The organism is Flavobacteriales bacterium (genome assembly GCA_016713875.1).
GTDB lineage: Bacteria > Bacteroidota > Bacteroidia > Flavobacteriales_F > PHOS-HE28 > PHOS-HE28.
Genome location: JADJOI010000003.1, coordinates 287,899 through 403,241 on the forward strand (window position 1 = coordinate 287,899; position 115,343 = coordinate 403,241).

At 65.9% G+C, this 115,343-nt stretch carries 85 protein-coding genes, 5 tRNA genes, 1 other RNA gene and 4 pseudogenes (2 of these 95 only partly in view); 45 read left to right on the forward strand and 50 right to left on the reverse strand.

Annotated features, from left to right (window positions below):
• On the forward strand, window positions 1–513 hold the end of the coding sequence (locus tag IPJ87_02700; GenBank protein ID MBK7940784.1) for a T9SS type A sorting domain-containing protein. The gene continues 3,543 nt to the left of window position 1, outside the view; only the last 513 of its 4,056 coding nucleotides appear in the window; its start codon lies beyond the left edge, outside the window; its stop codon occupies window positions 511–513.
• 391 nt (window positions 514–904) lie between these two features.
• Here IPJ87_02700 and IPJ87_02705 read toward each other — a convergent pair whose 3' ends face one another.
• The 3 genes from IPJ87_02705 to IPJ87_02715 all read right to left on the reverse strand — a co-directional run bounded on the left by IPJ87_02705 (window position 905) and on the right by IPJ87_02715 (window position 4,962).
• On the reverse strand, window positions 905–2,362 hold the full coding sequence (locus tag IPJ87_02705; GenBank protein ID MBK7940785.1) for a glyceraldehyde-3-phosphate dehydrogenase: 1,458 nt from the start codon (window positions 2,360–2,362) through the stop codon (window positions 905–907).
• A 68-nt stretch (window positions 2,363–2,430) separates the two neighbouring features.
• Entirely contained in the window at window positions 2,431–3,294 is an 864-nt protein-coding gene (locus IPJ87_02710; protein ID MBK7940786.1) for an RNA polymerase sigma factor RpoD/SigA, read from the reverse strand.
• Window positions 3,295–3,474: 180 nt separating this feature from the next.
• Window positions 3,475–4,962: a Do family serine endopeptidase gene (locus tag IPJ87_02715; GenBank protein MBK7940787.1), complete on the reverse strand. Its 1,488-nt coding sequence runs from the start codon at window positions 4,960–4,962 to the stop codon at window positions 3,475–3,477.
• A 121-nt stretch (window positions 4,963–5,083) separates the two neighbouring features.
• Here IPJ87_02715 and dapF point away from each other — a divergent pair, with 121 nt between their 5' ends.
• From dapF to IPJ87_02730, 3 genes are all read left to right on the forward strand, one after another.
• Window positions 5,084–5,869, forward strand: coding sequence for a diaminopimelate epimerase (gene dapF / locus IPJ87_02720; GenBank protein ID MBK7940788.1), 786 nt, complete (start codon window positions 5,084–5,086; stop codon window positions 5,867–5,869).
• Window positions 5,866–6,900 (forward strand): endolytic transglycosylase MltG, encoded by a 1,035-nt coding sequence (gene mltG / locus IPJ87_02725; GenBank protein MBK7940789.1) that lies wholly within the window; start codon window positions 5,866–5,868, stop codon window positions 6,898–6,900. The genes dapF and mltG overlap by 4 nt, the downstream gene beginning before the upstream one ends.
• A 76-nt stretch (window positions 6,901–6,976) precedes the next feature.
• Entirely contained in the window at window positions 6,977–8,383 is a 1,407-nt protein-coding gene (locus tag IPJ87_02730) for a phosphoglucomutase/phosphomannomutase family protein (protein ID MBK7940790.1), read from the forward strand.
• 3 nt (window positions 8,384–8,386) lie between these two features.
• Here the strand turns inward: IPJ87_02730 and IPJ87_02735 are convergent, their stop codons facing one another.
• Window positions 8,387–12,337, reverse strand: a complete 3,951-nt coding sequence (locus IPJ87_02735) for an FG-GAP repeat protein (GenBank protein ID MBK7940791.1) — start codon at window positions 12,335–12,337, stop codon at window positions 8,387–8,389.
• A gap of 328 nt (window positions 12,338–12,665) precedes the next feature.
• Between IPJ87_02735 and IPJ87_02740 the strand changes: the two genes are divergently transcribed.
• Window positions 12,666–13,553: a DUF2279 domain-containing protein gene (locus tag IPJ87_02740; GenBank protein MBK7940792.1), complete on the forward strand. Its 888-nt coding sequence runs from the start codon at window positions 12,666–12,668 to the stop codon at window positions 13,551–13,553.
• Here the strand turns inward: IPJ87_02740 and IPJ87_02745 are convergent.
• Window positions 13,544–14,116 (reverse strand): NUDIX hydrolase, encoded by a 573-nt coding sequence (locus IPJ87_02745; GenBank protein ID MBK7940793.1) that lies wholly within the window; start codon window positions 14,114–14,116, stop codon window positions 13,544–13,546. The two genes, IPJ87_02740 and IPJ87_02745, sit on opposite strands and share 10 nt — an antisense overlap.
• Window positions 14,117–14,171: 55 nt before the next feature.
• On the opposite strand from IPJ87_02745, the gene IPJ87_02750 reads away from it, so the two are divergent.
• The 4 genes from IPJ87_02750 to IPJ87_02765 all read left to right on the forward strand — a co-directional run bounded on the left by IPJ87_02750 (window position 14,172) and on the right by IPJ87_02765 (window position 17,022).
• A complete protein-coding gene (locus tag IPJ87_02750) occupies window positions 14,172–14,756 on the forward strand; it encodes a Smr/MutS family protein (GenBank protein MBK7940794.1) in 585 nt (194 codons plus the stop codon).
• A gap of 16 nt (window positions 14,757–14,772) precedes the next feature.
• Window positions 14,773–15,232: RNase P RNA component class A (gene rnpB, locus IPJ87_02755), an RNA gene on the forward strand.
• A 107-nt stretch (window positions 15,233–15,339) separates the two neighbouring features.
• A complete protein-coding gene (locus IPJ87_02760; GenBank protein ID MBK7940795.1) occupies window positions 15,340–16,074 on the forward strand; it encodes a hypothetical protein in 735 nt (244 codons plus the stop codon).
• 33 nt (window positions 16,075–16,107) lie between these two features.
• On the forward strand, window positions 16,108–17,022 hold the full coding sequence (locus IPJ87_02765) for a hypothetical protein (GenBank protein MBK7940796.1): 915 nt from the start codon (window positions 16,108–16,110) through the stop codon (window positions 17,020–17,022).
• A gap of 15 nt (window positions 17,023–17,037) precedes the next feature.
• Here IPJ87_02765 and trxB read toward each other — a convergent pair whose 3' ends face one another.
• From trxB to IPJ87_02780, 3 genes are all read right to left on the reverse strand, one after another.
• Window positions 17,038–17,985 carry a thioredoxin-disulfide reductase gene (gene trxB / locus IPJ87_02770; protein MBK7940797.1) on the reverse strand — a complete coding sequence of 316 codons (948 nt, stop codon included), beginning with the start codon at window positions 17,983–17,985 and terminating at the stop codon, window positions 17,038–17,040.
• Between the two features lie 66 nt (window positions 17,986–18,051).
• On the reverse strand, window positions 18,052–19,020 hold the full coding sequence (locus IPJ87_02775) for a DUF4249 domain-containing protein (protein ID MBK7940798.1): 969 nt from the start codon (window positions 19,018–19,020) through the stop codon (window positions 18,052–18,054).
• Window positions 19,020–21,422: a TonB-dependent receptor gene (locus IPJ87_02780; protein MBK7940799.1), complete on the reverse strand. Its 2,403-nt coding sequence runs from the start codon at window positions 21,420–21,422 to the stop codon at window positions 19,020–19,022. The genes IPJ87_02775 and IPJ87_02780 overlap by 1 nt, the downstream gene beginning before the upstream one ends.
• Before the next feature lie 708 nt (window positions 21,423–22,130).
• Between IPJ87_02780 and IPJ87_02785 the strand changes: the two genes are divergently transcribed.
• From IPJ87_02785 to IPJ87_02820, 8 genes and pseudogenes are all read left to right on the forward strand, one after another.
• Window positions 22,131–22,204 (forward strand) — tRNA-Pro (locus IPJ87_02785).
• Window positions 22,205–22,253: 49 nt separating this feature from the next.
• Window positions 22,254–22,507: pseudogene (locus IPJ87_02790) on the forward strand (GIY-YIG nuclease family protein).
• Window positions 22,493–22,553 (forward strand) — tRNA-Ser (locus tag IPJ87_02795). The pseudogene IPJ87_02790 and the gene IPJ87_02795 overlap by 15 nt, the downstream one beginning before the upstream one ends.
• A gap of 56 nt (window positions 22,554–22,609) precedes the next feature.
• Window positions 22,610–22,863 (forward strand): annotated as a pseudogene (locus tag IPJ87_02800) (GIY-YIG nuclease family protein).
• Window positions 22,849–22,907: transfer RNA gene (locus IPJ87_02805), tRNA-Gln, on the forward strand. The pseudogene IPJ87_02800 and the gene IPJ87_02805 overlap by 15 nt, the downstream one beginning before the upstream one ends.
• 57 nt (window positions 22,908–22,964) lie before the next feature.
• The gene (locus IPJ87_02810) at window positions 22,965–23,219 is read left to right on the forward strand and encodes a GIY-YIG nuclease family protein (protein MBK7940800.1); all 255 of its coding nucleotides are present in this window, start codon (window positions 22,965–22,967) and stop codon (window positions 23,217–23,219) included.
• Window positions 23,220–23,321: 102 nt separating this feature from the next.
• A complete protein-coding gene (locus IPJ87_02815) occupies window positions 23,322–23,576 on the forward strand; it encodes a GIY-YIG nuclease family protein (protein ID MBK7940801.1) in 255 nt (84 codons plus the stop codon).
• Between the two features lie 316 nt (window positions 23,577–23,892).
• Window positions 23,893–25,803: a M1 family metallopeptidase gene (locus tag IPJ87_02820; protein MBK7940802.1), complete on the forward strand. Its 1,911-nt coding sequence runs from the start codon at window positions 23,893–23,895 to the stop codon at window positions 25,801–25,803.
• On the opposite strand, the gene IPJ87_02825 is transcribed toward IPJ87_02820, so the two are convergent.
• Together IPJ87_02825 and IPJ87_02830 are read right to left on the reverse strand one after the other, a co-directional pair.
• Window positions 25,804–26,436 (reverse strand): phospholipase, encoded by a 633-nt coding sequence (locus IPJ87_02825; GenBank protein MBK7940803.1) that lies wholly within the window; start codon window positions 26,434–26,436, stop codon window positions 25,804–25,806.
• Between the two features lie 2 nt (window positions 26,437–26,438).
• Window positions 26,439–28,545 (reverse strand): annotated as a pseudogene (locus IPJ87_02830) (tungsten formylmethanofuran dehydrogenase).
• 143 nt (window positions 28,546–28,688) lie between these two features.
• On the opposite strand from IPJ87_02830, the gene IPJ87_02835 reads away from it, so the two are divergent.
• Window positions 28,689–29,489 carry a TIGR00266 family protein gene (locus IPJ87_02835; protein ID MBK7940804.1) on the forward strand — a complete coding sequence of 267 codons (801 nt, stop codon included), beginning with the start codon at window positions 28,689–28,691 and terminating at the stop codon, window positions 29,487–29,489.
• A 70-nt stretch (window positions 29,490–29,559) separates the two neighbouring features.
• Here IPJ87_02835 and IPJ87_02840 read toward each other — a convergent pair whose 3' ends face one another.
• The 4 genes from IPJ87_02840 to IPJ87_02855 form a co-directional block, all read right to left on the reverse strand.
• A complete protein-coding gene (locus IPJ87_02840; protein MBK7940805.1) occupies window positions 29,560–29,937 on the reverse strand; it encodes a phage holin family protein in 378 nt (125 codons plus the stop codon).
• 54 nt (window positions 29,938–29,991) lie between these two features.
• The gene (locus IPJ87_02845; GenBank protein ID MBK7940806.1) at window positions 29,992–31,488 is read right to left on the reverse strand and encodes a PDZ domain-containing protein; all 1,497 of its coding nucleotides are present in this window, start codon (window positions 31,486–31,488) and stop codon (window positions 29,992–29,994) included.
• Window positions 31,489–31,560: 72 nt separating this feature from the next.
• Complete coding sequence (locus tag IPJ87_02850) at window positions 31,561–31,935, reverse strand: RNA-binding S4 domain-containing protein (GenBank protein MBK7940807.1); 375 nt, start codon at window positions 31,933–31,935, stop codon at window positions 31,561–31,563.
• A 56-nt stretch (window positions 31,936–31,991) separates the two neighbouring features.
• Window positions 31,992–32,068, reverse strand: a tRNA-Arg gene (locus IPJ87_02855).
• Between the two features lie 137 nt (window positions 32,069–32,205).
• Between IPJ87_02855 and typA the strand changes: the two genes are divergently transcribed.
• Window positions 32,206–34,023, forward strand: coding sequence for a translational GTPase TypA (gene typA, locus IPJ87_02860; GenBank protein MBK7940808.1), 1,818 nt, complete (start codon window positions 32,206–32,208; stop codon window positions 34,021–34,023).
• A gap of 50 nt (window positions 34,024–34,073) precedes the next feature.
• Here typA and IPJ87_02865 read toward each other — a convergent pair whose 3' ends face one another.
• Window positions 34,074–35,099 carry a ThuA domain-containing protein gene (locus IPJ87_02865; protein MBK7940809.1) on the reverse strand — a complete coding sequence of 342 codons (1,026 nt, stop codon included), beginning with the start codon at window positions 35,097–35,099 and terminating at the stop codon, window positions 34,074–34,076.
• A gap of 89 nt (window positions 35,100–35,188) precedes the next feature.
• Between IPJ87_02865 and IPJ87_02870 the strand changes: the two genes are divergently transcribed.
• On the forward strand, window positions 35,189–36,544 hold the full coding sequence (locus IPJ87_02870) for a hypothetical protein (protein MBK7940810.1): 1,356 nt from the start codon (window positions 35,189–35,191) through the stop codon (window positions 36,542–36,544).
• A gap of 53 nt (window positions 36,545–36,597) precedes the next feature.
• Here the strand turns inward: IPJ87_02870 and IPJ87_02875 are convergent, their stop codons facing one another.
• The 6 genes from IPJ87_02875 to IPJ87_02900 form a co-directional block, all read right to left on the reverse strand.
• Window positions 36,598–39,168 carry a metallophosphoesterase family protein gene (locus IPJ87_02875; GenBank protein ID MBK7940811.1) on the reverse strand — a complete coding sequence of 857 codons (2,571 nt, stop codon included), beginning with the start codon at window positions 39,166–39,168 and terminating at the stop codon, window positions 36,598–36,600.
• Window positions 39,169–39,271: 103 nt separating this feature from the next.
• Window positions 39,272–40,108, reverse strand: a complete 837-nt coding sequence (locus IPJ87_02880; protein MBK7940812.1) for a class I SAM-dependent methyltransferase — start codon at window positions 40,106–40,108, stop codon at window positions 39,272–39,274.
• Window positions 40,108–41,505 (reverse strand): B12-binding domain-containing radical SAM protein, encoded by a 1,398-nt coding sequence (locus IPJ87_02885; protein MBK7940813.1) that lies wholly within the window; start codon window positions 41,503–41,505, stop codon window positions 40,108–40,110. Before IPJ87_02885 ends, IPJ87_02880 begins: the two co-directional genes overlap by 1 nt.
• Window positions 41,502–42,296: a methyltransferase domain-containing protein gene (locus tag IPJ87_02890; protein ID MBK7940814.1), complete on the reverse strand. Its 795-nt coding sequence runs from the start codon at window positions 42,294–42,296 to the stop codon at window positions 41,502–41,504. The genes IPJ87_02885 and IPJ87_02890 overlap by 4 nt, the downstream gene beginning before the upstream one ends.
• A 2-nt stretch (window positions 42,297–42,298) precedes the next feature.
• Entirely contained in the window at window positions 42,299–43,738 is a 1,440-nt protein-coding gene (locus IPJ87_02895) for a B12-binding domain-containing radical SAM protein (protein MBK7940815.1), read from the reverse strand.
• Window position 43,739: 1 nt separating this feature from the next.
• Window positions 43,740–44,720 carry a hypothetical protein gene (locus IPJ87_02900; GenBank protein ID MBK7940816.1) on the reverse strand — a complete coding sequence of 327 codons (981 nt, stop codon included), beginning with the start codon at window positions 44,718–44,720 and terminating at the stop codon, window positions 43,740–43,742.
• Window positions 44,721–44,834: 114 nt separating this feature from the next.
• Between IPJ87_02900 and IPJ87_02905 the strand changes: the two genes are divergently transcribed.
• From IPJ87_02905 to dnaE, 3 genes are all read left to right on the forward strand, one after another.
• Window positions 44,835–46,256: a hypothetical protein gene (locus IPJ87_02905; GenBank protein MBK7940817.1), complete on the forward strand. Its 1,422-nt coding sequence runs from the start codon at window positions 44,835–44,837 to the stop codon at window positions 46,254–46,256.
• A 218-nt stretch (window positions 46,257–46,474) separates the two neighbouring features.
• Window positions 46,475–46,915 carry a PHP domain-containing protein gene (locus tag IPJ87_02910; GenBank protein ID MBK7940818.1) on the forward strand — a complete coding sequence of 147 codons (441 nt, stop codon included), beginning with the start codon at window positions 46,475–46,477 and terminating at the stop codon, window positions 46,913–46,915.
• Window positions 46,912–50,733 (forward strand): DNA polymerase III subunit alpha, encoded by a 3,822-nt coding sequence (gene dnaE, locus IPJ87_02915; protein ID MBK7940819.1) that lies wholly within the window; start codon window positions 46,912–46,914, stop codon window positions 50,731–50,733. The genes IPJ87_02910 and dnaE overlap by 4 nt, the downstream gene beginning before the upstream one ends.
• 3 nt (window positions 50,734–50,736) lie before the next feature.
• Here the strand turns inward: dnaE and IPJ87_02920 are convergent, their stop codons facing one another.
• From IPJ87_02920 to IPJ87_02930, 3 genes are all read right to left on the reverse strand, one after another.
• Window positions 50,737–54,270 carry a hypothetical protein gene (locus IPJ87_02920; GenBank protein ID MBK7940820.1) on the reverse strand — a complete coding sequence of 1,178 codons (3,534 nt, stop codon included), beginning with the start codon at window positions 54,268–54,270 and terminating at the stop codon, window positions 50,737–50,739.
• 112 nt (window positions 54,271–54,382) lie between these two features.
• On the reverse strand, window positions 54,383–57,973 hold the full coding sequence (locus IPJ87_02925) for an ABC transporter permease subunit (protein MBK7940821.1): 3,591 nt from the start codon (window positions 57,971–57,973) through the stop codon (window positions 54,383–54,385).
• Window positions 57,970–58,854, reverse strand: coding sequence for an ABC transporter ATP-binding protein (locus tag IPJ87_02930; protein MBK7940822.1), 885 nt, complete (start codon window positions 58,852–58,854; stop codon window positions 57,970–57,972). Before IPJ87_02930 ends, IPJ87_02925 begins: the two co-directional genes overlap by 4 nt.
• A 143-nt stretch (window positions 58,855–58,997) precedes the next feature.
• Here IPJ87_02930 and IPJ87_02935 point away from each other — a divergent pair.
• Window positions 58,998–60,347: pseudogene (locus IPJ87_02935) on the forward strand (tryptophanase).
• A 107-nt stretch (window positions 60,348–60,454) separates the two neighbouring features.
• On the opposite strand, the gene IPJ87_02940 reads toward IPJ87_02935, so the two are convergent.
• Complete coding sequence (locus tag IPJ87_02940) at window positions 60,455–61,327, reverse strand: T9SS type A sorting domain-containing protein (protein ID MBK7940823.1); 873 nt, start codon at window positions 61,325–61,327, stop codon at window positions 60,455–60,457.
• Window positions 61,328–61,952: 625 nt separating this feature from the next.
• A complete protein-coding gene (gene dinB, locus IPJ87_02945; GenBank protein ID MBK7940824.1) occupies window positions 61,953–63,170 on the reverse strand; it encodes a DNA polymerase IV in 1,218 nt (405 codons plus the stop codon).
• 385 nt (window positions 63,171–63,555) lie between these two features.
• Between dinB and IPJ87_02950 the strand changes: the two genes are divergently transcribed.
• From IPJ87_02950 to IPJ87_02980, 7 genes are all read left to right on the forward strand, one after another.
• Window positions 63,556–64,206: an ORF6N domain-containing protein gene (locus IPJ87_02950; protein MBK7940825.1), complete on the forward strand. Its 651-nt coding sequence runs from the start codon at window positions 63,556–63,558 to the stop codon at window positions 64,204–64,206.
• The gene (locus IPJ87_02955) at window positions 64,203–64,790 is read left to right on the forward strand and encodes an ORF6N domain-containing protein (GenBank protein MBK7940826.1); all 588 of its coding nucleotides are present in this window, start codon (window positions 64,203–64,205) and stop codon (window positions 64,788–64,790) included. The genes IPJ87_02950 and IPJ87_02955 overlap by 4 nt, the downstream gene beginning before the upstream one ends.
• A 63-nt stretch (window positions 64,791–64,853) precedes the next feature.
• Complete coding sequence (locus IPJ87_02960; GenBank protein ID MBK7940827.1) at window positions 64,854–65,672, forward strand: helix-turn-helix domain-containing protein; 819 nt, start codon at window positions 64,854–64,856, stop codon at window positions 65,670–65,672.
• Window positions 65,673–65,729: 57 nt separating this feature from the next.
• Window positions 65,730–66,404, forward strand: a complete 675-nt coding sequence (locus tag IPJ87_02965; protein MBK7940828.1) for a hypothetical protein — start codon at window positions 65,730–65,732, stop codon at window positions 66,402–66,404.
• The gene (locus IPJ87_02970) at window positions 66,401–66,721 is read left to right on the forward strand and encodes a hypothetical protein (GenBank protein MBK7940829.1); all 321 of its coding nucleotides are present in this window, start codon (window positions 66,401–66,403) and stop codon (window positions 66,719–66,721) included. The genes IPJ87_02965 and IPJ87_02970 overlap by 4 nt, the downstream gene beginning before the upstream one ends.
• Window positions 66,718–66,870, forward strand: coding sequence for a hypothetical protein (locus IPJ87_02975; GenBank protein MBK7940830.1), 153 nt, complete (start codon window positions 66,718–66,720; stop codon window positions 66,868–66,870). The genes IPJ87_02970 and IPJ87_02975 overlap by 4 nt, the downstream gene beginning before the upstream one ends.
• 45 nt (window positions 66,871–66,915) lie before the next feature.
• Window positions 66,916–68,964 (forward strand): dihydrofolate reductase, encoded by a 2,049-nt coding sequence (locus IPJ87_02980; protein MBK7940831.1) that lies wholly within the window; start codon window positions 66,916–66,918, stop codon window positions 68,962–68,964.
• Window positions 68,965–69,124: 160 nt separating this feature from the next.
• Here IPJ87_02980 and IPJ87_02985 read toward each other — a convergent pair whose 3' ends face one another.
• Window positions 69,125–69,622, reverse strand: coding sequence for a hypothetical protein (locus tag IPJ87_02985; GenBank protein ID MBK7940832.1), 498 nt, complete (start codon window positions 69,620–69,622; stop codon window positions 69,125–69,127).
• A 110-nt stretch (window positions 69,623–69,732) separates the two neighbouring features.
• Between IPJ87_02985 and IPJ87_02990 the strand changes: the two genes are divergently transcribed.
• A tRNA-Leu gene (locus tag IPJ87_02990) sits at window positions 69,733–69,816 on the forward strand.
• Between the two features lie 77 nt (window positions 69,817–69,893).
• Window positions 69,894–70,496 carry a hypothetical protein gene (locus tag IPJ87_02995; GenBank protein ID MBK7940833.1) on the forward strand — a complete coding sequence of 201 codons (603 nt, stop codon included), beginning with the start codon at window positions 69,894–69,896 and terminating at the stop codon, window positions 70,494–70,496.
• Between the two features lie 5 nt (window positions 70,497–70,501).
• On the opposite strand, the gene IPJ87_03000 is transcribed toward IPJ87_02995, so the two are convergent.
• Together IPJ87_03000 and IPJ87_03005 are read right to left on the reverse strand one after the other, a co-directional pair.
• Entirely contained in the window at window positions 70,502–71,392 is an 891-nt protein-coding gene (locus tag IPJ87_03000) for a peptidoglycan DD-metalloendopeptidase family protein (protein MBK7940834.1), read from the reverse strand.
• 131 nt (window positions 71,393–71,523) lie between these two features.
• On the reverse strand, window positions 71,524–74,496 hold the full coding sequence (locus tag IPJ87_03005) for a hypothetical protein (GenBank protein MBK7940835.1): 2,973 nt from the start codon (window positions 74,494–74,496) through the stop codon (window positions 71,524–71,526).
• An 88-nt stretch (window positions 74,497–74,584) separates the two neighbouring features.
• On the opposite strand from IPJ87_03005, the gene IPJ87_03010 reads away from it, so the two are divergent.
• Complete coding sequence (locus IPJ87_03010; GenBank protein MBK7940836.1) at window positions 74,585–76,348, forward strand: lysophospholipid acyltransferase family protein; 1,764 nt, start codon at window positions 74,585–74,587, stop codon at window positions 76,346–76,348.
• 3 nt (window positions 76,349–76,351) lie between these two features.
• Here the strand turns inward: IPJ87_03010 and IPJ87_03015 are convergent, their stop codons facing one another.
• Window positions 76,352–77,140: a UDP-2,3-diacylglucosamine diphosphatase gene (locus IPJ87_03015; protein MBK7940837.1), complete on the reverse strand. Its 789-nt coding sequence runs from the start codon at window positions 77,138–77,140 to the stop codon at window positions 76,352–76,354.
• A 105-nt stretch (window positions 77,141–77,245) separates the two neighbouring features.
• Here IPJ87_03015 and IPJ87_03020 point away from each other — a divergent pair, with 105 nt between their 5' ends.
• The 5 genes from IPJ87_03020 (at window position 77,246) to IPJ87_03040 (ending at window position 84,574) form a co-directional block, all read left to right on the forward strand.
• Window positions 77,246–77,611, forward strand: a complete 366-nt coding sequence (locus IPJ87_03020; protein MBK7940838.1) for a CoA-binding protein — start codon at window positions 77,246–77,248, stop codon at window positions 77,609–77,611.
• Between the two features lie 32 nt (window positions 77,612–77,643).
• Entirely contained in the window at window positions 77,644–80,535 is a 2,892-nt protein-coding gene (locus tag IPJ87_03025) for an ATP-binding protein (GenBank protein MBK7940839.1), read from the forward strand.
• Between the two features lie 44 nt (window positions 80,536–80,579).
• On the forward strand, window positions 80,580–81,224 hold the full coding sequence (locus IPJ87_03030) for a response regulator transcription factor (GenBank protein MBK7940840.1): 645 nt from the start codon (window positions 80,580–80,582) through the stop codon (window positions 81,222–81,224).
• Between the two features lie 85 nt (window positions 81,225–81,309).
• On the forward strand, window positions 81,310–83,883 hold the full coding sequence (locus tag IPJ87_03035; GenBank protein MBK7940841.1) for a T9SS type A sorting domain-containing protein: 2,574 nt from the start codon (window positions 81,310–81,312) through the stop codon (window positions 83,881–83,883).
• A 118-nt stretch (window positions 83,884–84,001) separates the two neighbouring features.
• Window positions 84,002–84,574, forward strand: coding sequence for a hypothetical protein (locus IPJ87_03040; GenBank protein MBK7940842.1), 573 nt, complete (start codon window positions 84,002–84,004; stop codon window positions 84,572–84,574).
• A 48-nt stretch (window positions 84,575–84,622) separates the two neighbouring features.
• Here the strand turns inward: IPJ87_03040 and IPJ87_03045 are convergent, their stop codons facing one another.
• The 10 genes from IPJ87_03045 to IPJ87_03090 form a co-directional block, all read right to left on the reverse strand.
• On the reverse strand, window positions 84,623–85,807 hold the full coding sequence (locus IPJ87_03045) for an aspartate aminotransferase family protein (protein MBK7940843.1): 1,185 nt from the start codon (window positions 85,805–85,807) through the stop codon (window positions 84,623–84,625).
• A gap of 40 nt (window positions 85,808–85,847) precedes the next feature.
• Window positions 85,848–86,342: a hypothetical protein gene (locus tag IPJ87_03050; GenBank protein MBK7940844.1), complete on the reverse strand. Its 495-nt coding sequence runs from the start codon at window positions 86,340–86,342 to the stop codon at window positions 85,848–85,850.
• Window positions 86,339–86,791: a hypothetical protein gene (locus IPJ87_03055; protein MBK7940845.1), complete on the reverse strand. Its 453-nt coding sequence runs from the start codon at window positions 86,789–86,791 to the stop codon at window positions 86,339–86,341. The genes IPJ87_03050 and IPJ87_03055 overlap by 4 nt, the downstream gene beginning before the upstream one ends.
• A gap of 28 nt (window positions 86,792–86,819) precedes the next feature.
• Window positions 86,820–87,377: a sigma-70 family RNA polymerase sigma factor gene (locus IPJ87_03060; GenBank protein MBK7940846.1), complete on the reverse strand. Its 558-nt coding sequence runs from the start codon at window positions 87,375–87,377 to the stop codon at window positions 86,820–86,822.
• A gap of 90 nt (window positions 87,378–87,467) precedes the next feature.
• Complete coding sequence (locus IPJ87_03065; GenBank protein ID MBK7940847.1) at window positions 87,468–88,421, reverse strand: transketolase family protein; 954 nt, start codon at window positions 88,419–88,421, stop codon at window positions 87,468–87,470.
• 11 nt (window positions 88,422–88,432) lie between these two features.
• Window positions 88,433–89,800: a VWA domain-containing protein gene (locus tag IPJ87_03070; GenBank protein ID MBK7940848.1), complete on the reverse strand. Its 1,368-nt coding sequence runs from the start codon at window positions 89,798–89,800 to the stop codon at window positions 88,433–88,435.
• Between the two features lie 65 nt (window positions 89,801–89,865).
• Window positions 89,866–90,747: a transketolase gene (locus IPJ87_03075; protein ID MBK7940849.1), complete on the reverse strand. Its 882-nt coding sequence runs from the start codon at window positions 90,745–90,747 to the stop codon at window positions 89,866–89,868.
• Between the two features lie 87 nt (window positions 90,748–90,834).
• The gene (locus IPJ87_03080; protein MBK7940850.1) at window positions 90,835–92,040 is read right to left on the reverse strand and encodes an O-antigen ligase family protein; all 1,206 of its coding nucleotides are present in this window, start codon (window positions 92,038–92,040) and stop codon (window positions 90,835–90,837) included.
• The gene (locus tag IPJ87_03085) at window positions 92,027–93,136 is read right to left on the reverse strand and encodes a glycosyltransferase (protein MBK7940851.1); all 1,110 of its coding nucleotides are present in this window, start codon (window positions 93,134–93,136) and stop codon (window positions 92,027–92,029) included. Before IPJ87_03085 ends, IPJ87_03080 begins: the two co-directional genes overlap by 14 nt.
• A gap of 3 nt (window positions 93,137–93,139) precedes the next feature.
• A complete protein-coding gene (locus tag IPJ87_03090; GenBank protein MBK7940852.1) occupies window positions 93,140–94,150 on the reverse strand; it encodes a glycosyltransferase family 4 protein in 1,011 nt (336 codons plus the stop codon).
• A gap of 51 nt (window positions 94,151–94,201) precedes the next feature.
• Between IPJ87_03090 and IPJ87_03095 the strand changes: the two genes are divergently transcribed.
• The 5 genes from IPJ87_03095 to IPJ87_03115 all read left to right on the forward strand — a co-directional run bounded on the left by IPJ87_03095 (window position 94,202) and on the right by IPJ87_03115 (window position 102,422).
• Window positions 94,202–94,987, forward strand: coding sequence for an ABC transporter permease (locus IPJ87_03095; GenBank protein MBK7940853.1), 786 nt, complete (start codon window positions 94,202–94,204; stop codon window positions 94,985–94,987).
• Window position 94,988: 1 nt separating this feature from the next.
• A complete protein-coding gene (locus IPJ87_03100) occupies window positions 94,989–95,744 on the forward strand; it encodes an ABC transporter ATP-binding protein (protein ID MBK7940854.1) in 756 nt (251 codons plus the stop codon).
• Window positions 95,744–98,776 (forward strand): glycosyltransferase, encoded by a 3,033-nt coding sequence (locus IPJ87_03105; protein MBK7940855.1) that lies wholly within the window; start codon window positions 95,744–95,746, stop codon window positions 98,774–98,776. Before IPJ87_03100 ends, IPJ87_03105 begins: the two co-directional genes overlap by 1 nt.
• A gap of 291 nt (window positions 98,777–99,067) precedes the next feature.
• Complete coding sequence (locus IPJ87_03110) at window positions 99,068–100,726, forward strand: T9SS type A sorting domain-containing protein (GenBank protein ID MBK7940856.1); 1,659 nt, start codon at window positions 99,068–99,070, stop codon at window positions 100,724–100,726.
• A gap of 139 nt (window positions 100,727–100,865) precedes the next feature.
• Window positions 100,866–102,422 carry a T9SS type A sorting domain-containing protein gene (locus tag IPJ87_03115; protein ID MBK7940857.1) on the forward strand — a complete coding sequence of 519 codons (1,557 nt, stop codon included), beginning with the start codon at window positions 100,866–100,868 and terminating at the stop codon, window positions 102,420–102,422.
• Between the two features lie 55 nt (window positions 102,423–102,477).
• On the opposite strand, the gene IPJ87_03120 is transcribed toward IPJ87_03115, so the two are convergent.
• Together IPJ87_03120 and IPJ87_03125 are read right to left on the reverse strand one after the other, a co-directional pair.
• On the reverse strand, window positions 102,478–104,877 hold the full coding sequence (locus tag IPJ87_03120) for a hypothetical protein (protein MBK7940858.1): 2,400 nt from the start codon (window positions 104,875–104,877) through the stop codon (window positions 102,478–102,480).
• 2 nt (window positions 104,878–104,879) lie between these two features.
• A complete protein-coding gene (locus IPJ87_03125; protein ID MBK7940859.1) occupies window positions 104,880–106,307 on the reverse strand; it encodes an MBOAT family protein in 1,428 nt (475 codons plus the stop codon).
• Window positions 106,308–106,433: 126 nt separating this feature from the next.
• Here IPJ87_03125 and IPJ87_03130 point away from each other — a divergent pair, with 126 nt between their 5' ends.
• Window positions 106,434–106,829 carry a hypothetical protein gene (locus IPJ87_03130; protein ID MBK7940860.1) on the forward strand — a complete coding sequence of 132 codons (396 nt, stop codon included), beginning with the start codon at window positions 106,434–106,436 and terminating at the stop codon, window positions 106,827–106,829.
• 18 nt (window positions 106,830–106,847) lie between these two features.
• On the opposite strand, the gene IPJ87_03135 is transcribed toward IPJ87_03130, so the two are convergent.
• The 8 genes from IPJ87_03135 to IPJ87_03170 form a co-directional block, all read right to left on the reverse strand.
• Window positions 106,848–107,279 carry a VOC family protein gene (locus tag IPJ87_03135; protein MBK7940861.1) on the reverse strand — a complete coding sequence of 144 codons (432 nt, stop codon included), beginning with the start codon at window positions 107,277–107,279 and terminating at the stop codon, window positions 106,848–106,850.
• Between the two features lie 111 nt (window positions 107,280–107,390).
• Window positions 107,391–107,789, reverse strand: a complete 399-nt coding sequence (locus IPJ87_03140; protein ID MBK7940862.1) for a hypothetical protein — start codon at window positions 107,787–107,789, stop codon at window positions 107,391–107,393.
• Window positions 107,790–107,796: 7 nt separating this feature from the next.
• Window positions 107,797–108,771 carry a deoxyhypusine synthase family protein gene (locus IPJ87_03145; GenBank protein MBK7940863.1) on the reverse strand — a complete coding sequence of 325 codons (975 nt, stop codon included), beginning with the start codon at window positions 108,769–108,771 and terminating at the stop codon, window positions 107,797–107,799.
• Between the two features lie 96 nt (window positions 108,772–108,867).
• Entirely contained in the window at window positions 108,868–110,283 is a 1,416-nt protein-coding gene (locus IPJ87_03150) for an arginine decarboxylase (protein ID MBK7940864.1), read from the reverse strand.
• Window positions 110,284–110,598: 315 nt separating this feature from the next.
• Complete coding sequence (gene corA / locus IPJ87_03155) at window positions 110,599–111,660, reverse strand: magnesium/cobalt transporter CorA (GenBank protein ID MBK7940865.1); 1,062 nt, start codon at window positions 111,658–111,660, stop codon at window positions 110,599–110,601.
• Complete coding sequence (locus IPJ87_03160; GenBank protein ID MBK7940866.1) at window positions 111,644–112,543, reverse strand: mechanosensitive ion channel family protein; 900 nt, start codon at window positions 112,541–112,543, stop codon at window positions 111,644–111,646. Before IPJ87_03160 ends, corA begins: the two co-directional genes overlap by 17 nt.
• Window positions 112,544–112,576: 33 nt before the next feature.
• Window positions 112,577–113,284, reverse strand: a complete 708-nt coding sequence (gene pepE / locus IPJ87_03165; protein MBK7940867.1) for a dipeptidase PepE — start codon at window positions 113,282–113,284, stop codon at window positions 112,577–112,579.
• Between the two features lie 3 nt (window positions 113,285–113,287).
• Window positions 113,288–115,343: the 3' portion of a DUF1573 domain-containing protein gene (locus IPJ87_03170; protein MBK7940868.1), read on the reverse strand. The gene runs 167 nt beyond the window's last position; 2,056 of the gene's 2,223 nt are visible here — the last part of the coding sequence; its start codon lies beyond the right edge, outside the window; the stop codon is at window positions 113,288–113,290.

Here is a 115,343-nt window from a genome sequence, read left to right on the forward strand (position 1 = left end):
TATCCGGGTGCCAGCGGCTACCAGTTCTGGATGTTCGATCCGCACGGCTCCTACTCCCGTCGCGTGTTCAAGACCACGCAGAACCTGGTGCCCGCCACGCTGGTGACCAACCCGGTGCCGGCCGACATCGACCTGAACGTGCGCGTGCGCGCTCTGGTGAACGGCAACTACACGGAGTTCGGTCCTGCCTGCCGCTTCCGCCTCAACACCCCGGGTGGTGGTGGTCGTGAGGCCATCCTGTTCGACGAGGCCAGCAATGTGACGATGAGCCTCTACCCGAACCCCAACCGGGGTGAGGTGGTGAACGTGGCCTTCGACGGGATCGCCGCCGCCGAGCGGATGGACATCGAGGTGATGGACATCTTCGGCAAGCGGGTGAGCGCTGCGCAGATCGCCGCTCCGGGTGGTGCCTTCGTGCACACGATGGACATGAGCCAGCTGGCCCCTGGCGTGTACATGGTGAACGTCCGTGTGGACGATCGCCTCTACACGCAACGCATGGTGCGCCAGTAACCTGAACGACCTTCAAGGCGAAGGGCCGCTCCTACTGGGGCGGCCCTTCGTGCGTTCGGACGCGGAGGAAGGGTCGATGGCCGGTCCCTGCCGCGTGATCGGGTGGAGAGCGTCCCAGGCAGATGGCCGTTCGGTGCCTACCTCAGATGGCCGTTCGGTGCCTGCCTGGGCCTCGTGGCCCTCGGAACGGTCCGGCCAACCAAGGCCCCGACCTTCGCGGTCGGGCATGGAACTACGGTGCTGGACCTTGCATACCAGCAGGTTATTCGACCAGCCATGCAGTGCAGGCAATGCCGTGGTTGCGGAGGGTGCCACCCGGAACTTCTTGGCGGGCTGGGGGCAACGGAAAAGCCCCGCGCTGGGCGGGGCTTATAACGGAGCCGGGAACTGCTCAATAGTAGATCAGGCGACGCACCTTGGCCACGTGCTTGGCCAGTCGGATCACCTGCTTGGTGTAGCCGAACTCATTGTCGTACCAGGCATAGAGCACCACGCTCTTGCCATCCGGTGCAACGATCGTGGCGTTGCTGTCGAACACGCTGCAGCAGGTGTCGCCGATGATGTCGCTGCTCACCAGCTCAGGGTCGATCTGGTAGTGGATCTGGTTCACCAGTTCACCCTCCAGGGCCGCCTTGCGGATCAACGCGTTCATCGCAGGCAGGTCGGCGATGGGCTTCTTCAGCGTGAGGTTCATGATGGCCAGCGAGCCGTTCGGCGTGGGCACGCGCACCGCATTGGCCGTGAGCTTGTCCTTCAGGCTCGGGATGGCCTTGGCCACCGCGGTACCGGCGCCGGTGCTCGTGATCACCATGTTAATGGCGGCCGAACGCCCGCGACGTGGGCCTTTGTGGTAGTTGTCCAGCAGGTTCTGATCGTTCGTGTAGGCGTGCACTGTTTCGATGTGGCCCTTTTCCACGCCAAGGTTGTCCTCCACCACCTTCAGGATGGGACAGATGGCGTTCGTGGTGCAGCTGGCGGCGCTGAAAATGCGTTCGTTCTCGATGTCGAGGTCTTTGTGGTTAATGCCGTACACCACGTTGGGGATCTCCTTGCCAGGGGCGGTGAGGAGCACTTTGGCCACCCCCTTGGCCTTCAGGTGGCGCTCCAGGTCGGCGCGCTTGGTGAAGGCGCCGGTGTTGTCGATGACCAAGGCATCCTTGATCCCAAAGGCCGTGTAATCCACATCCTCGGGGTTCGCCGCAGCGATGAGCTGAATGAGCTGGCCGTTCACCCAGATGGCCTTGTTGGCCACATCCTCGATCACGGTGCCTTTGAAGGTGCCGTGCACGCTGTCGTTGCGCAGAAGCGCGGCGCGCTTCACGATCTCGGCGTCGGTAAGCGTGCGGGTCACGATGGCCCGGAGGCGGAGCTGCTGGCCCTTGCCGGCCTGCTTCACCAGTTCGCGCGCCGCGATGCGGCCGATGCGACCAAAGCCATAGAGCACCACATCACGCGGTTCGAACTTGTGTTTGTCCTGGCCGATGAAGCCCGAGAGCGTGGTGGACAGGAAGCCTTTCAGGTCCTTCTTGCCACCCTGGATGTAATCCCAGGTGAGCTTCCCGATGTCGATCTTGCTGGGCGCCAGGTCGAGGTCGAGAAGCCCACGGGCCACATCGGAGGCCGTGAAGATGTCGATCGGCTTCTGCACCACCTGGTCGGCGTAGTTGAAGAGCTTGATCACCTCGGATATGCTGATGTCCAGCAGGTGGTTGCGGAAGAACACCAGCTCTACGCCGCGGCCGTACATCAGCTGGCCGACGGAATTCTCCAGATCAACGGCCGCCTTCTCGCGGTCCACGTATTCTTTCAGGCCGGCCTCGTAACCGGACTTGGCTTCCAGGGTCTGCATGGATGAGGGATGGGGATTGGTCCGAAGATGTGAAAGGACGCGCCCCGCCGTAGGCGGGGCGCTCAGGTTCAACCGAGGTAGGCTTTGAGCAGCTTGCTCCGGCTCGTATGCCGCAATCGCCGGATGGCTTTCTCCTTGATCTGGCGCACGCGCTCACGGGTGAGGTCGAACTTGGCACCGATCTCCTCCAGGGTAAGCCCATGGTTGATGCCGATCCCGAAGAACAACTTCACCACGTCGCGCTCGCGTTCCGTGAGCGTGCTCAACGCGCGCTCGATCTCCTTGCTCAGGGACTCGTTGAGGAGGAGCCTGTCGGCCGGCGCACTGTCATTGTTGGGCAGCACATCCAGCAGGCTGTTGCTCTCGCCTTCCACGAAAGGAGCGTCCATGCTGATGTGGCGGCCGCTCACCTTCATAGTGTCGGCCACCTTTTCCGGCGGGAGGTCCAAAAGGGCGGCCAGCTCATCGGCGCTGGGCGGGCGCTCGTACTCCTGCTCCAGCTTGGCGAAGGCCTTGTTGATCTTGTTCAGTGAGCCCACCTGGTTGAGAGGAAGGCGCACGATGCGGCTCTGTTCGGCCAGCGCTTGCAGGATGCTCTGGCGGATCCACCACACGGCGTAGCTGATGAACTTGAAGCCCCGTGTCTCATCGAATCGCTGCGCCGCCTTGATGAGGCCGAGGTTGCCCTCGTTGATCAGGTCCGGCAGGCTGAGGCCTTGGTTCTGGTACTGCTTGGCCACGGAGACGACGAAGCGCAGGTTGGCTTTCACCAACTTCTCCAGGGCGCGTGTGTCACCTTCCTTGATCCGACGGGCCAGCTCCACCTCCTGGTCGGCGGTGATCAACCCTTCCTTGCCGATCTCCTGAAGGTACTTGTCCAGCGATTGGCTTTCCCGGTTGGTGATCGACTTGGTGATCTTGAGCTGACGCATCCTGCTGGTCACGGTGCGGAGGGTGTTAGGGGTTGGTGGTCAGGGACTTCTGAAGTGGTCGGTCCACTGGACCCCACCACGGGTATGGCGCGAAGGTAAGGCCCCACCTCCCTTCGGGACAAGCTGGCTTGTTCACGCGTCCTCCCCAGCGGTCCCTGTAACGCCTGGACGAGGCTCGGTTCAGACCCCAAGGCCATAGTAGGCCCGGGTGCCGTTGGGATACACACCCTCGATCAACACGCCACCGCGTTTGTTGGTCAATGCGCGCTCGATGTCCTCCGGCTTGCTGATCGGCTGGTCATCCACGCGCGTGATGATGAAGCCCTCGCGGATGCCGCTGGTCCGCAGTCGACCGGTGTCCACGGAGATCACCTTCACCCCGTTCGTCAGCTTGAGGGCACGAAGCTCGTCCGCCGTGGCGGTGGCCAACTGGGCACCGAGGACCTCACTAAGCTCGCGCTTGGCAGGTGCGGTCGCGGCCGTTCCGGAACCATCACGGCCGCGAAGGGTGAGGTCCACCACACGCTCCCGATCGTCACGCAGAACGGTCACCGTCACTTGGTCGCCCGGGCGGAACTTGCCCACCTGCTCTTGGAGCTGCGGCACGTTATTCACCTCGATGTTCCCCACCTTGAGGATCACGTCGCCCTCCTTGAGGCCGGCCGACTGAGCGGCACCGCCCTCGGTGAGCCCGTTCACGTAGACGCCACGGATCCGCTCCATCCGGGCCTGTTCGGCGAGCGCCTGGTCCATGTTGCGGATGCTCACCCCCAGGTAGGCGCGTTGTACGCTCCCATACTCCAGCAGGTCACTGGTGACCTTGCGCACGATGTTCGCAGGCACGGCGAAGGAATATCCGGCGTACTGACCGGTGGTGCTGGCGATCGCCGTATTGATGCCGATCAGCTGGCCCTGGGTGTTCACCAGCGCGCCACCGCTGTTCCCGGGGTTCACGGCCGCGTCGGTCTGGATGAAGCTTTCGATCGGGAAAATGTCACGACCCGGATCGTACTGGAGCAGGTTGATGTTCCGCGCCTTGGCGCTCACGATGCCGGCCGTCACCGTGCTGGTCAGGTTCATCGGGTTCCCGACGGCCAGGACCCATTCGCCCACCTTGACCTCGTCCGAGTTCCCGAAGGCAAGCGTTGGCAGTTCAGTGGCGTCCACCTTGAGCAGGGCGATGTCCGTGCTCGGGTCACGGCCGATCACCCGCGCAGGAAGCGAGCGGTTATCGTTCAGATGTATGGAGATCTTGTCGGCGCCTTCCACGACGTGATTGTTGGTGACGATGTACCCGTCGTCGGCGATGATCACACCGCTGCCTACGCCTTCCCTCGGCTGCGGCTGGCTGGGACGGTAGCCCCAGAAGAAATCCTGGAACGGGTCGCGGTAGCGGACCATCGTTTCGGTGGTGACGTGCACCACGGCGTTCACAGAGACCTCAGCAGCGGGGACCAGGTCGACCGGAGCCGCGCCCGGGGTCAGGGTCGGCATGCTGACCGGGAGGGTCGGTGCGGTCGCCCCCACGGGTGGTGTACCATCGGACCGGATCTGTGATGGACGCAAGAAGAGGTCGTACCCGCCCATGGCCAGAATGCCTCCGGCAAGGGCGGCCAGGAAGTAGGAGAACGTGCGTTTCATGGTGTTCGGCGGCGCATCAAGCGGCATGCCGCGCTGCACGAAACAACGTTCCTGACAGGCCCTCGATACGCATCGCGGCGTTAAAAAGTGTTGATCAAGGTCGGGCATCCATGGCGCAAGGCGCTGACACGGCCCGCATCTTTGCGGCATGGCCGATGGGTGGAACTTCAGCAAGTGGGAGGGCACCGGGAACGACTTCATTGTGATCGATGACCGCGGGATGGACTTTCCGGACCGGGACACGGCCCTGGTCGTTCGCTGGTGCGACCGCCATTTCGGCATCGGCTCGGACGGGTTGATCCTGATCCGGCCGGCTGCCGACGTGGGCATGGCGTTCCACATGGAGTTCCTGAACCCGGACGGTAGCCGGAGCTTTTGCGGAAATGGCAGCCGCGCAGCGTTCGGCTTCTGGTCAGAGCTCACCGGCGACGGCACGCCTGTCCGATTCAGTGCGATCGACGGTGAGCATCAGGCCGGATGGGCCGATGGGCTGGTGCGCGTGACGATGCGCGATGTAGTGGCGGTGGAGCCGGTGGACGAGCGCATGGACCGCATCCATACGGGGTCACCCCATCTTGTGGTGTGGGTGGATGATCCCGAGGCCATCGATCTTGTTCCGGCCGCGCGAGCCATCCGGTACGCCCCCGAACATGCCCGCGCGGGGATCAATGTGAACTTCGTCCGATGGACGCAAGGGAGAATGGAGATGAGGACCTATGAGCGCGGTGTGGAAGCCGAAACCCTGAGCTGCGGCACCGGCGTCACGGCTGCGGCCCTTTCGGCCATGGCGCGTGGGTTGGTGAAGGGCCGTTGTGAGGTGGTCACGCGGGGGGGGCGGTTGGTGGTGGAGGCCACCCCGGCAGCGTCAGGGTTCGTTGATGTGCACCTCTGTGGCCCGGTCGGTCACGTCTTCTCCGGAACCGTTCCGCGATGAGGCATTGGCGGAGAGCGCTGATCGTGGCGGCTGTCCTTTCGCTGCTGGCCGCGGCGCTGGGTTATGGTACTTGGCGCAAGGTCTTCGGTCCAGGACCGGAGCTCGGGAGGGCCGAGCGGGTGCTGCTCATCCCCACAGGGGCCCTGTTCGATCAAGTGGTGGACAGCCTGAAGGGCGCTGGCCTGGTAGGCGACGAGGCGGCACTGCGTTGGCTGGCCGGCCGAAAGAACTATGTATCCCGGATCAGACCCGGGCGGTACGTGATCGCCAGCGGTACAAGTTTGAACGCCCTGTTGAACCGGTTGCGCAGCGGTGAGCAGGACCCGGTCCGGGTGACCTTTACGAACATCCGCACCCTGCCCCAGCTGGCCGGCCAGGTCGCGAGGTACGTGGAGGCGGACTCGATGGCGATGCTCGCAGCGATGACCGACCACGGTCTGATCGCGCGGCTGGGCTTGCGCCCGGAGACCATGATCGGGATGTTCTTGCCGAACACGTACGAAGTGTGGTGGACGGAACGGCCGGAAGCGTTCATCGAACGGATGGAACGTGAGCACGGGCGGTTCTGGAACGGCGACCGGAAGGCGAAAGCGGCGGCCTTGGGCCTGAGCCCGATGGAGGTGAGCACCTTGGCGAGCATCGTACAGGCAGAGACAGCGAAGCGGGACGAAGCACCGATGATCGCCGGTGTATACCTCAACCGATTGAGGATCGGCATGCCCCTGCAGGCGGATCCCACCTTGAAGTTCGCGCTCGGCCTGGACAGCGTGAACCGTGTGCTGGACGCCGACAAACGGGTCGATTCGCCTTACAATACTTACACCCATCCAGGCCTGCCACCCGGCCCCATCAACATGCCCGAGCCAGGCCATATCGACGCGGTACTGAACGCGACCAAGCACGACCACCTGTATTTCTGTGCGCGGGAGACGCTGGACGGGTACAGCAATTTCGCCCGCACCTACGAGCAGCATCTGGTGAACGCGCGTCGATACCAGCGGGCATTGAACGCGCGTGGTATTTACCGGTGAGCTGTTGATATGGCCCGGTTTGCCGGCACAGGCGACCCGAGGAGGCCGCTACTTTCGCGGCTGAACATCCATGACGATGACGAAGATCAAGTTCGGTACGGACGGCTGGCGAGCCATCATCGCCGAGGAGTTCACCGTGGACAACGTGGCCCGCGTGAGCGTGGCCACCGGCCACTGGGTGAAGCAGCACTTCCCCAACGCCCCGTCCATCGTGGTGGGACATGATTGCCGGTTCGCCGGGGAGCTCTTCGCCGAAACGGCCACCAAGGTGTTCGTGTCCATGGGCATCAAGGTGCACCTGGCGCGTGGTTTCGTGAGCACGCCGATGGTGTCGCTGGGCGCCTTCCAGCTCAAGGCCAGCATGGGCGTGATCCTCACCGCCAGTCACAATCCGCCGAGCTACAACGGCTACAAGCTGAAGGGTCACTACGGCGGGCCGCTGATCCCCGAGCACGTGCAGGAGATCGAGGACATCATCCCGGCCGCGCACGGCATCGACCTTGCGGGGATCGACCTGAAGAAGGCGGAGGCCGACGGCATGGTGAGCATCGTGGACCTGGAGACGATGTACGTGGACCATGTGGAGCGCAACTTCGACCTGGAGGCCATCCGGAAGAGCGGGCTTCGACTGGGTTACGATGCCATGTACGGCGCCGGTCAGAACGTGATACGTCGGATCCTGCCCGACACCACGCTGCTGCATTGCGAGCACAACCCCTCCTTCAAGGGTCAGGCCCCCGAGCCGATCCACAAGAACCTGATCGAGTTCAGCGAACTGATCAAGAAGGGCGGCATCGACTGCGGCCTGGCCACAGATGGCGACGCCGACCGCATCGGGCTCTACAACAGCAAGGGCGAGTTCGTGGACAGCCACCACATCATCCTGCTGCTGATCCACTACCTGGTGAAGTACAAGCAGTTCAAGGGCAAGGTGGTGGTGGCCGTGAGCACCACCCCCAAGGTGGAGAAGATGTGCCAGCACTATGGGCTGGAGTACCAAGTGGTGAAGATCGGCTTCAAGTGGATCTGCGGCATCATGATCGAGGAGGACGTGCTCCTGGGCGGTGAGGAGAGCGGTGGGATCGCGATCAAGGGGCACATCCCCGAACGCGATGGCATCTGGATGGGGCTCACCTTGTGGGAGTTCATGGCCAAGAGCGGCAAAAAGCTCGAGGAGCTGATCCAGGAGGTGTATGCGATCGTGGGGCCGTTCAGCTATGATCGGAACGACCTGCACATCAGCGAGGCGCTCAAGCAGGAGGTGCTGAAGAAGTGCTCCAGCGGGGCCCTTACCAGGTTCGGCGAGCTCGAAGTTCGCCGCCTGGAGACCATCGATGGTTGGAAGTACCACTTCGATCGTGACCAATGGCTCATGATCCGTGCGAGCGGCACGGAACCTGTGCTGCGCACGTATGCTGAGAGCGATTCGCTGGAGAACGCGCGGAGGATCCTGGCTGCCTGCAAGGCCGCGATCGGCGCGTGAGCCTTACTCCTTGACGACCGTGGTGCGGTCCAGCACCGCGCCCGACCGGTCCGTCAGGGTGAGCACGTAGATCCCCAGGGGCAAGGACCCGATATGGAGGTCGGTATAGCGGTCCTCGCTCGCGATGGTCCGCCGCAGATGGGGTCTGCCGGCGGCGTCCACCAGTTCGAGCATCGCGGCGGGTGCGGTCCAGACCACATGGAGGTGGTCGGAGGTCGGTCTGGGGGCCACCACCAGGCCTTGAATGACGCGGTCCCGGTCGATGGTGATGAGGGGGCTCACTTGCAGACCGCCATCCAGGTCCTCGATGACCAGACGGTAGTAGGCCAGCCCGGCCGGAGGGTCGATATCGGAGAACGTGTATTCCACCAGGTTCTGGCTTTCGCCCACGGCCGTCACGCTGCCGATCGGTGCGAGCACATCGGGGTCCGTGCCGCGTTCCACCAGGAAGCGCGCGGTACCCTGCTCGGAGGCCGTGCTCCATACCAGTTCATTGCTGCGCTCTTCGGCCCATCCAGTGAACTGCACGAGCTCCACGGGAAGGACACCGATATCGCCCATGCCCGAAGCATACCCATAGAACCAGCGGCTGAAACGTTGACCATCGAATAGCTTGGCCATCTTGTACTCCACGCGTACCCGCCACTTGTAACGCAGATGCCCTGCGGTCTTGTAGATCAGCTCCTTGATCTCCGTTCCGCCGACGCCCATGTCGGTCCAGGCCGCGCTCAGGCCCGTGCTGCCCAGGCTGTTGGTGATCGGGGCGCCGCTGAACGCCTGGCCTTCGAAGACGACCTCCCACCGCAGCCTTCCGTCCGATCGATGCATGGGGCTGCGGGCGCGGTGCCCGATCCCGAAGTGGTCGGGCACACCGAAATCCATGCAGTTGGTGGCGAGCGGCGACACCAGGTCGGCCATGTACTGTCGGGAATACCGGTCGAGCGAATATCCGCGGTTCCCGCGGTGCCAGTGCCAGCGTCCCTCGTTCGCGAAGGCGGGTGAGGCGAAGGGCGCACCGGCGAGGATCTCCGAGTAGCCATCCCCATCCGCATCGCCCCCGCCGCTGACCGCGCTGCCGAGCTGCTCTCCGGCCACGTTGGTCTCGATGACATCGATCAATGCGGCGTTGATCCCCGCTGGCGTGCCTTGGTACACGTACACGGCACCTTCATCGGCCTGGGCCACGGCGCTCTCGTAGCCGGGGCTTCCCACCACGATGTCGGCATAGCCATTGCCGTTGATGTCCCCGGCCTCGGCGACGCTGGCGCCCATGAAGCCATTGACGATGTTGCGCTGGAGGGTGGTGCTCGGGGCGGCGCCGATGCCCCCTGCCGAGCCGTGGAACACGAAGGCGGCACCCTCGTCGGTCTGGCCCGACTCCCAGCGGTCAGCTCCGACGACGACATCAAAGAAACCGTCCCCGTTGATGTCGCCGCCGCCGGCGACGCTGACGCCGAAGCGGGCCCCGACCTGGTCCACCTCCAAGCGGCGCACGAACGGCAATACCACCCCGGTGGCGGATCCGTGGTAGACGAAGGCGCCTCCTTCACCGGCCTGACCGTTGCTGAGGTCGCGTGCCCCGATGATGATGTCCGAGAAGCCGTCTCCGTTGACATCCCCGGCCGTGCAGACGGAATGGCCGAAGCGGTTCGCGGCAGGAGGTTCGCTGAGGACCACATGTGGTGCGGTGGGTATCCCGGTGGGAGCACCCAGATAGACGTAGGTCTGTGAGGTGCCCGGTGCACCCACCAGCACGTCGGCATATCCGTCCGTGTTGATGTCGCCCGCCGCACTGACGCTGAACCCGAACTCCGATCCCGCAGTGCCGATGAGCGTGGTGGCAGGGGCGGCGCCGAGCCCTCCGGGACCGCCATGATGGATGTAGGCCCGACCGGCGCCTCCGGATTGTGGCGCGCCCACGATCACGTCCGCATAGCCGTCGCCGTTGACATCCCCCGCGGTGCAAACACTGGCCCCGAAGCGTGCACCGCCGACGTTGGCCTCCAGGGTTGAGCTGGGGGCCACGGGTAGGCCGGCAGGCCCGCCGAGCCGGAACTCCACAAGTCCTTCGCCCGCCTGTCCGTTGCTTCCATCGGGGATGCCGACCAAGGCATCCGCATAACCGTCACCGTTGACATCGCCGGCGTTGCCCACCGCGGCGCCCAAGAAGGCGCCGGCGGCTCCGCCCGTGGTGGTGGTCGTGGAGGCGAGACGCATGGAATAGGTGCCGCCCATGTACACCGCCGCGCCGCCGCCGAAGCCGTACTTGAACGCGCCTACCACGAAGTCGGAGAACCCATCCCCATTGAGATCGCCGGCGGTGGACACGCATTCGCCCATGAACGCGCCCGGCGTGTTGAGCTCGTAGTTGAAGATCGCTGGCGTGGTGATCCCGGCCGAGGAGCCGAAGTACAAGCGGACCTGACCCTCCTGGCTTTCGGGATTGGCGAAGTAGGGCATCCCCACGAGCAGATCGCCATAGCCGTCGCCGTTCACATCCCCGGCCGTGCTCACCCACCGCCCCATCCAGGCGTTGTTCTGATTGCTTTCCAACGCGATGGCGGCGGTCGTGCTGAGGCCCGCTGCACCGCCGTGGAAGACGCGGACCACACCTTCTCCCGTCTGTACGCCGATCTGGTCCCGGTAAGCTCCGACGGCCACGTCACTATAGCCATCACCGTTCACGTCGCCGGCGCAGGTCACGCTCCACCCGAAGTTGTTGTCATTGACCGTTGGCGTGCCGAAGAGGGTCAGGGCCGGGGCGGGATTGAGTCCGGCGCCCAGTCCGGTCGGCCCACCGTGATAGACGAACACGGCGCCCTGGTCGAACCCGGGAGCGACGCTCCACTGCGAGGCGCCAATGACCACATCGCTGTAGCCATCGCCATTGATATCACCCGCACAGGCCAGGCTGCGGCCGAAGTGCGCGCCTCCTTGATTGCGCTCCAACCGGTGCGTGGGCGCGATATTCAGGCCGGCGGCGCTACCGAGGAAGACGACCACGGCTCCCTCTTGGAACGACGGGTAGGCGCTGAGGTAAGCTCCGACGCCGACATCGCTGTATCCGTCATTGTTGATGTCCCCCAGGCAGGCCACGTTCGAGCCGAAATTGTCGCTGGCCTGGTTCATCTGCAGGGTGACGTTCGGCACCGTGGCAACCCCGCCCGCGGACCCATAGAACACGAAGGCCGCTCCCTCGGAGAGCTGGTTCACCACATCGTCCTCCCAGGTCCGTGCGCCCACGATCAGGTCACTGAACCCATCGCCATTGACGTCGCCGGCCGTGCTGGCGGAGCAGCCGAACTGGGCGCCTTGCTGGTTCACCTCCAGCACCACGCTCGGTGCGGCCAGGATGCCGGTATTGGAGCCATAGTGCACATAGACGACACCTTCGTTCAGCTGGCCGTTGTTCGCGTACGGGGCGCCGATGACCAGGTCGCTGTAGCCATCCCCGTTAAGGTCACCGGCAGTGGCCACCGCCGTGCCATAGTCCGCCCCAGTGACCGGGGAGGACAGCACCAAAGCCGGGCTGGAACTCACCGGGTCGATGGTGACCGGATACACCGCACCAGCGTCGTCCACGGTGATGGAGATCCGTGTTCCATCCGTGTGATGCACGCCGAGCTTGGCTGGAAGCGGGGTTCCGTGGGCGTCCCAACAGCGCAGATCACGGTAGCTGAGCCGATGCGCTCCACCATGGTCCAGGAAGTGGACCTCGCCACGGTCCACGGACACAGGGATCAGGTCGCCTGTGGTCAACAGGTCCACCACCAAGGGGCCGACCCCAAGTGGGCGGGTCGCCAACAGGAAGTTCTGACGGAGCCCTTCCTGAGCGGCCACGTATTGGACGGTGACAGCGCCGTGCTGCCAGCGAAGATCACCATCCCGAACAGACACGGTGGACGGCTCCCATGGCCGGAGCCCTTCCGCTCGACCGATGGAACGCACCTGCATGGATTGCCGCCACGATCCATCCGCAGCATCCAAGGAAAAGCCGGCCGCAAGGACCCTTCCGGACATCCCGTGGTCCGTCAGCTCGCTCGTCCAAACAGGCCGAAGGCCGCTCCGCATCAACCCAGGCGCGGACGTTGCGTCCGCTGCGGACCCGGAGAAGCCCACGGCCGAAAGAACGGCGGCCATGACGATGGGGGGGGGCCTCACGGGAGCAGGTCGGATGTAACTGGCAAAGCTACTGGAAATGAGGCCTCTTGGCAAGGTGTGCCAGGTCCTCCGGATACCTTTGGCCCTTATGCGCGGTGGGAGGGAAGGCAGCTTAGGGGCCATGCGCGGCGGCTTACGGACAACAGGGCTCGTGGTCGTGTTGTTCGTGAGCGGCCATGCTGTGGCACAGACAGTACCGCCCGATAGTGTCGCCCTGCACCGGGGGCGTCTTGCCGCCGTGTCGACGGCCGGTGTGGCCGTCATGGCAGGAAGCCTGATCGGGCTGAACGAAGCGTGGTATGCGCAGTATGACCGTGGCCGCTTCCATGGGTTCAACGATGGCGCCGAATGGCTGCAGATGGACAAGGCCGGACACGTCTTCAGCAGCTACTGGATCGGCCGATGGGGGCAGGGCCTCATGCGCTCGGCGGGTGTTCCGCAGCGGCACGCGGCCTGGGTGGGAGCGGGGACATCGCTGGTCTTCCTTACCGGCGTCGAGGTGCTGGATGGGTTCAGCACGGGCTGGGGGTTCAGCGGTTGGGACATGGTGGCCAATGCGGCCGGAGCAGGCCTGTTCCTCGGGCAGGAGCTCGCTTGGGGGCAGCAACGCATCAAGGTCAAGTACAGCGTCTGGCCTGGTCCCTATGCGGCGCAGCGGCCCGATCTGCTGGGCACGTCCTTCGCCGAGCAGGTGCTGAAGGACTACAACGCGCAGACGATGTGGCTCACGCTCTCCCTCGGGGCGGTGCGCCGACGGACAGGTGCATGGGACTGGCTTGGCGTGGCGCTGGGCCATGGGGGCGACGGGATGCTCACTGCGGAGGCCTCGCCCGCGGACGGGCGCTATCGCCAAGTGCTTCTGTCGCTGGACGCTGACCTGGAGCGCATCCCGGTGCGCGGAAAGGGGTGGCGTACCGTGCTGTTCCTTCTGAACTGCATCAAACTGCCTTCACCGGCGATCGAATGGCGGAGCGATGGCCGGGTGATGCTGCATGGGCTCTATTTCTGAGCCAGGGCGTCCCGACCTCCCTGAAGCAGCAGCACCTGCACTTTCAACACGGCGGCCACGGTAAGGCTGTCGGTCACCTCGCCGTCCATCACCATCCGCAGCAGCTCGGCGAAGGGCACCTTGCGCAGGGCGAGCTCCTCGTCGTGATCCGGCTGTGGGGTGTGGAACGTGAGGTCCTGCGCGAGGTAGATGAGCGCGTGTTCATCGCTGGCCGAGTTGCTCAGGTCCATCCGGAGCAATTCGCTCCACTGCCGGGCCACGATGCCGGCCTCTTCCCGGAGCTCGCGTTGGGCGCTCACGAGCGCGGGGATGTCGCGCCGGCCCCCGCCCTCGGGGATCTCCCAGCTATACGCTTGCACCGGGTAGCGGTACTGGCCCACGATCCAGGTGTTGAGATCCTCGTCCAACGGCACGATCCCGATCGCCAGGTTCTTGAAGTGCACCACGCCGTAGATGCCCGGCCGGCCTCCGGGGTCGATGACGTCGTGGTGGCTCACCGAGATCCAAGGGGTCTCGTATCGAAGCTCCTCGCGCAGGGTGGTCCAGGGTCCTCGTTTCTCCATGGTGGTGGTGGTGCGGCCAAGATACCCGCCCAGACGCTCCACCTACCTTTGCCGCATGGGCGCGGTGCTTCGGGCCGGTGACAAGGTCTCCTTCCTCGACGAGGAGGGTGGGGGCACGGTGCTGCGCGTGTTGCCACGGGAGCGCGTGGTGGTGCGCACGCACGATGGGTTCGAACTGGAGTACCCGGTGCGGGCCCTGGTGCCGCGCGTCTTCGACGAGCATCAGCACCGGGTGACGGATCACCAGGCCGGGATGATCGCGGCCAATGACGAGATGGAGGAGCGCCGGCGACGGAGGAGCGCGGGTCGCGATCAACGGCCGGGCAAGACCCCGAAACGGCCGGAGGACAATAGTGTGGCCGAAGTGGACCTGCACTTGCACGAATTGGTCGAGGACGAGACCCGGTTGAGCGATGAGGAGAAGCTGAGCTATCAGCTGGCCTATTTCGAACGTGCCCTTGAGGCCGCGATCCGGGACGGAAAGCGGAAGCTCATCGTGATCCATGGCGTGGGCGAAGGGGTATTGCGCGAGGAAGTGCGCCGGGTCCTGCAGTACTATGACACCGTGCAGTTCCATGATGCCGATCCGCGGCGGTACGGGTCGGGGGCCACGGAGGTGGTCATCCACCACCGGAGGTGAGCGTGTTCGTTGACATCCTGTGCATCGCTTCGTCGCTGTCCGCCGCAAGGCGGAGAGAGGAAAGTCCGGGCAGTGCAGGGCACCGTGCTTCCTAACGGGAAGGGGGCCTGGTGGGAACGCCAGGTTCACGGAAAGTGCCACAGAAAGGTAGACCGCCACAAGGCCGCGAGGCCTGAGGCCGGTGCTTGACAAGGTCCGCCTTGGCCAGGTACCGGCGAGGCAAGGATGAAAAGGTGAGGTAAGAGCTCACCAGTGCCGGTGGCGACATCGGCAGCTTGGTAAACCCCACGGGCTGAAAGACCAAATAGGCCGGGGTCCGACCGGACCACCCCGCAAGGGGCTCCGGTCGGTAAGGGCGGCCCGTCCGATCCCGGCGGGTAGGTCGATGGAGGTCCATCGCGAGGTGGACCCTGGATAAATGACGAGGGCTCCGCTCCGGCGGGGAACAGAACCCGGCTTACAGATGCACAGGCCTTATTGCGAAGGGCCTTTGCGCCATGCCGTCAGGTGTGCGCGTGGGGCCCTTCGTCGCGTCCGGACCCGGCACGGTGCTTGCCCATCCAGCGGGTCTACATTTGACCTCATGTTGCGAACGCTGCGCGCCTGTTCCCTGCTGCTCATGAACGCCATGCTTTGCGGACCTGACCAAGCGTTCGGCCAGGAGGAAGTCACCGTTCAAGGCCGGGTCGTCGCCCAGGGTCATCAGGGCGCTTATTACGACCTCATGGTGGTGAACAAGCGCACACGAACCGGCAGTTTCGGCAATCCCGACGGCACATTCATCGCCCGGATGCTTCGAACGGACACGCTGCTGGTGGGTCTGGGTGGCTATGTCACAAGAACCTTCACCGTGCGTGACAGCGTGCCCAAGGCGGCGTATGATGTGGTGATCGCCCTGTCGCCCTGGACCATCGTGCTGCCCGAGGCCAGTGTGCTGAGCGAACGGACGCTCAAGCAGATCCAGCAGGATATCGCCAAGCTGGGCTACAAGGAGTTGGACTATCGCGTGAGCACCGTGGATGCCTTGCAGAGCCCCATCACGTTCCTGTACCAGGAGTTCAGCCGGCGCGAGCGCAGCAAACGGGAAGTGGCGCGGCTGCAGAACGAGGACCGCAAGCGCGACCTGCTGAAGGAGCTTCTGCACAAGTACGTGGAGTACGACATCATCAACCTGAGCAATGACAGCTTCGACGACTTCATCGATTTCTGTGCGGTGCCGGACGCGGTGATGCAGGGGCTCAGCCAGTACGAGTTCCTGATCTACGTGAAGAAGAAGTACGAGCTCTACACCAGTCTGGGGCCCACCCGTCGGTATTGAACGATGGCCGCGGGTCGCCTTCTTCGCCGAACCGTGGAGGGTGTCGCGGTGCTGCTGTTGATGGTGATGCGCGTTCCGGCCCAGCCGGACAGCCTGCCGCCGGGGATCCTGCTGGACGAGGCGGTGGTGGTGGCCCAACGGGAGGGTTTCGACGTCGCGGCCTTCATCGCACGTGTGCGCTCGGACACCACCTACCAGGATGCCTTCCTCAACCTGCGCAGGCATCCGCACCGAACGGAAGGTGAGCTGCGCGTGCATGGCCCGCGCGACCGTGAGCGGGCAGGGTTCTTCCGCATCGCCCATCTGGTACGTGAAGGGGGGATGGCTGCCCAGGTGATCGACAGCGTGCGCGAGGAAGGACGTCTGCGCAAGGCGGATGGCGACCACCGCTACCTCACTCTACGGATGTTCCAGAGCCTGTTCTTTCCCGAGGGGCCCCGGCCCGTGCCGGTGACCGTTGCGGAGGTGCACGCAGCGCGCACCGGCAGTTCACGGTTCGAACGCTACCGGGCCGACCTCAAGGCCTTCATGTTCAACCCGGGCGAAGGGGTGGACGTGCCGATCGTGGGCGACAAGCTGGCGCTCTTCGATCCCGCGATCGCCCGGCACTATGCCATGAGCATCTGGAGCGGCGAGCGCAACGGTCATGATTGCTGGGTGTTCAGCGCGGACGTGTTGCCGGAGGTCCCTCGTCAGACCGTGGTGATCAGGACGATGGACACCTGGTTCGACAAGACGACCGGACAGGTGATCGCCCGCGAATACCGCATGACCCATGCGGGCATGCTGATGAGCTTTGACATCACCATGGTGGTCGACCTGGCCGTGCAGGACGGTCTGCTGGTGCCCACGCATGTGCGATACGATGGGGATTGGGACCTGCCCTTGCAGCGGCGCGAGCGTGTGCGCTTTTTCCTGCGCACGACGGAATGGTCAGCGTGGCGATAAGGTCCGGCCTTCGGTTCAGTGGCGTCCCTGCGCCGCCAGCCAGCGCTCGGCATCCAGTGCGGCCATGCACCCGGTGCCGGCACTGGTGACGGCCTGCCGGTACACCTTGTCCGCGGCATCGCCGGCCACGAACACACCGGGGACCTTGGTGCTCGTGCGGTCGGGGTCGTGCTTCAGGTAGCCGGCCTCGTCCATGTCCAGCCATTCACTGAAAATGTCCGTCGCGGGTTTGTGCCCGATGGCCACGAAGAGCCCCGTCACGTCGAGCCGGCGTTCCTCTCCGGTCCTGTTGTTGATCGCGAGGAGGCCGTCCACCGCATGTTCCCCCAGCACGTCCTTCACCTCCGTGTTGAAGAGCACCTCGATGTTGGGGGTGTTCTCCACGCGATGCACCATGGCTTTGGAGGCGCGGAACTTGTCGCTGCGCACCAGCATGTACACCTTGGGACAGAGCTTGGCGAGGTAGGTGGCCTCCTCGGCGGCCGTGTCGCCGGCACCCACGAGGGCCACGGTCTGCCCGCGGTAGAAGAAGCCGTCGCATACAGCACAGGCCGTCACCCCGCCTCCCGCATCGCGCAGGCGCAGCTCGTTGGGCAGGCCGAGCCACTTGGCGCTGGCACCGGTGCTGATGATCACCGTATCAGCATGGATCTCGTCCTTTTCGTCCACCCACACCTTGTGCACCGGGCCGCTGAGGTCCACCTTGGTGACCCAGCCGTTGCGGATGCGCGTCTCGAAGCGGAGGGCCTGCTGCTTGAGGTCCTCCATCATGTCGGGCCCGGTGCGTCCTTGGGGATATCCGGGGTAGTTGTCCACCTCGGTGGTCTGGGTGAGCTGGCCTCCGGGCAGGGGACCTTCGATCATCAGCGGCTTGAGGTCGGCGCGGGCGGCGTAGATGGCGGCGCTGTAACCGGCGGGGCCTGAGCCGATGATCAGGCACTTGACGTGTTCGGTGGTGGACATGGGGGTTCGAGGGGCCGCAAAGCTATGCGCGCCGGCGGGCCGGTGCGGTGATGCACATCACGCTGCTCACTGGATGCACACCAGCGTATCGAGGTAGGCGTGCAGCCCGGCCCAGACGCCGAGGCCGCCCTCGATGTTGCTGCGCACGTTGGCCGGCTGGGTGAACAGATCGCCCTGGGTGGCCACGTTGTTCTCATAGCTGCGGTAGAAGTCGTAGCTGGCCTTGTCCAGGGAGATCAGCTTCACGGCCACGGTATCCCCGCGCTTGAAGGTGCTGCCCCGGTCCTCGGGGTCCGAGAAGCTGCTGCTGCCGCGCGAGATGATGAATTCGATGGCCTGGCCGTTGAAGTACTGGTCGTTGCTCGTGCTGCCCAGGGGGGCGGCGAAAGTGGCGTCCAAGGCGGCCCCGTCCTCGCCGGTGTTCAGGCGGCGCGTCATCACGCGGTAGAAGTTGTTCGGTGCCGGCGGGTCGAAACTGCGCGCCCATAGGAAGCCTGTGCTGTCGTCGCCGTCACTGCCATCCTGGTCGATGAGCCGGAACCAGAGGGAGTCCAACGGGACGGCGGGCACGATCGTCGTGGTGCTGGTCAAGGTCTTGCCCTCGGCCTCGATCCTCAGGTCATACACCCCGCCCTCTTCTCCGAAGATGGCCTGGTCGGTGGTCGAGTAGAGGCAGATGTCGACCGTGGCGAGCAGCTGCGGGTCCAGCCCCGTGGCCTCGGCGGCCAGCAGGATCTGCTCTTCGGTGAGGATGGACGAACAGACCATGTCGAGCGTGTCGGTGACGAGCCCATTGCTGACGATGACCACGGCATTCTTGACGAAAAGCCCGGCGAACGAGCTCAGGTCGGTCGGGGCGAAGAAGCTCTGGGTCCGGGTGAGGATGATGATGGGTGGCTCTCCGGGCTCGATGGTGCCCTCCACCACCAGTCGGGGCTCGGTCTCGGGCACAGCCACGGTGATCTCCTTCTCGCAGGCGCCAAGCATCAGGGCCAGGGCCGAAGTGAGCATGAGGGGCAGTGCGCGCTTGTTCATCAGAACTTGAAGTTCCAGGTGATGGAGGGGAGGATGCTGAACAGGCTCACCTGCTTGGCCACCACCTGCAGGCTGCCGTCCGCCACGTTGCCCTCGTTGTCGAAGTAGATGAAGTAAGGGTTGGCTCGGTTGTACACGTTGTACACGGACAGGGTCCAGCTACTGCGCCAGCGCCGGGTGCGGTAGGTGACCTCTCCGGTGGACTTGTCCTTCACCTTCCGTTGTTCCTTGTTGTTGAGGGTGATGGCCAGGTCGAGGCGGTGGTACGGGGCCATCCGGAACCCGTTGCGCTCGGTGTATTCACTGACCAGGTTGCCTTCCACGAAATAGCGGTTCACGGGCAATGTGGCGGCCTGGCCGGTGGCATACACTAAGGTGCCGGCGAAGTTCCACCGCTTGTTCAGCTCGTACACGGCCACCACGCTCAGGTCATGGCGGCGGTCCCACCGGCTGGGGAACTCGCGCCCCTCGTTGATGTCGGGGAAGATCCGCATGGTCTTGCTCCAGGTGTATCCGATCCAGCCGTTGAGCTTGCCGGTGGCCTTCTTCACGAAGAGCTCGGCGCCGTAACTGTAGCCGTTCCCGAAGACGAGCTGGGTGTAGTAGTTGGTGTTGCCGTTGGCCTGGGGTTCGGCTCCCTCTGCGTACTCCACCAGGTTACGCATGTCCTTGTAGTACACCTCCACGCTCGTCTCGATCATGTTGTCGAGGAAGTTGCGGAAGTAGCCTGCGGCGTATTGGGTGCCGATCAAGGGCTTCACCTCGCGGCTGGCGGGGATCCACACATCGGTGGGCAGGGCGATGCTGCTGAAGCTCGCGAGGTGCACGTATTGTTGGCCCCGGTTGAAACTGGCCTTCACGCTGCTTCGTTCGTTGAGACGGTAGCGGGCGCTCAGGCGTGGTTCCAGCGCGAAGTAGCTGCCGACGGTTTCGCCGCCGGAGAATGAGCGGGTGTCGGTGCGTTCACCCTGCTCGTCCAGGACGAACTCGTCAAAAGGGCCCACGTGTGCGAAACCGGTGAACCGAAGCCCGGCATTGATGCGGATCTCGTCCGTCAGATCGAACTCGTCCTGCACGTACACCGCGCCCTCATGGGCGATGAGGAGGCTCGGCGCAAGGATGTCGAAGTCGGTGTTGCCACTGCGGGCCTCCACTGTGCTGGGCGTATAGGTGTGATGGATGTACTGACCGCCGTACTTCAGGGTGTGGCGCACACTGGCGTAATGGCTCAGGTCCATCTTGAGGCCCACGTCCTTGATGCCGCTGAAGAGCGAGAATGCGAAGAACTCCTGGTCGGCCTTGAACTCGAACCGGTAGTCGCTGAAGGTGGCGGTGGAGTTCAGGAAGAGCTTCGGGCCGAAGACGTGGTTCCAGCGCGCGCTCACCGTGGCGTTGCCCCACGGGATGCGGAAGGTGGGCGCATCCGGGTCGCTGTTGGCGAAGGTGAACACATCGCGTCCGAAGTAGCCGCTGAGGTAGAGGCGGTCCTTGTCGCTCAGGCGGTAGTTCACCTTCGCGTTCACGTCGTAGAAGTAATAGCCCGAACCACCGAAGGCCGAACTATCGGGGATGAAAGGCTTGGTGATGACGTCGATGTAGGTGCGGCGACCGCTCAGCAGGAAGCTGGCGCGCTCCTTCACGATGGGCCCTTCCACGGTGAGGCGTGAGCTGATGAGCCCGATGCCGCCCTGGGCGTGGAACGACTTGTCGTTGCCCTCCTTCATGCTGATGTCGAGGACCGAGCTGATGCGGCCGCCGTACATGGCGGGGATGCCGCCCTTGATGAGCTCGATGTTCTTCACGGCGTCGGCGTTGAACACGCTGAAGAAGCCGAAGAGGTGGCTGGCGTTGTACACGGTGGCCTCGTCCAGTAGGATGAGGTTCTGGTCCGGCCCGCCGCCCCGTACGTAGAATCCGGCATTGCCCTCGCCGTTGCTCTTCACGCCCGGCAGGTACTGAAGGGTCTTCAACAGGTCCACTTCACCCAGCAGCGCGGGCAGCAGCTTCACCTGCTGCACGTCGAGCTCGGCGCGGCCCATGTCGGTGCTCTCGGTGTTCTTCCGGGCGTCCTTTCCGGTGATGGTCACCTCCTGGGCGATGATCGCGTCCGGCTGGAGCTCGATGTTCAGCACTTGATCGGCCTTCAGCTCCACGGTGATCGTCCGGTCGCCGTAACCCAGATAGCTGGTGTTCACCGTGTAGGTCCCGGGTTCCAGGGTCAGCGAGTAGTACCCATAAGCGTTGGTGGCCGTGCCTTTCTTGATGGAAGGGAGGTACACCCCGGCACCGATCAGCGCCTCCCCACTGGCCGCATCCTTCACGTAGCCGCTCAGGGTGTGCCGCTCCTGGCCGATCACCAGGGTGCAGGGGAGGAATGCGAGGACCAGTGCGGGAAAGCGCATGCGAGGGCCGGCAAAAGTAGCCGTGCATGGGGAGGACAACGCTCAAGATCCATGAATGTTCGATTTCACCCATGAGCGGTGAGCCCGGTTGTGGAGAACGCTGTGCATAACCTCCTGGGAGCTTCACATTCCGGGAAGCGTGGGCCGTCCGGTCGATCGGACCTTTGTCCGCAGATCAGGAGCATGATGAACACCTTCCTCCGGAAGTACCACACCAGCCTGTTGACCTTCGGCATTTACCTGGCCCTGACGGCGTTCGCCCTCTTGGTATCGCTTGGCCTGCTGTAAGGTGCACCCGGAACCGGCAGATTCGCACGGGATGTTTACATTTGCGCCCCCTTGGGTGTAGCGCAGCCCGGTGTCGCATCCCGCCGGTGGCGGGATGGTCGCTTCGAAATGCGGGACAAGGTTCTCGGGGGTAGCGCAGCCCGGTAGCGCATCCCGCCGGTGGCGGGATGGTCGCTTCGAAATGCGGGACAAGGTTCTCGGGGTGTAGCGCAGCCCGGTAGCGCATCCCGCCGGTGGCGGGATGGTCGCTTCGAAATGCGGGACAAGGTTCTCGGGGTGTAGCGCAGCCCGGTAGCGCATCCCGCCGGTGGCGGGATGGTCGCTTCGAAATGCGGGACAAGGTTCTCGGGGTGTAGCGCAGCCCGGTAGCGCATCCCGCCGGTGGCGGGATGGTCGCTTCGAAATGCGGGACAAGGTTCTCGGGGTGTAGCGCAGCCCGGTAGCGCACTTGCATGGGGTGCAAGTGGTCGCTGGTTCGAATCCAGTCACCCCGACTGGTCATGGGAGGGCCGCCGATCCGGCGGCCCTCTTCATTGGCGGTCCATGGGTGCCACATTCTACATGCTGTACTCTGCTCAATTGGATCGGTTCTACATCGGGCACACGACCGAAAGGATGGATGAGCGACTGCGCAAGCACCTTTCGGCGCACCGTGGTTGGACATCACGCGCCAGGACTGGCGGGTCGTTCATGAGGAGACCTATGCGGACAAGGCAACGGCCTACCAGAGGGAGCGGGAGGTGAAGGGATGGAAGAAACGGTCCCGGATCGAGGGGCTTATCGGCGCAGCCCGGTAGCGCATCCCGCCCTGAGGGCGGGATGGTCGCTGGTTCGAATCCAGTCACCCCGACTGGTCATGGGAGGGCCGCCGATCCGGCGGCCCTCTTCATTGGCGGTCCATGGGTGCCACATTCTACATGCTGTACTCTGCTCAATTGGATCGGTTCTACATCGGGCACACGACCGAAAGGATGGATGAGCGACTGCGCAAGCACCTTTCGGCGCACCGTGGTTGGACATCACGCGCCAGGACTGGCGGGTCGTTCATGAGGAGACCTATGCGGACAAGGCAACGGCCTACCAGAGGGAGCGGGAGGTGAAGGGATGGAAGAAACGGTCCCGGATCGAGGGGCTTATCGGCGCAGCCCGGTAGCGCATCCCGCTTTGGGCGGGATGGTCGCTGGTTCGAATCCAGTCACCCCGACTGGTCATGGGAGGAGCCGCCGATCCGGCGGCCCTCTTCATTGGCGGTCCATGGGTGCCACATTCTACATGCTGTACTCTGCTCAATTGGATCGGTTCTACATCGGGCACACGACCGAAAGGATGGATGAGCGACTGCGCAAGCACCTTTCGGCGCACCGTGGTTGGACATCACGCGCCAAGGACTGGCGGGTCGTTCATGAGGAGACCTATGCGGACAAGGCAACGGCCTACCAGAGGGAGCGGGAGGTGAAGGGATGGAAGAAACGGTCCCGGATCGAGGGGCTTATCGGCGCAGCCCGGTAGCGCATCCCGCCCTGAGGGCGGGATGGTCGCTGGTCCGGATCCAGTCACCCCGACTGGTCATGGGAGGGCCGCCGATCCGGCGGCCCTCTTCATTGGCGGTCCATGGGTGCCACATTCTACATGCTGTACTCTGCTCAATTGGATCGGTTCTACATCGGGCACACGACCGAAAGGATGGATGAGCGACTGCGCAAGCACCTTTCGGCGCACCGTGGTTGGACATCACGCGCCAAGGACTGGCGGGTCGTTCATGAGGAGACCTATGCGGACAAGGCAACGGCCTACCAGAGGGAGCGGGAGGTGAAGGGATGGAAGAAACGGTTCCGGATCGAGGGGCTTATCGGCGCAGCCCGGTAGCGCATCCCGCCCTGAGGGCGGGATGGTCGCTGGTCCGGATCCAGTCACCCCGACCGGTCATGGGAGGGCCGCCGATCCGGCGGCCCTCTTCCTGGGTGGCCGATGAGCGCTACGTTCCACCTCCTTCTTTCTGCACGACGCGCGACAGGAACAGTCCTGCTTCAGGTGGTCGATCGGTCCGAACGATGAACGGCTGTGGCGGCATCCGGCGCTAGCGCGGCCGGATGACACCGAACCGTTGGTCACGGGACGTTCAATGCAGCGTTGAATGGCGATATGCAGGCGGACCGCGGTACTTTCGCAACCCCGACCCATCATGTCCGATCGCCACCATCTGGTCGTTCCCGGCCTGGCCCTTCTGCTGTCGCACTGCACACCACAAGCCGGGCAGCGCGGCGGGGGCGAAGAACAGGGGAACGATGCTCAGAGCCGCACTACCGCCATGGACAGCCACAGCGCTGCGCGCCCCCAGGAGGCCGTCATCACCCACCTGCAACTTGACATCGCAGTGGACATGCAGGCGCACCGGATCACGGGCACGGCGAGCTATGCACTTGCGCCCGGCCACGGTGCTCGCGTGGTGATGGACACCGATGGCCTGCGGATCGATTCTGTCACCGATGGAGGCGGACGTTCGCTGCCCTACGAATTGGGTGAAGCAGGCCCGTTCGGCGCCGCGCTCGAGGTGGAGCTGGCGGACCAGGTGGATACCATCCGCATCGCCTACACCACCGGCCCTGGGGCGCGAGCGCTACAGTGGCTCAGCCCCGGGCAGACCAAGGGCGGACGGCATCCCTACCTCTTCACCCAAGGACAAGCGATCCTCACCCGCAGCTGGATCCCCATCCAGGACAGTCCGGGCATCCGCTTCACCTATGAGGCCGACGTGCGCGTTCCGCGCGAGCTGATGGCCGTGATGAGCGCGGCCAACCCCCAGCATCGTTCAGCGGACGGTACCTACCACTTCCGCATGGACCAGCCCATTCCGGCTTACCTCATGGCCCTTGCGGTGGGAGACATCGCCTTTAAGCCGATCGGCGCGCGCACCGGCATCTACGCAGAGCCGGAACTGGTGGAGAAGGCCGCCTGGGAGTTCGCCGACATGGAGGAGATGGTGGAGGCCGCCGAGGCCCTCTACGGTCCTTACCGCTGGGAGCGCTACGACGTGCTGGTGCTTCCTCCGAGCTTCCCCTTCGGCGGCATGGAGAACCCGCGGCTCACCTTCGCCACCCCCACGATCCTGTCCGGCGACCGGTCCCTCACCGCCCTCATCGCCCACGAACTGGCGCACAGCTGGAGCGGGAACCTGGTGACCAACGCCACATGGAACGACTTCTGGCTGAACGAAGGCTTCACGGTCTACTTCGAGAAGCGGATCTGCGAGCGGCTCTACGGCCCCGAGTACGCCGGTATGCTGGCCCTGCTGGGCTATCAGGACCTTCAGCATGCCGTGTCGCGCTTCACGGGCGAGGGCGCCGAACAGGACACCCGGTTGAAGCTCGATCTGGCCGGCCGTGATCCCGACGACGGGGTCTCCGACATCGCCTATGAGAAAGGGTACGCCTTCCTGCGCCGGCTCGAGGAAGAGGTGGGCCGTGAGCGCTTCGATGCCTTCTTGCGCGCCTATTTCGATCGCTTCGCCTTCAAGGCCATCACCACCGAGGAGTTTCTGGCCCACTTGGACGAACACTTGGTGCGACCTCTGAACGTGCAGGTCGACATCAACGAGTGGGTCTACGGAACGGGCATGCCCAAGGACCTGGTGGTGCCGGTGAGCGACCGGTTCCTGAAGGTGGAGGTGGAGATCGAGCGGTGGCGGACCGGCACCTTGGCCAAGGACCTGCGGACCACGGGCTGGAGCACCTTCGAGTGGATGCACTTCGTGCGGCACTTGCCGGACAGCCTGAGCGGCGACCGCATGGCCGATCTGGATGCGGCCTTCGGTTTTACGCGCTCGGGCAATGCGGGAGTGGTGGCGGCCTGGCTGGAGCAATGTGTCCGCAACGACTATCCGCCAGCGTACGAACGACTGGATGCCTTCCTCACCGAAGTGGGGCGCAGGAAGTTCGTGCAGCCCCTCTTTGAGGCCCTGCAGACCAGTGAGAAGGGCCGTGGGATGGCGCGGAACATCTACCAGCGGGCGCGCCCCAACTACCATTCGGTGACGGTGCGCACGATCGATGAGCTGTTGGACTGGACGCCGATGAGCGATCCGGTGACCTTGTGATCAGCCGAAGCAACGGCGCAGCACCACCGGGTCCAGCGCATGGCCGCCGGGAAAGAGGTGGCGCTCCACGGCAATGCCTGCCAAGGCCAGGCGTTCCGCGTTCTGTTCCCACTGCGCCCGTGGCACCAGTGCGTCCTGCTCACCATGTACGAGGTCCACGCGGCAGCCGTGGAATGCCGCAGCCAGGTCGTGTGGCTGCATTTCAGGCGGCAGGCTTCCCCCCCAGAGCACGGCCTGTGCCGGACGCGCTCGACCTCGGGCAAGCCAGCGGGCCACGGTGGCCACGCCTTGGGAATAGCCCAGGACATGCAGGGGGCGGTGTCCGGCGGTGGGCTGGAGAAGCTCGATGAGCGCATCGAGGTAACGCACATGGTCGTCGATCTCGTGCTCGCGGTCCTCGCGGGTCATCCATGTGGCGCCCACCCGCTGATGCGCGTCATCGAGGTAGAACCGGCTGAGCCCTTCCGGGGCCACCACGGCATCGGCCCCCGCCACAGGAGCGAAGGCGTTCAGGAAATAGCGAGCAAGCTGGCCATACCCGTGCACCACCACCCAGAGCCGGCGCGCGGTGGGCGGATCGCCGAGCTGATGGAAGCGGGCCGTGCGGCCCACGCGGATGAAGCGCTCCTCCACGGCTAGAAGCTGAGCAGGGCCTCCAGCGCCCCGGCCACCTTGTCCGCACTGGGGATCATGGCCGCCTCCAAGGTGCTGTTGAGCGGGATGGCGGGCATGTCCACGGCACCCAAGGTGCGCACCGGAGCGTCGAGGTGTTCGAAGCAGCGGTCGCTGATGCGTGCGGCGAGGGCCTGGGCGAAGCTGTTGGTGAGCTGTTCCTCGGTGACGACCAGGCAGCGGCCGTGCGCGCGCACCTGCTCCATCACGGTGTCCTCGTCCAGCGGCACCAGGGTGCGGGAGATCGATGAGGGTGATGCGGCCGGGGAAGGCCTTGGCAGCGGCCTGGGCCCAGTACACGCCCATGCCGTAGGTGACCACCACTGCGGCCTGGCCGCGGGCCGCGGCGTCCGCATCGGCCTGCAGCACCATCCTTGCCTTGCCGAACGGGATGATGTAATCCGGCGAAGGCTCCACGCTCTTGGCGTCCTCGGTGCCCTTGATCTTGCTCCAGTAGAGGCCCTTGTGCTCGAGCATCACCACGGGATTGGGGTCGTGGTAGGCGGCCTTCATCAGGCCCTTGAGGTCGGCGCCGGTGCTGGGGTAGGCGATCTTGATGCCCTTGATGGTGCAGAGCACGCTCTCCACACTGCTGCTGTGGTAGGGTCCGCCGCTGCCATACGCCCCGATGGGCACGCGGATGATGCAGGAGACCGGCCACTTGCCCACGGTGAGGTAGGCGCTGCGGGCCACTTCGGTGAAGAGCTGGTTGAGGCCCGGCCAGATGTAGTCGGCGAACTGCACCTCCACGATCGGCTTGAGGCCCGCGGCGCTCATGCCCACGGTGCTGCCGATGATGAAGGCCTCCTGGATGGGCGTGTTGAACACGCGGTGGTCGCCGAAGTCGCGGGCCAGTGTGGCCGCCTCGCGGAACACGCCGCCGAGCCGGGCACCCACATCCTGGCCATAGAGCAGGCAGCGCGGATCCTCCTGCATCAGCTCCCGGATGGCGAAGAGCGCACAGTCCACCATCACGGTGGGCTGGCGGTCCTTCGGCGCCCGTTCGCCGCGCTCCTCTGTTACCGGTGTTGGCGCGAAGGCATGGGTCAGCAGGTCTTCGGGAGCGGGGTCGGCCGCGGCACAGGCGCGGTCGAAATCGGCCTTCACCCGGGCGATGGCCTTCTGCTCGATCTGCTTGAGCCCGTCGAGCTGCAGGCGCTGGTCGAGGCAGTGTTGCAACAGGCGGGGGTGCGGATCGCGCTTGCGGTGCTCGGCGAGGTTCTCCTCGCTCCGGTAGAACTCCATGCGCACGCCGCTCGTGTGGTGGTTCAGCAGCGGCACCTTGGCGTGCACCAGGAAGGGGCGACGCTCCTTGCGCACCGTGGCGATCACCTCGTTCAGGGTGGCGTAGCAGGTGGGGAAGTCGCTGCCGTCGATGCTTCGGACCTCGAGACCCTTGAAACCCTTGGCGTACTCGGGGGCATCGGCCACGCGGATCTCGTCGGCGCTGGCGCTGATGTCCCACTCATTGTCCTGCACCAGGTAGATGATGGGCAGTTTCTTCAACACGGCCATCTGAAAGGCCTCGGCCACCTCGCCTTCGGTGATCGAGGCGTCGCCCAGGGAGCAGACCACGATGGGCGTTTCCATGTCCGCCGAGCCATTGAGGTCATGGGTCACACCGGCGCGCTCCTTGTACCACAGGCCGAGGGCGATGCCGGTGGTGGGGATGGCCTGCATGCCCGTGGCGCTGCTCTGGTGCGGGATCCTTGGCATGCCTTCGCGCCGCAGGCTCGGATGCCCGTAATAGGTGCGGCCGCCGCTGAAGGGGTCATCGCGCTTGGCCAGCAGTTGAAGCATCAGTTCGTACGGTTCCATGCCGATGCCGAGCAGGATGCTGTCGTCGCGGTAGTACGGGGCCATGTAGTCCTGCGGACGCAGCTGCATGCCCATCGCGATCTGGATGGCCTCGTGCCCGCGGCTGGTCGCATGCACGTACTTGCTGGTCAGCTTGAAATGCTCCTCATAGAGCTCCGTCATCGCTTTCGCGGTGCAGAGGAGATCCCAGGCGCGCAGCAGGAGGTCCGTGCCGATGGCGGACGGTGCGGAGCGGGTGGTGGCGGTGGTCATCCGGATGGAGAGGGTCCGGCCAAGGTACGGCCCACCTGGTGGAGGTCGCCTGTGCGCCGTTCGCCGCCTGTGCGCACCGCCGGTGTGATCGGCGCCCCTGCACCGGGAGGCCGATCTACTTTTGGCCCTCATTCAACACCCCCATGGACCGCAGAGCCCACGAGATCGACCACCGCATCGTCGGTGACGACATGCAATGCGTGGAGATCATGCTTGACCCGCAGGAGACCGTGCTGGCCGAGGCCGGCGCGTTCATGATGATGGACGAGGGCATCGAGATGAAGACCATCTTCGGTGACGGCAATGGACAGGAGCAGAGCTTCATGAGCAAGCTGTGGGGCGCCGGCAAGCGGGTGCTCACGGGCGAAAGCCTCTTCATGACCACCTATACCAACGTGAGCAACATGCGCCGCACGGTGTGGTTCGCCGCGGCCTATCCGGGCAAGATCATCCCGCTCGACCTGCGCGACCACGGGCAGCGTCTCGTCTGCCAGAAGGACTCCTTCCTTTGCGCGGCCAAGGGGGTCAGCATCGGCATTGAGTTCCAGAAGAAGCTCGGGACAGGTCTTTTTGGTGGCGAAGGCTTCATCATGCAGAAGCTTGAGGGCGATGGCCAGGTCTACGTGCATGCCGGCGGCACCACGGTGCAGAAGGAACTTCAGGCCGGGGAAACGCTCCGCGTGGACACGGGTTGTTTGGTGGCCATGACGAGCAACGTGGACTACGACATCCAGTTCGTGGGTGGCATCAAGAACACGCTCTTCGGTGGCGAAGGGCTTTTCTTCGTCACGCTCCGCGGCCCCGGTCATGTGTGGCTGCAGTCACTGCCGTTCAGCCGCCTGGCCAACAACATCGTCGCTGCCGCACCGCGCGCCGGTGGCGGCCGCCGCGAGGAGGGGTCCATCCTGGGCGGGTTGGGCGGCCTGCTCGACGGGGACAACTGAGCGCTTGAACGGATGCGATCGGGAGGGCCGGTGCCGATGGTGCCGGCCCTTCGTTGTCGTGCCGGGGCGATCACTCCGTCCGTTCCCGCCGTGGCCCCCGGTCCAGGCTGTTCAGGAAGCTCTCCACCACCGAGAGCAGCAGGCTGAAGCCCAGGGCCCACCAGAAGCTCCGCACCACGAAGCCCGGCACCAGCTCGGCGGCGATCAGCACCACCGCTGCATTGATCACCAGCAGGAAGAGCCCGAGCGTGACCACTGTGACGGGCAGCGTGAAGAGGATGAGCAGCGGACGCAGAAAGGCGTTCAGCAGGCCCAGCACGGCGGCGGTGAGCAGCGCGGTGAGCACACCGTGGGTCTCGCCCAGGTCGCCCAGCGTGACCCCGTCGAGCAACAGGTCGCAGATGAGCACCGCGATGGTGGTGATGATCAGCCGGATGAGCGCGTTCATGGGCACAAAATAGACAGGGGCCCTGTGAGGCCCCCGTTCTTCGGTCGATGAGGGTCAGTGCTTCACCAGCTTCCGCGGCGTGGCCTGGCCGTTCAGGGCCACCACGAGAAAGTAGGTGCCGTCGGCCTGGTCGCTGAGGTCCAGCGTGCGCTCGTAGCGGCCTTTGAAGCCGGTCACGGTCTCGTGGTAGATGCGGTCGCCCTGGGCGTTGTGCACGTCCACCACCAGGTCCCCGCGTTCGGCCACGTCGAACTGGACGCGGAAGAAGCCGTCGCTGGGGTTGGGTGCGCAGCGCAGTTCGCCCAGCTCGGGCGCACGGTCGAGCCCGGCCACGCCCTTGCGTTCCAAGAGGGCCCGTTCCTCGGGCGATAGCTCCACGGCGCCCACCTCCACATGCATCTCACGCAGGATGTCGCTGCGCATGGTGCGGCGGAGCTGCTCCATTTCACGGCGCAGCTCGTCCATCTCGCGGCGGATCGTGGCGCGGTCCTCATCGGGAAGGGGGGGCAACGGGGCCATCGGCGCCAGGGGCGGCATCACCCAGGAGCGCATGCGGCGCTCGCCCAAGGTGCCGGTCAGCGTGCGTCGCTCGCCGTCGCGCAGCACCTCCACGCGGACGGGCTCGCCCGGCCCCATGCCCGCGATCCGCTCGGCCAGGTCACCGAATCCGCTGATCGGCCCGTCGTTGATGGCCACGATGCGATCACCGGCCAGAAGGCCCATGCGTTGGGCCGCGGAGCTGTCCACCACGGAACCAACCCGAGCCCCATCGCCTTCAGCATCCGGTGCATCGTCACCGTTCACGCCGAGGAAGGCGCGTGGCCCCATCGGAACGATCATGGACGGAGCATCGGGCTCGTCCCAGGGGTCGAGCTCGAAGGTGAAGGCATCCGGTTCATCCGGCGCTTCGCCGAGCGTCACGCGCCGATCCGAGCGTTTGCCATCACGGAGCACCGTGAGCGTGACGCTGTCGCCGGGCTTGTGCGCACGGATGCGTTCGGTGAACGCACCAAGGCTGCCGACGTTCGTGCCGTCCATCGCCACCACGACATCGCCATCCTTCAGTCCGGCCTTGTCGGCAGGCCCGTCGGCGATCACCTTGGTGAGGGCGATGCCCTGCACGTCGCCCTCCTTGCGGCCTTTGCCCTCCTTCGGCGTGCTGTACATCCCCAGGTAGGCGCCGAGGTATCCGTGCGGGCGGTGAGCCCTGGCCATGGCCTCATCGCACAGGGCGAAGGCCAGGCTCATGTCCTTCAGGGCGCCTCCGTCCCGCAGGCGGCGAAGGTCGATGATGAGGTTCTCGTCCGCGCCGAGAGTGCCCAGTTCATCCAGCACGCCCAGCTCGCGGAGGGCGTCCTGCAACGACCGATCATCGCCGAGGTCGAACTCGCGTTCGATCCGGGACGTATGGCCATCCTCGGTGGTGGTGATCTCGATCCGCACCTTCCGGTCGCCGGGGTCAGCATCGGGCCCCTGTCCGTCGGACTGGGCGAGCAGGGCGGGAGGGAAGGCGGCAAGGAAGATGGTCGACAGGCGGAGCGCGGCGTTCATGGTGGGTTGGGAAGGCTGACCAAAAGTATCCGGGGCCTTTCCGGGCCTGCTGTTAACAAAGGTGAAATGGTGTTAATCGGTGCCGTCGCCGAACGCGCGGTCGAGGTCGCGTCGGTCGCGTTTGGTGGGGCGGCCTTCGCCTGCGGCGCGCTCGCCGGCCTGGAGGGTCCGCGCCATCACCTGCTTCTGCAGGTCCTCCCAGGGCGTTTCGTCCACCAGGTGCTCGGGCACGAGCTTGGCGGCCATGCGTGTGCGCGGTAGCGCGGTGATGCGGAACACGCGCCAGATGGGCGGTTGGCGCACGGCGATGCGGTCGTCGATGCGGACCTCGGCAGCGGGTTTGGCCTCGCGGTCGTTCAGCCGGACACGACCGCGCTGGCAGGCCTCGGTGGCCAGGCTGCGGCTCTTATGCAACCGCACGCACCACAGGAACTTGTCGATGCGCATCCGGGCAAAGGAAGCGCATCGGTGCGGACGAAAAAGGCGGCGCTCATCGCGCCGCCTGGTGACCCCGGAGGGATTCGAACCCCCAACCAACAGAACCGGAATCTGTCATTCTATCCAATTGAACTACGGGGCCGGTACGCTCATCGGACGGGCAGGCCCGGCCGTGAAGCGCGGCGAAGATAACGATCCGCCCGGCCACGCGGCAGGAAGCCCTACCTTTGCCGGCCTTTTGCACGGCCCTTCAACCCCTGCCGCCCTGCGGTGCCTCCCATGACCGACCTGCGCAACATCGCCATCATCGCCCACGTGGACCACGGCAAGACCACGCTGGTGGACAAGATCCTCCACCAATGCCAGCTCTTCCGCGTGAACGAGGAGGTGAAGGACCTGCTGCTGGACAACAACGACCTGGAGCGGGAGCGCGGCATCACGATCCTCAGCAAGAACGTGAGCGTGCGGTACAAGGGCACGAAGATCAACATCATCGACACCCCGGGCCACAGCGACTTCGGCGGTGAGGTGGAGCGGGTGCTGAACATGGCCGACGGGGTGATCCTGCTGGTGGACGCCTTCGAGGGCCCGATGCCACAGACCCGCTTCGTGCTCGGCAAGGCCATCGAGCTGGGGCTGAAGCCCGTGGTGGTGATCAACAAGGTGGACAAGCCGAACTGCACGCCCGAGGAGGTGTACGAGGCGGTGTTCGAGCTGATGTTCGCCTTGGATGCCAGCGAGGACCAGCTCGACTTCCCGGTGGTGTACGGCAGCAGCAAGCAGGGCTGGATGGGGCCTGACTGGAAGACCCCGACGGAGGACGTGAGCCATCTGCTGGACGTGATCGTGCAGCATGTGCCCGCCCCCCGCCAGGTGGGGGGCACCCTGCAGATGCGCATCACCAGCCTTGACTACAGCAGTTTCCAAGGCCGCATCGCGGTGGGACGCATCTCGCGCGGCACGGTGAAGGCCGGCCAGCAGGTGACCCTGGTGAAGAACGACGGCACCCAGCAGAAGGGTCAGGTGAAGGAGCTGATGGTGTTCGAGGGGCTGGGCAAGGAGAAGGTGAAGCACGAGGTGGGCTGCGGCGAGATCGTGGCGGTGATGGGGCTGGAAGGCTTCGACATCGGCGACACCATCGGGGATGCCGAGAACCCGGAGGGGCTGCCGCGCTTCTCGGTGGACGAGCCCACCATGAGCATGCTCTTCACCATCAACAACTCGCCGTTCTTCGGGCGGGAGGGGCAGTTCGTCACCAGCCGCCACGTGCGCGACCGCCTCTTCAAGGAGATCGAGAAGAACCTGGCCATGCGGCTCCAGGAGACCGACAGCCCCGATCGGCTGCTGGTGTTCGGCCGCGGCATCCTGCACCTGAGCATCCTGGTGGAGACGATGCGCCGCGAGGGCTACGAGTTCCAGCTGGGCCAGCCGCAGGTGCTGTACAAGGACGTGGACGGTCAGCGCCACGAGCCCATCGAGATGCTCACCGTGCAGGTGCCCGAGCCCTTCAGCAGCCGCGTGATCGACCACGTGACGCGCCGCAAGGGCGAGATCCTGAACATCGAGCAGAAGAGCGACCGCACGGTGCTGGAGTTCAGCATCCCCGCGCGGGGCATCATCGGCCTGCGGAACGTGCTGCTCACCGCCACCGAGGGCGAGGCCATCATCGCGCACCGCTTCAAGGGCTACGAGCCGTACAAGGGCCAGATCGCCACGCCGCGCCCCGGCTGCATCGTGAGCGCCGAGACCGGTACGTCCATCGCCTACGCCATCGACAAGCTGCAGGACCGCGGCAAGTTCTTCATCGAGCCCGGCGAAGAGGTGTACGCGGGCCAGGTGATCGGCGAGAGCCCCAAGCCCGGGGAGGAGCTCGGCGTGAACGTGATCCGCGTGAAAAAGCTCACCAACATGCGCGCCAGCGGCAGCGACGACAAGGTGAACATCGCGCCCGCCGTCAAGTTCAGCCTCGAGGAGTGCATGGAGTACATCGCCGAGGACGAGTACCTGGAGGTGACGCCCAAGAGCCTCCGGATCCGCAAGATCCTCCTGGACGAGAACGAGCGGAAGCGCGCGGCGAAGAAGCTGCAGGAAGCGTAAGGCATGTGCTCATGGGCGTATGTGGTCATGTGCCCATGGCGATGCCGTACTCACCGGATGATCCGGAGCGGCATGGAGGTGTGCATGGTGCGCAACACATACGCGCCCGAGGACAGGTAGCCCAGGTGCAGATCGGTGCGCTCACCGGTGATCATGGCCTGCATCACCAGACGACCGGTGACATCCCACATCTCAAGCGGCGTCCCTGTCGATGATGCATCGGTCACGAGCGTCAGCTCATCCACTGCAGGGTTCGGGAATACCGTGAGCCCGGTCACCCCGGACGTACGCTCCATGCCCGTGCTGCCTTCCAGCAGCCAGGCCAGCGCATCGGCGATGTGCGTGCGAAAGAGCGTGTCGCTCGTGTAGGTATCGGCCGCATGTCCGAGGGCGGTGTAGAACACCCGCGAGCCGCCCGGAAGCACGCGGTACCAGCTCATGGGGCGCGGCGCATCGTAGCTGTTCACCAGGCCGTTCGGGCCGATGGTCTCCTCCACCCGCAGCACCTCCACGTTGTCCGGGCCATAGTAGCCGTCCTCCCAGTAGTAGTACTCTTCGTTCTTTGCCCACGGGTCGGGCAGGTCGGCGGTGCTGGCGTGGGCCCCGATATGCTGAATGGCATAAAGCGGCGTGCCGCTCACGTGGTTCGGGTTCTGCTGCACGCTGCCGCCGATCAGCTCCGCGTAGAAGTCCCACGTGCCGGTGCTGGTGCCATTGGCCGTGCTGTGGCGGTAGGTGTCGGTGGCGGCATGGATGCCGAGCACATGACCGCCTCCGGCCACCCACGCCTCGAAGTAGGCCCGTTGCTGCGCGTCCAGGATGGCGTCGCCGCTGGTGTTGGAGAAAACGATGACATCGTACGTATCCAACACCTGCGGATCGCTGAAGGGCGCACCGCTGGCATCGTCGTCCACCAGCAGGCCGAGGTCCTGGGCGATCCCTTGGAACAAGGTGAAGGACACGGCACGCGTGCCATGATCGAAGCCGCTGGTGCGCGTGAAGTGGAGCACGCGCGGTTGCGCGTGAAGCGCGAACGGCAGGGCGAGAAGAAGGGAGGAAAGAAGCTGCTCGATCAATGCATCGAAGCTAGTCGATCGAACCCGGGGACGGGTCGCGTGTACGGGTGCGCAGAACGGATGCCCACGGGCATCGAAACCCCACGAACATGCAACGCAACACCTTCATCGTCCTGGCCTTGTTGGCCACCGCTGGCATCGTCGTCCTGCTGGCCTCGTTCACCCCACCGTCCACCACCACGCGCAACGCGGACGCCCATTGCCCGGTGCCAACGCCACCGGTGACGGAGGCACCGAGATGCGTGTTCATGACCGTCTACGAAGGCGCCGGGCTGGACAGCACCTTCGTGCTGCGCACGCCGGAAAAGGTCCTGCAGGCCGAGCAGCGCGGTCTGCAATGGCTGGTGAAGGCACAGAGCGCCGATGGCGGCTATGGCGCGGGCAGCCACGCACGGCAGGATGTGATGGACCCGCACGCGGTGAACAGCGACCCGGCCACCACGGCGATGGTCGCCATGGCCATCATGCGCATGGGCAGCACGCTGGACCAGGGTGCGTACGCGCAGCAGCTCGGGCGCGCGACGGAGTACCTGTTGAAGCAGGTGGAGGGCGCACCGCGCGATGCGGTCAACATCACGCAGTTGCAGGGCACGCAGATCCAGGCGAAGCTGGGTGCGAACGTCGATGTGGCGCTTGCGGCGCAATACCTGAGCAACCTGGTGGCGAGGCTGAACGACCAGCATCCGAAGCGGCTGCGGTGCATGCGCGCGCTGAACACCTGTGTGGGCATGATCCAGCGCGGGCAGAACGCCGACGGCAGCATGCGAGGTGACGGCTGGGCCGGAGTGCTGCAGAGCAGTTTCGCGGCCAGCGCGCTGGAGAGCGCAAAGGCCCAAGGGGCGGAGGTGGACGACGAGTCGCTGCGGCTGGCGCGGGACTACCAGAAGGGCAACTTCGATGCGGACAAGGGCACGGTGGCCACGGAGCGCGCCGCAGGTGTCACACTGTATGCCGTGAGCGGAAGCACGCGCAACAGCGCGGCCGAGGCCCGCGAAGTGAATGAACGGATGGAGCGTGCCAAGCGGGAGGGCAAGGTGGCGGATGCCGCCCCGGTGAGCGTGGAATCCCTGGAGGATGCGGGTTATAGCCGCACCGAGGCCGAGCGGATGAACGCGGCCTGGCAGGTGTACGATGCCGCCAAGCAACAGGCGCAGCGGGAGGACGTCATCAGCGGCTTCGGCAACAACGGCGGCGAGGAGTTCCTGAGCTTCCTGCAGACCGGCGAATCGCTGGTGATCGCCAAGGACCAGGGCTGGCGCACCTGGTATCAGCAGACCACGGGTCGCCTGGTGGGCATCCAGAACAACGACGGTAGCTGGAACGGCCACCACTGCATCACCAGTCCGGTGTTCTGCACGGCCACCTCGTTGTTGATCCTCAGCATCAACAACGACATCGAACACCTACTGGCGCAGGGCGCGGTGAAGTACCGGAGCGGCAACTGATCGTACCCGTGGCCATCCTGGAAGGGCCGCACGCGACGTCGGGCGGCCCTTCCCTATGGGACCTGCTGGGCCCTCACCGCCGTGGGCAGGGTGCCACCGATGTTCTGCAGGATCGGGTCCCGATCGTTCTGCGCGCCGACGTAGCGCACCGAACCGTCCAGGTTGTGGTCCTCGGGCAGATACCCGGGGACCACCTGCGTGGGGACAAGGCCTCCGATGCGCACCAATATCGCATCACGGTCGTTCTGCGAACCTATGTAGCGCAGCTGGCCGTCCTTCCGTCCATCGCCCGACCACATGGTCTGCACTGTTCCAAGGTCCTTTCGCGCTCCGACACCCCAGACGGCCGTGCTCGGCAGGCTGAGGTCGACGGCCTTCACGCCGTGGTCGAGCAGGACCGGTGCTGCGGTCATGATGCCGACGTGGTTCCGATGCAGCACGGCGATGTGGTAGCGGTCCATCGGGGCGGTGAACTCGACCGGGGAACTGCCGTCCACATCGACGAGGTCCCCATCCCGTTGGATCAGCACGGAGCACGCGGCCACCACCGTGGTCGGGTCGATGGCGCTGCGCAGCTGCATGAAGGCCCAATCCACGATGGCATCCGGACCCGAGGTCGCGAGGACCGACGGAAGGACGGCCTCCGGGCTCGGACCCACAGGCGTGAACAAACCGGTATGCGGATGTGTGAGGGGGATGAGACCGGCGGAGCGGAGCTGGTCGGCCATCAGGCCGGTGCCGGGATCATAAGGGCCATCCAGCAGGGTGCGTGCCTGGACGCGTAGGGTGCCGGTCGTCTTGTGGATATCAACTTGGTCGACCATGGCCCCTGTGGAGTTCATGAACCGCATCCGCAGCGAATCGCCGTGGACGTCCAGGAGGAGCGAACCCCAGTGCCCCTGTGTGCTCATGTACATCGCCGGATGGTTGAGGGACGCACCGCTGGCCCGCTTCCCACTGACCCCGCACACGGCGTACACGGTTCCGGCATGGGGCTCGAGGTCCCCGGGTTTCTGGTAGGCGCCCGTGGTATTCGCATTGCCGGATGTACCATCCTTGCGCATCGTCGACGCGTTCCATGTCGATGAGGTACCGTGGTGACCATCGATCAGGAAGGAGCGCTCGTACACATGGCTGTGCCCGCACAGCACCAGATCGACGCCATGGGCCTCGAGGATCGGCAGAAAGGTCTGCCGCATATCGAACATGATCCCGCCGCTGTCCGAGATGTTGTCGCTGTCATGCGAGCCCTTGGTGTACGGCGGGTGGTGAAAGGCCACGATGATCCAGTCGCTCAGGAGCTCCGCCTGGACCAGGTCCTGCTGCAGCCACAGCGCCATGGCACCGGCGGCCGAACGGGACACGCCGTAACTGTCCAAGCAGACGATGTGCACGTTGCCGATGTCGAAGCTGTAGTAGGATTCGGTCCCGGAGGGTACGCCACCGCATTGTCCGCTCGTGGGCGGAGCGAAGAGCGAGTAATAGGTCCCGGTCTGCGTGGCCGCGCTCGCTCCGGAGTAATAGTAATGGTTCCCGGGTACGGGCCACAGACAGGTGTTGCGGAGGATGGCTCCGTACACGCCATTGAAGATATTGACCTGGAACTCGGCCTCGCGGCCTTGGAGGTACGCGTTGTCGCCAAGCGTCAACCAGGCATCGGCCGCACCGTTCGCACCGGCGTAGGCGAGATACGCATCGCGCACGGCCAGCTGTTCGGCGAAGCCGGTGCCCTGGTCCCCGGTGACCCAAATGCGCACAGGGGAGGCGATGGTGGGGGCGGGCAGCGTTCGGAAACTGTAGGACGGGTCGCCGGCGGGGGTAAGGTCCGCGGTCGGTGTGCCCACGGTGTAGTAGTAGTTGGTGCCGGGAGTGAGGCCATTGACCTGGACCTCATGATCGAGGACGGGAGCCCCTCCTGTGACCTCCATGTCCAGCAGGTTCGGTTGAAGTCCGTACCGGACTTTGGAAAGGCAGGGTGAATCGGTCTTCCAAAGCACCTTGATGCTCGTGGGCGACGCCTGTTGCAGATAGGGTTCGCTATAAACGCCGGGTGTGCCGTCCATGGCGGTGATCTCCATGTCGAAGCTGACGTCACTGGAGGCGGGATCGTCCTGATGCACCTCCACGGCGATGGTGTTCGACCCGTTGACGAAAGGGCCTGCGGGGATCAGGTGCTCGTATACCCTGGACTCGTCGGACCCTGAGATCCCCGAGTAGGAGAACGCGGTGTAGGACTGCGCCCCCTGGTTCATGTTGTTGCGCAGTACCTCTGTTCCGTTCACGTACATGATCAGGCCATCGTCGCGGATGAACCGTACCCTGAACCCCCCGAAGGTCGTTGCGTTCGGCACGGAGAGCGTCGTGCGGAAATAGCTCGTGCGGTATTTCGAGCTCGGGTTGGGTCCATAGCCGATCACGGTGGCCTCGTCGCCTTCGCCATAGCCCAGTTGCGCCGGGCCGCTGGCCCAGGCCGCATCGTTGTATGCGGTCGAGGACCACGCTGTTCCCTGGTTCGATCCGTTATCGAGATACTTCCATGTGGCGCCGAAGGGTACGATCACCTCGTCCTGGGCGGACACGAACAGGAACTGAAGTACTGTGCAGGCCAGTGTGACGGTACGCATGGTGATGGGGACGGGGAGCAGGAAGGTAGGGATGGTCCAAGACATTGTCCAGTCGGGGGAGGTTGCACCGATGGTGGTTGAAGCCATGACCCAGGGCTTGGGCTCAGGCGCCGCCCGGCGGACCGGTCGCCCATGAACGGCTCCAAGAGCGCCTACCAGGAGCGGGAACGACGCACACCAGGTGATGGAAAGGATCGTGAAGACCGTGGACCCGGTCCACGAGGGCGTTCCATCCGCCGGGTCGCCGAAGAACGGTCAAGGGGCCCGCGGCTTGCACCTCCTGAAGCGCGTGAGCGTGATATTGGGTAGCGAGCTCCGGCACGCCGAGCTGCGCGTAGTAGGTGGCGGAACGCGACCGGGCGGCCCGGGCTGCCTCAAGGTCCGCGTAGAGCACGCTGTCCATCACGTGCACCTCGCCACCCGGCGCCAGGGCGCATGCGCGGCGGAGGGTGACCAGGGCATCAGGGAAGTAGTGGAAGCTGGCGGCGAAGAGCACGACATCGAAGCGGCGGTCGTCACGCGCGGGGTTGAAGAGGTCGGCCAGGGCGAAGCGGGGGCCGTCGGGAAAGACGCGCGCAGCCTGCTGTAGCTCCGGCAAGTGGCGGTCGATGCCAAGCACTATATGGCCCGCTCGTGCGAGCAGGGCGGATAGCCAGCCGTTGCCGCAGCCGACATCGAGCACCTTCAGCGGCCTTCCGGTACGTGCGAGATGATCCAGCAACCGCTGCGCGCTGCGGGTCCGTACGCGCCATTCAGCGTTGTGCTTTCCGGCCATGACCTGCGGTAAACGCGCGACAAGGGCATCATCCAGGAGCCGCCCCTCCAGCCCGCGCGCACGGTTGTACAGGTCCCCGAACGGACCTGGATCCTCTAGCAGCGCAACACCATGGACGACCGCATCGAACGCCGCTCCGCCATCGATCGCATCCCCCGTGCTCATCAGGACAGGGATCGCCAGAGGAGCATACCGGCACGACCGCTCCACGCGCGCAGTTTGTGGCGGAGCGCGCGAGGGGATGTGCGTCGGCCGCCTTCTCGTGCCTTGTGCCACTCCACTTCGTTCACCACGTAGCGCACCGCATGGCCGTAGTAGGGCTTGCGATAGGCCCGCGGAAAGTCGAGTTCGCGATCGCTGCCCAGTTCCCAAGGAAGGGGGTGCTCCAGGTCGGCTTCCACCTGCGCATGGAGCTCCGTGCCGGTGATGGGGTAGGCGACGGTGATCGTGAACACGTCCGGAGAGCTCTCCTTGAGGTGCTCCACCGTGCGCAGGATATCCTCTTCGCGTTCACCGGGATAACCGAGCATGATGAAGGTGCCCGTTCCGATGCCCGCGGCCCGCGCGGCCTTGATCATGTCGCGCACGCGTTGCACATCGACGCGGCGGTCCATGGCGTCGATCACCGCCTGGCTGCCGCTCTCGGCGCCCACCCACACCTGGACACAGCCGCTCCGCTTCAACAGGTCGATCACCGCATTGTTCATCCGGTCGGCGCGGGTGATGCACTCATAGCTGATCTGCAGACCACGCTCCTCGAGCCCGTCCACGAATTCCTGGAGCCAGCGATGGTTCACGGTGAACACATCATCCACGAACCAGATCCGGTCCGGGACATAGCGCTGCTGGATGTCCGCCAGTTCATCGAGCACCTTTTCCACGGGGCGGCGGCGGTAGCTGAGGCCGTAGACGCCCCTGCTGCACCAGCGGCAGGTGTACGGGCACCCTCGCATGGTGCTGACGTTGATGGCACTGTAACCGTGCCGGCCCCGCCAGGCCTCGAGGTAGGCGCGCATGTCGATGAGGTCGCGCGCTGGCAGCGACGATCCGGTAAGGTCCTTGAGCTTTTCGCGCTCGGCATTGTGGTGCACGGTGCCCTGCGCGTCGCGCCATACCGCTCCGTCGATGCCCTCCAGAGCGGTGCGCCCGGCCGTGAACGCGTGGACCAGCTCCGCCATGGTGCGTTCGCCCTCGCCCACCACACAGGCGTCCGCACCATGCCGCAGGAAGCGTTCCGCATGGGCCCGTGTCTCCGGGCCGCCGAGCACGATCCTCACGGACCGCAATGCGGGATCCTGCCGGACGCGGCCGATGATGCGCACGATGTTCGCCCGGGTCATCAGGTTGACATACAGGCCCAGGCAGCCGGGCCGTTCCGTGCGGATCCGCTGTAAAAGCCCTTCAAGGGTGCTGAAGGTGCTGTCGTGCACGAGCACTTCATGCCCTGCGTCGCGAAGGTGACCGGCGATGTACAGGAGGCCGAGGGGCGGGTAGGGGCGCATCAAGGCGCGCTCTTTCGCATCCTCATGGAGGAAATAGCCGTGGGCGAGGAGCACCTTCATGCGCTGCGGCGGAACTGGATGAGGACGTGATCACCGAGGCGCGCAAGGCCGGATGCCCGAGAAAAGTACCGGTCCATGCGCCCCAACAGGTGAAGCAGGCGGGGCCGATGCCGCACGAGCGGTTCAAGGTATCCAGGAGGTACGAACAGACCGATGGGCCGAAGGTCCTCCAGGATGAACGACGGCCCGAACACCTGCCGGAGGGTGGACGGGGGATGATACCAGGTGGGCACGGTGCCACCGCCCACGGGGACGTTGATGGCCTTCCGGGTCCATCGCCGAAAGGCCGATGATGGCCGCGCTCGCAGCAGGAAGTAGGTCGTTTCGAGCAGGCAGCGGTCGGCCATCAGCACCGCGACGAACCGGCCTCCGGGACGGAGCACGGATGCGACGAAGCGCCCAACGCGCCCAAGGTCGTCCACATCGATGCAGTTGAGCCCGCCGAGGTCGGAGAGCACGAGGTCGAATGGACCTTCTGCCTCGGGCAGTGCCGGAGCCGTCAGATCGAGCGGGGCGGTGCGCACCCGTTGGGCGAGCCCGGCGCGCTGGACATGGACCCGGGTGGCGGCGATCATGGCCGGGCTGCGGTCGGTGGCCAGCACGGTATGACCGGCCTGCGCCATGTGAACGGCATCGGCACCGGTGCCGCAGTTGAGCTCGAGCACCCGCAGGGACGGACCCGCCAGCAGGGGGGCCAGTGCGCGCCACACCTGCTCACGTTGGGCCCTTCCGACCGCACTGTCGGTGAAGTCGACGTCGTATGTGGCGGCGGCGGCATCGAACGCGTCCATGGTCACGTGGCGGAGAGGCGGATGCGGTTGACCAATACGGCGGGCTGGTAGTAGAGCAGGGAGAACCCGCGGCGGAGATCGGTCGGACCTCCGCGGAGCGCCTGTGTGAGCGCGAGCACGGCCTGACGGCGGCGGTATCGGGCATGTACGTAGCGGTGGAGCCGCTTGTAGTAGGCCGGTGAGCGGGAGCCGCGGAACATCATCGCCAGGTCGTCGCTGTCGCTCCAGTTGGCTTTGTCGCCGAGCTCCGGTCGCACACGCTCGAAGAAGGGCGTTCCGGGGAGCGGGTAGCTGATGGAAACGCCGATGTCATGCGGCATCAGGTCCTCCACCATGCGGATGGTGCGCTCCACGTCGGCGTCGCTCTCGCCGGGATACCCGAACTGCAGGAAGAAGCCGACACGCACGCCCTTGGCCTTCAGCAGGCGGGTGGCCTCGGCGATCTGCTCCACGCGCGTGCCCTTGTCCATGGCATCCAGGATGTGCTGGCTGCCGCTCTCCGCGCCCACCCACACCTCCTCCAGACCGGAGCGCACCAGCGCATCGATGGTGTCGCTCTCCAGGAGCAGGTCGACCCGGCTCTGGATCTTGTAGGGGATCCGCACGCCGCGTTCCTCGACCAGGTCGGCGAAGCGCTGCACCCAGCCGGGCTTGAGGCCGAAGATGTCGTCGCACATCCACAAGTGGTCCGGGGCCGCCCGGTCGCCGAGCAGTTCCATCTCGAGCACCACGTGTTCGGGTGAACGGCTGTTGTACCGGTTGCCGTAGATGGGCTTCGCGCACCAGTTGCACTTGAACGGGCAGCCGCGGGTGGTGGCCACGTTGAGGCTGAAGCGGCCCTGGGAGCGCATCCAGATGCGACGGTAGGGGGCCAGGTCGATGAGGTCCCAGGCGGGCAGGGGCAGCGCATCGAGGTCGCGCATCACGGGGCGCTTGGGTGTACGCTGGACATCCCCATCGGGTCCGAGGTGGGCCACGTTCGCCACCGACCGCCATGGCGTTCCGGCGGACCAGTGCTCCACCAGTTCGCGCAGGGCCTCCTCGCTCTCGCCGAGCACCACGGCATCCGCACCGGCCTTCAGGTAGAGCTCGGGATGGTCGGACGCATCGGAACTGTTCACCACCACCAGGCAGCCCTGTTGCTTGCCCAGGCCGATCATGCGCAGGCAGGCCTCGCGCATCACCGTGAGGCACATCTTGGTGAGGTAGTTGAAGCCGTCGTCCTGGATCACCAGCACCCGGGGTGCGTGGGCCTCCAGGGCGGGCAGGAGGTCCTCCGGTCCGCGGGCGAGACCGCTGTCATGCACATGCACCGCGTGACCGGCCTCGCGCAGCACGGCCGCGGCCAGCAGGGTGCCGAGCGGGGGGTAGGGGCGCGCGTCCTGCCACTGCTTGCGGTCGAGGCGGTGGAAGTAGGCGTTGGTGAGCAGCACCCGGGCCATGTCAGCTCAGGGATCGTCCGGTACGCAGCTCCAGGTCGCGGAGCCGTTCGTGGTAGGCGTCGAGCACGCGGCGCTGGAAGTTGCGCGGATGATGCTTGCTCACATAAGTGCGCGTGCGCAGGGCCAGGTCGAAGGTGCGGGGGTCCATGTCGTTGAACTTCCAGCGCCAATAGCGCCAGGTGAGGGCCATGGACCAGTTGTCGAGCATCTCCCCGAAGACGCTGCCGAGCAGCCGCTCCCAGAAGGCCTTGCGGGCCTCGCCGCCGGCGTCCACCTCCGGAACGTGCGGCACGCGGGCCGCGGGCAGCAGCTCGAAAGCCCATTGGTTCGCTCGGAAAAAGGCATCGCGTGTACCGTTGCCGTGAAGCCCCAGCAGGGTGATCACCTCGGTGGCGGTGAAGCGGTTGCGGTCCTCCACGGCCAGATGGTCCGTGTCCAGGAAGTAGTTGATGCAGAAATCGCGACGGCTGTTGAGCAGGAAGAGCTTCTTGTAGGCGATGAGCAGGGTGCGCGCCAGCCAGAGACGGCCCGGAGCGGTGATGATGAAGAAGTCGATGTCCCCATCGGTCGCGAGGCGGCCCTTGCTGAGGCTTCCGCTGACGAACACGGCGCGCACGAAAGGGGTGCGGGCGATGCGGCGGGCCATGTGCCGTGCCTTGGGCATGCGTGCCTCGGCGCGCTTCGCATCCTCGTGCCGCGCCCGCACATCGGTCTCGGTGATGCGCAGGCCCCAGTACGCTCCCACGTTCGCGATCACCTCATCGCGATGCAGCTCCTGCAGCAGGTCCTCCACCTCGGACGGCGCCGGGCGGCCGGCGCAGGAGAAGGCCAGCACCTCGGCGCTGGTGAGCGGATGGCGGAACACGTCGAAGTAGGCCAGCGTGCGCAGGATGGAGCACAGGGCACCGGCCCGACGCCGGTCGTCGCCGGTGGCAGGCCCGGCCACGACGGGTCCGAGGGGTTCGGTCAGGATCGGCGGCACGTCGGCAGGGCGGGGTCGTCGAAGATAGACTACGAACCAAGACAGCGCGCCCCGTGCGAACGTTGCCCGGTCGACCGGATGCCGCGGAGGGGGGATGCTACTTTGGGCGGCGCGATGCGGGAGCAGGTACGGGCCTGGGCACTGCCGGGTGTGCTGATCACATTATGGTCCGCGCTGGCCGTTCTCCTCGGCATGGCCGGGTTCGAGGGGCTTCTCGGGGCCGATGCGCACGACTACCTGCGGCTGGCGCGGCAGTGGACGGCCTGGGCGCAGGGTGCCCCGCGCCCGATGATGGTGGAGCACCCGATGGGGTATCCCCTGCTGGGGGCGTTGCTGGGCGGCGCTTTCGGTGCGGAGCATGCGGCGCTGCGGCTGGTGACGGGCCTGTCGTGGGTGGCCCTGGTGCTCGCCGGTCGCGGCATCCTCCTTCGCCAGGCCGGGCCGGGCCACGCCCCGGGCCTCTACGCGATGTTGATCATCGGTGGCGCCCCCTTCGTGCTGCGCTACGCCCACACGGTGATGAGCGACGTGCCGGCGATGGCGGCCGTGCTGATCGCCACGGCGTGCACGCTCCTGTGGAACGAACGACGGCGGTGGCCGGACCTTGCGATGGCCGCGGCGGCGGGCGCTGTGGCGGTGGGCTTCCGCACGGCCTGTGCCCCGCTGGTGCTGGTGCTGGCGTTGACCTGGCCGTGGGGGCTTCCGGCGGGCCGGCGCGGATGGCTGTGGGTGCTGGCGGCCATCGGGGCGTTGGCCGGCGCCATCCTCATCGCGGCGAACGCCGGCCTGCCGGCCCTGCGCACCCCGTTGCAGGAGTGGTCCGTGCCGCACATGGTGGCACGGACGCACACGTCGGACGACGGCGTACTGCGCTACACCCTGCCCAACGTGCTGTACGTGCTCGGGGTGTTCGTGCATCCCGGGCTGTTGCCCGCAGGGCTGCTGGTGCTGCCGTTCGTACGGCGGAGCGATGTGCGCGTGCCGGCGGTGCGGCTGGCGCTGGTGCTTCTGGCGGCGTACCTGCTGCTGCTCGCGGGCCTGCCTTTCCAGAACGACCGGGTGCTGGCACTGGGGCAGCCGTTCGCGGCGATCGCGCTGTTCCCGGCGTTCGGCCGTGCGCTGGCCTGGGCGGAGGAGCGCGGTGCGGCGCGCCGGATGGTGGTGACGGCCCTGGCGCTGGTGCAGCTGCTGTTGTTCGTGCGGGCGATGGCGCCCTTTGTGCGGCAGGCGGCCGAGGAGCGGGAGCTGGCGGGGGTGGTGCGTGCGCTGCGGCCGCAGGTGGTGTACACGCACGGAATGGGCGGCCCACTGATGGAGCAGGTGCCCGGCGTGGCCGTGCACGAGCTGTGGTACGGCCGCATCGCGCGGTTCGAGCCTGGTGCGCTGGTGGTGGTGCGCCCCGCCGCTCTTGCCGAGCAATGGGCGGACCTGCCGCCGGCGACCAACTGGGAAGCGGCCATCGCGCAGGGCGCCCGGGTGCTGTGGCATGGGCCGTCCGGGTGGGTGGTGGCGCAGCTGCCTGCCGAGCGTCGCTGAGGATCCGCAGGCGCGCTATCTTATCCGTCGCGAGATCGACGCGAAAAACGTCATGCCCGCCCGGGATGGAAGCGGCGGACCGGTGAAGCGAAGCGCGAGCGGCGCACGGAGCGAGGAGACTGCGAGGAACGAGCAGGCCCCGGAGCCCGATGCGCTGCCGCGTGCAGCGAGCCGGCCAAAGCGGACAGCCCGCAGGCGGCCACCGATCGGACATCCCCATGTTCATCAACTGCCATAGCTGGTTCAGCTTCACCCACGGGGTGATGAAGCCCGATGCGCTCCTGGAGGAGGCGGCGCGGATGGGCGTGCGCTCCTTCGCGCTCACCGACATCCACTGCTCGGCGGGCATCCCCGACCTGGTGCGCGACGCCCCGCGTTACGGCGTGCGCCCGGTGGCGGGCATCGAGTTCCGGCAGGGGCCGAAGCTGCTGTACATCGGCCTGGCGCGGAACAACGATGGCTTCCAGCGGCTGAACGAACTGCTGAGCCCGCACCTGCTGGATGACGAGGCCTTGCCGGAGCGCCCCCCGAGCTGGAGGACGTGTTCTTCATCCACCCCTTCGCCCACGCGCCACACCAACTGCGGCCGAACGAGCGCGTGGGCATCAGGCCGTCCGACCTCACGCGGCTGCCCTTCTCGCCGTGGAGGAACAGGATGAACGACCTCGTTGCGCTGATGCCGGTGACGTTCCGTGCGAAGAAGGACCACACCATCCACCGTCTGCTGCGCACGGTGGCGAAGAACACCGTGGTGAGCATGCTGCCGAAGGAGGAGCTGGCCGATGCCGGTGAACTGTTCCACAGCGAGGAGGAAGTGCGTAGCATCTACCGCGACTTCCCGCAGTTGGTGGGCAATGCGCAACGCCTGCTGGAGGACTGTAGCATCGCCGTCGACGGCAGCGACAAGACGCGGGCGGCCTTCACCGGCAGTGCGCGGGCGGACCGTGAGAAGCTGCACCGCGACACGCGCGAGGGCCTGCGCTACCGGTATCCGGAGGTGACGCCGAAGATCCTCGCACGCATGCACCACGAGCTGGACGTGATCGAGCGCATGGGTTTCATCAGCTACTTCCTGATCAACCAGGACATCGTGGACCACGCGCGCGGTCGCGGGTTCTTCCATGTGGGGCGGGGCAGCGGCGCCAACAGCCTGGTGGCGTACTGCCTGCGGATCACGGACGTGGACCCGATGGAGCTGGACCTCTACTTCGAGCGCTTCATCAACCCCGCGCGCAAGAAGCCGCCCGACTTCGACATCGACTTCAGCTGGAAGGACCGCGATGAGGTGTACCGCTACGTGTTCGGCAAGTACAACACGCCGGACGGCCGTGCGGGCGGGATCCACGCCGCGCAGATCGCCACCTATACCACGTTCCAGTGGCGCGGCGCCATACGCGAGCTCGGCAAGGCCGTGGGACTTCCGCCGGCGGAGATCGACGCGCTGAGCGAGGGTGACCACGGCTACTACGCCCGCGGCCGGCCCAGCGCGTATTCGAAGAGCGGCGATTTGGACAAGGTGGCGCGCGCGGTGGTGCGCTACGCGAAGGAGCTGATCGGCATGCCGCACCACCTGGGGATCCACGCCGGCGGCATCGTGATCACCGAGAAACCGGTGACGCACTTCGCGGCGCTGTTCCGTCCGCCGAAGGGTTTTCCCGTAACGCAGATCAGCATGCTGGAGTGCGAGGACCTGGGCCTGCACAAGTTCGACCTGCTGAGCCAGCGCGGGCTGGGGCACATCCGGGATGCGGTGGAGCTGGTGAACGCGAATACGGGAGGTGAATGGGAGTTGGCGAATGGTGAATGGGGAATGCAGAGCACGCCTCCATTCACCAACTCCCATTCGCCATTCACCTCTTCTCCCCACATCGACATCCACGACATCGCGCGCTTCAAGCAGGATCCCGCGATCAAGGAGCTGCTGCGCAAGGGCGACACCATCGGCTGCTTCTATGTGGAGAGCCCGGCCATGCGGATGCTGTTGAAGAAGCTGAAGGTGGACGACTACCTGGGGCTGGTGGCGGCGAGCAGCATCATCCGTCCGGGCGTGGCGGAGAGCGGCATGATGCGCGAGTACCTGCTGCGGCACAACGATCCCGAGCGCGTGAAGCAGGCGCCCAAGCGCTTGCTGGAGATCATGCCCGAGACCTACGGCGTGATGGTGTACCAGGAAGATGTGATCAAGGTGGTGCACCTCTACGGCGGGCTTGACCTGGAGGAGTCCGACCAGGTGCGGCGCGGCATGAACATCCGCTACCGCGACCGGCCGGAGTTCAAGCTGGTGGAGCGGAAGTTCTTCGACAACTGCAGGGCCTTCGGCTATCCGCCCGGCGAGGCCGAGGAGGTGTGGCGGCAGATCCAGAGCTTCGCCAGCTTCAGCTTCGCGAAGGGCCACAGCGCCAGCTACGCGGTGGAGAGCTACCAGAGCCTCTACCTGAAGGCGCACCACCCGCTGGAGTTCCTGGTGGGCGTGGCCAACAACTTCGGCGGCTTCTACCGCACGGAGTTCTACCTGCACGAGGCCAAGCGCGCCGGGGCCGTGATCGAGGCGCCGTGCGTGAATACCAGTGAAGAGCTCTGTTCTCTGCACAGCATGGCGAGCAGTGAGTGGCGAGTGGCGAGTAAGATGCACCCACGCCACTCGCCACTCACTGCTCGCCACTCGCCACTCTCCCCACTCTCTCCCCTCATCTACCTGGGCTTGGCCAACATCAAGAGCCTCGAGAACGGGACCGTTCAACTGATCCTGAACGAGCGCCGCCGCAACGGCCCCTTCACGGACCTGCAGGACCTGCTGAAGCGTGTGCCGCTGGCCGTGGAACAGGCGCGCATCCTGATCCGTGCCGGTGCGCTGCGTTTCACCGGCAAGAGCAAGCCGCACCTGCTGTGGGACCTGACGCTGCTGCACCAGCCCGCGCGCGTCACCGCTGATGGCGACCTCTTCGTCACCCGGGTGGAAGAGCCCCGATTGCCCGACCTGCAGCACTACCCGCTGGCCGATGCCTACGACGAGCTGGACCTGCTCGGCTTCCCGCTGTGCGATCCGTTCACCCTTGTTCAAGTGGAGTGCCTGCGCACGGAGCCGACACACGACAGTGCCGACGCACAAAGCCATCCGCGCACAGTGCCTGCGCACCAGCAAGCACGCGACAGTGCCCATGCGCAAGCGCCCGGCGCGGCGCCACTGTCCACGGAGCGCGACGGGCCGAGCGAGGGCACTGTAGCGCGAGAGACCCGCGCGGTGGCACTGTCCACTGAGCGCGAAGGGCCGAGCGAAGGCACTGTAGCGTGCGAGCCCGGCGCGGCGGCACTGTCCACTGAGCGCGAAGGGTCGAGCGAAGGCACTGTTGCGCGAGGGACCCGCGCGGTGGCACTGTCCACTGAGCGCGAAGGGCCGAGCGAAGGCACTGTTGCGCAAGCGCCCGGCGCGGCGCCACTGTCCACTGAGCGCGAAGGGTCGAGCGAAGGCACTGTAGTGCGAGAGACCCGCGCGGCGCCACTGTCCACTGAGCGCGAAGGGCCGAGCGAGGGCACTGTTGCGCAAGCGCCCGGCGCGGCGCCACTGTCCACTGAGCGCGAAGGGTCGAGCGAAGGCACTGTTGCGCGAGGGACCCGCGCGGTGGCACTGTCCACTGAGCGCGAAGGGCCGAGCGAAGGCACTGTTGCGCGAGGGACCCGGGCGGTGGCACTGTCCACTGAGCGCGAAGGGTCGAGCGAAGGCACTGTTGCGCGAGGGACCCGCGCGGTGGCACTGTCCACTGAGCGCGAAGGGCCGAGCGAAGGCACTGTTGCGCGAGGGACCCGGGCGGTGGCACTGTCCACTGAGCGCGAAGGGTCGAGCGAAGGCACTGTTGCGCGAGGGACCCGCGCGGTGGCACTGTCCACTGAGCGCGAAGGGCCGAGCGAAGGCACTGTTGCGCGAAGGACCCGCGCGGTGGCACTGTCCACTGAGCGCGAAGGGCCGAGCGAAGGCACTGTTGCGCAAGCGCCCGGCGCGGCGCCACTGTCCACTGAGCGCGACGGCCCGAGCGAAGGCACTGTAGTGCGAGAGACCCGCGCGGCGCCACTGTCCACTGAGCGCGACGGCCCGAGCGAAGGCACTGTTGCGCGAGGGACCCGCGCGGTGGCACTGTCCACTGTGCGCGAAGGGCAGCGCGAGGGCACCATCCGCATTCCAGCGCGGGAGATGAGCTCGTGTGTGGGCAGAACGGTGGAGATGCTCGGTTACATGATCCACGTGAAGGCCACCACCACGCAGACGGGCAATTACATGAGCTTCGGGTGCTTCATCGATCCGGCGGGCGACTTCTGGGACAGCACGCAGTTCCCACAGGTGGCCGCGCGGTATCCCTTCGGTGGGCGCGGTGTGTACCGCCTGACCGGTGTGGTGGAGGAGGAGTTCGGGCACTGTGCGCTTCGTACCATCAGCATGGAGAAGCTGCCATGGAGGCCCGATCCGCGGTACGGGACGAAGTGAGGGTCAGTCCACCGCGCGCCGGTCATCCTCCACCTCCCTGTCGAAGAACAGGTGATCGGGATCCACCACCACGGCCTTGGGCTTCCGTGGGACGGTCATGCGCACCGAGTTCTCCCCGGAACGCGACCGCACGCGTTGCTTCGTTTCGCCGCTTTCCTGCTCCACGGCGACATCCAGCCAGTCGTTCATCGGCACTTCGGTCTCTTTGCCGAGCGGGTCCGCGTGGAGCTTGGCGCAGGTGATCACGGCCGCCACCGTCCATGAGCCGTCCGCGTTGCGCTCCGCCTTCGTGGAGGTCACGGCGTTGCGGTGGAAGGTGATGTGCTTCAATCCGTCCTCCAGCAGGTAGCGCAGGCTGTCCGGCGTAACAGCCTCCAAGGAGCGGTACAGATCGAGCGTGGTCGGATAGGGCGAGCCTTGGAAAGCGAACGAGTCCACGAAGGCCCGATAGGCGGCGTTCACACGCTCCTCGCCGATGAGGTCCTTCAGCCCGTACATCACCACACTGCCCTTGCTGTAATGGATGTGCTGCTGGTTCTCCACCTTCATCAACGGCAGTTCACCGATGCCCTCCTTCCCGCGACCGCGCAGGTAGGTGTCGCGTTCGTACTTGAGGAACTTCCGCATGGCCGCACGGCCGTACTCCTTCTCCAGCACCATGAGCGCGGTGTACTGCGCCATGCTCTCGTTCATCATGGTGCTGCCCTGCATGCGCGGTCCCAGCACCTGGTGGCCCCACCATTGGTGCGCCACCTCGTGCGCCACCACGTAGTGGACCATGTCGATCCGGGCCGTGTCGCGCAGGTCGGTGATGAATCCGATGGCCTCGCTGTACGGCATGGTGCCTGGGAACGATTGCGCGAAGCCACGGTAGCGCGGGAACTCGATGATGCGCGCCACCTTGTGCTGGTAGGGCGAGAAGTTGGACGACGCATATCCGATCGCATCCCGCATCGCCTTCAACATGCGCTGCACGTTTGAGCCATGCTCCGGATGATGGTACACCTCCAGCATCACGCCATCGACCTCTTCCCTCGTGATCCGGTACCGCGCGCTCAGCACCGACCAGAAGTTGAAGATGGGCGTGGCGCTTTCGTAGCGGAACCAACGCATTCCGTTCTCCCGCCATTCCCGCTTCAGGTCGCCCGGCGCGATGGCGGTCTGGTCCGGAGCGGTGCCGATCGTGCATGAGAACCGGATGTGATCGGCGTAGGGCATCACCGCGGAGAAGCGCCGGTCGTGAGGATCGTCGCTCAACGGATCCATGCGCCTGTTCGGCGGCAGCGAGTGCTTGCGGCGCGCACCGGGGTCCATCAGCTCCGCATCCGCCTGGTAGCCGGTCGTGGGCAGCAGGTCGTTGTTGTTGATGAAGGTGCCGTTCTCCACGAGCTCCAGGAAGTCCACGTCGTTCCCGAAGCCCTGCTGGCGCCATTCCGAGGCGACGCCGATCCGGATGCTATCACCCGTTGCGAGCGGTTCATCCAAGCGGAACATGCGCACGAAGAGCGCGCTATCGTTCAATACATCCCTGGCCCCCGGGATGTCGAAACGCAGCTTCATCCGGTCGGGCGGACCGAACCAGAGCGTGTCCACCGCACGTGGTCCCTTGTTGGTGAGCGTCATCTTCGCGTGGTAGCTGATGGCGCGCGCCTCCGGATCCAGATCGATGGTGATGTCCACCGCGGTGACATGCGGAAGCGCTGTGTTCGACATCGGCTTGTAGGTGCGTTCGTACGCCACCTGCAAGGCCTCCGTATCCTGGCGCGTGTGCGGCTCGTTCAGGATGCGGGTGTTGTAGAGGCCCAGACCCAGGAACGCGAGCCATACCCCGCAAAGGACCGCGCCCACCGGCCATGACCTGCGCAGCCTTCCGCCCGCGATGCGCGATCGCCAGCGCCAGGTCGTCTCACCGCCTCGCACGAGGAGGAGCGCACCCCCGAAGAACAGCACGCTCGCGAAGGCGAGCCAGTACGCCTTGAAGAAGAGCCACGGCATGAGGAAGGGTCCGAACCCGTTCATGTCCGAATACCAGAGCCTCGGCGAGCCATAGAGCACGATCAGGTTCGACTCCACCTTCAGGAACCGCCAGATGAGCGTGTTCACCGCGAAGAGCACGACGAAAAGACCGAAGCCCGCGTACTTGTGATGCACCACCATCTGGACGGCGAGCGCGAGCATGCACCAGAACGCGAACGCGACCAGACCTGGGCCGATGAACGAGACAAGGTAGAGGCCTGCCTGGAGGCGCGTGTAGCCCATGGCCAGCTGCGTGGCCATGCCGGCCAGCGACATGAGGACAAGGACGAGCCCCCCCACGATGAGCACCGCGGTGAGATGGGACAGTATCCGATGGCGCGACCGCACGGGCAGCGCATGCGCGATGCCATCCAGGCCCATGTCCCGGTCGCGCCAGTAGAGCTCACCGCTGTAGTAGGTGATCAGCACCACGATGAAGAGCATGGATAGGCCCCGCAGTAGCTCGGTGATATTGTAGGTGACCGGCCATGAGCGATTCCCGAAGGCCTGGTCCACTTCGCTCAAGGCCACCAGGCACATGAGCAGACCCAGCCCGACGATGACCCAGAAGACCGGCGAACGAACGATGCTGGTAAGGTCCGATCGCAACAGCCGGCCGAAGCTCTTCGCATCGGGCAGGCCACCGAACGAACGGCGGGTCACCGGCAGCTCTGCGGTCATGGCGGGCGGTGTCGGCCCATCGGGGACAGGTCGTGCACTGGTCCGGCGCTCCGAGAACGAGAACCGCCCATAGCCCACGAGGAAGATGCAGACCGCCATGGCCGACCATAGCAGCCTGTTCCGCGCCAGCGCGCCGGTGAGCGGCAGGTGCGACGTATTGCTGTCGTGAACGCTCCAATAGCGTGTCACCTCGTCCAGCGCCTGAACCCCGAAGGGATCGAGCAACGAAGCGAGCCACGCGTTGTCCACCTCGGTGGCGTAGGCCGTGGCCATCACGTTCATGACCAGCAGGGCGATGGAGGTGACGAACGCCGCTGCCGTGGACCGTGTGAAGGTGGCCGCGGCGAACATCACTGCGCTCTGGAGCAGGATGCTGCTCAAGGCGAACCAGAGGAAGGCCTGACCGTGCACCACCCAGCTGTTCGGGCCGAAGCGGATGGCATCACCGTACGGTATCCAGCTGCCCACGACCAGTCCGGCCGAGATACCGAGGGTGGGGGCGAGCGCCACCAATGTGCTGCCGAGGAAACGGCCGATCAGGTACTGGCGGCGCGTGACCATCGTGCTGAACACGATGTCCGACGTTCGATGGGCGAAGTCGCGAATGGCCGTCGCGTTCACGAAGGCCGTGACCATGGGCAGCCACAGGAAGGCGAGGTTCGCGTAGAGGTCGTAGACATGGAGCGGCGAGTTGACGTGCACCATGCCGGGGCTGCCTTCCGCCCCGCTCTCGAACACCGCCAGTGCGCATGCGAAGGCGAACGCAAGGCCGAGAAAGACCCACACCAGCGGCTGGCGGCTCCAGAACCGCAGTTCGAAGAGGATGAGACGGGATATCATTGAACCCTGGGTGTCTCTGGTGGGCCGACCGCAGTGCGCGGATGGATCCGGATGCGGTGCGAACAGCCTTTGAAGTTCCCGTCATTCGTGGGTTCGGGTCCAGGGGCCGACCCTACGGTACCTCCACCTTCTTGCTGTTGTCGTCCATCACGCGGTCGATGAACAGGTGGTCGCGGTCGATCTCCGCACGCAGGGGCTTCCGGTCCACGATGAAGGTGAGCTCGTTCCAGCCGCTCTTCAGGCGCAACCGCTGATGCACCAGTGGCACATCGTTCAGCGACTTGTCCGCGTTTCGCCCGATCGCCGGGTAGCGCAGGACGCTCACGTCCAACCAGTCGTTCATGGCCGCCGGGGTCTCCCGTCCCAGTGAGTCCGCGTGGTTCTTCTCCCCCCACAGCTTCAACTTCACCTCGTAGGTGCTGTCCGCCAGCATGCGGGCCGTGGCCTCCCCCATCCGGTTGTTGTACAGGGTGATGCGCTTGAAGCCATCCTCCAACAGATAATCCAGGCTGTCAGGCACCACCTTCTCCAGCTCGCGCACCATGTCGAGCGCGGTCGGGTAAGGAGGCTCAGCATACCCGAAGGTGTCCACCAGCGCCCGGAAGGCCCTGTTCAGGTTGTCCTCGCCCACGAAGTCGCGCAGACAGTAGAGGATCACGCTGCCCTTGTTGTAGTGGATGTAGCCCTGGTTCTCCACCTCCATCAGCGGCACCTCTTTCAGTTCCTCGGTGCCGCGCGATCGCTGATAGCGGTCGCTCTCGAGCTTGAGGAACCGGCGCATGCGGGCGCTGTGCCGGCCGAATTCGTCCTCCATCACCATCAGCGCGCTGTACTGCGCCATGCTCTCGCTGAGCAGGGTGCTCCCCTGCATGTTCGCGCCGATCACCTGGTGCGCCCACCACTGGTGCCCCATCTCGTGGGCCACCACGTAGAACACCATGTCGATGTCCGTGGTGTCGCTGAAGTCCGAGATGAAGCCGATGCCTTCGCTGTATGGCATCGTGCCGGGGAAGGCCTGGGCGAAGTCCTGGTAGCGGGGGAACTCGATGATGCGGGCCTGCTTGTGGCGGTACGGACCGAAGTGCGCATTGTAGTACGCGATGCTCTTCTTGATGCTGTTGGCGATGCGCGGCACGTTCTCCGCATGGGGTGCGTGGTAGTACACCTCCACATCGATGTCGCCGATCTTCTCGCGGTGCACCTCGTAGCGTGCGCTCATGAACGAGTAGAAGTTCATGCTCCTGTGGTCGACCACGTACTCGAAGTAGCGGCGACCGTTCTCGGTCCACTCGCGCTTCAGCGAGCCAGGGGCGACGGCGATCTGGTCGGGCGATGTGCTGATCACCGTGCGGACGTTCACCCAGTCGCTGTTGGGCATCAGGTAGGTCTGCATGCGTCGGGCCGCATCGTCCGCGAGCCGGGGCATCCGCTCCCTGGGACCCAGCCCATGCTTCTTGCGGTCGTACCTGTCCTGAAGCTCGTACCGGTCGCTGTACCCGATGTTGGGCAGGATGTCCATGTTGTTGAAGAAGGTGCCGTTCCGGTTGATCTGCATCACGGTCACCGAGTTCTCGAAGCCCTTCTCCACATGTGTGGCCGTGACGGTGAAGCGCAGGTCGGCCCCGGGAGCGAGCGGCCGGTCCAGCCTGTAGATGCGGTAGTTGACCTGCTCATCGTTCACCACCAGGGTGGCTCCGGGGATCTCCACCTCCTGTTCAATGCCTTCACCCAGCACGAGGTGCAGTGAATCGATCGCCGAAGTGCCCTTGTTCCGCACCGTGACCTTCGCCACGCTCTTCAGACCGCGGTTTTCCGGGTCGAGGTCGATGGCGAAGTCGATGTCCGTGTAATGCGGCTGATGGATGCCCGAGCAGCGCTTGTAGGTCCTCTCATAGTGCGCGGCGTCCTCTTCCTGCGCATCACCGTTCGGCACTTCGTTGAGCACCTTGGTGTTGTAATAGCTCCACGCACCCAGCCCGACCCACAAGGCCAGGGCCGGCCACACGAGGCGTCGGTTCCGCTTCAACCGGGCGACGGCCGCGCGCATCCGCTGGGGGACCCCGGTCTCCTTGCCGCGCACCCAGAAGGCCATGGACAGCAGCAGCAGCAGCAGGGCGAAGGCCCACCAGTACGCCTTGAACCAGAGCCACCCCTTCAGGGCGGTGCCGTAGGCGTTCATGTCGGAGTATGTGATGCCGGGCGCTCCGCCGAAGCTCACCAGGTTGGTGTTCACGTCCAGCGCGTTCCACAGGATGCCGGGGAGGAACATCACCGCGATGAACACACCATAGCCCACGTACTTGTTGTTCACCAGCACATGCACCAGGAAGGAGAGGGCCGCCATGGTGCTGAAGCTCACCAGCCCGGGAAGGATGTACATGCCGAGGTACACGCCCGGTTCCAACCGGGTGTAGCCCTTGACCAGTTGGAAGAGCATGCCCCCGAAGGCCGATCCGACGAGCAGCACGGCCAGGAGCATCACCAGGGCGGTGTATTTGCCGGCCAGGCCAAGACCCAGCGGAACGGGCGTGGCATCGTGCACTTCGTCCAGCTTCGGTTCCCGCTCTTTCCACACGAGCAGCCCGCTGTAGAACACGATCAGGATCATGGTGAACAGGTCGAACGAGCCGCGCATCATGTCCACCACATGGTAGGTCACCGGCAGGATCTCGTTCTCATAGAGCGAGGTGGAGAAGGCCAGGCCGAAGAACATGTTGACCAGCCCGATGCCTGCCACGATCATGAAGGCCGTGCCTTTCAGCATGCCGCGGAAGTCGTTCCAGGCGATGCGGCGGAACTGCCGCCGATGCGCGCGCCCACCGTGCTCACGCTTCACCTGCGGAAGCTCCACGTGACCGGTCGCGGGCGCCTCCTCGGACAGCTTCGCCGTCACCCGCCCGGCCTTTCGGTCCGTGAAGCTGAAACGCCGGGCGCAGAACACGAAGATCCCTGCGGAGATCGTGGTCCAGAGGATCCGGTTCCACAACAGGACGCCCCCGATGGGGAGCAGAGCGGAGTTCTTCTCCTCGACGGTCCAGTAGCGGGTCACCAGCCGGAAGGCCGTTTCACCGAAGGGGTCGAGCAGGGCGGCCAGGGTCTGGTTGTCCATCTCGCCCATGAGCTCGCCCGCGAAGCCTGCGGCCACCATGATCACCACGGCGGTGATGTAGGCTGCGGCGGTACTGCGTACCAGGGCGGCCACCGAGAAGATCACCGCGGCGGAGAACAGGATGTTGGGCAGGGTGAGGTAGAGGTAGGCCTGAGCGTGGGCCGCCAGGTCGTTCGCACCGATGCGTTCCGGGTCCACCCAGGGCATCAGGCTGCCGATCAGCACACCCAGTGTGATGCCGAGCAGGGGGATGGAGGCCACGAGGGTGCTTCCGAGGAACCGACCGAGGAGGTACTCGCCCTTCCGCAGCGGTGTGCTGAACATGATCTGCGACGTGTTGTAGGTGAAGTCGCGGATGGCCGCGGCGTTCACGAAGGCCGTGACCATGAACAGCCCGATGAAGGCCAGTCCGGAGTACCACTGGAAGACCATGAACGGGGCGTTCAGCTTCACGTTCGCCATCTGCCCGCCGATCACCAGCTTGTCCCACGTCACGGCCCCGAAGGCGAGGAGCGCGAACAGCAGGAGGAAGATGTACACCATGGGCTGCCTCAGCCAATGGCGCAGTTCCTTGAGGAAGAGCCGCCAGGTCATGCCGTCACAGGTTGATGAGCGCCGTTGATGTGGCTGAAGAACACGTCCTCCAGCGTAGGCTCGGCAGGTGCGAAACCGTCCGGGCGTCCCTCGTTGTATACGTGGATCACCGGCCGCCCGGCGATGAGCTTGTTGCTGATCACGTTGAACGACGCGTTGTGCGCCTCAAGCTCCTGCTTGGGGATGCTCTTCTCCCAGATGCGCCCCTTCACGGCGGCGAGCGCATCGTTCGGGGACCCGGCGAAGAGCAGGCGGCCCTTGTTGATGATGGCCATGTTGCCGCACAGCTCCTGCACGTCCTGCACGATGTGGGTGCTGAGGATCACCACCACGTTCTCGCCGATCTCCGTGAGCAGGTTGTAGAACCGGTTGCGCTCTCCGGGATCGAGGCCCGCCGTGGGCTCGTCCACGATGATGAGCTTCGGCTCACCGATGAGCGATTGTGCGATGCCGAAACGTTGCTTCATGCCCCCGCTGAAGCCGGCGATGCGGCGCTTGCGGTGCTCCCACAGGTTCACCTTCTGCAGCAGCGCTTCCACGAGCGCCTTGCGTTCGCCGTTGTGGATCACGCCCTTCAGCAACCCGATATGGTCCAGCATCTCGTACGCGCTCACACGCGGGTACACGCCGAACTCCTGCGGCAGATAGCCCAGCACCCGGCGGACCTCCTGCTTCCGGAGCAGCACGTCCAGGTCGCCGAGCATGGCGCTGCCGCTGTCCGCCTCCTGCAGGGTGGCGAGGATGCGCATGAGCGTGCTTTTGCCCGCGCCGTTGGGCCCCAGCAGGCCGAACATGCCCGTGGGGATGGTGAGGCTGACGTTGTCCAAGGCCTTGACGCCGTTCGCGTAGGTCTTGCTGAGTCCGTTGATGACGAGTTCCATGCCCGGCTGGTGTTGTGCCGGCAAGTTGCGACGCGGAAGGCGGAACCGGGGCCGGATCACATGAGCGGCGACCGATCGGGTGGACCGGTCGAAGGCTGATGGCCGGCATGTGGTCCCCGAGCACGGCTCCTTCCTTGAGCCCCATGAAGCCCGTCGTCTTCGAACCCTTCCGCATCAAGATGGTGGAGCCCCACTGAGGAGCAGCGCAGCGCCTGCCTCAAGGCCGCCCGGTACAACCCCTTCCTGTTGCGCAGCGACGATGTGCTCATCGACCTGCTCACCGACAGCGGCACGAGCGCCATGAGCAGCGAGCAGTGGGCCGCCCTGATGCGCGGGGATGAGTCGTACGCCGGCGCGCGCAGCTGGGAGCGGTTCGAGGCCGAACTGAAGGACCTCACCGGCATGCCGCACATCCTGTCCACGCACCAGGGGCGCGCGGCCGAGCGCCTGCTCCATGGTCACCTGGGCGGCAAGGGCAAGGTGTTCATGAGCAGCACCCACTTCGACACCACGCGCGCCAACATCTGGTTCAGTGGGGCCGAGGCCGTCGACCTGCCCGTGGCCGTGGGGCGCGACCCGCAGGCGCTCGATCCCTTCAAGGGGGATCACGACGTGGAGGCGCTGGAGCGCACCATCGCGCGGAAGGGCGCGGCCAACGTGGCGACGGTGGTCCTTGCGGTCACCAACAACAGCGGTGGCGGGCAGCCCGTGAGCATGGGCAACGCGAAGGCCGTGCAGGCCGTGTGCCGCCGCCATGGCATCCTCTTCGTGCTCGATGCCTGCCGCATCGCCGAGAACGCGTGGTTCATCCGCGACCGCGAGCCCGGCTACGCCGACCGCAGCATCGCGCAGGAGATGTTCGGCCTGGCCGATGCTGCCACCATGAGCGCCAAGAAGGACGCGCTGGTGAACATGGGCGGCTTCCTCACCCTGCGCAATGACAGGCTCGCGGACGAGATCACGTACCTGCTCATCATCACCGAGGGCTACACCACCTATGGCGGTCTCTCGGGCCGCGACATGGAGGCGGTGGCCCAGGGGCTGAAGGAGGTGTTCGATCCGGACTACCTCGACCACCGCATCACCAGCACGCGCTACCTGGGCGAGCACCTCATGGCGCTGGGCGCGCCCATCATGCGGCCGGTGGGCGGCCATGCGGTGTACGTGGATGCGCGTGGGCTCTACCCGCACATCGCGGTGGAGCAATACCCCGGCCAGGCTGGTGTGTGCGCTGTACCGCATCGGCGGCATCCGGTGCGTGGAGGTGGCTCGGTGAGTTCGGCAAGTACGATGCCGCTGGCGCGCTCATCCCCGCCGCCATGGACCTGGTGCGCCTGGCGATCCCGCGGGGCGTGTACACGCAGAGCCACATCGACCACGTGGTGCAGAGCTTCGCACGGGTGGTGGCCGAGCGCGACCGCGCCACGGGCTTCCGCATCACCAAGGAGCCGCGCTTCCTGGGGCACTTCACCGCGCACTTCGAGCCGGTGTAGGCCGGGGTGTCTGGGGCCACGCTAGGGCTCTTGTGCCGATGCTGGTCGGCCTGCGGCATGCCGTGACCGTTGGAACCACGGACCGGAGTCGTGACCCGCGGGGATGTTCACTGCACCAGCAGGCGACCGATGGCCCGATCCCCGTGCATATCGACAGCCCTGACCATGTAAGAGCCCGGGATGAACGATGCGAGGTTGAGCGTTCCGGTGGTCACCGTGGTGGTGGTGGTCAGCACCTGGCGCCCTGAGGCGTCCAGCACTTCGACGCGCATGGTACCGCTGAACGGTAGTGCAAGCGTCACCTGGCCATGGGCTGGCACAGGCCAGATCCCGATCGCCGCGGGGGCCTTTCCGTCGATCCCGGTGTTCTCCTCCACACGCCACAGATCGGAGCCGAACCCCGGGGTGTAGGTGCCGATGGCGTCCAGCACGTTGTCCGCGCTGTAGAAGTAGTAGGAGAACCCTGCGTTCACCGAGACCATCACCACATCAGGCACTGTACCCCACGGGGTCACCAGTTGCCCACTGGCCACATAGGTGTCGGTCTCGGTATAGGGCGAACCGCCATTGATGGAATACGTATCGGTGAACGTGCTTCCCATGCTGAACGGGAAGGTGCATAGTGTTCGCCCGCCATCGAACGCATCCGTATTGGCGCCGAGCAGTTCGGCGATGGATGCGTCGACGTGGAAGTGTCGCCACTCCTCGTTCGGACCTCCGGCGTCGCGATGCATGCAGAGTGTGGTGCCGGGGTATGACGCCGCGTATGGACTGTCGCCAGCCGCCGTATAGGTGACGGTAGCGGATGCCCCGAACGGGGTGGCCGCGCTCAGGTCCCAGATATTGCCCGTGCCCGTTGTGGTCAGGCCGCCGGTGCTGAAGTCCGCATAGAACGTGCGGGTCTCTGTGTGCCCTAGGACCGGAACGCTGCCGGCCTCGGTGAGCGTCTGTGCGGGTGCAGCGGAGATCGCGAGCACCATGCCGATTGAAAGGAGACGAAGGGTGTATCGATGGAGCATGCCGCGAGGGTTTCTACAAAAATGCGACCGGTCGACCTTCAGGGTCCTGCGGTCGTGGAACAGTTCCGCACAGCCTGCGGTGGATGGCGATACCCGCGTGAGGGGGCGCAGCGGCAGCCTGCTGAAGGAACGGCCGTGCGGCCACGTGCAGCGAGGAGGCGACCGGAGGAAGCCACCGCAGGGCCGTGGATGCAGGCCGGGCCGAAGCAGCTACAGCGCAGCACCCGACCCCGCTGCTCTTGAGCGGGGGCACGCCCTGCCAAAAAGCAGGAATGAAAAATGTAGAATGTAAAATGGTGAAGGTAGAATGATGGCTCCGCAGCCTTGGGACCGCAAATGCCTCGCTGGGACGTTGACCATTCTACATTCATCATTTTACATTTTTCATTCACCTACGGGTACTTCGAAGAACCTCGAACGGATGGCGCACGCAGCTATCGTTCGGTCAGACGAGGCGCTCCGAAAGGAGGATACTGAAACGAAGTATCCGACTGAGGAGGAACGAAGTATGACCGAAGGAGAGCAAGTGTATACGGCCCGAGAGCCTGCCATGAACGCCGCCGGAGCGAGGTTCTTCGAGGTACCCCTACGTTCTCCTGTTCGCCAACAGCACCGGCGCCTGCCCGTCGAAGGGGTTGTCCATGCGGCCGATGCTGCGCGCGTCCATGCCGCAGGCGCGCATCACCGTGCGGTCGCCGAAGCGCTTGCGGATCCTGTCCATGGCCTGATAGAGGCTCATGGCCTCGGCGGTGTCGGTGAAGGCGTTCATCTGGTGCCCGCCGCCCACCAGGTGGCTGAAGCGCACGCCGATCAGGCGGATGCGCTGGCGGCGGTCGTACAGCGTGCGGAACAGCTCGTGCACCACGGGCAGGATCAGGTGGTCGCAGGCGGTGTAGGGGATGCGCAGCTGCTTCAGGTGGGTGTTGAAGTCGGCGTAGCGGATCTTCACGGCCACGCAGCTGGTGAGCTTGCTCCCTTTGCGCAGCTGGAAGGCGAGGCTCTCGGCCATGGCGGTCAGCATGCCCTTCAGCTTCACCATGTCGATGGTGTCGCGTTCGAAGGTGCGTTCGGTGCTGATGCTCTTGCGCTCGTGCCAGGCCACCACCGGGCTGTCGTCGATGCCGTTGGCCTTGCGCCACAGCACCGGCCCGTGCTCGCCCAGGAGCCGCTGCATCAGGTCGATGGGCACTTCCTGCAGGGTGTGGATCCGCGCCACGCCCATGCTGCGCAGCAGGTGCGCGGTCTTCTCGCCCACGCCGGGGATGCGTTCGATCGGCATCGGCGCCAGGAAGGGCTTCTCGGTGCCCCGCTCCACGTACCATTCGCCCGCGCCCGTCTTGGCCTCGCCGGTGGCCACCTTGCTCACCGTCTTGTTGACGGAGAGCCCGAAGCTGTTGGGCAGTCCGCTCTCCTTGATGATGCGTTGCCGCAGCTCCTTCGCCAGCTTGCGGCTGCCGTGGAAGCGGTCGGTGCCGCTCAGGTCCACATAGAACTCGTCCACGCTGCTCTTCTCGAACAGCGGCACACTGGCGCGGATGATCTCGGTCACCTCGTCGCTCTTCTTCAGGTACAGGCCGCTGTCGCCGCGCAGGATGATGGCTTCGGGGCACAGCTGCTTGGCCATCTTCATGGGCATGGCGCTGCGTATGCCGAAGGCGCGCGCCTCGTAGCTGCAGCTGGCCACCACGCCGCGGTCGCTGTCGGCGCCGATCAGCACGGGCCTGCCGTTCAGCTTCGGCTCGCGCAGGCGCTCCACGCTCACGAAGAAGGTGTTGAGGTCCAGGTGGAGGATGGTGCGTTCCATGGTCGGTCGGTGGTCATCGTTCAACGCTCCGGCTGCGTCGACCCTCAGGGTCGACATGCCATGATCGGCGTTGGGGGTTGTCGACCCGATGGGTCGACGCCACAGGCGCATCCATATGGGTGTTGTGCATGTTCTTTGGGCGCCTTTCGGGCTGTCCGCTGTAGTTGCCTTGCCGTGCCGGGTGCCTCAGCCGCTGCGGTGGCTTCCTCCGGTCGCCTCCTCGCTGGCGCGGCACCAGCGGCCCGCCTGCGGCAAGCTGCCGCTCCCATCCCGGGCGCGGGCCTCGCGTTCGGCCAACAGCTCCGTGCTGACAAAATATCCGTCATGTTGCGTCCGATAAATTAGTCATTATGTTTGCGCTGTCGAATAACTGATCAGTGATCTGATGGGAACTCCGGCGACGACCCGCCGCCCGCGCACCGGCCTGCACCGCGCACGGCCAGCGTTCAGGTCGCCCCACACGGACCTGCTACCGGTGGAGCACCTCGTGGTGGCCGAGCCGCCTGCCGGCTACGGCGCCCCGGTTCCCACCGATGAACAGCTTCTCGGCCGGCTCCACCTCATCGGCGGCCAGCGCGTCATGCTTGATCGTGATCTGGCCGAGCTCTATGGGGTGGAGGTCAGGCGCCTCAAGGAGCAGGTGCGCCGCAACATGGAGCGCTTCCCCGAGCAGTTCATGTTCGAGCTCTCCCTGGAAGAGGACCACGCTTTAAGGTCGCAGAATGCGACCTTAAAGCAGGGCGAGCACGGCAAGTACCCGCCCTTCGCCTTCACCGAGCACGGTGTCCTCATGCTCGCCAATGTCCTGCGCAGCGAACGGGCCATCGCCGTCAGCATCCGCATCATCGACCTCTTCGTGCGCATGCGCCAGGTGATGCTCGCCCACCAGGACATCCTCCTGCGGCTGGAGCAGTTGGAACGCAGGGTGGGGGAGCAGGGCGCCGATGTCCAGCTGCTCTTCCACCACCTCAAGCAACTGCTCGCTCCGCCTTCGGAGCCGCGCAAGCGGATCGGCTTCAAACCCGACGAAGCATGAACACCGCCACGGACACCCTGCTCCAGGAGCCACCGGCCAGCTACACCGCCGTAGCCCCGCCCGATGCCGCCATCACCGGCCGCATCCATGTTATCCGTGGCCAGAAGGTGATGTTGGACCGCGACCTCGCCGAGCTCTACGGTGTGGAGACCAAGCACCTCAAGCGCCAGGTACGGCGCAACATCAACCGCTTCCCCGAGGACTTCATGTTCGAACTGACCTCTGCCGAGTGGGCCGCTTTGAGGTACCAATTCGGCACCTCAAACGAGCGAGTCCGCTCAGAACGAGGTGGTTCCAGGGTGCTCCCCATGGCCTTCAGCGAGCAAGGCGTGGCCATGCTCTCCAGCGTCCTCAACAGCGAGCAGGCCATCCTGGTCAACATTCACATCATCCGCGTCTTCAGCCGGATGCGGGAGGTGCTCCTTTCGCACTGCGAGATCCTCCAGAAGCTGGAACAGCTCGAGGGCCGCCTCTCCGGCCACGACGAGGAGATCCAGGCCATCTTCGATCACCTCACCGCACTGGTCTCGCCCGCCGCTGAGCAGCAGCGACGATCGATCGGATTCAAACCACAGGACCCCTGACCGCACCTGGGGCAAGCAACTGTCAACCGTCATACAGCATAACACATCCTTCCCATGGCAACCCTGCTCTTCGGCTCCAACATCAAGCTCCTCCGACAGCGCCGCGGCCGCTCGCAGGAGGAGGTCGCCATCGCGCTCGATGTCAAGCGCAGCAGCTACAGCGGCTACGAGAACGGCAGTGCCGAGCCGTCCTTCGACCTGCTCGTGCGCATGAGCGAGTACTTCAAGGTGAGCATCGACAAGCTGCTCAAGGATGAGCTCACGGCCCTCAGCGAAAGCCAGCTCGGCATCCTGGAGCGCGGGGGCGACATCGACCTCAGTGGACGGCGACTGCGCGTGCTGGCCACCACGGTGGACCGCGAGGACCGCGAGAACGTGGAGCTGGTGCCCGAGAAGGCCAAGGCCGGCTATGCGCTGGGCTACGCCGATCCGGAGTACATCAGCATCCTGCCCACCTTCCAGATGCCCTTTCTGGCCAAGGACCGCAAGTACCGCACCTTCCAGATCAGCGGCGACAGCATGCCGCCTGTGGGTGATGGTTCCTGGGTCACCGGCGAGTACGTGCAGAACTGGCAGACCATCCGCGACGGCCAGCCCTATATCGTGGTCACCAAGGACGATGGCATCGTCTTCAAGGTGGTGTACAACCAGCTGAAGGAGAAGGGCACCCTGCTGCTCTGCAGCACCAATCCGCTCTACGCGCCCTTCGAGGTGCAGGTCACCAACGTGCTGGAGGTGTGGAAGTTCGTGCACTTCATCAGCGCCGAGCTGCCCGAGCCCAACATGAGCCGCGACGACCTGGCCCGCAGCGTGGTGGAACTGCGCAAGGAGGTGGGCCAGTTGCGGCTGGCCATGGAGCAGCAGGGCCGGTTGGCCTTCTGATCCACCGGCCGTTCGGCCGATCCTCGGGCACTTTCGGCCGTGGTGCTACATTGCGCCATGCCCCGCACCCTGCGTCCCCTGCTGTCAGCCATGGCGGCCGTTCTCCTGCTCACCGGCTGCCTCACCATCGAGGAGAACTACACCTTCAAGAAGGACGGCAGCGGCACCATGGAGTACGTGGTGGACATGAGCGCTCTCGGGGAGATGCTGAAGAGCCTGGAGGCCTTGGGCGAAGGCAAGGGCGACGATGGTGGGCCCGGGGACCTCGATATGAAGGACCAGGCCGCCACCCTCAAGTCGATGCCGGGCATCAGCAAGGTGAAGGTGAACAAAAAGGAGAAGTACGTCCAGCGGCTCACCTTCCGCTTCAAGGACATCCATGCGCTGAACGGAGCGCTCAACGTGCTGATGCCGGACAGCACCGGGACCACGCACGACTTCTTCCGCTGGGACGGCAGCACGCTGGTGCGCACCAACAACCGGCACGCCCTGGAGATGGGCGATGACATGGGGGCCGACGCCACCGGCGACAGCACCGACCCCACGGCCTTCCTGCAGCGCATGCACTACAAGTACAGCTTCACCTTCGCCGAGGCCATCCGTGACCGTCAGGTGGCCGAAGGGGTGAGCCAGGAGAGCCCCGAACCCCGGCAGTTGAAGCTCGACACGGACTGGAGCGTGATCATGAAGGATCCCGCGGCCCTCGACCTCCGCATCACCCTGGACAAGTGAACCCGTTGCAGGAACACCTGCTGGAGCGCGCCATCCGGCTGGCCGCCAAGGTCCACAAGGGCCAGGTGGACCGCTTCGAGAAACCGTACATCCTGCACGTGATGCGCGTGATGATGCGCGGCCATGACCTGGAGGAGCAGGTGCTGGGCGCACTGCATGACGTCCTGGAGCGTAGCCCGGTCACCGTCACCGAGCTCCAGGAGAAGGGGTTCCCGGAGCGCATCCTCAAGGCGCTGGTGCACATCAGCCGGCGCACGGACGAGGACTATGAGGCCTACATCGAGCGCGTGATGCAGGATCCTGGTCCATCCGGGTGAAGCTGCACGACCTCGCCGACAAGATGGACCTGCTGCACGTGAACACCCTGAGCCACGCCGACCTGAAGCGCTACAACAAGCAGCTGGCCGCCTACCACCGGTTGAAGAAACTGGTGGAGCAGGCCCGCGCCAACATGGTCATCCACTAGCCCGCGTCGACCGCACATCCCATCGTACACCGCACCTCCAACGCCATGAAGACCGTTCACGCCCTACCGCTGCTGCTGCTGCCGATCCTCACCGCCTTCCACGGTGGTGGCCCGGAGGCGCGCGGCCGCACCGCCGCGCCCATCGCGGCCGCGCCGGACAGCTTCATCTGGCAGACCGACCAGTTCGCCGACGTGCGCATCCTGCGCTATCAGGTGCCGGGTTGGGAGCAGCTCAACCCACAGCAGAAGCAACTGGCCTACTACCTCAACATGGCCGGCCTGGCCGGGCGCGACATCCTGTGGGACCAGAACCACAAGCACAACCTGCAGGTGCGCCGCTCGTTGGAGCGCATCCTGCGCGACCACAAGGGCGATCGCACGGGAGCGGAGTGGACCAACTTCCTCACCTACGCCAAGCAGGTCTTCTTCAGCAACGGCATCCACCACCACTACAGCAACGACAAGCACGAGCCCGCCTTCAGCCGGGGCTACTTCGAGGGACTGCTCAAGGGCTGCGGCGCCACCCTGCCGGAGGAGGTGCTCACCACCATGTTCGATCCCGCTGTGGCCGCCAAGAAGGTGAGCCTCGAGGCCGGCAAGGACCTGGTGCAGGCCAGCGCGGTGAACTTCTACGGACCGGGCGTCACGCAGGCCGAGGTGGAGGCCTTCTATGCGGCGCGCGAAAAGAAGGACGATCCCGCGATGCCGCTGGCCCACGGGCTCAACAGCCGCATCGTGCGCGGGGCCGACGGCCAACTGCAGGAGCAGGTGTACAAGGTGGGCGGTCTGTACGGACCGGCCCTGGTGGAGAGCATCAAGTGGCTGGAGAAGGCCGCCGCGGTGGCGGAGAACCCGCAGCAGCGCAAGGCGATCGACCTGCTGATCCAGTACTACCGCACGGGCGACCTGCGCACCTGGGACGACTTCAACATCGCCTGGGTGAAGGACACCACGAACAGTGTGGACTTCATCCTCGGTTTCGTGGAGGTGTACAATGATCCGCTGGGCAAGCGCGGCAGCTACGAGAGCATCGTGGAGGTGAACGATCCGGAGGCCACCCGCAACATGCTGGCCATCCAGCGCAACGCGCAGTGGTTCGAGGACAACAGCCCCCTGATGCCCGAGCACAAGAAGAAGAACGTGGTGGGCATCACCTACCGGTTCATCAACACGGCCGGCGAGTCCGGCGATGCGGCGCCCAGCACGCCGATCGGGGTCAACCTGCCCAACGCCAACTGGATCCGCGCGGCCCATGGCAGCAAGAGCGTGAGCCTGGGCAACATCAGCGAGGCGTATGAGAAGAGCGCGGGCAGCAGCACACTGGAGGTCTTCTGCCACGATGCGGAGGAGATCGCCCGGGCCAAGGCGCACGGCGCGCTGGCGGGCAAGCTGCACACGGCCCTGCACGAGGTGGTGGGCCACGCCAGCGGCCAGCTGGAGCCCGGCGTGGGCGAAACGGACCAGACGCTCAAGAGCTACGCCAGCACCCTGGAGGAGGGCCGTGCCGACCTCGTGGCGCTCTATTTCATCATGGACCCCAAGCTCGTGGAGCTGGGGGTGATGCCCAGCCTCGAAGTGGGCATGGCCGAGTATGATGGATACCTGCGAAACGGGCTGCTGGTCCAGTTGCGGCGCATCAAGCCGGGCAAGGACATCGAGGAGGCCCACATGCGCAACCGGATGTGGGTGAGCGCCTGGGTGGTGGAGAAGGGCATGAAGGAGGGCGTGGTGGCCAAGGTGGTGCGCGACGGGGCCACCTACTACGACATCCGCGACTACCAGAAGCTCCGCACTCTCTTCGGCGACCTGCTGCGCGAGGTGCAGCGCATCAAGAGCCAGGGCGATCACGAGGCGGGCAAGGCGCTGGTGGAGACCTACGGGGTGAAGGTGGACCCGGCCGTGCATGCCGAGGTGCTGAAGCGCGCCGAACGCATCCGCACCGCGCCCTATGCGGGCTTCATCCAACCGCAGATGGTGCCGGTCATGGACGCCTCCGGGGGCATCACCGATGTGAAGCTGGAGTTCCCGGACGACTTCGTGAAGCAGATGCTCCACTACGGGGAGAAGCACAGCTTCCTGCCCGATGTGAACTGAGCCGTCCCGGTCTCCGTCGGGCAGAACACCGTGTTGGTCGAGTGCTCACCGGAACCGGTCGGATCACCGGGGCGCCTGCGAAACTCAGCGATCGCGGCGGGCGTAACAAGGCCTGTCCAAGTAGTTCAACGGTCAATCTGAAGAGTCACGAACCCCCTGCCTAGGGCTCAGCCCGGTGGGGGGTTTCGTGCGTCCGGCTGGCCCGGTTGCACAGCAGGTTGGCGGCCCATGTGGCCATCAGCAGGTCGGGCTTGGTCCGCGGCTCATAGCCATGCGCCTTCACGAACCCCACGGCGGCGCTGTGCAGCCGATGGCTGCCGGTGGCGGGGTCGGGGTTGAGGTCCAGGTCGATGCCGTGGATGGGCAGGCGGCCCTCGTGCTTCAGCCAGCTTGCCACGGCCAGGCTGCGTTCCACCTCGCCCCACAGCCGCGTCCACATGTCGGTGATCCGCGTGGCCCGCTCGCGGCGGTAGATCACATGGGCGCCGTTGCCCCGGTAGCGCAACACCACCGTGGTGGTATAGATGGTCCGATCACCCAGGTTCTGGCTGTCGCTGCCGATGCGGAGGAGGGCGTCCGGCGCGCCGGTCAGCAGGCTGCCGAGGTGTGCGATGGGCTCCACCGCACCGCCATCCGCCATTCGTCTGAAACCGGTCATGCTGCGTGCGCTGTCCCCGAAGGTACCGCGGGCACACACCGTTACGACCGTCCGCCGGATCGATCGCGACCGCTATATTTGCACCCCCTGACGCAGAAAAGTCCACACCCACCGGAGTGGCGGAATTGGTAGACGCGCACGTTTCAGGGGCGTGTGACCGTAAGGTTGTAAGGGTTCGAGTCCCTTCTCCGGTACAGCCGATCGGCCCGCCACTGGCGGGCCGATCGCATTCCGGGGCCTCCCCTTCCGGGCACGGTTACCTTTGACCTCGATGAACCGCGTGAAGCGTTTCCGCACCAAGCGCCTGTGGTACAACACCAAGGCGTGGGCGTATGTGAGCGTGGCGGTGGTGCTGGGCTCCCTGGTGCTGGCGGCCGTGCTGCGCGTTCTACCCATCGCCTTCATCGGTGCCGGCCTTGTGCTGCTGGGCTTCGTGCTGGCCATCCAGCGCGACCGTCGCAGGTCGGGGGCCTACCTGGTGGATAGCGCCGCGCTCGTGCTCACCACGGGTGCGCACACCCACCGGGTGCAGCGGTCCGAATTCGTGGATGCCAGCCTGGTGGACCGCGCTGCTGCGCGTGATTACATCCGGCAGATCGCCGAGGCCATGGCGGACAGGGGCCGGGCGCGGGAGCTGGAGCGCGAGTTCGTCCGGTTCTGCAGTGTGGACATCGGCCTGAGCTCGTTCACCTTCGGGTTGGGGCGCCGGCTGATCGACCGCTTGCCCAATTCCAAGGATGACCTCGTCCTCCTCCGGCTCACGGGCCAGCGGCAGCTTCTGCTCTCTCCGGTCTACAACCAGGACCTGGTGGACACCTTGAGCCGCTGGACCCACCACACGGAGGTGGACACGGGCACCGCCCACATCGCATAACGTCCCTAGGACGTGCGGAGGCGCTGGCCGATCCGCAGGATCGAGCGCGTGGAAAGGCGGTTCAACTTGCACAACCGGGCCACGGTGGTGCCATGGCGTCGGGCGATGGACGACAGGGTATCCCCACGCTTCACCCGGTAGTAGGCGGACGGGGCCGCGGCCGGGTGCTTGAACAGCGAGGCATCCAGTCGCAGGGTGCCGGCGGTGAGCTCGCCTTCCGTGAGGTCGAACACCCGCGCGGGATCCATGGGGCGGCCGAGGTAGCGCACTTCGAAGTGCAGATGGCTGCCCGTGCTTGTCCCGGTGTTCCCGCCCAGGCCGATGCGCTCGCCCGCCTCCACCAACTGCCCCACGTCCACGCTGATGCGGCTGAGGTGGGCGTAAAGCGTCTCGAGCCCGTTGGCGTGGCGGATCACGATCACATTGCCGAAGGAGCGGTGGTATTGGGCGATGCGCACCATGCCGTCAAAGCCGGCCACCACGGGGTCACCGGTCTCCAGCTTCAGGTCGACCCCATAGTGCATGCGACCATGACGTGGACCGAAGACCGAGGTGATGCGGCCGCACACCGGCATCTCGTGGTCACAGGCCGCATGGCTCAACCACAGGGTGGTGGGGGCCACAGGCAGGGTCTGGTCGTGATGCCCGAAAATGCTCTCGGTGTTCCAGTCGCAGTACAGATCGTAACCAGGGATGAGCCACAGGCTGTCCTTCAGGGTCAGGGCACCGCCGGACAGGCTTGGCAGCGCCAGCTCATCATACCCGGGATCCGCGATGGCCTCCTCATAGGCCTCCACCTCCTCGGCCCCTCCGATGGCCACGCTGTCCACCTGCGCGAGCACGGGCGACCCGAGCAGGGCGGGCAGCAGCGCGGTGATGGACGCGTTCCGGAGCATGGCGCGCAAAGCTATCCGCGAGGTCGGACCACGCAAGTCCGTGGTCGTTAAATAGTTTCAACAGGCGAACGGGGGTGACCCGGACACTTCCGGATCCCCCCCCCCCGTTCACGGTCGGTCCGAGATCGTCGTCAGGGCAGCTGTTGCGTGCGCGTGGCGGTGGGCACCGTGCCGCCCACGTTCACCAGGATGGGGTCACGATCGTTCGCGCCGCCGGCGTACTTCACGGTGGCATCCATGTTCACGTCCTCGCTCCAGTAACCGGTGACGGTGGCCGTGGGCACTGTGCCGCCGATGCGCACCAGGATGGGATCGCGGTCGTTCGAACCGCCCGCGTACTTGAGCTGCGTGTCACGCACCACGTTGCCCGCCCAGAGCAGGCGTACGCTGCCGTTCACTTTCTGCGCGTTGGTCCCGAAGGTGGCCACGGTGCCGTCCGTGAAGTTGATCGCCGTGGGCGCGGCACCGAGGTTCACGCTGTTGAGGGTCATGCAGGCCAGGTGGTTCCTGTGGCGCACCGCTACGTAGTACTCGTCCGCTGGGGCGTTCACCGTCAACGCCGAGGTCCCGTCGAGGCCGACCACATCGCCATCGCGCTGGACCAGGGCGCTGCGGGTGTGCAGCACGGTGGCACTGTTGGTCTTGGACCGCAGTTCCACGAGGATCCAGTCGGTGATGGCGTTGCTGCCGGTGACGGTGAGCACCGCCGGTGCGATCGTTTCGCCGCCACCGCCGCCCACATGGGTGAACCCAAGGGCCGTGAACGGTTCGGTGAGCGGGAAGGAGGCCTGCAGCCGCAGGGCATCGTTCATCAGACCGGTGCCCGTGTTGTAGGGACCTTCCAGGAAGACCTTCATCGAAAGCCCCACGCCGGTGGGCGGTGTGGGGATGGCCTCGGGGACGAGCCCGTCGAAGGGGAGTGTTCCGTCCGCGACGGCCATCGAGCGCACCACGGTGAAGCTGTTGTTCGTCGGGTTGTAGCGGAAGATGGTGCCGAGGCCGTTCGTGCCGCCCTGCACACAGACCCCGTAAAGGTTGCCGTCGGTGCCCTGGATCATGTTGCTCTCTGATGCAGAGCCCTCGGTGGTGGCCATGTCGTACAGCTGCGTGTACGTGCCGGTGGTGATGTTCCAACTGTAGAGCGTGCCGTTGAAGTACAATCCATCCTCCCGGCACATGCCGTAGAGCACGCCGTTGCTCGCCTGCACAAGGCGGCCGGCCGGGTTACCGCCTTGCAGACCGTCGAAGTCATACAGCTTGGTGAACGTGTTGGTGCTGGTGTTGAAGGAGAAGAGACTGCCGTTGTCGAAGGCGCCTTCTTCGCTGAGCGTGCCGTACAGCAGGCCGTTCGAGGCCTGGATGAGGTCGGCGAACGGTTGGATGCCGGTGGTCAGGGAGAGGTCCACCAAGGGTGTGACGCTGTTGGCACCGGGAGAATAGCTGAAGAGGGTGCCGAAGCCGTTGGCACCGCCGGCGGTCGTGCTGCCGTACAGCAGTCCGTTGGATGCGAGAAGCAGCCCGGCGCGTGGCAGGGTGCCGGTGGCTCCGGCGAAGTTCACCTTGGCGGTGAGGACCGAGGTGACCGGGTCGAACTCGATCAACGTGCACTCGTTGCTGGTGCCGCCGAGGTTGCACAGCCCATAGTATTTGCCATTGGCGAGGGTGAGCGAGCCGGTCGGGAAGGTGCCCGTCGTGCTGCTGAGGTTCACCAGGCGGGTGAAGGTGTTCGTCGTGGGGTCGAACGAGAAGCAGATCCCACTGCCGTTGGCCCCTCCAGCGGAGGTGAGGCCATAGAACTTGCCGTTCGCGTCGCGCACCAGTCGTCCCTTGGGCTGCGAGCCATTGCTGAAGGCGAACGACACAGCTTCGGTCAGCGTGTTACCCGCCACCACATAGCGGAACAGGGTGCCGCTGCCGCCATCGCCGCCCGTGCTCGCTACTCCGTTCAAGGTGCCGGTGGGAGATTCGAACACCCCGCTCCAGCTGCCGCTCGTGCCGATCTCGCTCAGGTTCTTGAGCAGGGTGTACGTGCTGGTGGCGGGGTCGTAGGAGAACAGTACGCCCAGGCTCGAGGTGCCGCCCAGGCTGGTCGTTCCGTACAGCAGGCCGTTCGCCGCGCGGCGCAGCCGGCCCAACGGCCTGTAACCGAGCGCCGGAGAGAGGTCGACCAGGCGGGCATAGAGGTTGCCGGTGAGGTCGAAGCTGAAGATCACTCCCTGGCCGTTGGCGCCGCCTTCGCTGGTGGTCCCGTACAGGAGCCCGCCCGTTCCGTTCTGCATCAGCTCGGCATAGGGCACTGAACCGTCCGCAGAGGAGAGGTTGAACAGCACGGTGTAGGCGAAGGTGGTGCTGTTGAAGCTGAAGATGACGCCTTCGCCGTTCGCCCCGCCCTGGGTGGTGGTGCCGTACAACAGGTTGTTGCTGGCCCGCATCAGTCCGGCGAAGGGACGTGCTCCGTTGGCCAGGGTCAGGTCGGCACGCTTCACGAAGTTGTTGCCGGTGGGCTGGAACTCATAGATGATGCCCTGGTTGTTGGCACCCCCCAACAGCGTGGTGCCATACAGCTGGCCGTTGGCCGCCTGCACCAGGCCGCTTCGCGGAGAGCGGCCATTGAGGTTGGCGCCGACGTTCTCGAAATCGTGGCGTTTGTTGAAGGCTGTCGTGGAGATGTTGTACTCGAAGATGGTGCCGAAGCCGTTGGCCCCACCCGCGCTGCAGGTGCCGTATAGCCTGCCGTTGGTGTGTTGCACGAGGCCTCGCACGGGTTGTTCACCGAGCGTGTTGCTGAAGCTGGCCAGGGTGGTGAACACACCGGTGGTGGGGTTGAACTCGAAGAGCGTGCCTACGCCGTTGGTGCCGCCGAACTCGGTGACCCCGTACAGGCGCCCATTACCCGCCTGGATGAGGTCGCACTTGGGGCCGCCCCCCGATACGCGGAAGAAGTCGTGCTTCTTGGTGAAGGTGCCGGTCTCAGTGATGGAGTAAATGGTGCCGATGTCGCTTGTTCCGCCCGTGCTCGTCATGCCCCAATAGGTCTGGGCGGTCAGCAGGGAGGTGGACAGAAGAAGGTGAGCGGACAGCAGAATGGGCAGCGTACGGCGCATGGTCGGTCGGATAGGGAGCCCCAAGATAGCCCATCCGGTCCAGTTGGCGAGCCCCTGGTCGGTCGGTCCGGTTGATACCTTTGACGGGATGCCCCCGAACGACCGCTTGGTGGACCCGGTGGAACTGGCCAAAGCCAGCCACATGCGCCCGGGCGACCCGCGCGTCGCCCTGTTCACGGAGGTCAGCGGGCTCAAGCGGCTGCAGCGGGTGTACGAGGAAGTGAGCCACCTGCACGACATCGCGTTCGTGAAGGCGGTGTTCCAGCGGTTGGAGCTGGAGATGGAGGTGCAGGCCGAACAGTTGGCGCAGCTGCCTCGGGAGGGGGGGCTGATCCTGGTGGCCAATCATCCCTACGGGGCGATCGATGGCATGGCGCTGGTGGAGGTGTTCGGCGAGGTGCGGCCCGACCTGAAGGTGATGGCCAACTTCCTGTTGCAGCAGCTCAAGCCGCTGGGGCATCGGTTCATCGGGGTGAATCCGTTCGAGCAGTTGCGGAGCGCCAGCAGCTTTCAAGGCATGCGCGCGGCCCTGGCCCATGTAAAGCAGGGCGGGGCCTTGGCACTGTTCCCGGCCGGGGAGGTCAGCAGCTGGCGCACCGAGCTCAAGGCCGTGGCCGACCCGCGGTGGAAGGTGCCCGCCCTGAAGCTCGTGCAGCATGCCGACGTGCCGGTGGTGCCGGTCTGGTTCGATGGGGCCAACTCCGTGGTCTTCCAGATGCTGGGCATGATCCACCCCAACCTGCGCACGCTGACGCTGCCCAATGAGATGCTGCGGATGCGGGGCAGGCATGTGCGCATGCGGATCGGCAAGCCCATCCCTGCCAAGGAAGTGGCCGCCTTCACCTCCGCCGAGCAGCTGGGCCGCTATCTGCGCGCCAAGACCTACGCACTGGGATCCGGTGTGCAGGTGCGCCGCGAGCAGTTCAAGCCCCTATTGTTCCCCCGGCGGCCCAAAGAGGTGGTGGAGGCCATTGATCCGCGCGTGCTGGAGCGCGAGATGGCCGGCATCCAGGACCTGAAGCTCAACAGCCAGGCGGAGTTCGACCTCTACCTGGCCGGCAGTGACCGCATCCCGGCCATGCTGCGCGAGATCGGCCGGTTGCGAGAGGTCACCTTCCGCACCGTGGGCGAGGGCACCAACAAGCGCATCGACCTCGATGAGTTCGACCTCTACTACGACCACCTGTTCCTGTGGGACCGGGAGAAGCGGCGCCTGGTGGGGGCCTATCGCATCGGCGACGGTGCGCGCATCATGCCGCGCTACGGCCGGCGCGGGCTCTACCTGAGCACGCTGTTCCGCATGGACCGCGCGATGGACCGTGTGCTTCGGCGCAGCTTCGAGCTGGGGCGGTCGTTCATCGCACAGGAGTACCAGCGGCATCGGCTCCCGCTCTTCATGCTGTGGCGGGGCCTGCTCATCCACATCACCTCGAACCCCGCGCACCAGTACCTCATCGGCCCTGTGAGCATCAGCAGCACGTACAGCCACTTCTCGCGGGCCCTGATCATGGCCTATGTGGAGAAGCACCACTACGACCGCGACATGGCCGCCATGGTCACCCCGAGGAACCGGTTCCGGGTGAAGCGCGACGGCGCCGACAGCGAGGCCTTGGTGCACGCTTCCGAGGCCGACATGAAGAAGATGGACCGGCTCATCGCGGAGATCGATCCGCATGAATCGGCCATGCCGGTGCTGCTGAAGAAGTACCTGCTCCTGAACGCCAAGATCATCGGCTTCAACTGCGATCCCCATTTCAACGATGCGCTCGACGGGCTGATGGTGCTCGACCTGCACAAACTGCCGCCGCGCACGGTCGAGGACCTGCGCAAGGGGATGGGCGAGGGTTCGTGATCCTCAGGCCTGTACGGCCTTCGGCAAAGGGTGCGCATCGGGCGCAGTTCGCAGGGCATCCCGCTCGTGGAGGTACAGGTGCCAGGCCCCGTCGTAGTACTCCAACGCGCTGAGGTGCTCGATCCAGTCGCCGGAGTTCAGGTACTCCACGCGGCCGCGATCGGTGGTGATGGTGCGCATACCCGGCTGATGGATGTGGCCGCAGACCACCCGGTCGAAGCCCTCGTGGATCGCGACCTCGGCGGCGGTGAGCTCGAAGTCGCTGATGAACTTCACGGCGCGCTTCACGCTGTTCTTCACCTTGCGGCTGAGGCTCATCCGTGGACGGCCGAGCCGGACGAGCGTCCAGTTCACCACCGTGTTGATGCGGATGAGCAGGTCGTAGCTCCAGCCACCGAGCCGGGCCAGCCACCTGGCATGCGTCATCGTGGCGTCGAACAGGTCGCCGTGGAAGAACCAATGGCGCTGTCCGTCCAGGGTCAGCTCCAGGCGGTCCACCAGGTGCAGGTTGCCCAGGTGGCTCGGGCTGTAGCGGCGCAGGGCCTCGTCGTGGTTGCCGGTGATGTAGTGCACGGGCACCTTGCCGGCCAGCTTCAGCAAGCGCTTCACCACCTGCATGTGGCTCTTGGGGAAGTAGCGCTTCTTGAACTGCCAGATGTCGATGATGTCGCCGTTGAGGATCACCCGGCGGGGTTTCACGGAGCGCAGGTAGGCATTGAGCTCACGGGCCCGGCATCCGTAGGTGCCCAGGTGCAGGTCGCTCAGAACGAGCACATCGATGCGGCGCTTCATCCAGTGCGCGAAACTGCTCTGTGCATATGGCCCCAGCGTTAAGCGGATGTGACCAACCTGTTCGCTGTGCACAGGGCCTGTTCACGGATCCCCGACCTTTGTGCCATGCAAGGGCATCCCACCCTGGTCCTGGGCGCGAGCCCGAAGCCCGATCGCTACTCGAACAGGGCGGTGCGCAGGCTGCTGGCCCATGGGCATCCGGTGATGGCCGTGGGCGCTCGGGCGGGGCACATCGGCGATGAGCTCATCCGGACGGACATTCCCGAGGGGTTCGGTTGCCATACGGTCACCCTCTACCTCAACGCGCACCACCAGCAGGTCTGGCACGACCGGCTGCTGGCCCTTTCCCCTCGGCGCATCATCTTCAACCCGGGAGCGGAGAACCATCAGCTGGCCGAGGAAGCGCGGCGTCGCGGCATCGAGGTGGTGGAGGGCTGCACGCTGGTGATGCTGGCGGCGGGGACGTACTGAGGGGTATTGGCGAGCGCTGTATCTTCAGGCGCATGCTCCGCCGCTTCGTGCCGCTGATCCTTGCGCTCTGTCCGGTCCAGGCCGCAGCGCAGGATCCGTTGCACCGGCGCTTCACCACGGCCGATGGGCTGCCGAGCGATGTGGTGTACTGTTTCGCCGAGGACCCTGAAGGGCTGATGTGGTTCGGCACCGACGCCGGGGCCGCCCGCTTCGACGGGGTGCGCTTCGAGACCTTCTCGCCGGCCGATGGGCTCACGGACATCGAGGTCATCGGCATCCAGGTGGACCGCGCCGGTCGCATCTGGATGCTCACGTTGAACGGGGTCTTGTGCTTCTTCGCCGAGGAGCGCTTCCACCATGCCGGCAACACGCCCTGGTTGGAAGGAAGCTCGGGGTCGAGCGGATGGCACTCGTTCGTCGAGGCCGGCGATGGCACCTTGTGGTTCGCCGGCATCCGGGGCGAAGCGGTCGCGGTGCGACCTGGACAGGGGGTTGTGCATCGCATACCCGCGGATGGCCGGTTGCGTTCGCTCTTCGTGGACGAACAGGCGAGGGTCCATCATATGGTGCAGAACGTGGTGTGGAGATGGGATGGCGCCGGCATGGAACGCGTGGACACGATCAACGCACGGGTCATGGCGATGAGCGTTCGTCCATGTGTGGGCCTTGCGGGGCGGGCCACCCTCCTGACCGAGGAAGGCGTGTTATTGTTCCAGCAGGGGCGGCCGAGCATTCTCCAATGGACACGTGCACGGGTCGATGCCGACCGGCACGTGCGCCTGCACTGCGTTGACAGCACGGACATGTGGTTCATCGGTCGCCGGTCCGGCGTGGAACAACATCGCGTGGATCGGGAGCTCCCCGTCCGGTGGTTCCAGCGCGAACAGATCACCACCATGTACACCACCAGGGCGGGTGATCATTGGTTCGGTACGCGATCCGGTGGGGCATTCTTGGTCGCGGCCCGGTTCACCGAGCGCACGAGGGTCGTCTCTTCGCCGGGCTCGGATGATGCGGGGGTGGTCTCCCTGTCGGTGGCTCATGGTGGTGTGTGGGCCGGTACGGACAGGGGCACCGTGCTGCACGTCACTCCGGACGGTGCGGAGCTCTTCGAGCCGGGTGAAGGGGTCCGCTATCCGGGCCGGGTGCTGCAGGTGCTGGAGGCTGATCGAACGCATCTTTGGGTGCTATCGGATCACGGCCTGTTCCGCGTCTCCGTGAGCGGGAAGGGCGATTGGAAGGAAGTGTTCAGTCGCTCTGCTCTGGGTGGATCGAGGGAGCCCATCGCCTCGAAGTGGGCGGTGGTGCGTGCGGATGGCCTCCTCTGGGCGGTGGGCAACGGGCTGAGTGCGGTGGTGCCGGTCGATGCGGACTTCCAGGCTGTGCAACAGGCACCGGAACATCTGCTCAGGGAACGCATGCAATGCCTGGCCGAGGACGGATCGGGTGTGCTATGGGTCGGGGCCGGCGATGGGCTGATCCGGATCTCGGGAGGGGCGGTGGAGGCCGTGGACCTGGGCGACCGCTTGCGCGGAACACGCATCACGAGCATCCTGCCGCTGGCCCCGGATACCCTGCTGCTTGGCACCGCCGGCGCTGGGCCGGTCCTGTTCACCCCAGGCGGAAGTGCGCGCCCGCTCGGGGAGGATGGCGCTCTCTTGAGCGATGTGGTCCGCGGGCTCAGCGGATGCGGCGACACCATCTGGTACGCCACGCCCCGCGGGGCCGGTGCGTTCATCCTTCGCCACGGCCGCGTGGTGGACAGTTGGTCCTGGTCGGTGGATAACGGGCTTCCCTCGAACGATGTGCGCGATGTGGTGCAGCATGCCGGAGTACTGATGGTGGCCACCGCGCGCGGGCTCTGCGTGCTTCCCCCCCGGCTTCAGGACGTGCAAGGCGCATCGCATCGGCTTCGTCCCTTCGGGGCCGAGGTCAACGGACACGCGCGCCCCTGGCCGACAGGACCTCTTCTCCTGCGCGAAGGGGACCGACTCCAGGTGGAGCACCATCTGGTGGAGTTCGCCCTGGCGAAGGCGGCCGTTTACGAGTACAGCACGGATGGCGATGCGTGGTACCCATGCGCCCAGGGCCGAGTGGTGCTCGATGGCCTTTCCGAAGGCGCGCGCGCGCTGCAGGTGCGCGCGCGCCTACCGGGCGGTGAGTGGGTGCTCTCGGCACCGCTGCGATATTCCGTGGATCCGCCCTGGTACAGGCGGAGATCCACGCGGATGTTGGCCGTCGGGCTGCTGCTCGGGTCCTTGCTGCTCGGCTTCAGCTGGCGCCAGCGCAGGCAGGCCAGGGCACACCAGCATGCCATGGAGAAAGCGGTCGCCTTGGATGAGGAGCGACGCCGGATCGCAGCGGACATCCACGATGACCTGGGCGCCGAGCTCAGTCATCTGCTCATGCGGTCGAGGGGTGGGGGAGCGGCCGGTGTTGACGGTACTGGTATCACGGAAGGCCTGGAACGCGCCATCGGCCGGATCGACGAGGTCATCTGGTCGCTCGATCCCACCAAGGACACGGTGCCCGGCACCATTCGGTTCATCGAGGCCTGGGCCGTTCAGTACCTGCGTCAGGCCGGCCTTCGAGCTCACATCCATGCAGCACCCGACATTCCCGGCACGGCCATTTCGGCGCGGATCCGTCGCAACCTGTTGCTGGCCGTCAAGGAGGCCATGCGGAACGCGGTCCGCCATGCCCGCGCCAGCCAGGTGGAGATCTCGTGGACCGTGGACCGCAGCACGCTTCAAGTAGCCATCCAGGACGATGGGATCGGTATCGCTGACGCTCCTGTCGGTCGCGGCACCCGGAACATGCACGACCGGATGACCGCACTGGGTGGACTGATGCGTCGGACAAGCCCACCCGGTGGCGGCACACGGGTGGAGTTGCAGGTGTCACTCAGTCCGCCCTCATCATGATCGATGAGGCGGAGGTCATGGCGTCGACGTAGCTAGCGACCATCATGGACGGATCACGGGAGCGCACGGTACAGGTCCTCATCATCGAGGATCACGCGGAGTTCCGCGCCGGTCTTCACTTCTTCCTCAGCAACACACCGGGTCTGGAGGTCCGCTCGGCGGAGGATGCGGCATCCGGCCTGGCCCTGATGGAAGTGCTCGCGGCGGATGTGGTGATCATGGACATCCAGATGCCGGGGACCGATGGCATCGAGGCCACGCGGCAGGTGCGCAAGCGCTGGCCCGGGGTGCGGGTGCTGGTGTGCACCGTGCACGAGGATGACGAGCGGATCTTCAACGCACTACGGGCCGGTGCGCACGGCTATCTGCTGAAGCGCGCTCCCATCGAGCAGGTCGTCGAGGCCGTGCGCCAGGTGATGGACGGCGGGGCACCGATGACGCCGGCCGTGGCGCGCCGCGTGGTGGGCAGCTTCGAGGACCGCCGACTGGACACCGGGCCCGACGCGCTGACCCATCGTGAGCTCGACGTCCTCGATGCCATGGCCGCAGGCCTGTGCGACAAGGAGATCGCCGTGCAGCTCGGCATCTCGTTCAACACCGTGCGCACGCACATCGGCCACATCTACGAGAAGCTGCACGTGCAGGGCCGCATGCAGGCGGTGAAGGTGGCCCGGAGGTGGTGGCGATGAGCGCTCGCCGATCATGGTGATGCGGAAGCGGCGGGGTGTCCTGCTGCTTTGTGGGGTTCACCCATCCCTTAACCGATCGATAGCCATGACCACACGCCCCATCCTGTTCGCAGCCTTATTGCTGTCCTTGTCCCGGTCCACTACGGCCCAGCCCTGGGATCCTGTGAACAGCTCGCCATTTCCACTACCCGACCCGGCGTGTGCCACGGCTACAGTGCAGGACCTCGGCAGTGCAGTGGCCTTCGACGGCGATCTCGCCATCGTGGGTGCCAAGGCCTCCGACACGCCGGGCGGAGACCTTGACGACCTCGGAGGCGCTGTCTATGTGTATGTCCGGCAGCCCAATGGGCAATGGCAGTGCGCCGATGAACTGCTGCCACCCTTGCCGCCGAGCGGCACGGTCAACGGCATGAACTTCGGGTATTCCGTAGCTGTGCAAGGTGACATCCTCTTCGTGGGAGCGCCGAACTACACGGAGGTGGACGGGCTGCCTTATGGACGTGTTCTCATCTACCGCTGGGACCCGTTGGCCGATGCCGATGGCGAGGCCATCGGTCCATACAACATCGTTGCATCCCTTTCCCCTGCTCCCTACGAGGGCTTCGGAAGGGCGCTTGATGTCAGTGGCGACCGGCTCATCGTCGGGGCCCCGCAGGACAATGGGCCGTATCCACAACCCAGTGGAAGGGCCTACGTGTTCGCAGCCCCCGGTGGGGACTGGACGAGCCTGACCGGAACGCTCCTCATGCCGGGCGGTGCGGTCAATGAGCAGGATGCGTATGGCCATGCGGTATCGATCCTGGGTGACCGTGCCGCGGTCGGAGCCCCTGGCTCCGGAGGTGATGCGGGGCGCGTGTTCGTGTTCGATCATCTCGGGTCGGGTTGGAGCTTGATCGACGTGCTCGATGACGCGATGAGCAGCACTGAACCGCAACGCTTCGGCACGGACCTGGAGATCTTCAACGAAGGTGAGCGGCTCGTGATCGGCGCGCCGCTGTTCTCCGATGGCGCCGGGCAGTTCAGGGGCCGTGCGGTGATCTGGCACGATGACGGGTCCTGGAACAACTTCTTCAATCTTGAGGCCCCCCTGGACGGTCCGGCCAACGCGTTCTTCTTCGGCGGTTCCGTGCATGCGGATGCCGATGCAGTGGTGGTGGGCCCGGATAAGGTCAGCTCGGTGGTGCGCGTGTTCCACAAGGAGTTCTGTGGTCAACCGTGGCCGCTCGTTCGGCAGTTGGACCAACCCACGCCTGCGGCCTCGGGTTTCGGCCATGCCGTGTACACGGACGGACAGACCCTTCTGGCCGGCGCGCGGAGCGACAACTCCGGAACAGGAGGGGTCTATGGCTACGTGCGGGAGGTGGTGGAGGCCTGCACCGAGATGGAGTTCTACATCAACACCGATGCGAACGGGCAGTACATCCGGTGGGAGATCCGTGAGCCTGGCTGCCCGGACGTGCTCTGCAGCGGCCAGGGATACGACAACAACGAGAAGTGCCAAGTGACCCCGTGCTGCCTGCCGGACGGCGATTATGTCTTCCAGGTGTACAACGACAACCCCAATGTCCCGTTCACCGGGTCCTACCTCCTGCGCTCACGCGCTGGGGGCCGCATCGTGGACAACCTGGACGGTTTCACGGGGCCGACCGCGTTGCACGGAGGAACGGGGGCGTTCAGCCTGCCGATGGGGACGACCCGGCTCATCTTGGACCGTTGCGACATGCAGACCATGCGATTGGCCGCTCCCGGGATCACGAATTTCATCTCTGCCAACACCCCTGCTGGAAGCCAGACCCGGTTCCACTTCTTCGACCCGGATGGAGCACCCATGGGCACGATCACCCAGGCATCAACGACCTTGCCGCTGGCCACTGTGGTGAACCAGCTCGGACTGGTTCCGTACAGGATATACAACGTCAGGCTCACGTCGGTCCTTGGTGGGGTGGCGCAGCCCTATGGCCCAGCCTGCTATTTCAGGTATATCCCGGCCGGCGAACCGTTCGGTTGCCGCCCGTCCAGGTTGGTCGACCTCCCGGGCCATGTGAACCATTCATGTGATGTCACGCTGCCGTTCGGCTCGTGCGCTTCGGTGGTGCACGCAGCTGAAGTGCAAGGGATGACACAGTATCGCTACATCTGGACAAGCAGCGTGGGTACATACTCCTTTCCTAGGACCACGGCGAATCCGGCGAACAACAGGATGTTCCATCTCATCAATGGAGGGTGCACCGCAGGAACGAATTGGACCGCTCCTCCACCACCGGCCAACTCCGAGTGGATGGTGTGTGTAGAGGCGCGCGCTGGAGCAGGACAACCCTGGTGCGGAACGGGCCAATGCTGCCGCGTGAGGATCGGGAGCGGACCGATACCTGTCGATCAGCTGATCGAACAGGCTGGTCATGTGCAGGGTCTTGATCTTTGGCCGAACCCGAACGACGGTGCTTCCCTCCACCTGGATGTGGCTTGGGCCGGTGGAGCGCCGATGGACGTGGAGTTCACCGATCTGTCCGGGCGGGTGGTGCGGCGCGTGGCTCTGGGCACGGATGGCGGTGAGCCGGCCGTCGAGATCGCGCTAGGCCGTGCATTGCCCGCAGGCATCTACCTCGTCCGGGCCGAAGCGGGCGGCACGCGCCGAACCGGGCGGTTGGTGGTGAACTGATCTCCTCGTCGCACGGATTGAATACAGGCCATGGACACTGGTCCTTGACCTTCTCACCGGCCAAGCCGAAAACCGGAACACAGAGTAGGCACAACACATCAGTACCATGAGAACAAGGATGAGCATCGTATGGTCGTCGGCCCTGCTGATGACCGGAGCTGTAGCCCTGCTGGCAGGCTGCAGCAAGGACCAGGTGGAACCCCAGGTCGCAGCGCAAGTGGAGGAGGTGGACCCCAAGGTCCCGCCATTCTTCCTGTCCTATGGACAGACCGCTGGCACGTACTCGGTGTATCGCTGGTACTCCAACTGCGTGGAGAGCTGGGGGACGATCGCACCGAACGCCTTTTCGTATGCGAACAACAACACGATCCTGAGCAACTACATCCGGGCAAGCAGTGGGTCGTGCGCGATCGACGCGAACTATTGCCGGCTGCTGCGCGGAAGCACGGTGGGCTCCTGGGGACCTTGGTACTACATCTGGCCGAACTGGGGTCCGTCCATCACGGTGCGCAAGGGGATCAAGATCCGCGTGAAGAACCTGGCTTCACCACCTGCGAACGCCTACAACCAGGGCATCTACTATGATGCGCCCACCAACACCTGGACGGTGGCGTCCGCCATCGCGTCCGGGAACTTCGATATCCAAGTGACCACGCCCGGAGGGCTTACGCTCTGCCCTCCGCGGGAGTGACCTTCGGATCCTTCGTGGAAAGCCCCTGCATGGCGGGGGCTTTCTGCTTCAAAGCCGCGCCAGTTCCTCCAGCACCACCCCGCACGCCTTCCTCACCTCCTCCTTGGTGATCATCAGCGGCGGCGCGATCCGGAACGCGGAGGGACAGCTGAGGAACCAGAAGCCCAGCACGCCCTTCTCCAGGCACCCCATCACCACGCGTTGCACAAGGTTCGCATCCCCTAGGTCCACGGCCAGCATCAAGCCCTCGCCACGCACTTCCTTGATCCGCGGGTGAACGAGCAGTTCCTTGAAGAGCGAACCAGTCCGGCGGGCGTTGCCGAGCATGTCCTCGTCCAGCAGGGCCTCCAACGCGGCCAGGCCGGCCACGCACGGAAGCGGGTGTCCGCCGAAGGTGGTGATGTGGCCCAGTACGGGGTCGTGGGTGAGCAGCGCCATGCGGTCGCGCGAGCTGATGAACGCGCCCATCGGCAGCCCGCCGCCCAAGGCCTTGCCCAGCACCAGCACGTCCGGCACCACGCCGAAGTGCTCGAAGGCGAAGAGTCGGCCTGTGCGCCCGAAGCCGGTCTGCACCTCGTCGAACACGAGCAGCGCGCCCACATCGGTGCAACGCTGCCGCAAGGCCCGCATCCAGTCCGGATCGGGGATCCGCACGCCAGCGTCGCCCTGGATGGGCTCCACCACCACGCACGCGGCCTCGGTGCTGATCAGGGCGAGGTCGCCCGGATCGTTGAAGGTGATGTGCGCCACATCGGGCAGCAGGGGGCGGTTGCGATACTTCTTCGTTTCGTTGTCCGTCAGGCTCAGCGAGCCGTGGGTGCTGCCGTGGTAACTCCTGCGGCAGCCGATGAGCCGGGTGCGGCCGGTGACGCGTTTGGCCAGCTTCACCGCGGCCTCGATCGCCTCGGTGCCGCTGTTCACGAAGTACACGGAGTCCAGCGTGGGCGGCAGCAGGCCGGTGAGGCGTTCCGCGAAGCGGACCTGTGGCTCCTGGACGAACTCACCGTACGGGATCACGTGCAGGTAGCGGTCGCACTGGGCCTTGACCGCCTGCACGACCCGGGGATGCCGGTGGCCCACGTTGGTCACGGCGAGCCCGGACACCAGGTCGAGGTAGCGCCGACCGTCCCGTGTGGTGAGGTGGCAGCCCTCCGCACGGACGATGTCCAGGGCGAGGGGATGCGGGCTCGTCTGGGCGAGGTGGTCGTGGAACGCTTGATGCAGGTCCTTCATGGTCGCCGGGGATGCCGGCGCAAAGGTGCATGCTCGGCGGTCAACGGCGCGGAGGGGGCGGGCCGGGGCGATCACCCTGGCGCTCGCGCATGCGGCGCAGCAGTTCGCGGTTGAAGTCGCGCTCGGCCCGGTGCAGCTCCAGGGTCTTGCGCGCACCGATGAGCTTGATGAACTCGCCGCTGTATCGCTTGCGGAGGTCGAGCTCGCGTTGTTGCGAGGCCAGCTCCCGGTCGATGTGGCCGGCCGCCTCGGCGTCGGTCAGGTCCGCGTCGGCACGGAGCGCACGATGTCCTTCGCGCCGCTCGCGGCGCAGGGTCTCCAGCTCCTTGTCGTACTGGTTGTACACCGGCCAGAAGCGTTGCGATCCCTCCGGGCTCAGGCCCATCTTCTGGGTGAGGTAGGCGCTGCGTTGGGCCTTCACTTCCTGGAGGCGCTCGGGCGGGATGGGCAGCTCATCTTCCTGGGCGGAGGTGGTGACGACAGCGCCGAGCGCGCAGCCGATGAGGAGGGTGCGAAGGAGGGATCGGGTGATCATAGGCTTTCGATGAGGTCGGTGACTTCGGTGCCGGTGAGCTCGTAGTAGTCGGCCAGTTCTTCGGCGGACAAGGCGGGCGCTTCGGGTGCGGGGGCGAGGGCGGCGAGGTCCTCATCGGTGAGGCCCTGCAGCAGGTCCTCTTCCCAGACCACCTCCGCGATGCCGGCGGGCATGGCGCCCAGGTCCGGTGCATCCTGCGGAGCGGGATGAGGTGTCCGCAGCATCCACCAACCGGCGACGAGGAGGGCGGCCACGGGCAGGGCCATGGCGGTGCGCACCAGCCACAGGCGCCACGCGGGCGTTGGGGCCGTGCGCGGCAGGCGGGCCTGCACCTCCTGCGCGAACCGGTCGTGGAACCCTGCGGGCACCGCGAAGGGGTCCGTGCGCGGGATGCGGGACAGCATCGGGGCGATCCGCTCCAGGTCGTCGTTCTCGGGTCCGTGGTTCATGGTCGGCAAGGGTTTGACGATGCAAGTCTCATTTGGTTCGATCGCGGGTGAGCTGGCCCTCGATCTTGCGCACAGCGATGTGGTAGCTGCTCTTGAGCGCGCCGACGCTGGTGCCGGTGATGGCGCTGATCTCCTCGTACTTCAACTCCTGGAAGTACTTCATGGTGAAGACGGCGCGCTGCTTGTCGGGCAGGGTCATCACCGCCCGTTGGAGAGCAGCCTGGATGGCATCGCCGGTGAAGTGCTCGCTTCTGTCCAGGGTGGTGGTGAGGCGCTCGATGACATGGTCGTGGCTGATGAAGAGCCCACGCCGCAGGCGCTTGAGGTGGGTGATGCACTCGTTGTGGGCGATGCGGTACAACCAGCTATAGAGCTGCGCGTCCTCGCGGAATCGGTCCAGGCCGTTCCAGGCCTTGAGGAAGACGTTCTGCAGCACGTCCTTCGACTCGTCGGGGTCGGTGACCATGCGGCGCACGAAGGCGTACAATCGGCCTTGGTACTGGCGCACGAGCAGGTTGAAGGCGTAGTGCCGCGAATCCTCCTGGCGGAAGAGGTCGAGCAGTTCGCGATCGGAGAACTCAGCCATACGTGGCGGAGCGGTGAGTGATGAGCGGCGAGTAGCGAGTGGCATCCGAGGAACTGCCACTCGCTACTCGCCGCTCGCTGCTCGGGCGTATCACTTTCGCTTCAGCGCGCGCTGCACGGCCGCCACGATATCGGGGGTGTCGAGGCCGTACTTCCGCAGCAGCTGGTCCGGGGTGCCGCTCTCGCCGAACATGTCGTTCACCGCTACATATTCCTGCGGCGTGGGGCGATGGCAGGCCAGGACCTGGGCGATGGCATCGCCCAGGCCGCCATGGCGGTTGTGTTCCTCGCAGGTGACGGCGCATCCGGTGCGTTCGACGGAGTGTAGGACCGCGGCCACGTCCAACGGTTTGATCGTGTGCACGTTGATCACCTCGGCGCGGATGCCCTCGGCCTGCAGGGCCTCGGCGGCCTGCAAGGCGCGCCACACCAGGTGTCCGCAGGCGAAGATGCTGACGTCGGTGCCACGCACGAGCACCTGGGCCTTGCCGAGCTCGAAGGGCATGTCGGCGGGGATGAAGACCGGCCACTTGGGGCGTCCGAAGCGCAGGTACACGGGGCCTTCATGCACGGCGATGGCCAGGGTGGCCTGCCGGGTCTGGTTGTGGTCCGCGGGCACCACCACGCTCATGCCGGGCAGCATGCGCATCAGGCCGATGTCCTCCAGGATCTGGTGCGTGGCGCCGTCCTCGCCCAGGGTGAGCCCGGCGTGGCTGGCGCAGATCTTCACGTTCTTGCCGGCGTAGGCGATGCTCTGGCGGATCTGGTCGTACACGCGGCCGGTGCTGAAGTTGGCGAAGGTGCCGGTGAAGGGCACCTTGCCCCCGATGGTGAGCCCGGCGGCGATGCCCATCATGTTGGCCTCGGCCACGCCCACCTGAAAGAAGCGGTCCGGGAAGGACTTGGCGAACGCATCCATCTTGAGGGATCCGGTGAGGTCGGCGCACAGGGCCACCACGTTGGGGTCGCGCTGGCCGGCCTCGAGCAGGCCGGAACCGAAGCCGGAGCGCGTGTCCTTTTCGTCGAGCTTGGGGAAGGGGTTCATCGGCGGAGGGTTCAGAAGGTGAGGGTGACGGAGCGGCCGCTCTCCACGGTGACGGGTCTGAGGATGCTGTACTCGGTCCGGCGGGCGTTCGCGCTGCGGTACACCACTTCATAGCTGCCGGGCAGTAGGCGGAACTGGTCCTGGGCATCGCGCGGATCGAGGTCGGCCACCCACTCCCGCTCGCTGCCGCGCACCACGAAGAGGGCTCCGTGGCCGGGGGCGCCCGCCTGCACGTTGAGCACGCCCTCCTGAGGGATGTGCACCGTGTTGGTGGCGCCCTGCTCAATGCGCACGCCGGGCACCAGCATGCGGGGCAGTGTGAGGACCTCCAGGTCGTAGATGCCCACGAGGTAGCGGTCGGTGCTGTTCACCCTTTGCACATGCAGGGTGGCGGCCTCGCCGGCCTTGCGCACCAGGCACAACACGCCGTAGGGGTCGGCCATGCCGGTGCCCAGCTTCAGTTCCAGCTGCCCCTGGCCCGCCGGCACCTTGATCACCGTATGCGCGCCGGGCGTCAGCTTCACGTGCTCCTGCACCACGGGCGGGATGGTGTGCACCACCAGCCGGTAGGTGAGCACGGGGTCGATGGTGAGCGTGTCCGGCACTCCGCGTTCGTTCAGGGTGTGCTCGAACTGGTGCTGGACCTGACCGGTGCGCTGGTCGGTGAAGGTCATGGCCACGTCGGTCTCCAGGGGCTTGCCGGCGCTCGTCAGCAGGTCCACCTGGCAGGTGGTGGTGTTCAGCGCCTGGGCCACCACCACGTCCAGCACATGGGCGAAGAGCTCCGGCGAGCTGGCGTCGTAGTAGTTGCCCACGCAGCGCAAGCTGTACTGCTGGCCCTCCTCGATGCCCACGCCGATGACGAAGGGCTTGAGCACGATGCCCTTCGCCTGCAGCGCCCGGCTCACCGCGCAGGGGTCCTCGTCGCAGGCCTCGATGCCGTCGGTGATGAGGATGATGATGTTGCGGACGCCTTTACCTTCTGGGAAATCGCCACCGGCCTTCTCCAGGGAGCGGGCGATGGGGGTGGTGCCCACGCAGCGCACGCCTTCCAGCACCTTGCGCATGGCCGGGATGGCATCGCCGCCGAAGGGCACCTCCAGGCGCGTGTCGTTGCAGTCCTGCTTGCCCGGTTCGATGGGGGTCTGGTGGCCGTAGAGGCGCAGGGCGAGCTCGATGTCGGTGCGCCCCTGCAGTTCACCGAGCGATCGCAGCAGCAGTTCGCGCGCGGTGTTGATCTTGGGTTTGTCGCCCCAGAACGCGTTCATGCTGTTGCTCGCATCGAACACGAAGAGCATCCGGGTGAGCGGTTTCCCAGGTGTCTGCGCCGCAAGGGTGGCGGCGGCGAACAGCAGAGGGGCGAGGAGCGAAACGCGCATCAGGCCCCGCCGGAGCAAACGGGGTACCAGAACGCGCGGCATCGGGGACGGAGCGGAAGGATCGGTCAATAGTCGCCCAGCGTTTCGGGCAGTTGGGCCAGCGCGCGGGCGGCCTGCTCATCGTTGGGGGCCACGCCGTGCCAGTGGTGGCTGCCGGTCATGAAGTCCACGCCCTGGCCCATCTCGGTGCGCATGAGGATCGCCACGGGGCGCCCATGACCGGTGCGGGAACGGGCCTCATCGAGTCCGCGCAGCACGTCCGCGAGGTCGTTGCCGTTCATCTCCAGCACGTCCCAGCCGAAGGCGCGCCACTTGGCGGGCAGGTCGCCCAGCGGCATCACCTGGTCCACATCGCCGTCGATCTGCCGGCCGTTCCAGTCCACCGTGGCGATGAGGTTGTCCACCTTGTGCGCGGCGGCGCTCATGGCGGCCTCCCAGACCTGGCCTTCCTGCAGCTCGCCATCGCCGTGCAGACTGTACACCAGGTGCGGGTCGCCGTTGAGGCGCTTGGCCATGGCGGCGCCGATGGCCACGCTGAGGCCCTGGCCCAGGGAGCCGGAGGCCATGCGCACGCCGGGCAGGCCTTCGTGCGTGGTGGGGTGGCCCTGCAGCCGGCTGTCGAGGCGGCGGAAGGTGGCCAGCTCCTTCACGGGGAAGTAGCCCGAACGCGCCAGCACGCTGTACCACACCGGACTGATGTGGCCGTTGCTGAGGAAGAAGAGGTCCTGTCCGGCACCATCCATGCTCCACGCGTCGGGGTCGTGGCGGAGCACCTTGAAATAGAGGGCGACCATGAGCTCGGTGCATCCGAGCGATCCTCCGGGATGCCCGCTCTGCACGGCATGCACCATGCGGATGATGTCGCGGCGCACCTGGGAGCAGGTCCGCGCCAGGTCGTCGGTGGATGCGCGGGAGGCCTTGCTGGGTGCGGCGTTGGGGGCTGACATGCGGGGTGTGACGCCGCGAAAGTAGCCGGGTGCGGAAGGGCGGCCCGGAGCGTGTGGATAACTTTTGAAAAGGCGGGACCGCCGGGCTCACGGCGCCGCACCCTCCTGTGCCACGGCCTCCGGCATCGCCAACGCCCAGGTGTTCAGCAGGGCGAACAGCACCACGCCCCACTGCCGGTCCAGCAGGTCCTCGGTGAGGCAGCACAAGGCCAGGAAGACCAGCAGGGCGGCATGCAGGGCATCCTTGCGGCGCAACGCGACCCGTAACGGCACGGCGAACAGCAGCACAAAGGCCACCGCACCGGGCAATCCCAGGCCGATCCACCACAGCAGCAACTGGTCATGCGGACCGTGATGGCCGTCGGCGTAGGTGCCTCCGGCAATGCCGCGGAGGCAGTCGTCCATGGCCCCGCGCACCCGGTCGGGCCCCAGGCCGGTGAGGGCGCTGCGCTCCAACAGGTCCAGCCCGCAATGCACCAGGGCCCAACGCTCACCGGTGTCCGAAGCGGCGAAGGTGGGCACGGTGGCCGGAGTGGTGAAGGCCTCCAGCCAGCGCCCGCGAAGGGTGGGGGTGGCGAGCAGCAGCAGCACGAGCATGCCCGCGACGGGAAGCAGAAAGCGCTGCCTCGCTCCAACGGAACCGCGCACGAACAGGAGCACGAACGCGACCAAGAAAGCCAGGGCCGGCATGCGCGAGGCCAGCAGCGCGCCCATCACGGCACAGGCCAACAAGCAGGCGATCCGCAGGGCATGGCGATGGCGCCGCATCAGGGCCGTCTGGATCAGCGCGGCCAGGAAGAGGTGGTAGGCCGCGTACACGGCGTGCATGCCGGTGGCCGCGGCGAAGGCCTCCCGCAGGGCGCGGGGCTCCTCGATCAGGCCCGGATGGTCGAAGAGCGCGGGCAGCAGACCGCGCAGCCCCAGAACCAAGGCGGCCCCACTGAACACGTCCAACGGCAGTTGGCGGGGCAGCGGCGGCGGCGGTGCCAGCAGCAGCAGCACGGGCAGCAGCAACAAGGGCACCACGCGTTCCGCGATGAGCCACGCGGCAGGTGGATCATCGCAGAAGGGCACGCGCACGGCGAGCAACAGGAAAGGAGAACCGAGGGCCAGGACCCAATGCCAGGGCCGCTGCGCCGAGGCGTGGCCGTGCCGAAGGCCTCGAAGCAGCTGCACCGCAGCGAAGGCGATCAGAGTACCACCGGTGACCTGCAAGGGCCATAGGGCCTGTGCGCTGAGCAGCAGCAGCAGGCCGCTGGCCGCATGGTCCAATGGACGGTCAATGCGGGGCATGGCGCAGGCATTGGTCCACGGCATCGCGCATGGCGGCGCGGAACACCTCGCGCCCGAAGCGCAGCGCATGCGCACGCAACGCCCCGGGCCCGCCACGCACGCCCGTGCGCTCGAAGCGCTCCACCGCGTCACGGATCGGCGCGGCTTCCGCAGCGGGGAAGAAGAGGCCCGTATCGCCGTCCACCACCGTCTCCAGGTAGCCCCCGGCGGCGAGCGCGAGCACGGGAGTGCCGCAGGCGTTGGCCTCCAGCGGCGTAAGCCCGAAGTCCTCGTGGGCGGCGGCGATCAACGCGTGCGCTCCCCGCATCAGCTGCACGAGCTCCGTGTGCGGCACTTCGCCGACGAACCGCACGTTGGGTGGAGGCGATCGCATCCACCGTGCCCGCTCCGGACCATCCCCGCAGATGACCAGCCGGCGATCGGGGAGTCCGCTGAACGCATCGATGATGCGGTCCACACGTTTGTAGGGCACCAGGCGCGAGACGGCCAGATAGTGGCCGCGCGGTCCCGGTCCCGGGGTGAAGCGGTCCACGTCCACCGGCGGATGCACCACGCGGGACTCCCTGCCGTAGCAGGTGCGGATGCGGTCGGCGGTGTTGTGGCTGTTGGCCAGCAGGCAGGTGATGCGCGATGTGTGGTCCCGGTCCCAGCGGCGCAGGCGTTGCAGCACTCGGCGGAGCACGAAGCCCTTGAGGCCATGCATGCCATGGTCGCGCACGTACTCGTCCTCCATCACCCAGGCGTAGCGCATGGGGGTGTGGATGTAGCTGAGGTGCACCTGGCCCGGCTGTGTGCGCACCCCTTTGGCCACGGCATACGAGGCCGAGAGGACCAGGTCGTAGCCGCGCAGGTCGAGCCGCTCGATGGCCATCGGGAACAGCGGCAGGTAGCTGCGGAAGTGCGTGCGGGCGAAGGGCAGGTGCTGGATGAAGGTGGTGCGGGCATGGCGTCCGCCCAGCACCTCCTGGCGGGCCTCGGGCGAAAGGAAGTCCACGAGCGCGAACACATCCGGGTCGAACAGGTCGATCAGTTCGCGGGTGACGCGTTCGGCACCGCCCTGCACGGCCAGCCAGTCATGCACGAGGGCGATGCGCATCGGTCAGCGGCTCAGCTCAGGGGCAAGCGCACGCAGCGCGCGCAGAAGGGCGGCATCCTGAGCGCTGATGGAGAATGTGGCTGCGCAGGCGAGACCGCCACGAGCGCGGGTCGCACGTGCCTGCGGATCGTTCACCAGCGCGTTCATCACACGGGCCAAGGTAGCCGCATCCCCGGCAGGCACGCGCAGCGGCGCATCGCCGAACGTTTCCCGGAACACCGGCAGGTCGCTGGCGATCACCGGGCATCCCCGGGCCAGGGCCTCCAGGATGGGCAGGCCGAAGCCTTCGTAGCGGCTGGGCATCACCAGGGCCGTCGCGCGGCGCATCAGGGCGAAGAGCGCGTCGTCATCCACGCGTCCGGTCCAGGTCTCGCCGGGCCCCGGCCGCAGCTCGCGCCGGGCGAACACGCGGCCGGCCTCGCCCACGACGAAGGCCTGCGCCCCGGGGTGCCGTGCGTGGAGCAGGGCGAAGGCGCGTTGGAAGGTGCCCACGTCCTTGCGTGGATCGCCGGGGCCCACAAAGAGGAAGAGGGGCGGGCCGGAGGGAACGACCGCTGGGGCGCGGTGCAGCTCCACGGCGGGCGGCACCACGTGGACGCGCCCGGTGGTCGAGGGGAAATGCCGGCTGAGGTCATCGGCCATGGTCCGGCTGACGGTGATGACGCCACGGACCCGCGGGATAAGGGCAGGGAGGAGAAGCCGGTACCACGCGGCGAATGGGCCGCTGAACCAGGCGGGGTGCTCCAGCCACGCCAGATCATGCACCACGAGCAGCTGGTCGCGCACCAGCCAGGGGCCGGTGTTCGCCGGGCCGAGCAGCAGCTCACCTTTCCGCAGTCGCATGGGCAGCAGCAGCTGTTCCCACAGGTGCCCGGCGACACCGGTCGTGGTGCGCGGCGTGATGGTGCGGAACGGGATCCCGAGGCGCTGCAGCGAACCATGCAGCTGCAGGGCGTAGCGCTCCACCCCGGTCACCGGACGGTGGAGGCATCGGCCGTTGAGCACCAGCGCCATGCCGCCCAAGGTAGAGCGGACGGCCGCCGGCGCCCGGTTAACTTGCGCGCCATGTCAGCGCCCGCCGTTCACGCCCCGCCGGGGCGTCGCATCGCCTGGCCGCTGGTGTTGCAGGTGGCCTGGAAGAACGTCCGGCTCCGCTACAAGAGCTCGCTCCTCGGCTTCGTGTGGACCTTCCTGAACCCGGTGATCTACCTGGCGATCTTCCTGTTCATCTTCAGCCGGGCCTTCGATCAGGTGGTCAATTACCCGGTGTTCGCCCTCAGCGGGCTCATCCTGTGGACCTTCTTCGCCACCACTTCGGCGCACGTGCTCGGCGCGCTGGTGGAGAACGCCCATGTGCTGCGGTCGCTCGCGGTGCCGCCGCTGGTGTTCCCGCTGGCCCAGCTCTTCGCCGGGCTCATCAACCTGCTGTTCTCCCTGCTGCCCTTCGCGCTGTTGCTGGCGGCCTTCGGCTGGCGACCGCAGCCGGTGCATTTGCTGGCCCTGCCCACCCTCGTGCTCTTCGCCGTGTTCGTGTTCGGCGTGTCGCTCGCCCTCAGCACGCTCAACGTCTACTTCCGCGACATCGGCCTGCTGTGGAACGCGCTGCTCCCCGCGCTCTTCTACATCACGCCCATCGCCTACCCGCCGGACCTGGTGCCGGCCGACCTGCGCTGGGTCGCCGGGCTCGACCCGCTGTACTGGTACATCGGCCTCTTCCGCACCATCGTGGTGGACGGCGGATGGCCCGATGCCGGATCGATGGTGCTCGTCACGGCGCTGTCGGCGGCCTCGTTGGCGCTCGGCATGGTCGTGTACGGATCGCTGCGGCGCGGACTGATCGCCAACTACTGAGATGAGCACGCCACCGATGATCGAAGTGCGCGGCCTGCAGGCCGACTACCACGTGCTGCGGCATGGGGCGCGGTCCATCAAGGAGTACCTGCTGTCATTCGGCGGCAAGGGCCTGTTGGAGCGCAAGCGCATCATCGAGCAGGTGGACCTGGACATCGCCGCCGGCGAGTGCTTCGGCATCGTGGGGCGCAACGGCAGTGGCAAGAGCACCCTGCTGCGTGTGCTCGCGGGCATCGTGGAACCCACGGCCGGATCGGTGACGGTGCGTGGCCGCGTGGCCCCCATGCTGGCGCTGGGCGTGGGCCTCGAGCCCGAGCTCGACGGCCTGGAGAACGCCCGGCTCTGTGCGGCCCTCATGGGCGGCGACCGGAACGCGATGCACCGCACGGTGGATCATGTGCGCCACTTCGCCGGCCTGAGCGACGACGACCTGCGGATGCCGGTGAAGCGCTACAGCACGGGCATGATGGCCCGCCTCGGCTTCGCCATCGCCACCACCGACGATCCGGAGGTGCTGCTGATCGACGAAGTGCTCGCCGTGGGCGATGCGGGCTTCCAGCTGAAGTGCTACGAACGCATCGCCGAACTGAAGCGCAAGGGCGGCACCATCGTATTCGTGTCGCACGCCCTGGGCGAGGTGCAGCGCATCTGCGACCGTGCGGGCTGCATGGAGGCGGGGCGGCTGGTGAAGATGGGCAGCCCCCATGAGGTGGGCGTGTTCTACCACGGACTGTTGGGCATACCGGTGGAGGGGTGATGAACGGGCGCACGACGGCAGATCCGGGGGGCGCGGGCATCGCGGTGCTGATCCCCTGTTACAACGACGGGGCCTACCTGCGCGAGGCGCTGGACAGCGTCGCCGCGTCGACCCTCGCGCCGGCCGAGGTGGTGGTGGTGAACGACGGCTCCGACGATCCGGCCACGCTGCAGCTGCTCGCCACGCTGCGGGCGGAAGGGGTGCGCGTGATCGGCCGATCGAACGGCGGACTCGCAGCGGCCCGCAACACCGGCTGGCGCGCCACCACGGCCCCGCATGTGCTCTTCCTCGACGCGGACAACCGGGTGGAAGCGGAGCTGCTCGCGAAGCTGACGGCGGCCGTGATGGAGGACCCGCAGGCGGATGTGTTCTTCACCGACAAGCGCGAGTTCGGGCTGCGCGAAGGCGTGGTGCGCCAGCATGCCACCGATCTGCCGCGGCTGCTCGTGGGCAACCGCATCGATGCCTGCGCGCTGGTGCGCCGCGATCTTCTGGAACGGCTCGGCGGCTACGACGAGGCCATGCGCGACGGCTATGAGGACTGGGAACTGTGGATCCGCGCCACGGCGGCGGGCGCACGCTTCCACCACATCCCCGAGCCGCTCTTCGCCTACCGCGTGCGTTCCGGTTCCTTGCTTGCCCGGGCCGACGATCCCGAGGTGCGCGCCCGTATCCTGCGCCATGTGGTGGACAAGCACGCCGAGCTCTACGCCCGGCACGCCGGCACCGTCGCCGTGGAACTTCACCGCATCCAGGCGTACGACCGGTGGTTGCGCGCGGAGATCGGTGCGTCGGCACAGGCGGCCGGCCGATCCGCGGAGCTGGCCCTGGCCGAGGCGGCCCATGCCCGGACCGTCGCTGAACAAGCGCTGGCCGAAGCGAAGGAGGCCGAAGCGCGTGCCCGCGCGCAGGCCGATCGCGATGCCGCGCGGCTGGCGGATCTGGAGGCCGACAAGGACGTGCTGGCGGCCGAGGCCCATCGCCTGGTGGGCGAGGTGGACAAGGCCATGCAGGCGCTGTCCGCCCAGCGCGAGCATGGCCGCGCCCTGCAGGCGTTGATCGGCCAGTACGAGGCCCGCATCGCCGCCATCGAGGGCAGCCGGCTGTGGCGCATGCGCAGGGCCTACCACAAGATGCGCGCGCTGATGCGCACCTCGAGCGACACCTCCGGCCGGGGCTTCAAGTGGGTGCGGCGGGCGGTCTTCCTCGTCTCCGGCAAGGGGCGCCGCATCCTGCGGAAGTTCCTGGCCAAGGTGTTCCGCGCCCTCTACCTGCTCACCGAAGAGCGCCCCGTGCGCATCCTGGTGGGTGAGCAGCAGCAGGACCTCTTCGCCGTGCAGGGCGATCCCTACCACCAGTGGATGGCCCGCCATTTCGCCCGACCCAGCGACCTACGCGAGTACGCCGATCTCGTCGAGGGCTTCGCGCACCGGCCGCTGATCAGCGTGGTGATGCCGGTGTACGACCCGCCGGTGCACCTGCTGGACGCCGCCATCCGTTCCGTGGTGGACCAGGTGTACACGCACTGGGAGCTCTGCATCGCCGACGACCTCAGCCCGAACGCCGAGGTGCGCCGATGCCTGGAGCGCTGGATGAAAGAGGACGAGCGCATCCGGGTGGTCTTCCGTGACAGCAACGGCCACATCGCCCGTGCGAGCAACAGCGCCCTCGAGCTCGCGCAGGGTGCCTTCACGGCGCTGATGGACCACGACGACCTGCTGGCGCCGGACGCCTTGTTCCATGTGGTGAAGCGCCTGCAGCGCGACCCCGACCTCGACCTCATCTACACCGACGAGGACAAGATCGACGAGCAGGGCCGGCACAGCGAGGCGCACTTCAAGCCGCAGTGGTGCCCGGACCACCTGCTCTCGCGCAACTACTTCGGCCACCTGGTGGTGCTGCGCACGGCGCTGCTGCGCGAGGTCGGCGGCTTCCGGCCCGGCTTCGAGGGCAGCCAGGATTACGACCTGCTCCTGCGTGTCACCGAGCGCACGGCGCGGATCGCGCACGTGCCGCGCGTGCTCTACCACTGGCGTATCCACGCGGGCAGCGCGGCGCGCAGCGAGGAGGTGAAGCCCTACGCCTACGACGCCGCCAAGCGGGCGCTCACCGAGGCGCTCGAGCGGCGCGGCGAGCCGGCGGAGGTGGGCTTCCTGGACGGGTTCCGCGGCTATGACATCCGCTTCACCGCGCCGCTGCAGGGCCGGGTGAGCGTGCTGATCCCCACCAAGGACAAGGCCGAGGTGCTGGGCACCTGCCTGCGCTCGCTCTTCGCCCTCACCGACCACCCGGACCTGGAGGTGATCGTGATCAGCAACAACAGCCGCGAGGGCGCGCTCTTCGAGCTGCTGGACGACATGGCCGCGCGCGAACCCGGGCGCTTCCGCTGGTTCCGCCACGACGTGCCCTTCAACTTCTCAGGGCTGATGAACTTCGGTGCGTCGAAGGCCACGGGCGACCACCTCTGCTACCTCAACAACGACACCGAGGTGATCCACGCCGACTGGCTGCGCACCATGCACAGCTGGAGCCAGCGGCCCGCCACCGGCGCGGTGGGGGTGAAGCTGCTGTACCCCAACGACAGCATCCAGCACGCCGGCGTGGTGATCGGCCTGGGCGGCGTGGCCGGCCACACCTTCGTGGGCTACCACAAGGACGGCCCGGGCTACTTCAACTACATCAACACCATCAACAACTACAGCGCGGTGACGGCCGCGTGCATGATGGTGGAGCGGCGCAAGCTCGAGCGCATCGGCGGCTGGGAGGAGGCCTTCAGCGTGGAGTACAACGATGTGGACCTCTGCCTACGCCTGCGCGAGGCCGGCTACCACAACGTCTACCTGCCGCACGTCTCGCTCTACCACTTCGAGTCGCTCACCCGCGGTCATCCGCACATGACCAAGGAGAGCTACGAGCGGCACCTGCGCGAAGTGGCCCTCTTCCAGGAGCGCTGGCGCGGCTACGTGGACGACGACCCCTGCTACAACCCCAACCTGGGACGCGGCGTGCACGATTGGCAGTTCGCGTTGTGAGGGGAGATGCGGGCGCTGAACTTTTGTTGTGGACCGATCGACCGTTCCTCGGATCGATTTGGAAATACGATCTTCTCCACGGAGCTTCACCTTACCGATCGACCGGACCATGTGTACACACAAGCGTTATGCGCGGCACATGATGTCCAGCTCGAGGGCGATGGGGGCGGTTCTCGAGTTACCGATAGATCGACTTGCGCTGTTCTTCGCATGCTGCGCTACCGCGTCCAGTGCGAACTGCCCAGCGGCGAAGGCCTGTCCGCCAACTTGATCATCCTCAACTAGCCCTCCATGGACACTGCGAAGAAACTCGCTCAACAAAGCCTGACGGTTCTGGCCGGTTGCATGGCCATGCTCGTCCAGGCCCAGACCTGGCAGTGGGCCCGGCCTCTGCACCACACCAACGGTGTATCGGTGGGTTGCGATGCCCAAGGGAACATCTCCTTCATCGGGCGTTTTGGTGGAGGTGGCGCGATCTACGGGAACGACACGCTGCCGACCGGCCTGGCCAACCGAGTACTGGGCATGCTGGATGGCTCAGGGAACTTCCTGTGGGCCGAGCTCATGTTCACGCAAGTGCAGAGCTATCTGGTGGACGCCTCAGAGGAGGACCTCATGATGTTCACCAATCATGCCCGGAGCGACCGGGCGATCCTCGCTTACTTCCGCGGGGATGCCTACCTGGACACGGCTCATCTGGTGTCGGCCACCAACAAATTCCTCCTGGCACAGTTCAACGCGGACGGTAGCCTTCGATGGCGCAAGCTTTTCGGGGGTTTATATTATGATCTGATCGTGAGCGGCACCATGGACGAGGCCGGCAGCATTTACCTGGCGGCCGATTTCGAAGCCCCTGGGCCCGGTCCTTTGGACGGCGTGGCCATCCCCTCCGGTGAGGTGATCCTGAAGTTCGACAGCAGTGGCACCTGCCAATGGGCCACCCGCCTGAGCACCACAGCGTTCAACCAAGACATCGCCGTGATGGACGACCTGTTGGTGGCGGCCGGATGGACCCCTGGAGGCGATACGGTATGGGTGGATACGCTAGCGCAGTACATACCGGGACCGAGCGGTCTGATCTCGCGATGGGACCCGGAATCGGGGCATGTGATCTGGGTCACGGCCATTGAGCGGGGCGGCATGTATGACTGTACCATCGGATCGGACCGCCGGTTGTACATTAATGGGCTGCATTCTCATATAGTGGTCGTGGGGAACGACACCCTTGCCGCTTCGCCCGGCAGCGTGCCGTGGTTCGGGTGTTTCGATGAAACCGGGCAGGGCCTGTGGGCGAAAGGGACACAGGTATCCACCCTTTCCGCAAATCCTGTCCCGATGGACATTCAAGCCGTGGACAGCACGGGATTCTACAGTACAGGACGTTTGGAGCTGAGTCCGTTCGACATCTCGTTCGACGGGTTCGTGGTGAGCAACCCGGGCTGGCCGTACAGTCTAAGCGCATATGTGGTACGGTACGACCGCGACGGGCACTGCCTGGGAGTGGCCAGCGGCACGCGGGCGTTCCCCTGGCAGGTGCTGGCGTTCCCTGATGGCGGCGCCGCGCTCATGGGGCAGTATGATGCCATGGCAGACCTGACCCTTGGCAGCATCCTTGTGCCGACCGCGCAGAGCGGTGCGGACCACTTCATCGCCCGCCTGGATGCCATCACCGGGGTGGAGGACCTGAAGTCGGGCCCTTCGCAAGAGCTGCACATCTACGCGAACCCCAACCGCGGCAGCTTCACCCTGCGCGTGCCCGAGCATGCCGGCAGCCTGCGAAATGCGGTGCTGCGTGTGTACGACAACCAGGGTGTGCAAGTGCGCAGCTTCAACCTGGCGCCCGCCAGCACCCAGCAGGTGGAGATGGGCGTGGTGCCGGCCGGGCTGTACCTGCTGGAGCTGCATGCCGAGGGCCGGGTGTGGCGCGGGCGGATGGTGGTGGCTCCATAGCAAGCACGTGCGGTCCTTCGATGATGTAAGCCAGGCCATGGTCAGCTTTAGCACAGAGGGCCTGGTGAGCGGTGTTCATTGTGTCCGGGTTTCGGACGGGCGATCTGTGCGTGCCAAGCCTTTCCTGATCCCCTGAGCCATGAAGCTGAACCACTACACCGCCGCTGCGTTGTTGTTCCTGCCCGTAGGAGTGACCGGGCAATCCACATTCCAGATCCTTCGACATGGAGCTGGCTTTGCAAAGGGCCATATCATTGAACTGCCGAACGGGGATCTGTTGTGCGGTCATGGTGCTACTGGGGGGGTCTCGGTAACCGACCCGGATGGGACCATCCAGTTCACGCGGTCGTTCGCCGTCGATTCGTTCCTGGTCCTGCAGAGTGTGAAGCCCCTTGCGGACGTGGGGTTTCTCCTCGCAGGCGGTTATCGGGTGGATACCTGTTGGGTCGGCGGCCCGAGGCGCATCCATCCTGTGTTGGGCCGTGCGGATACGCTGGGGAATATCATGGAAGCGAGCTACTACGTATTCAACGAGCCAGCGTGCTTCAGATTGGCGGGAGACCTGGAGCTGTTGGCCTCCGGTGACGTGCTCGTGCATGGACGGCCGATGATCGGTACGTTGAATGCACTAGACAACATGTATTTGCTCAGGTTGGACTCCATGGGTGATGTGCTTTGGGCCAAGACCTATGGGTCGGAAGGCGATGGCGTCATCGAGTTCGTCCGTGAACTACCGGGTGGCGACCTTCTGGTCGGCATGAACCGACCCGGTGCCGGGGCCTGTATGGGGCGCATGGACGCCAATGGCAATGCCCTCTGGTTGAAGTCCTACATCCGGCCGATAGCTGCGGTGAAGGACTGCGTGGTGGAGAACGACAGCAGCTTCACCGTGGTCGGTTTCACGGAGACCGGCATGGGCAGCACCCCCCAGCTCTACATGCTCCGCTTGGATGGTGACGGTGACGTGCAGTGGTGCAAGGCGTACACACGTGATCTTGGGTGGCCTCCGTGGCGTTGCGCATTGGATAAGACCCCGGATGGACAACTCGGCGTGCTGGCCGTTACAGCGGGTAAGGCCTACCTGATGAAGACCGACCAGAACGGGGATACCCTGTGGACGGCCGCTTTTGGCATACCCGGCTATTCGATGGAGGTCTGGAACCTCCTCGCGGCCTCGGACGGTGGATTCGTATTCAATGGTGATGCGTCTGGCTTGAACAGCTTCCTTTTCAAGGCGGACTCCCTTGGCCACTTGGGCTGCGACTGGCTGGAGCACCATGTTCCGGTACAAGTCCAAGGGCTCTTTCCGACAGATAGCAGCTTCACCCTCGCGACCACGGATGGCGGCGCGGTAAGGATGCCAGCGACGATCAACGACACGATCTATCCATCGTTCCCGCCCGAGGATGCGTGCATCTACACCCCGGTACAGACCCTGTTCTCGCCCACGCACCGCCTGCCCGTGCGGCCCAACCCCACGTCCGGTGCGCTCACGATGGTCTTCCCGGATCCCCTCCGCGCGGACAGCTTCTACAGCGTGTTCGATGGCACGGGCCGCCTGCTGTTCCAACGGCCGCTGCCCAGCGGCGCCACCAGCGAGGACATCGACCTCTCACGCTTCGGGAGCGGCACCTACCTGCTGCGACTGAGCGGGCCCGAGGGGGTGTACCACGAGCGGGTGGTGGTGGCGCCGTAGGATGGGTGTGGGCCCTGATGGGCAGCTTCCAGCGGGGACCCCGTCCAAGTGCCCCTCACAGATCCTCCCGCAGCTTGTCGTGGCTGAGGTCGGTGATGAAGACCTCCAGCAGTTCCTGCACCACGATGTCGGGCTTCTCGCGGGTGACGATGTCCGGGATGAAGACCGGTGACCACACGTACACGCTGCGGCTGAAGTGCTCGCTGAGGTAGGGGATGAGGTACACGGCGAAGGAGTCGCGGAACATCAGCAGCTTGGGCGCCTGGGGGTCGGGGCCCTGCTTGAACACGGGGCGGTACTTGAAGAAGGCGGAGGCGGGCAGCTCCTCCTCGGCCAGGTCGCGGGCGCGGAGGTCGTCCTTGGGCACCATCATGTAGGTCACCCGTGTCAGCTTGTCGTTGATGGCCAGCTGCAGCGCCAGATCGCCCTGGTCGTTGGTGTCGGGCTCCACGATGTAGTCCTCGGGCAGGCAGGGGGCGCCCACCGCGGGGTGGTCCTGCCGGATGCGCTCCATCAGCGTGCGGTAGCCCACGAAGGCGCCCCAGGGGTTCCAGTGGATGTCGGTGGTGTAGTAGGGGTCGCGCACGGTGCGGGCCTCGCGCAGGGGGGCGCGCATGTCGATGAACTGTACGCCGGTGCGTGCGCGCAGCGCGGTGATCAGCTGGTCGAGGCCTCCGGTGCGGCCGGGCAGGGGGGCGTACTTGTCCGGCAGCTTGTCCGGGTAGATGGTGCTGGCCATCGGCGCCACGGTGAGGTAGTAGCTGATGCCCTGCTCGGCCAGCCAGCGCCGTCGCTTCTCCAGCCGTTCGCAGATAAGCTGCAGCTCGTTCTCGCTGAAGATGGGCAGGTTGCGATACTGGTCCACTACGCCCGGGCGCATCAGAAAGAGGTGGCCGTCCTTGCCGAAGACCACGTTGTGCGGCATGGGCGATGACCGCAGTGCATACGTGTGGAAGAGCGCGTTCCAGCGGAACAGCAGCTTGCGGTAGCCGAAGTGGTCGCCGTAGTACTTGGTGTACTTGGCCGTGAAGTGTTGGATGCTGTGCATCCGGGCCAGCGGCTTCTCGGCCAGCGGGCGCTTCTCGGTGTCCTCCAAGTAGGGCTGGATGGGCAGCCAGTCGGCCAGCAGGGGCAGCCAGAGCAGCAGCACGAAGGCGCTTGCGAGCGCGACCTCGGCGGGCCGGCCCCCTCGCGCAGCCTGGTCGAGGGCGGGGGAGCGCCAGGCGCCCAGCAGGGCGAAGAGGGCGGTGACCAGCCCGATGCAGAGCGGCAGCGGGCCGTTGCCCGACCGCTCCTGCAGGTCCTCCACCCGCGTGCGCAGGTCGGTGTCGCAGTACAGGAACGGGTCGTTGGCGTTGAAGACAAGCCGCAGGCCGCGCGGGGTCTTTTCCTTGATGCGCACCTGCTCGTTGGTGCCGAACAGGTCGAAGAGCTCTTCGCTGGTGAAGGTCGTGCGTTCGTCGTTGCACCGGAGCGTCATGCTGCGGATGAGCAGGCTGTCCTGCATGTTCCCCGGGTCGAAGCGCAGGAAGCCATACGACGTGTCTGCCGGCATGCGGAAGCTCACCAGCTGGGGCCGAGGCGATCCGCTGAGCGCGGTGTTCACGTAGAAGCCCTCCTTGAAGGCGCCGGGCTTGGCGGCGTGGAACACCTGGAAGTTGTCGCGGTGGGTGGCCACCAGGTCGAACTCCACGTGCACCGCGCGGTCCTTGAAGTGGATGCCGTTGGTGAGGCCGGTCATCAGCGCACCGCTGCCCAGGGCGACGGCCAGGGCGAGGAGCTTGCGGCGCAGGGGCACCGCGGCGGTCACGGCGGGTGCGGCGGGGCCGGGCGCGGCCGGAACACGGCGCGGACGCAGCAGCAGGGCGAGCAGCAGGAAGCAGAGCCCCCCGGCCACGGCGGCCAGGGCGAAGGGGCGGATCACCGGCCGCACGGGGTCCATGGCCTCGGCGGTGAGGTCGGCGATGTCGCGCGTGGTGCTCAGGTACGGGTCGTCGCCCGTGGCCACCAGGCGGATGGCCTCGCGCAGGGTGTCCACGCTGAAAGGCTTCAGCTGGTGGGTGGGGGCGAAGAGCTCGGCGATGCGATCGGGGCCGAGGCGCACGGTGCGGTAGGGGCCGCGGAGCACCACGGCGTGCAGCAGCTGTTCGGTGGCGGCGGTGGCGGGGTCGATGCGCAGGCCCTGCACGCGGGTCATCTCCGGCGGCAGGGCGAAGGAGAGGCGCTGCCGGCCGGCCTGTGCGGCGGAGGTGGCCGTGAGCACGCGGCCGGCATCGTAGGTGTAAGTGATGTCGTCGAAGAAGAGGGCGTAGCTGTCCTCGTAGGTCGTGGTCACCTCCAGGTCCACCCGCAGGCCGGGCGGGGCGGGCTGCACGCGCAGGGCCCACCATGCGCCAAAGAACGCCAGGCAGGCGCCCAGCAGGGGCAGCCACAGGCGGCGAACAGCGGGGTCCATGGTCAGAAGCGGAAGTAGATGAAGGGACTGTAGGTGGTGCTGGCCACGGCCATGGCCACGCCCACGAAGAGCAGCAGCAGGCCCGCCACTTCCAGGGCGCCGCGCACGCCACCGGGCAGGTGGGGCTCGGTGCGGCGCAGGCCGGTCCAGCGACCCACCAGCGCGTGGACGTTGAGGGCGCCGAGCACGCCGATCCCCAGGGCCACCAGGGTGCTGTGGGTGACGAAGAGGGCGGGCGGGTTCAGCACGGCATCGCCGGGGTTCACGCCCACCATGGCCAGGATGTAGTGCCACGCCTCGGTGAGGTCGGTGATGCGGAAGAAGACCCAGGCCATCAGCACCACCACGAGGGTGTAGAGATGGCCCACGAGGCGCGGCGCGCGGTCGAGCAGGCGGCCGAGCCCGGCGCGCTCGATCACCAGGAAGAGCCCGTGCACCAGGCCCCACACCACGAAGTTCCAGCTGGCGCCGTGCCACAGGCCGGTGAGCAGGAAGACGATGAAGAGGTTGAGGTAGGTGCGTCCAGCGCTGAGCCGGCTTCCGCCAAGGGGGATGTAGAGGTAGTCGCGGAACCAGGTGCTGAGGCTGATGTGCCAGCGCCGCCAGAACTCGCGCACCGAGCGCGCGATGTAGGGCCGGTCGAAGTTCTCCAAAAACCGGAAGCCCAGCATGCGACCCAGGCCGATGGCCATGTCGGTGTAGCCGCTGAAGTCGAAGTAGATCTGCACGGCGTAGGCCACCGCGCCCAGCCAGGCCGTGGGCAGGGGCAGGTCATCGGACGGGAGGGCGAAGACACCGTCGGCGATGCGGGCGCAGTGGTCGGCGATGAGCACCTTCTTGGCCAGGCCCACGATGAAGCGGCGCACGCCGCTGGCGAAGCCGGCCAGGTCGGTGCTGCGGTCGTCGATCTGCCGCGCCACATCCTGGTAGCGCACGATGGGGCCGGCGATGAGCTGCGGGAAGAGGCTGATGTATAGCGCGAGCGGCCCGGGGCGCTGCTGCACCTCGGCGGTGCCCCGGTACACGTCGATCGCATAGCTCATGCCCTGGAAGATGAAGAAGGAGATGCCGATGGGCAGGTGCACCGGCGCCAGCTCCACCGGGGCCAGGCCGAAGGAGCCGGTCACGGCGTTGAAGCTGTCGACCAGGAAGTTGGCGTATTTGAAGGCGATGAGCGTGGCCAGGTTGAGGGCCACGGCCACACCCACCCACAGGCGGGGCCGCACGCCGCGGTGGATCGCCAGGCCGCACAGGTGGTTCACCAGCACGGTGGCCAGCATCAACAGCACGTAGGCGCCTTCACCCCACGCATAGAACAGCAGGCTGGCCAGCAGCAGCACCGTGTTCTGCCCGCGGCGGCCGAAGAGCCACACGGCCAGGAGCGTCAGCGGGAGGAAGAGGAAGAGGAAGACCGGCGAACTGAAGACCATGGCCGCAGGCGGCTAAAGTAGGGAGGTGCACGCGCCGGGCAGGGTCCCTTGTCATGTTAAGATAATGTAAAGTTGTGGTGAAACGATCCTTATCTTTGGAACGTTCAACCGGAAACGCTCCACCCCATGCGCACTCTTCTGGCCCTCTTCGCGCTGCTCATGCTCGCACCGGCTTCCGCGCAGGAACTGCTGAAGCAGGAACACCACGCGAACGGTCGGTTGAAGAGCACCCTGTACCGCGAAGGCGGTTCGGTGCGCTTCATCACCTACTTCGAGAGCGGACGGGTGAAGGAGATGGGGGCCTTCCGCGATGGACGCCGGGATGGGCTGTGGCAGCAGTTCGCGGCGAACGGCACGCTGCTGACGCGGGCCGAGTTCGACCGGGGCGTGCGCACGGGCACCTGGGAGCTGCGCGACCCCTTCAATGGCAACACCGGGCGGTTGCGTTTCAGCGACGGCCGGCTGGTGGATGGGGCGCAGTACGACCCGAGCGGCCAGCTGCTCGCGGCGCGCACCTATTGAGCATCGGCAACGCGGGGATCAGTCCCGCTGAAAGACCGCGTCGGGGTCGGCGAAGGCCTTGAACTCGATGGCATGACCGTCGGGGTCCTCGATGAAGAGGCTCACCTGTTCGCCCACCTCGCCCTTCATCACGGTGCGGGGCTCGATCAGGAACGGCAGCCCCACCTTCTTGAGCTTGTCGCGCAGCTTCTTCCAGTCGCTCATGGACAGCACGATGCCCCAGTGGTCGCTGGGCACGCCCGTGGGTGAGGCGGGGCTCTTCGGATTGTAGATGCGGGCGGTCTTGATCAGCTTGGGCACCTCCTGGATGGTGAGCTGGTGGCCGAAGAAGTCGTAGTCCACCCAGGTGGCGGCGCTGCGGCCCTCCTTGCAGCCGAGGAACTTGCCGTAGAAGGCCTTGATGCGTTTGAGGTCGGTGGTGGCGAAGGCGAGGTGGAAGATGCCGTTCATGGTGGGTGGGGCCTGGCTGGGTCGCCCGAAAATACCACGGGCCTGCGCGGAGGAGCAGGCCCGTGGAGCGGGTTATGAGCAGCGCCCGGTTGGTGGGCCTGCGTGGACCGGTCAGTCCTCGTCGTCGTCGGCCTCGCCCTCGTCACCGCCGTCGTCGGCGTCCTCGTCGGTGTCGTCCTCGTCCGTATCCTCCTCCTCCTCACCGGCATCGTCCGTCTCTTCCTTTTCGTCCTCGGCGCCCTCCAGGCCATCGCCCTCGATCTCCTCGGACACGGCGGCGGCACCATCGTCCTGGTCGAGGAACTCCTCGATCTCGGCGCGGCTCTCGGGGTTGATCTTGATGAGGTAGATGGCCTCGCTGGTGCGCAGTTCGATCACGCGGAGCGTCTCGCCCTTGGCCGTGCTGATGGCGCGGATGTGCGAGTTGTCGATGCCGTCGGGATACTGCTCCTGCAGCTTCTCGCGCAGCTCGTCGGTCAGGGTGTTGAAGGAGCGGATCAGGCGTTGCATGGCGGGTTCACATGTCCAGGATGTAGGCGAAGATCAGCGGGGCCACAATAGTAGCATCGCTTTCGATGATGAACTTGGGGGTGTCGATGTCGAGCTTGCCCCACGTGATCTTCTCGTTGGGCACGGCGCCGCTGTAGCTGCCGTAGCTGGTGGTGCTGTCGCTGATCTGGCAGAAGTAGCTCCAGAAGGGCACCTCCTCGCGCTGCAGGTCCTGGTGCAGCATGGGCACCACGCAGATGGGGAAGTCGCCGGCGATGCCGCCGCCGATCTGGAAGAAGCCGATGCCGTCGCGGCCGGCCTCGCGGGTGTACCAGTCGGCCAGCCACATCATGTACTCGATGCCGCTCTTCATCATGGAGGGCTTGCAATCGCCCGTGATGCAATGACCGGCGAAGATGTTGCCGAGGGTGCTGTCCTCCCAGCCCGGGCAGATGATGGGCAGGTTGCGCTCCGCGGCGGCCACCATCCAGCTGTCCTTCGGGTCGATCTGGTAGTACTGCTGGAGCACGCCGGAGTTGATCATGGCGTAGAAATACTCGTGCGGGAAGCGGCGGTGGCGGCTCTTGTCGTCGGCGGTCCAGAGGTCGAGCACGTGCTTCTCCAAGCGACGGAAGGCCTCGTGCTCGGGGATGCAGGTGTCGGTCACCCGGTTCATGCCGCGGTCGAGGAGGTCGCGCTCCTGCTGCGGGGTGAGGTCGCGGTAGTGGGGGATGCGCTCGTAGTGGTCGTGGGCCACCAGGTTCATCACGTCCTCCTCGAGGTTGGCGCCGGTGCAGCTGATGATGTCCACCTGCCCGCGGCGGATCATCTCGGCGAGGATCTTGCCGAGCTCGCCGGTGCTCATGGCGCCGGCCAGGGACACGAGCATCTTGCGGCCGGCGGCCTTGTGGGCCTTGTAGCCTTTGGCGGCATCGACCAGGGCGGCGGCATTGAAGTGCAGGAAGTGCTTCTCCAGGAAGGCGGAGATGGGGCGTGCGCTCATCAGGGGGGTGTTGGGAGGGCTCCCTTCGGGGGGGAGGGGAGCGGCGGGGCGAAAGATAGAAGCGGAGCGTGGACGGTCCGGACGACGGTCGGAGGGCTATTTCCGCACCGCTTCCTCCTGGGGCAGGTAGCCCAGCAGTTGCAGCATGCGTTCGGCGCTCTGTTCGGGGGCGAAGAGGCGGTCGGTGAGCGAGCCGTCCGCGGCGCGGTCCAGCAGCACGTGCTTGGGCTTGGGGATCAGGCAATGCTGGATGCCGCCGAAACCGCCCAGGGTGTCCTGGTAGGCGCCCGTGTTGAAGAAGCCGATGAACTGGCGGCGGTCCTCGCGGAAGCGCGGCAGGTAGATGGCGTTGATGTGCTGTTCGCTGTTGTAGTAGTCGTCGCTGTCGCAGGTCATGCCGCCCAGGAACACGCGCTCATACTCGTCGGCCCAGTTGTTCACCGGCAGCATGATGAAGCGCTTGCTGATGGCCCAGGTGTCGGGCAGGGTGGTCATGAAGCTTCCGTCGATCATGTTCCAGCGCTCCTTCTCGTTCTGCTTCTTCTGGTGCACGATGCTGAAGAAGGTGGCGCCGCTGTCGCTGACGGTGAAGCTGCCGAACTCGCTGTAGATGTGGGGCTCCTTCACCTTGTTCTCGGCGCAGATGTCCTTGATGCGGCCGGTGATCTCGCCGATCATGTAGTCGAGGTCGAAGCTGAAGTTGAGGCTGTTCTTGATGGGCAGGCCACCGCCGATGTCGAGGGTGTCCAGGGTGGGGCAGAGCTTCTTGAGGTCGCAGTACACGTTGACGCACTTGCTGAGCTCGTTCCAGTAGTAGGCCGTGTCGGTGATGCCGGTGTTGATGAAGAAGTGCATCAGCTTGAGGCGGAACTTCCGCTGCTTGCTGACGTTGCGCATGTAGAAGGGGATGATGTCCTTGTAGCCGATGCCCAGGCGGCTGGTGTAGAACTCGAACTTGGGCGCCTCCTCGGCGGCGATGCGGATGCCGATGTCGCAGGGGCCGGTGATCACCTCGTCCAGCTGGTAGATCTCGGCCATGTTGTCGATGATGGGCATCACGCGCAGGCCGGCGTTGGCCAGGCGGCCGATGTTGCGGATGTAGCGCTCGTCCTTGAAGCCGTTGCACAGGATGATGGCGTCCTTGGGCATGCGGCCGCGCTCCAGCAGGAGCTCGATCATCTCCATGTCATAGGCGCTGCTGGTCTCCAGGTTCACGCCCTTGTCCAGCACCTTGTCGATGATGTAGCTGAAGTGGTTGCTTTTGGTGCAGTAGAAGTAGGTGTACTCGCCCTGGTAGTCGTGCTCCTTGAAGGCCTTGGCGAAGCTGGCGCGGGCCAGGTCGATCTTCTCGCCGATCTTCGGCAGGTAGGTGATGCGCACCGGGGTGCCGTACTTCTCCAGCAGGGGCACCAGGTCCACGCCGTTCCAGGTGAGGTGGTCGCCGTCCAGACCGAACTCGTCCTTCGGGAAGTCGAAGGTCTGCTCGATGAGGTCGATGTAGCGGGTCTTCATGCGCGGAGGTGCGGATGGGGGTATGCGGAGAGGGCCGTGCGGATGGAGCGCGGAAGATGCGGGCCGGGCGCGGCCTGAACGGGCGGTCGTGCGTGCGCGAAGGCGGCTGGGGAGGGCCGGAGGGGCACGCGCGCGGTCATCAGCGGAAGGCGGTGGCGGGCGTCCCGTGCGGCACGAAGGCCGCGCCGCCCACGGCGATGAGCAGGGCCGACCAGGTCTGGTCGCTGAGTCCGGCGGCGCGCTTGGTCATGGGCGGAACGGGGCAAAAGTAGCGGGCACGAGGAAGCCCCCGGACCCGCTGGAGAAAAAACAGGATCACAGCCACCGCTTCCGCCGGAACCACACCAACATGCCGCCGGCGATCACGGCCATCAGGCCCATCACCAGGAAGTAGCCGTGCCGCCAGCGCAGTTCGGGCATGTGGTCGAAGTTCATGCCGTACACCCCCACGATGAAGGTGAGGGGGATGAAGATGGTGCTGATGATGGTGAGCAGCTTGATCACCTGGCCCATGCGCAGGTTCACCCCGGCGTGGTACGTGTTCTCCAGGTTCGCGAGCATGTCGCGGAAGGTGGCGATGGTCTCGGCGATGTACACCGTGTGGTCCTGCAGGTCGTTGATGTAGCGCCGGGTGTTCTTGTCGATCAGCGGGCTCTGCAGGGTGTTGAGGCGGCCGGCCAGTTCGCGGGCGGGGGTCACGTAGCGCGTCACGGTGATCAGCAATCCGCGCAGTTCCTGGAGGCTCAACAGATCCTCGTTGCCCGGGCGCACCGTCACCTTGCGCTCCAGGCGCTCGATGCGTCGGCCGAGCTCTTCCACCACCAGGAAGTAGTTGTCCACGATCACGTCGAGCAGCGCGTACAGGAGGTAGTCGGCGCCGCTCTTGCGTACGCGGCCGAGCCTGTGGCGGATCCGCTCACGGATGGGGTCCAGCACATCGCCGGGCCGCTCCTGGAAGCTGATCACATGCCCGCGTCCGAGCACCAGGCTCACCTGCTCCACATCGATGGACCCGGTGTCCTCGTCCATGGCGAGCATCTTCACCACCACGAACAGATCGTCCTGGTACTCCTCGAGCTTGGGCCGTTGGTCGGTGTTGAGGACGTCCTCCAGCAACAGCGGGTGCAGACCAAAGCGCTCGCCGATGGCGGTCACCACCTGTCCGTCGTGCAGGCTGTCCACGTCCACCCAGCACACCATGCCCTGCGGCGGAGGTAGCTGCAGTGCCATGAGGTCCGGCGCCTTCGTTTCGGTGTAGGTGTCCGCATCATAGACGAAGGCACGGAGGGTGCCCCGTTCCACGGCATCGCCGGCCACCTGCACCAGGGATCCCGGTGGCAGGCCCACCTTTCCGGCGCGGCTATGCACCCGCTTCATGCCCATGGCCCGGCGGTGCTCCGCCCTCGTATTTATGCACCACGGTGCGGTGCGGGTAGGGGATCTCCACGCCTTCGCGGTCGAAGCGTTCCTTGATGGCGAGGTTGAGGTCGAAGTGCATCATGCGCGCGGTGAGGGCGTCCTTGGCCCAGACGTAGGCGCGCAGCAACAGCCCCGATTCGCCGAGGGCGATGAGGCGCACCGCCACGATGGGCTCGTTCTTGGCCTTCTCTTCGGGGGTGCGTTTGTCCAGCCGGTCCTTGTGGGCCAGGCACACTTCCTGCAGCACCTGCATCGCGCGCCTTGCATCGGTCCCGTAGCCCACGCTCACCTCCACATACTGGCAGATGGCCTGGTCCACCACGGTGCTGTTCACGATCGTCTCATCGCTGATCTTGGAGTTGGGGATGATCACACGCCGGTTCTCGCCGGTCACGATCACCGTGTGCCGGAGGGTGATGTCCTCCACCACGCCCATGTGCCCGGCCACCTGCAGCGAGTCGCCCACGCGGAAGGGTTTGAAGCTGACGATGAAGACCCCGCTGATGATGTTGCTGAAGGCGCCCTGCGCGGCCAGGCCGATGATGGCCACCAGGATGCCGGCACCGGCGAAGAGCGTGACGGCCACATGGCGGAAGCTGGGGATGGTGTAAATGATGGCGCCTGCGGCCACCAGGCCCACGATGAACCGCGTGGCGTTCCGGAGGAACCGGTAGCGCGTACGGTCCTCGTTGCCCTGGTCGCTGCGCAGGTAGCCGCGCTTCAGCAGGATGCGGATGATCCGTTCCAGGATGAAGGCCAGCGCCACGATGAGGGCGACCTTCGCGAGCAGCAGCAGGTTGAAGCCGAGCTTGTCGAGCAGACGGTCGAGGGCGGGGTCCATGATGGCCGCACAAACATAGCGGCGCGGCGACCGTCAGTGGCCGGCCAGGTCCACGCGCAGATCGGCGCCCTCGGCGAGCTCCACCGCGTCGGTCCCGGCACGGAACAGGCGTGCGGGACGGCCCACGAGCCGCATCCGCTCGTCGGTCACGTGCAACAGGGAACCTTCGCGCAGGCCGATCACACGGCGTTGCGGGTTCGCCACCAGGAACTCGGCCAGCCGCTGGTCGCGGGTCTCGCCACCATGACCTTCCAGCCGGGCATCGGTGTAATGCGGGTTGATCTGGAACGGCACCAGGTCGAGCGCGCGGAAGCTGGGCGGCTCGGTGATGGGCATGTCGTTGGTGGTCATGATCGTGGGGCAGGCCACATTGCTTCCCGCGCTCCAGCCGACATAGGGCATGCCCTCGCGCACCCGGCGGCGGATGGCGCGCAGCAGATCGTGCTTGTACAGCAGCCGCAGCAGCTGGAAGGTGTTGCCCCCGCCCACCGCGACGGCGTCGGCCGCGTCCACCACGGCCGCGGGATCGTCGCTGCGATGCACGCTCTCCAGGGTGTGGCCCAGTTCGGCGAAGGGTGCGGCCACCGCATCGGCATAGGCATCGAAGGTGAAGGTGACGGCGGCGTAGGGCACGAAGGCGATGCGCGCGGGTGCGGGCAGAAAGGCGGACAGGTGCGGACGGGGCCACTGCATGAAGGGCTCGCCGGGAAGCGTGGAATTGCTCAGCAGCAGGAGTCGCATGGGTCAGTCGGGCACCATGGTGCCGGTGATGGTGAGGAAGATCTCCGACGGTTCGCCGTCGGTGAGCACGCGGACGCGCCGCATCATGGCCCCTTCCTGCGCACGGCCGTTGAAGGTGATGTCCAGGGAGGTGCTGCCGCCCGGAGCGATCAGGTTCGCGGTCGGCTTTGCCGTGGTGCATCCGCAGTCGGACTCCACCTCGATCAACAGCAGTGGTCGTGTTCCGCGGTTATGCAGATGGAAGCGCAGTTGTTGCTCCGCGCCGATGGGGATGCGGCCCAGGTCCACCAGGGTGCGGTCCACCTGCACGGTGACGCCTTCGGCGGGGACCTCGAGCAGTTGTTCGATCTCGATGCGGCGCTCCCGCGCGGCCTCCACGCTGTACACGGACCGCTGCACATCGCCCAGTGCATCGCTCACTCCCGTGGCGGCCTTCTCCTCACCGAAGGGCGCCGGGGTGATGGTGAGCAGGCCGCCGTTCGGAGCGGTGCCTTCCAGGAACGGGATGAAGAAGCCGCCGTCAATGCTGCGCAGATGGTTCACCACGCTCTGGATGCGGCGCAACGACAGGTTGGCGTTGTAGTCGCTCTTGGCCAGCGGGCTGGCGAAGCCGCGCACGACGAGCTCGATCCGCTGACCTTGTTCCATGGCTTCGCGCAGCACCACGGCGGCGGCGTTCAGGTCGTCCAGTCCCTTGCGCACCTCCTCGATGAAGAAGCGTTCAAAAGCGGCCGCGGCGGCCGGATCATGCAGCTCGGCACGGTAGCGCGGCAGCAGCGCTTCGTAGTCCGTGAAGGTGGCCGGATAGCTGCGGTCCGTGGTCTTCTTCCAGCTGCGCGGGTCGGGCTCGTCGTTATGGAAGTAGAGGCGTACGGGCAGCTTGCTGCGCAGGTCCGCCAGCCGTTGCCGGGTGCTGTGCACGGTGTCGGCCGGCGGCGGTGGCTCCTGGGCCACCAGCGGGGCGGGCAGGCGCACCCGGTAGATGTCGCTGCAGCAGGTCTCGCCCTTCTTCGCCAGGGAACCCACGCGGTTGCTGGTGAGATAGCCCACGCCCGTGCGGCCGTCCATCACGGGGTAGAGGTCGTTCGCAGGGCTGTTCACGGGCACCCCCGCATGCAGCGGAGCGCCGAACACGTCGTCCTGCCGGGTGCTGGTGAAGATGTCGTATCCACCGATGCCCGGAAGGTGGTCGGAACTGAAGGAGAGCGTGCCGCTGGCGGGGTCGAAATGCGGGCAGGTCTCGTTGCCGCGGGTGTTCACCGCACCGGGCAACGGATAGAGGTCCGTGACCGTACCGCCTTCCAGGCGGCCCCACCAGAGGTCCATGCCGCCCACACCGCCGGCGCGGTCGCTCGTGAAGAAGAGGCGTTCCACGCCGTCCACCGAAGCCACCATCGGCTGTGTATGATGGCCATCGCCCAGGCCCTCCAGCGGACGGACCTCGCCCGAGGCCAGGTCCTGTACCACGATGCCGCAGTCGCCGTTCACACAGCGAGTGAAGTGGAAGCGGCGTCCATCGAGGCTCCAGCTGCCGTTCGCGCGGTCCTCGCCCGGCACGCTGTCCGGGTAATGCGCGGGGCTCGACCAGGCCTCACCGGCCGCTGCGCTGCGGTAGATGGCCACATGGTAGGCGTTGGTGTCCACCACGGTGTTGTCATCGGCCAGCTCGCCGCGCAGCGAGCTCAGGACCAGCGCCCCGGAGCTGTCCGGCCGGGCGGCGAACTCGCTCGCGAAGCTGTTCAGCGGCTCGGGCAGGTGCTCCACGCTGATGGTGGGGGTACTGCGCGCCAGGCTGTCGGCGAGGGCGCAGCCACGGATGGCATTGGCCGCACGCTCCGCCGTGCGCGATCCCCTGTCCTTCTCCTTCTGCAGCACCTTTCGCCAGGTGGCCAGCGCGGCTGAGTGATCGCCGGCGCAGAGCTGCATCTCACCCTGCCAGCGCAGGGCGTCGGGGTACTGCCGTCCCATGTCCTTCCGGTACACGCGGTCGTACAAGGCGGCGGCCTCGGGGTATTGATCGCTCAGGCGGCAGGCCTCGGCCTGTTTCCATTGCAGGGCC

What these genes read in the sequence shown, in the direction of transcription:
- IPJ87_02705 (MBK7940785.1), bottom strand. Translation starts at nt 2,362, where the DNA reads ATGCAGACCCTGGAAGCCAAGTCCGGTTACGAGGCCGGCCTGAAAGAA.
- IPJ87_02710 (MBK7940786.1), bottom strand. Translation starts at nt 3,294, where the DNA reads ATGCGTCAGCTCAAGATCACCAAGTCGATCACCAACCGGGAAAGCCAA.
- IPJ87_02715 (MBK7940787.1), bottom strand. Translation starts at nt 4,962, where the DNA reads ATGCCGCTTGATGCGCCGCCGAACACCATGAAACGCACGTTCTCCTAC.
- dapF (MBK7940788.1), top strand. Translation starts at nt 5,084, where the DNA reads ATGGCCGATGGGTGGAACTTCAGCAAGTGGGAGGGCACCGGGAACGAC.
- mltG (MBK7940789.1), top strand. Translation starts at nt 5,866, where the DNA reads ATGAGGCATTGGCGGAGAGCGCTGATCGTGGCGGCTGTCCTTTCGCTG.
- IPJ87_02730 (MBK7940790.1), top strand. Translation starts at nt 6,977, where the DNA reads ATGACGAAGATCAAGTTCGGTACGGACGGCTGGCGAGCCATCATCGCC.
- IPJ87_02735 (MBK7940791.1), bottom strand. Translation starts at nt 12,337, where the DNA reads ATGCAGGTGCGTTCCATCGGTCGAGCGGAAGGGCTCCGGCCATGGGAG.
- IPJ87_02740 (MBK7940792.1), top strand. Translation starts at nt 12,666, where the DNA reads ATGCGCGGCGGCTTACGGACAACAGGGCTCGTGGTCGTGTTGTTCGTG.
- IPJ87_02745 (MBK7940793.1), bottom strand. Translation starts at nt 14,116, where the DNA reads ATGGAGAAACGAGGACCCTGGACCACCCTGCGCGAGGAGCTTCGATAC.
- IPJ87_02750 (MBK7940794.1), top strand. Translation starts at nt 14,172, where the DNA reads ATGGGCGCGGTGCTTCGGGCCGGTGACAAGGTCTCCTTCCTCGACGAG.
- IPJ87_02760 (MBK7940795.1), top strand. Translation starts at nt 15,340, where the DNA reads ATGTTGCGAACGCTGCGCGCCTGTTCCCTGCTGCTCATGAACGCCATG.
- trxB (MBK7940797.1), bottom strand. Translation starts at nt 17,985, where the DNA reads ATGTCCACCACCGAACACGTCAAGTGCCTGATCATCGGCTCAGGCCCC.
- IPJ87_02775 (MBK7940798.1), bottom strand. Translation starts at nt 19,020, where the DNA reads ATGAACAAGCGCGCACTGCCCCTCATGCTCACTTCGGCCCTGGCCCTG.
- IPJ87_02780 (MBK7940799.1), bottom strand. Translation starts at nt 21,422, where the DNA reads ATGCGCTTTCCCGCACTGGTCCTCGCATTCCTCCCCTGCACCCTGGTG.
- IPJ87_02810 (MBK7940800.1), top strand. Translation starts at nt 22,965, where the DNA reads ATGGGTGCCACATTCTACATGCTGTACTCTGCTCAATTGGATCGGTTC.
- IPJ87_02815 (MBK7940801.1), top strand. Translation starts at nt 23,322, where the DNA reads ATGGGTGCCACATTCTACATGCTGTACTCTGCTCAATTGGATCGGTTC.
- IPJ87_02820 (MBK7940802.1), top strand. Translation starts at nt 23,893, where the DNA reads ATGTCCGATCGCCACCATCTGGTCGTTCCCGGCCTGGCCCTTCTGCTG.
- IPJ87_02835 (MBK7940804.1), top strand. Translation starts at nt 28,689, where the DNA reads ATGGACCGCAGAGCCCACGAGATCGACCACCGCATCGTCGGTGACGAC.
- IPJ87_02840 (MBK7940805.1), bottom strand. Translation starts at nt 29,937, where the DNA reads ATGAACGCGCTCATCCGGCTGATCATCACCACCATCGCGGTGCTCATC.
- IPJ87_02845 (MBK7940806.1), bottom strand. Translation starts at nt 31,488, where the DNA reads ATGAACGCCGCGCTCCGCCTGTCGACCATCTTCCTTGCCGCCTTCCCT.
- IPJ87_02850 (MBK7940807.1), bottom strand. Translation starts at nt 31,935, where the DNA reads ATGCGCATCGACAAGTTCCTGTGGTGCGTGCGGTTGCATAAGAGCCGC.
- typA (MBK7940808.1), top strand. Translation starts at nt 32,206, where the DNA reads ATGACCGACCTGCGCAACATCGCCATCATCGCCCACGTGGACCACGGC.
- IPJ87_02870 (MBK7940810.1), top strand. Translation starts at nt 35,189, where the DNA reads ATGCAACGCAACACCTTCATCGTCCTGGCCTTGTTGGCCACCGCTGGC.
- IPJ87_02875 (MBK7940811.1), bottom strand. Translation starts at nt 39,168, where the DNA reads ATGCGTACCGTCACACTGGCCTGCACAGTACTTCAGTTCCTGTTCGTG.
- IPJ87_02880 (MBK7940812.1), bottom strand. Translation starts at nt 40,108, where the DNA reads ATGAGCACGGGGGATGCGATCGATGGCGGAGCGGCGTTCGATGCGGTC.
- IPJ87_02885 (MBK7940813.1), bottom strand. Translation starts at nt 41,505, where the DNA reads ATGAAGGTGCTCCTCGCCCACGGCTATTTCCTCCATGAGGATGCGAAA.
- IPJ87_02890 (MBK7940814.1), bottom strand. Translation starts at nt 42,296, where the DNA reads ATGGACGCGTTCGATGCCGCCGCCGCCACATACGACGTCGACTTCACC.
- IPJ87_02895 (MBK7940815.1), bottom strand. Translation starts at nt 43,738, where the DNA reads ATGGCCCGGGTGCTGCTCACCAACGCCTACTTCCACCGCCTCGACCGC.
- IPJ87_02905 (MBK7940817.1), top strand. Translation starts at nt 44,835, where the DNA reads ATGCGGGAGCAGGTACGGGCCTGGGCACTGCCGGGTGTGCTGATCACA.
- IPJ87_02910 (MBK7940818.1), top strand. Translation starts at nt 46,475, where the DNA reads ATGTTCATCAACTGCCATAGCTGGTTCAGCTTCACCCACGGGGTGATG.
- dnaE (MBK7940819.1), top strand. Translation starts at nt 46,912, where the DNA reads ATGAACGACCTCGTTGCGCTGATGCCGGTGACGTTCCGTGCGAAGAAG.
- IPJ87_02920 (MBK7940820.1), bottom strand. Translation starts at nt 54,270, where the DNA reads ATGATATCCCGTCTCATCCTCTTCGAACTGCGGTTCTGGAGCCGCCAG.
- IPJ87_02925 (MBK7940821.1), bottom strand. Translation starts at nt 57,973, where the DNA reads ATGACCTGGCGGCTCTTCCTCAAGGAACTGCGCCATTGGCTGAGGCAG.
- IPJ87_02930 (MBK7940822.1), bottom strand. Translation starts at nt 58,854, where the DNA reads ATGGAACTCGTCATCAACGGACTCAGCAAGACCTACGCGAACGGCGTC.
- IPJ87_02940 (MBK7940823.1), bottom strand. Translation starts at nt 61,327, where the DNA reads ATGGTGCTCGCGATCTCCGCTGCACCCGCACAGACGCTCACCGAGGCC.
- dinB (MBK7940824.1), bottom strand. Translation starts at nt 63,170, where the DNA reads ATGGAACGCACCATCCTCCACCTGGACCTCAACACCTTCTTCGTGAGC.
- IPJ87_02950 (MBK7940825.1), top strand. Translation starts at nt 63,556, where the DNA reads ATGGGAACTCCGGCGACGACCCGCCGCCCGCGCACCGGCCTGCACCGC.
- IPJ87_02955 (MBK7940826.1), top strand. Translation starts at nt 64,203, where the DNA reads ATGAACACCGCCACGGACACCCTGCTCCAGGAGCCACCGGCCAGCTAC.
- IPJ87_02965 (MBK7940828.1), top strand. Translation starts at nt 65,730, where the DNA reads ATGCCCCGCACCCTGCGTCCCCTGCTGTCAGCCATGGCGGCCGTTCTC.
- IPJ87_02980 (MBK7940831.1), top strand. Translation starts at nt 66,916, where the DNA reads ATGAAGACCGTTCACGCCCTACCGCTGCTGCTGCTGCCGATCCTCACC.
- IPJ87_02985 (MBK7940832.1), bottom strand. Translation starts at nt 69,622, where the DNA reads ATGACCGGTTTCAGACGAATGGCGGATGGCGGTGCGGTGGAGCCCATC.
- IPJ87_02995 (MBK7940833.1), top strand. Translation starts at nt 69,894, where the DNA reads ATGAACCGCGTGAAGCGTTTCCGCACCAAGCGCCTGTGGTACAACACC.
- IPJ87_03000 (MBK7940834.1), bottom strand. Translation starts at nt 71,392, where the DNA reads ATGCTCCGGAACGCGTCCATCACCGCGCTGCTGCCCGCCCTGCTCGGG.
- IPJ87_03005 (MBK7940835.1), bottom strand. Translation starts at nt 74,496, where the DNA reads ATGCGCCGTACGCTGCCCATTCTGCTGTCCGCTCACCTTCTTCTGTCC.
- IPJ87_03010 (MBK7940836.1), top strand. Translation starts at nt 74,585, where the DNA reads ATGCCCCCGAACGACCGCTTGGTGGACCCGGTGGAACTGGCCAAAGCC.
- IPJ87_03015 (MBK7940837.1), bottom strand. Translation starts at nt 77,140, where the DNA reads ATGAAGCGCCGCATCGATGTGCTCGTTCTGAGCGACCTGCACCTGGGC.
- IPJ87_03020 (MBK7940838.1), top strand. Translation starts at nt 77,246, where the DNA reads ATGCAAGGGCATCCCACCCTGGTCCTGGGCGCGAGCCCGAAGCCCGAT.
- IPJ87_03025 (MBK7940839.1), top strand. Translation starts at nt 77,644, where the DNA reads ATGCTCCGCCGCTTCGTGCCGCTGATCCTTGCGCTCTGTCCGGTCCAG.
- IPJ87_03030 (MBK7940840.1), top strand. Translation starts at nt 80,580, where the DNA reads ATGGACGGATCACGGGAGCGCACGGTACAGGTCCTCATCATCGAGGAT.
- IPJ87_03035 (MBK7940841.1), top strand. Translation starts at nt 81,310, where the DNA reads ATGACCACACGCCCCATCCTGTTCGCAGCCTTATTGCTGTCCTTGTCC.
- IPJ87_03040 (MBK7940842.1), top strand. Translation starts at nt 84,002, where the DNA reads ATGAGCATCGTATGGTCGTCGGCCCTGCTGATGACCGGAGCTGTAGCC.
- IPJ87_03045 (MBK7940843.1), bottom strand. Translation starts at nt 85,807, where the DNA reads ATGAAGGACCTGCATCAAGCGTTCCACGACCACCTCGCCCAGACGAGC.
- IPJ87_03050 (MBK7940844.1), bottom strand. Translation starts at nt 86,342, where the DNA reads ATGATCACCCGATCCCTCCTTCGCACCCTCCTCATCGGCTGCGCGCTC.
- IPJ87_03055 (MBK7940845.1), bottom strand. Translation starts at nt 86,791, where the DNA reads ATGAACCACGGACCCGAGAACGACGACCTGGAGCGGATCGCCCCGATG.
- IPJ87_03060 (MBK7940846.1), bottom strand. Translation starts at nt 87,377, where the DNA reads ATGGCTGAGTTCTCCGATCGCGAACTGCTCGACCTCTTCCGCCAGGAG.
- IPJ87_03065 (MBK7940847.1), bottom strand. Translation starts at nt 88,421, where the DNA reads ATGAACCCCTTCCCCAAGCTCGACGAAAAGGACACGCGCTCCGGCTTC.
- IPJ87_03070 (MBK7940848.1), bottom strand. Translation starts at nt 89,800, where the DNA reads ATGCGCGTTTCGCTCCTCGCCCCTCTGCTGTTCGCCGCCGCCACCCTT.
- IPJ87_03075 (MBK7940849.1), bottom strand. Translation starts at nt 90,747, where the DNA reads ATGTCAGCCCCCAACGCCGCACCCAGCAAGGCCTCCCGCGCATCCACC.
- IPJ87_03080 (MBK7940850.1), bottom strand. Translation starts at nt 92,040, where the DNA reads ATGCCCCGCATTGACCGTCCATTGGACCATGCGGCCAGCGGCCTGCTG.
- IPJ87_03085 (MBK7940851.1), bottom strand. Translation starts at nt 93,136, where the DNA reads ATGCGCATCGCCCTCGTGCATGACTGGCTGGCCGTGCAGGGCGGTGCC.
- IPJ87_03090 (MBK7940852.1), bottom strand. Translation starts at nt 94,150, where the DNA reads ATGGCGCTGGTGCTCAACGGCCGATGCCTCCACCGTCCGGTGACCGGG.
- IPJ87_03095 (MBK7940853.1), top strand. Translation starts at nt 94,202, where the DNA reads ATGTCAGCGCCCGCCGTTCACGCCCCGCCGGGGCGTCGCATCGCCTGG.
- IPJ87_03100 (MBK7940854.1), top strand. Translation starts at nt 94,989, where the DNA reads ATGAGCACGCCACCGATGATCGAAGTGCGCGGCCTGCAGGCCGACTAC.
- IPJ87_03105 (MBK7940855.1), top strand. Translation starts at nt 95,744, where the DNA reads ATGAACGGGCGCACGACGGCAGATCCGGGGGGCGCGGGCATCGCGGTG.
- IPJ87_03110 (MBK7940856.1), top strand. Translation starts at nt 99,068, where the DNA reads ATGGACACTGCGAAGAAACTCGCTCAACAAAGCCTGACGGTTCTGGCC.
- IPJ87_03115 (MBK7940857.1), top strand. Translation starts at nt 100,866, where the DNA reads ATGAAGCTGAACCACTACACCGCCGCTGCGTTGTTGTTCCTGCCCGTA.
- IPJ87_03120 (MBK7940858.1), bottom strand. Translation starts at nt 104,877, where the DNA reads ATGGACCCCGCTGTTCGCCGCCTGTGGCTGCCCCTGCTGGGCGCCTGC.
- IPJ87_03125 (MBK7940859.1), bottom strand. Translation starts at nt 106,307, where the DNA reads ATGGTCTTCAGTTCGCCGGTCTTCCTCTTCCTCTTCCTCCCGCTGACG.
- IPJ87_03130 (MBK7940860.1), top strand. Translation starts at nt 106,434, where the DNA reads ATGCGCACTCTTCTGGCCCTCTTCGCGCTGCTCATGCTCGCACCGGCT.
- IPJ87_03135 (MBK7940861.1), bottom strand. Translation starts at nt 107,279, where the DNA reads ATGAACGGCATCTTCCACCTCGCCTTCGCCACCACCGACCTCAAACGC.
- IPJ87_03140 (MBK7940862.1), bottom strand. Translation starts at nt 107,789, where the DNA reads ATGCAACGCCTGATCCGCTCCTTCAACACCCTGACCGACGAGCTGCGC.
- IPJ87_03145 (MBK7940863.1), bottom strand. Translation starts at nt 108,771, where the DNA reads ATGAGCGCACGCCCCATCTCCGCCTTCCTGGAGAAGCACTTCCTGCAC.
- IPJ87_03150 (MBK7940864.1), bottom strand. Translation starts at nt 110,283, where the DNA reads ATGAAGACCCGCTACATCGACCTCATCGAGCAGACCTTCGACTTCCCG.
- corA (MBK7940865.1), bottom strand. Translation starts at nt 111,660, where the DNA reads ATGAAGCGGGTGCATAGCCGCGCCGGAAAGGTGGGCCTGCCACCGGGA.
- IPJ87_03160 (MBK7940866.1), bottom strand. Translation starts at nt 112,543, where the DNA reads ATGGACCCCGCCCTCGACCGTCTGCTCGACAAGCTCGGCTTCAACCTG.
- pepE (MBK7940867.1), bottom strand. Translation starts at nt 113,284, where the DNA reads ATGCGACTCCTGCTGCTGAGCAATTCCACGCTTCCCGGCGAGCCCTTC.